Raw genomic sequence first — 105439 nt, 5'->3', positions numbered from 1 at the left:
GGCAGAATGTCTTTAATTCTCGCCCATTGGTCATCTCGTAGGGCATGGCGTCTTGTCATGAGGGTTTTACTCAGATTGCTAAATATAGAGTTACTATAGCTTATTCTAAAATAACTGTGCTAATTGACGACACGCCCTAGATTATTGCAACATATCAGCCAAGTATCTGAATATAAGCGCCAGCACGTAGCTCTTGTAACCAGTCTTCTTGAGCTTGTGGTGCTAAGCGTTGATACAATGCTTGACGCGCCATATTGCGACGATATTGCTCGCTAATATCTTGATCGCGTTTACCATCGACTTTTAGGATATGCCAACCAAACTGTGTCTTAAATGGCGCAGAGTAGTCGCCAACTGCCGTATTTTTCATTGTGGCTTCAAATGGACCAACCATATCTTCTTCGCTAACCCAATCAAGGTCACCGCCACGTCCAGCAGAACCTGGATCATCTGAATACGTTGAAGCTAAACTAGCAAAGTCAGCGCCGCCACGAAGTTGCTCGTATAGATCATTGATTTTTTGTTCAGCAAGCGCGTCAGTTTGTAGGTCATCGACTTTAACTAGGATATGGCGAGTATGCCACTGTGGTATCAGCATCGTATTGCTGGCTTTTTTATCAGCAAGCTTGATGATGTCAATCCCTTCAGGAGTCAATAATGGCTCGCTTACAGTACCAACATCTAGCTTGGTAATTTTGCTGGACAGCTCTGTCGGTAAAGAAGCGGCCTTGTGAAAGCCCATATCTCCACCTTGCAATGGAATCGGATAGCTACCTTGGCTAGCAGCAACAGCTTCAGCGACATTGACATTTGGCTCAAGCAAACGTGTACGTAATGCTTGCGCGACTTTTAATGCTTCTTCACGTTGAGCGGGCGATAGGCGACTATAGTCATCTATATAAGGAACACGTACGTGAATGGTTTGATATTCGCTTTGATTCAGACGTTTGGCTTCAGGTGAGGCCAAAAATGCATCAATGTCTTGCTCGCTAATACGTACTCGGCGAGTAATTTGACGCTGCTGTAGCGCTTGGATAGAAGCCTCTTCGATCAATTTGGCACGTAGATTGGCATAACTGCCAGGTTGCGCGGCATCTAGACGTTGCTGCAATGCTGCGATGCTATTAAGGCCTTCAGCTTGAGCGATTTGACCAAGACGTTGATTGATCTCTGCTTCATCGGCAGACAGTCCCGCACGTTTGACCATAGACAACTGCAGTTCACGCAAAATAAGCGCGTTTAACACTTCAGACTGTAGTTGTGCTGAGTTTGCGATAGGCTCTCCAGCAGCTTTGGCACGTGCTTGAGTTTGCTCGATAGCATCAACCAATTCGCTTTTTAAGATAGCGTTTTCATTAACTAGGGCAATAATACCGTCTGTGCTATTGGCTGGCGTTAAGCGATCAACTGAGCTTTGCGCAGCAGAGGTAGAAGCTTGAGCCGCTGCAGGTTTGACAGTAGCAGCGTTAGCACTTAACGTAAGCGTAAGGCCTGCCATAGATAGCAATACTGCTCTGCTAGTCTGACGTAAAGAAAAAAATCTCATGATGCTCCTCATCAATGTCATTGCATCGGATGGTAGTCGGTCAACTCTATCCGATACCCTTAATAATAAAATATTCGACAGCGTTTCCCATAATAGGGGTTCAAATAGTGTCTTATAAATATTTACGTAAATAACTCTAATCTAGCAAAAAACCGGTTAGTCTTTCCATGCCGTCTGTACAGGTTCAAAGCCCAAAATCTTATCAGCAAGCAATCGTGTCAAGCGGCTACTACCGCTGCCAAGACCATTTAATCTAACTTCTGCCATAATAGCTTGTGTTGGCTCGTCTTTTACGTTTAGGTCATTGTAATAGCGGCGACCATAAACAGCAAAGCCGAAACAGCAGTCTTCGTAATCAACACCGATGAGTGAATCAAGCATCTTGTTACGATTATAATCGTACTGACCCTGAGCCAATATGCGCCAGCTGTTATTGATAGGGAAAACAGCGGAAGCGGTAAACGCAGATAATGGCAACTGATCGGTATTGTCATCACGCTGACGCTTAACATAACCCACATTAAATAAGCTGTTGTTTGACGGCTGATAACGTAGTTCAGTCGTAATGTAGTTCAAATCATAATTACTGGTTAAGGCACCGCTAACATCAACCCAAAAATTATTATAAGGCTGAGTGCTGGTATCCCATACCATACCTGAAGAAGACGAGGTAAAAACTGGCTGATCATCATCAAGTGTTACGCGTCCATCATCTAGATAGAACTGTTCTGCAATGCTACCATCAAAACGTGTCACACCCGTTGCATCGATGTAACGATAATTGACACCAGGCGTAATAGAATGCAAATCCTGCAAACGATCATGACCTAAAAACCAACTGTCTGAAAATAGCTGTTCATAGTTAATAGAGGCAATACGCGTATTAAAGTTAGGAATGTCGTTTTGGTTCTTATACGGTGAATACGTATATTTTACGCGTGGGCTAAGTAAACGATAGCCGCCCATGGTATCGTCAAACGCACCAAATGGTGAGCCCGCTTGATAGAAGTGTAGACCTGCATCGATACTAGCTTGCGGAACAAATACAGATTGACTGCCATCTTCTTCACTAAGCTGATTATCTTCTAAGCTATCTTCATCATATGACGTATATAGATGCTGCAAGCTCAGCTTAGGTTTGATATAACCCCAAGAGGTTTCCATCGGATAGGCGGCGCTCAGTTTATTATAAATACGTGCGCCACTTTTTTCGTTTTCAGAACCATCATCGATAGATTTTTTGAAGTATGCAGAATCATGAATACCAGTGATATCGAAGCGCTCAGCCCAAGGCAGGCGATAATTTAATTTGAGCTGTGGCAAACGTGAGTACGGCTTGTCTTTGTCTTCTAATGCCTCACCGCTATCAGTGAATGCATCTAAAGTCTGGAAAGTTTCTACTTTTAGTTCACCATCGACATAATCATTGTAGTAATTGACGCGGGCACGACGTGGCAAGTTTATAGTGCTATCTGACAAGCCCAACGTATCAAAATCATTAAGGTAATCGGCATCTGATACATAGTTGTATTCGGCATCAGCACTTAATCGTGGAATGCTTTTCGACGACCAAGTGTGGTCATAAAACAAGCTGGTACGATCTTCGTCGTCATACTCTTTATCGTTTGGTAAGTATGAACCGTTTAAAATACCTTCCCCATAATTCTCAGTCAGATAACGGAACTCACCTGATAGCATCGGGTTACGGTCAGTATAAATATGCGTGTTAAGGGTGGCATCATAGTTAGGTGCTAAGTTGAAATAATAAGGAATATCAACTTCAAGACCGCTTTCACTACTGACGCTAGCACTTGGTAATAAAAACCCACTACTGCGACGACTGTCGATTGGGAAGTTAAAGTAGGGGAGATAAAATACGGGTATATCAGCCACACGGAAAGTGGTGTTATATGCTTCGCCGCGCCCTGTATCAGTATTTAGATCGATACTTTTGGCTTCAAACTGCCATTTGCGGTTGGTAGGTGGACAGGTACTAAACATCACCTGATCCAGCTCGTATTCACTCTCATTAGGTTTGTTTAAGCGTTTGGCATAGCCGTGCGCTTGTAGTCCAACACTAGCAAATGCCACATCATTGGCCGTTGATTGACCAGTCTCAGTATTGTAATTCAAGCTATCTGCAACGCCAATTAGGCCGCTTTGTGCCGCTCTATCATTAAAGCTGGCTTGGCCGTTTTTTGTAGTGGCATTGCTTGTACGCTGTCCAGTCGCATTATCTGTAAACATGACTTTGCCTTGAGCAGCTGCAACGCCATTGCTCAAGTCAATCATGACTTTTTCTGCTTCGATATGCTGAGTGCCTTGGTCAATTTTTACATTGCCTGATAGCTCAGCATAATTAATATTATTGTAATAACCGTAATCAGACTCAGTAAATAAAGGGGCTTGATTGTTCGGAACGCTAGCCACCTTTGGTGCTGGTTGTCCGTTTGCCGTACCAGCTTCATTCACAGCACGTTGATAATTAGGGTTACTCTGCGGATATACCCATTGACCTTCACAGCGCTGGGCACTGTCCACGGCATTTGGCAGTAGACGTAAATCTCTACCGACCTTTGGAATCGTCTGTGCAGCAGGCATCGCATTATTATGAGTATTGTTTGCTTCAGTGCTGACAGCCTCATTGTTTAATGTTGAAGCATCGGTATCTGGTGTTAGCTCATAAAACTCTGCTAAGCGCATTAGGCTGGCTTGAATACTCTCGTCATTAAGATCTAGCTTGCCATTATCTGTTGTTATCGCTTTAGGGACAAAGGCATTGCTATCTAGTGTATCACTGCTTGGTTGGTTGCTAGTTTCTGTATTTAAATTACTAGCATTAGAAACTTCATTGCTAAAAGCTTCAGAGTCAGCAGCCTCATTAATCTCTGTGATATTTAGGTCATTGTTCTCAGAGAATCTGCTATCTAACGCAGTATCATTTAATAAAGTAGCGTCATTCGTATTAGCATCGTCTGGATAGCTATCATTTAGAATATCTGCTTCTTGATAGCCATCATTGCTTTGAGTACGACTAATACTATTGGCGTCAGTCGCCACACTATTAGACGCATAGCTGTCTGTACTATCCGTAGTGAGTGGTTCAGTTTTTTGCGTATTGGCATCACCAATGGCAGCACTGACAGTTAGGCTAGATAAGCCTAAGGCACCAAATAAGATCAAGCGGATGCTTTGGTAAAGCGGAGAATATAACAAGGGCACACCTATGATTGCAGAGCTTATTGGATTGCATGACTGAATTTAGTAGCGGTATCACCGAACGATATAAAGCAGTGAACGAGCAACTAAAATATGACTAATGTATTCTCAAAAATTTGGATGTTTTACATATAATGACGACTAATCATAGTCAAAAAAAACCAAATCAGCTACACTATTTACCAAAATTTATAATATAGCCATGCTGATTTTTAAGTAGCGATAGCGATTCTATCCGACATCAAGTATTGAATGATATAGCAATACGTCTGTGGCAGCTTGTATAGCACCGACACATATCGCTATTTTAGCAAGTATTTGTCAGACTTATCACTACTTTAATTATTTATGACTTATATTTAACCAGCGATGCCCAATATGACTGACAAAACGACTTTAGAGACTGATATGATCGATGAAAATAACAACCGTCAACAGCAATTAGAACAATGGTTACAGCAAGTATTTTTAGATCAAACTTTTAGTCTAGACAGCTTACCTGGCGACGCTAGTGCCCGCCGATATCATCGTATCGAACTATCAGAGACAGACAATAGCACCAATAAGCATTATATCGTCATGGACTCCGCTGACGAGCAAGATGCGATGCTGCAGTTTATCAATGTTGCTACGCTGATGGCGCCTGCTGTCAACGTGCCGACTCTGACTGCACAAAATGTGGAAAAAGGATTTTTGGTATTACAAGATTTTGGCACAGTAGAGTTTGCCCATTTGCTTGTCGATGCAACCGTAGACCAAATCAATGACTACTATCAGCTAGCAATGCAGACATTAGTGGCGCTACAAACGGTACCAGTAGAAACGGCAAAGTCGCAACATCAGCTGCCAGATTATGACACAGCACTACTAGACCGTGAGATGGATTTATTTAGCGAATGGTTTATGCCTTATATTGGTATAGCGCTAAATGAGCAAGTTTGGGGAAACCTAAAAACAGCGTTAATGAATGAGATTTTGCGACAGCCACAAGTAGTGGTACATCGTGATTATCACAGCCGCAACCTTATGCAAGATCAAGCAGATAAATCAAAGTTGGGTGTGATTGATTTTCAAGATGCTGTCATTGGCTCGTATGCTTATGATTTAGTGTCGTTAGTCCGCGATGCTTATGTTGAATGGCCAGAGAGCCAAATATCCACATGGATTGATGACTTTTGGCAGTTACAAAAACAAAAATCACTAACCACCCCTGATAGCGCGCTGCAGTTTGAACACGATGTGAATGTCATAGGCGTACAACGTCATCTAAAGGTATTAGGGATTTTTATCCGTTTGTCTGAGCGTGATGGCAAAGACCGCTATTTGGCGGATATTCCTAAAGTCATGCGTGATTTGATTATTGAATTAAACTGGCTTGCTGAACATGGCAATGATGAACTAAAGCAATCAATTATACCGTTTAATCAATGGCTACAAGAGGCAGTGCTACCTGCTTATAAAGAGAAGTTTGCTTCAGCATAGATGACGCTCAGCTAAATTAATTTAAATGATAAAGATAGGAGCGCAGATGTCTACCTCTACGATTACACAAGCCATGATTTTGGCAGCGGGCAAGGGCACACGCCTACGTCCATTAACGCTTGAGACGCCCAAGCCTTTGGTTGAAGTCGCAGGTCAACCGCTTATTGTATGGCATATTAAAGCACTACAAGCAGCAGGCATTACTGATATCACAGTCAATGCCTCATGGTTGGCAGATAAGCTAATGGACAGCTTAGGTGACGGTTCACAGTATGGCGTAAAGTTGCATTGGTCAGTAGAAGACGATGAACCACTTGAGACCGCAGGCGGCATTTTTCAGGCATTACAATCAGGTAAACTAAAAGATGAGCCGTTTATTCTGGTCAATTCTGACGTCTGGACTACCTATGACTTCTCTCAATTAACAGACTATACATTGGGAGCGGATCAGCGCGCGCATTTGTTGTTGATTGATAATCCAGAGCATAATAATGGCGGCGATTTCGCGATTAATAATGGCCTTGCTAGTGAACAGCCGGTCGGCGATGCAGATAAGTATACCTTTGCGGGTATTAGCGTAATGTCACCCAAATTAATAGAAGGTCTGGTGTCAGGACAGCCTGCTGCATTAGCACCACTACTAAAGCAAGCAATGATAAAGTTTCAGATTACCGCTGAAGTGACGACAGATAATTGGATAGACGTGGGGACCCCAGAGCGTCTAACACAGGTTAATGAGTTTATCGAACAGAATGATATCGAGCATGCAGGTAAGCCAAACTGATAAATTTAAGATAAATAAAAAGCAGCGTCGATTATTCAACGCTGCTTTTTTTATGTATATAGAGATATTTTTTACGACATGTCTAAAAGGTATGTGTGCAAGATAAAAGTGCAAATGTAGCATCTAGCAAGCTATTTATTAGCTGACTAACTGGCACTCAATCGTATGAGTAGGCAATGATACTAAACACCCATGGCCAGTTTAATTAGCTGAGCAATGGTAAATACCACTAAAAACCCTGCCAAATATAGACCTACAAACCATGCCCATTGCGATTGTTTTTTACTGAACTTTTTCATAGAAATCTCCTGATTAGCGTTTGAAGTGTGACTACCATCTATAAACGATGATAGCCATCCTCTTTAGCTGATCCGTTGTCCGTCGCGATTAGCGACTAGTACATCGGATTGTGATCAGACTTACCTTTAAAGGTATAGTAAGCAAATGCTGTATAGCTCAAGATAATCGGTAACATGATACATGCGCCAATCAGCATGAATGATAACGAAGTATCGGCTGCAGCAGCTTCATAAATCGTCATTTGATACGGTACGATATAAGGGAATAGGGCGAAACAAACGCCGATATAACCCATTAGAAATAAGGCAACCGTTAGTAAAAATGGACGATACTCACGCTCAGTTTTTAAGTCTTTACGCATGATAAAGAATAAAAGCATGACAATAATAGGCATAGGAGCAAGGTATAACAAATCTGGAAAACTAAACCAGCCTTCTAATGCGTCAATGTCTGAGAAATACATAAACGCTGTGACCACAACCATCGCTACTAGCAACGCAGTAAGCATCCATCTAGAAACTTGGCGCGCCCATACTTGTAGCGTGTGTTCTGTTTTTATAATAAGCCACGTCGAGCCAAGTAAGGCATAACCAATAATCATGGCAAATCCGCACACTATCGAGAAGGGTGTGAGCCAATCAAATGGGCCACCAGTATATAGACGGTTACTGGCTTCTAACCCTTGCACTAATGCCCCAAGCATAATGCCTTGAGAGAAAGTGGCAACGACTGAACCGACAAAGAAAAAGGTATCCCATACATGCCGGCGCGAAGAGGATTTAAAGCGAAACTCAAACGCCACACCGCGCATGATAAGACCGAACAACATGGCAGTCACGGGTAAATAAAGACCTGTCATAATGATGCCATAAGCAACAGGGAATGCTGCGAATAGACCACCACCGCCTAGTACTAGCCACGTCTCATTACCGTCCCAAAATGGCGCGATAGAGTTCATCATTCGGCTACGGTTTTTATCTGAGCCTGCAAATGGGAACAAAATACCGCAGCCCAAATCAAAGCCATCAAGCAGTACATAGACAAAGACAGACAAAGCAATCAAACCGCCCCAAATGAGAGGTAAATCTAATACATCACCGAAGTTAAACATTAGCGTAATCCTCCATCATCGACATCGTTTGCAGGCTCATCTAAGTCTTCTTCAGTACCTTTAGCAGGATTACTATCACCACTTAACGCGCGTCCCTGACTTTCTGTCACAGTATGGTCATAATAATGATCTTCATCTGGATCTTCGTAAGGCTTAGGTCCTTGCGCGATCAACCGTAAAATATAAAAACTGCCTGCACCAAAGACAAATATGTACAGAACGATAAAGCCAATTAATGTCGTCGCCACTTGCTGTGCGGCAAGTGGAGACATACTTTCAGCGGTACGAATGACCCCGTAAACCGTCCAAGGCTGACGTCCTGTCTCGGTTACGAACCAACCTGATAATAAGGCGATAAAACCAAGCGGTGTCATCATCATCCAAGCACGGTGGAACCACACACTGTCAGTATTGAACTGCTGTTTTTTGAAGTATTTGTATAGACTGAATAGGCCGACCAGCACCATAAGCATGCCAATACCAACCATGATACGAAACGCCCAAAATACGATAATGACAGGTGGTTGATCTTCAGGTGCCCAGTTTTTGAGCCCTTTAACTTCACCATCTAACGAATGGGTTAAGATTAAACCGGTCACATAAGGAATTTTTACTTCGTACTTATTGGTCTGATTTTCTTGATCGGGAATCGCAAATAAGCGTAGTGCGGCACCGCGCTCATCCTCCCAGAGTCCTTCCATCGCAGCTACTTTAGCAGGTTGGTGCTCAAGGGTATTTAGACCATGCTCATCACCAATCAATACCTGCGCCGGTGCCACAAAGATGGCCATAATCATCGCCATACCTAGCATTACACGACCATGCGCACGGTGCTCGACGTGCTTTTTAGATTGAATATAATATGCGCCGATACCACCAATGACAAAGGCAGTCGTCAGAAAGGCTGCGGTCATCATATGAGCATAACGGTAAGGGAACGATGGGTTGAAGATAATTTCAAGCCAGTCGGTAGGATAGAGCAGACCATCTGCACCCATCATAAAGCCCTGAGGGGTCTGCATAAAGCTGTTAGCGGCCAATATCCAAAAGCCTGAAATCAAGGTACCAATAGCAACAATGGCGGTTGAGGCAAAATGCATGCGTTTGCTCACGCGACCCCAACCAAATAGCATAATGCCTAAGAAGGACGCTTCTAAAAAGAACGCCGTCAGTACCTCGTAGGCGAGTAATGGGCCTAAAACGTTACCGGCTTTATCAGAGAATACAGCCCAGTTAGTACCGAACTGGTAGGACATTACCACGCCTGATACCACGCCTAAACCAAAGACGACAGCAAATATTTTGACCCAATGCTTGTAGACTTCAGCATAGATAGGTTCACCAGTTCTTAACCAGCGGAATTCAAGCACCGCAAGCCAGCTGGCAAGACCGATAGAAAAGGCAGGAAAGACGATATGAAACGAGATAACAAAAGCGAATTGGATACGCGCAAGCATCAGCGCATCGAGCTGGTCAATCATAAATGTAGCGAACATAAACGGTTACTCTCATCTGTTAGCTGAATAGCGCTGACTTCCATACAACGCTCAAGTAACTGTCCGTAACTATCCATCGATCAAAGTGGCAAACATTACGGGCAATAGCTCAGTGACGTGGACTTAGCTCCATTAGACATAAATTGTGGCTAAGTTTGCGACTCACTGTTTAGCTGAATTGAATAATTTATGTCCTTATAAATTTACATATTACTGTCATGTGCTATAGATATATTATGCGCTCACCTAGATATACACGCAAGCAACCCAGTCTGTCTGTTGCAGACCTCAGAGTCACCAAAATAACATAATTCAAACATTGAAAAATAAAATTAATATTATTAAAAACAAAGCAGTATGCGCGAACATACTGCTTAGTTGAAACCTATGACTGATATTTAAAGGTTGCGATTTATGCGCCAAAAACTTTGTAAAATAACAAAAATCTACATCATTCTTGTAGCTGCTTATGCAAAATTCTTCGCAATGTCAAAATGGTCTGCGGATTGGTCTGAATACTATGACCGCCATTGATAATTGTCTCAGACGCGGCGCCGTCGAGATGGGCACTGTTATAAGGAACGATACCATCTGACAAACGCTCGGTCAGTGCTTGACTGATATCATCATTGACTGTCACAGCAGCAACAAGCGGCTCAGGTGGTAACTGTGATGTCTCAGTATTGTCGCTGACATCAACGCTCGCCGTTTCGTTTCCAGAGTTGTCTTCTACCGCTTGAGACAAATCAATCTTGGCACCATTTGGTTGCGTTTGTGCCAGTCCTTTAGTGATATCGGCATCATTATTGGCAATAATTGAATGGTAAGTGATACGCTCATTCATAGTGATGTCTTTGGTTAACTCTATAAAAGAAGACTTGTCACTTAACTGGCTGGCACCGTTCTGCAAATATAACGCGCCCAGTGGGTTTTGCGCCAAGTCGCCTTGTGTGGCAATGGTTGCTAAGTTATCCGTGAATGTCTTGACCAAACCTACAGGTAAGTAAACGATGCGGCGTAGCGCACGGGTAAACCAGCGATCTGCATAATCGGTACCACGGAAAGGTGCAGATAGAAAGACAGCGGTGTCTACTTGCGGCAATGCCTGTAGCTCAAAACGCTTCTTTAACTCATCTTCACCAAAAGAAGTCTTGAGCGCGTTACGGATTTGCTGTTTCTCATTGCTAGAGAGGATATCTTTGTCGTTAAGCTTATCTAAATCATCGACTAAATTTTCATCAGATAGCATCATACGAGCGATAATGGCACCCATACTATGACTGATAATCACACTATTTCGACTGGCGCGATTTTGTCCATTGGGATCAGTCTGCTGGTAGGTGCTGTTGATTAACTGTTGAATCTGGTAGCGATTTTCTAAAATAGGCAGGTTGGTTGGATAGAATATTTGCCAAACTTGGTAATTATCACGCAGTTTGTCATCATTAAGAATATCGTTGGTCAGATTTACCCAAGTTGCTGGACTAGAAGCCAGCCCGTGCAACATAATCAACACGCGTTTATCAGGATCATAAGGCTCAAGCATGAAGAGTTTGGGCAGCTGAGCATCTGGTTGGCGCGTAATCAAGTTTAAATAGCCTACGCCATCTAACTGGTTCTCTGATAGCCATAATCCATATCCCGCCGAAAAGTTGGCTGCCAGTGGGTAGTCATCATTGAGAATATTGACGGATTCGGTTTGGTACGGATTATATAAATGAATATCAAGCTTACGACTGCTCAGTGCGTCTAATACGCTATCGCCATCTGGCTTAATCAGCCCAGTCAATAGCAGATGTCCAGTGGGATAAATACGAGAGCTTGGCTCACTGTCGTCCGTATTTTTATCTTCATTTGTCAGTCGACCAGATAAGGAGGCAACCAACAACTGACGGATTGTGGTGGTGTAGCGATCATCCAACGATGCCACCAAGCTAATGCCTAAGCCGGGGCGTTTGCTCACAGAATTTAGACCGGAGAGTCGCAGCTCATAAGTAGATGATAAGTCTGCCAAGGCGGAAGTTTGTTTATGAGCGTTTTGCAGATAGTTGTTTTCGTTTGGCAAATAAATATCAAGATTGTAGTCATCTACGGTAACTTTCATGACTTTGACTTGGTCTGTTGCTTTGCCCTTTAGTGGTGGTCGATTGGCGATTGCTGCTTCATCCGTGTTGTCACGCTGGGTAGACGTTATCGGCAGATATTCTACTGTCGTATTACCCATCAATTTATTGGCATTTTCAGTCGACTGATAAATTTGAGTAATAACGTCATTGCTAGCAGCGTTATAAATGTCTTGGGTTTGGATATCATTGTCATTTGGAATACGGTTTTGCGCACGATGGCTATTGCTATTTTGCTCTGCACCTTCAAAGTCATGGGTCAAGCTGTCATAAAATAGGTAGGTGTAGCTGTATTTGACGGCATCAAATAACCTTGCTTGATAATCGGTCAAACACAGGTCGGTTTCTTTTTGCTGCGTTTTGGCGTCATTATCACTTAAGGGCGCGTTGGCGTAATACGGATCAAGTGGCGGGCGTGCCAGCGCATTACGACAGTTTTTTGAATCAGATAGTTGACGCGCTTTTGCATAGTGCAGTTCTGCAAAAATAGCCAAAGCAGGGCGATAGTGTCTGTTAAGCATACTGTCAGAGAGCTGAGTCAAGCATAAGTCAAATTGCTGCATACAGGCTTGCTCATTCAGTCCTGCTGATAGTAAAGCAGATGCTGTGTCGCTACTTAACGCATTGTCAGTGACGATATTGCCGCGCTGCGCTGATATGGTCTTGGCCGAGGCTTGTTTATCGACCGTCACCGTACTACACGCTGGTAGCAATACTGCTGCCGCCAAAAGCATAAGTGACGTAATGGGCAGGGTTTTTTTATTAGTATGCACTACTGTCTGTTTGCCAAAGCCAGCGAAAGTCATAAGTCAGTCCAATAAACGGTAGTTATGAGAGATGAGTAATGAAGGTAGCAATTGATAATGAGTGTAGCGCAACTTTTGACGTTAGACTATTTATTTGCAATTCTACAAAAGCGAGTTTTAAAACGAATGGTTTTCTGCTAGTCAAAAAAAAGCGCTTTTGCCTTATAGATATAAAACAAAAGCGCTTGGTATTTGAAACTTAGATTACTTATTAAAGATTTTATCTATTGAGGGTATTATTAAACAAATATTTTATAAATCAAACCCTCAGTAGCAGCTAGTCTCAACAAGTACAGCATTTCTATGCACCTGGTCTTACGCTGATGTCAGGAGCAGGGATATCCCAAATATAGAATTTGCCTTCTTCAACGAGTTTGATTTGTTGAGGAATAACAGTATTGTTAGGGTATTGCCCTTCAAGACGACGTAGACGCTCTAACGCATTAGCACGGCGGTCACTGAGTAGATCTGACTGTGCCAAGCTTTGTTCTGCTTCGGTGTATCCTAAAGCGACAGCTCGGTCTAGATACTTTTGACCTTCTTTGAACCCGCCACCTTCTGATAGCATCATGCCGTATAGGAAGTTAGCCTCACCACTATCAGGTTGCAGCTTGATAGCGCGATCGACATACTGACCACCACGTACCGTGTAGTCTGAACCCAAATCTAGATTACGACCCATACCGTTTAGCTTAGCGGCACGAAGCAATACATCAAAAGACGCGTCTGGCGACTTAGCATAAGGTTCGATCCAATCCGCTAATACTTTGATTTTTTCACGTGTGTAATGGCGCTGTGAGCGGTTAGGGAAGTTTGGTGGATAGTGACGCGCGTTAGGGGATACATCAGCGATGAAGTCATCTAATAAGCTGACATCAAGCTTATCAGTACCTAGCCCTTTTTGTTGTGGAATCAGTACAGTTTTGACAAAGCTCATATCTGATAGTTGTACTTGCGGTGTAGGAATATTCGGAAGTTGTCCGCTACGCAAGTCGATACCGGTAGCTGTCATTGGACCAGGCTCGTAAACGCGGGTAGTACCCTTCATGACAGGTGCAGCAGCAGGCGACATCATTTGCGGTGTTTGAGGTTGAGCAGTACTAACAGGTACATTGTTTTGCAGAGTGCCGCTTAGTTGCATGTTAGTTGTTTGCGCATTAGTCGGCTGGCTGTTGCTCGCAGGTGTTGCTGGTAAACCTGTTTGAGCGGCGTTGGTTTGAGCAGGACTGATAGCTGCATTGGGACGAGCAAGACGAATCACACGTTTGCTTGAATCCATCGCACTAGGTACAGCCGTTGCAGTGGCATCAGTTTCTGCTGCATTCACAGGTGCAGATAACAGCATGGCACAGGTTGCAGCCATGACGGTCAACGTTGCAAACTTCGGTGACTTAATAGAGTGGCTACTAGAGAGAATCGCTTTCATAAAAATCGTTACCTTGTTTAATTTATTTGGTTGTTATTCATTGATTGGACGGTAATATAAATAGCGCATTGCTGCAAAATCGTACAAATTTTTAATACCGTAGCAAATTAAGCTTTACGCTATCTGTGGTAGGATTGTTAATCACTAGAATTAAGCAAACCTACGTAAATCTGTGCAGCTATTAATTAGTAAGAAAATCGATAACAGCAGCTAACCACAGTACCTGTAACCATAAGCTATAAATGATAAGCGGTATCTTTCATACGATTTGCCATCCATCGCATGGTCCGACGTACTGCTGGAGACAAAGCAGCGCCGCCGCTTGCAAGTGCTAGCTCGCGATGATGCAGCTCCTCTTTATCCATTTGTGCCAATATTTCTTTTGAGCGCTGATCATGTTCAGGTAATTGCTTGATATGATCCTGTAGATGCTCGCTGACCTGCGCTTCTGTTTCTGCTACAAACCCTAAGCTAAACTCATTTGAGATCGCGCCTGCGACTGCACCGAGTCCAAAAGACATACCGTACCAAAGCGGCGTAAATACGCTGGCATGGCTACCAAGTTCGCTTAGACGAGTCTCGCACCAGACCAAATGATCGACTTCTTCTTCGGCCGATTGTTGCATGGCTTGTTTGACACCAGTGTCTTTTGCGGCAAACGCTTGGCCATGGTATAGACCTTGCGCACATACTTCACCTGTATGATTGATACGCATAAGACCTGAAACGTGCCGCGCCTCTGTGATGGTCAGCTCAGGAATCTCATCGCTACTGACGGGCAACGGACGCGTGCTTGGATTGGAATGGGGCACGACAGCTCGTAATGCCTTATCGACCCCAAGTAACAACTGGTCAATTTTAGATAAAGGACGCAGGGTCATAACTCACTCCTGATGGTGTTAAAAACTGTCAATAAAATAAAATGTATTACCGTTTAAACGCAACGGCATAATGCGTATTACTATAGCAAACAATCCAAATTATCGGCTCGAATATTACTGTCTAGGTAGCCCATAAATAATCTATAGATAGTGGGCAAACTACTATAGCTATCATAACTAAGAAAACATCATCGCAACATTAGACTGTATTTATGGAGCCAAACTTATTTACGGCGTTAACCATATTTACGGTGCTATACCATCGTTGGTTTGGATAACGGCGTGCTTAATATGTTTATTGAGTTTGATGTATAAAAATGCGCCAAACAATATATTCAATAGCCCTGTCACCAAAAATAGCTGCGGTAGCGTAAACCCTAAAACATTTAAGATAACAATCGCAAAAATCGCTGAGGTAACCATAAATATCGCATTAAAAATGTTATTCGCGCCAACAATACGTGCTCGATGACTCTTAGGTGCGTAGGCTTGCATAGAAGCATATAGCGGTACGATATACAAACCACCACTAAACCCTAATAAGAATAAATCCGCGAAGACACGCCAGCTACCACTTATATTAAACAAATCACCGATGCCAAGTAATATGTCATTATTCACATTTATATCTAAACCTGAAAGTGAAAAATACAAATCAATAGCAAAGATACTTAATCCAGCAATACCAAAAGGCAATAGACGCAAGCTGACTTTGTTTTTGGTCAATGTTTTGCACAGCACCGAACCTATTGATACACCAACAGAAAACAATGTGAGTAAGAAAATAACGACGGACTCATCACCAAGCAAAATCACCTTGCTGAACTCTGGCACTTGGGTCAAAAATGTCGCCCCATAAAACCAAAACCAGCTGTTACCAAGAATGATAAAGAATAAAAAAGGCAGAGAGTATAAGTAACGAACCGTGGCTAAGCTGGTCGTAATAATATTCCAGTTAATCTTCAGGTCAGGCTGCATCGCTGGCATAGTAGGGATATAGCGCGCAGCTAGATATCCCAAAACAGCGACAACCAATACTGTGGCACTAATCCAATATAATGATTGTGATAGCTGAGTCAAAATACCAGCGACAATCATCCCGACCAAAATAGCCAGCGACGTACCCATCTGAAAAAGGCCGTTGGCGCCGACCAACTCATCTTCTTTCATCGCTTGTGGCAGATAAGCGTATTTAATCGGTCCAAAGAAAGTCGAATGTGTACCCATCAAAAACAACGCGACAAATAGCAGTGCATACCATTCAAAGACAAAACCGACTGCGGCAACCGCCATGATGACCAGCTCAAGGAGTTTAATAAACTGCGTGAGCTTTGATTTTTCATATTTATCAGCAATCTGTCCTGCCAAAGCAGAAAACAAAAAGTAGGGCAAGATGAATAACATGGCGGCCAAGTTATTAAGGATACTGACCTCTACGCCCAATTTACTGGCGGCAGTATAAGTGAGCACCAGTATGAGCGCCTGCTTAAAAATATTGTCATTGAATGCGCCCAAAAACTGGGTGAAAAACATAGCGCTAAAACGACGACGCTTGAATAACTGAAACTGGTTGGACATGGACATTCCTACAGATAAATCGCGACTGATAGAGAAAATCGCGGCGCTGAACGATAATTTTTTTATGATAATAATCGTCAATTTTATTAAAAACTATATCAAGATATAGCATAGGTTTTATTAATATTAAGCCGTATAATAGCAAGGCTTCGGTGAAAATACATGCAGTCAATGCTATGATTCGATATTTAACTAAGTTATGATTTATAAATTTTATGTGATTGCGTTTTAGGGTATAAATAGTAGTGAAAACAAAGGTTACTACGGCTACTAACCATTAACACTGACTATAGGCTAGTAGCCTTTTCTAAGCTAGTAGACCTACAAGGCGATAGACACAGAGTGCTAAAGCCGACACTACAGATAACCAGTCATAAAATTAAAGTAGTAAACCATTAATTCCAGATAACTGCTATAAGTTTATTCACCGGTCAGACTTGACGATCGTTATCGTTGATAAGATTGTGCCGCGTGAGCTGATAGGACGTAAAGATGATAAAGCAGCCTTCAACTCGAGCATGCAAGGGTCTCATGATGCAGCGTGACACAGCCATAATCCAAAACGATAGTAATAATCCAAGTACATATCCAGCAGCGCCGCGTAAAAATTTCAGACGCTCTGCACTGTGCACTGCGCTTGCGACCAGTTTGTTCGGTATAGCACCTGCGGCAATGGCAGATACTATTAATAATATAAACAATACCGCTATCACCAACTCATCTGCTGCTGACCAAACTGATAGCAATCAAACGCTTAGTAACCAGACTAACAATAGTCAAGCTGCGAATGATCAGGCATCTATCAAGCAATCAGCTACATTGTCAGATGACGATACTCAGCTAGATATGGCTCTAGATGCGCTACGTCTAAAAAAAGCAGTAGAACAAGGCATCATTGATCAGTCAGTATTGGACGACTATAGCGAACAGAGCTTGGGAATTAAAAAACCTAACTCGACAAAGTCAGGCTCTAAAAACTCGACGACGCAAAATGCCAATGCTCAAAACGCAACTTCTCAAAACAAAAACACTCAAAATCTAGAAACTTTCACTGATAGTCCAAGTACTTCATATAATCCCAATAACTCTCAATCAATCGCTTCTAATGATGACCTGTTGCAACAAGCAACCGAGATTCAGCAGCAGGGTTATCAAATGATGACCCCTGAGCAGATCGATCGTGAGCTAGCGGCAATGGATGCGCAGAATGCTCAAGATATTAATAGTATTAATATTAGCAATAACGACAGTGACTTTGATGCGCCAATCGCTACGTTAGATGACACAACATCGCCAATTGGTCTCGATGTAGAGCTAGATGCGACAAACTTGCCAGCGCCTAGCAATCTTGATACGTTGGGTAGAAATGAAACAACGCAAGAGCAGGCGAGTACAGCTGAAGGGATGTCACGTCCGATTGAGGTGAGTGGCGCTGTTAGCAATGAAGATGTCGCTAGGAATGAAGCTATTGTTAAGAATGAAAATGGTCTGACGACTGATGATAGTAGTGATGAGGTGATAGCTGGTACGAATGTGCCTGCCAATGTAGAAGGTACGACGACAGATATTATCAATCCGAATGACTATCTACCAGATTATCAGAATGATACTCAGGCCGTCGATCAAAGTATCGAACAAGCCAATAGACCACGGCCACGCGCGCGCAATAGAGGTAATATCGTGACGCGTCTGTACAATCGCTTTTTTAATGACGGTGGCGTGGTAGCTTTGCCAAATGTAGAAACCGCTATTTATCTAGAGCAAGTATCCGCTGAAGACTCTCCTAACGGTAAGGCTCAGCTGATTGAAGCTGACAACGACATTCAGCCAATGAAAAACATCAAAGCAGCACTGGATGATACTTCCGTTCAGTCGGTTATTGACTTTACTGCGGCATTGCCACGTTTGCGTGAGACGGCACAGAATGCTGCTAAAGCCGTTGGTTACTACGAGGTTGAGCTGCGTCTGACCCAACCTGACCGCGATACAGTCAATGTTGTGATTGAAGAGCTAGGCGAGCCGGTACTGGTAGACAGCCGTATTATTGAGATTCGCGGTGAGGGTAGTGAGCAAGAAGAGTTTGCATCGCTTGAGGCAGACTTGCCACCGCAAGAAGGTGATATTTTTAATCACCGTGTCTATAAGAGCAGTAAAGCTGCGTTAGAGGCCTTGAGCAATACCTATGGCTATTTTGACCAGTATTGGTTGAACAAATCCGTTGATATCATCTTGCCGGACAACAAGGCAGATGTCTCGTTGGTTTATAACACGGGTGATCGTTACGAGTTTGACGATGTGGTGTTTTTTACCTATGACAAAGAAACCAATACGCTGACCCAAGATCCTGACAAACTGCCAGTAGAGCTTTCATTATTACAACAGCTCTATGGCTTTACGCCGGGTGAGCCCTTTTATCGTCCAGCAGTTACTAAGTTCAGTAATGACTTATCGGCAACTCGTTACTTTAATACGGTCAACGTCGAGTCGATACTACCACCAACTGATAGTAGTGAAGCTGGTACCTTAGCGTTTGACAATGCTGCTACCGAGGGTAACGACACATTAGATGACGATATTAATAATGTGGACAATGATAGCGTCGCAGATCTGAGTAGCAATGATGGCGCAGCTGCCTTAAATGTGACGGCTAGTAAAGAAGATACGGTTAACGATAATAGTGATATAGGTGCAGAGAGCGATAGTGCTCTGAGTGCTAATAGTGGCGAGACGGTCAATGAAGCGGATATCGCTGCTATTGATTTTGAGGCTGATGAAGCCACCCTTGATAAGCTGCAAGCTATCAGACAAAAAGCAGAACGATTAAGCCGCTTGCCGAATGATCGCGTGCTTGATGAAAAAGATCAGGAAGCTGATAATTTATTGGGCAAAATCAGTGACTCAATTAGTAATGTCGCACAAAAGATATTCCCTGATGAGAAGATTTTGATTAATGATGAGAACTTTGTACCTCCAACGCTAGCAGGACGTAAAACGCCGCAAGACGTTGCAGAAAGCAAAAAAATACCTTTATATGTGTTTGTATACGCGGATAAACCACGTGATGCTCAAGTTGGTCTGGGTTATGGAACAGATACAGGCGTTCGCGCCACCGCAAAAATTGACTACAACTTGCTCAATCGCCAAGGCTATCAAGCAGGTGCAGAAACAGAAGTGTCGAGAATCAGCAAAAACGTGGCTGTGTATGCCAGTCGACCATGGAATCATCCGCTCAATGATAAGCTAGATGGGCGTCTTACTTATGAAGAGGAAGTGATTGACCAAGGTGAAGGCAACTTTGATCTATCAACCACGACACTAAAAGCGGCCTTGGCACGCAATATCCGTAGTGACACTGGTTGGAACCGTAGCTACTCTGTGCGTTACCGCTTGGATGAGCTTGAGACGGGGGTTGATGGGGCAGCATTAGATGATTTGCCTATCCGCTTTACCTCTTCAAGTCCGAAACAGCGTGCGCTATTGTTTGGCTATGGTATGAATAAAACAGATACTGATAACGCTACTAACCCAACGCAGGGCATGCGCCAGTACTACTCAATCGAGGCTGGCACTGATAGCGCATTCAGTGATACCGATATGGCGATTATTCGCGCAGGCGTTAGTGGTATCTATAGCTTTGGCGAAGACAAAAAGCATCAAGTATTAGGTAGTGCTAATGCCGGTTATATTTGGGCCGATGATTTTTACGATGTGCCTTATAAACTGCGTTTCTTTGCAGGTGGCGATCAGAGTATCCGCGGTTATGATTACGAGAGCTTGTCACCATTAGATAAAGGCTATCTAACGGGCGGGCAGGTACTAGCGGTCGGTAGTGCTGAGTATAACTATGAATTTAAACCAGGTTTCCGTGGTGCATTCTTCACAGATGTCGGTAATGCCTATGACAAAGATTTTGATACTGAGACAAAAGTCGGCGTTGGTGTCGGTATCCGCTGGGCATCGCCTGTAGGAATGGTGCGTGTCGATGTGGCTGCTGGCGTGACCGAGGAAAGTATTCCAGTACGACTACACTTCTTCATTGGCTCGCCGTTATAATCGCTCAATGTAGTAGTTCCAAATGTTTAGTAGCTCCAAATGTTCTAATTATCACTTATCGTACCGATTGCTGGTCTTCATTTTTTAACGTAGTTGAGTGTCATGCTGACAGAAAATACCCCGCCTAATAATACTCCAGATGAAGATCCAGCACAGCGTGATGCCCGTGCCGTTAGGCGTTGGTATCCGTTATCATTTTTGCTCAAACTTCTGGTATTGATACTTATCGTACTAGCCATCATGTTTGCCATATTCTTTTATGCGGCTGGGACTGACGCTGGTACGAAGTTTATATTAGAAAAAATCAGTGTCGAAACAGGTATTGATTTTAAATATGGACGCGGTAACCTGCGCGATGGTATTTGGGTCACTGATATCGATATTGAAGCGACTGAAGATCTTGAGATATTGGTAGATAAAGCCTATGTGAAAATAGGCTGGCGTGCAGTATTTGCAAAAGAAGTGCATTTAAGTGATGCAGACATCCAGACCATAGAGATTATCAATAAAAAACCGCCTACTGGTGAACCGTTTGATTATAAAACTTTAAAGTTGCCAGTAAACTTGCGTTTTGATCAAGCAAAAATTAAGAAAGTCACCTATAAGCAAGTAACCAAAGATCCTATCGTTATTCAAGATATTACGGCGCGTGACCTGACGTGGGTAGGTAGCACGGTGACTGTTGGCCGTGGTGATTTGCAGTATGCTGATATCGTAAAAGTCAGTGCCTTACAAGGAGAGATCGACCTACAGGGCGACTATCCACTAGATTTGAGTGCGATTGCGGAAGTCAGCGCCCTTGAAAAAGCCTATATCGACCCGTTAAATATCTCTGCAACGGGAACGCTTAAACGTACTGTTGGTAAAGTACGTAGTCGTTATAACGATAGTGATGTAAAAGGCGACTTTGTAGTACAGGGGCTGGATGCGGGTGCGCCGTTTGATGCAAAACTACAGTGGGATGATATTCTCATCCCTTATGCCGATAGTCAAAACATTCGCCTACAAAGCGGTACAGCCACAGCTTCTGGTGTCATCTCTGAGATACGATTGCGTATCAATACTGAATTGACGGCTAAAGACATTCCATCAGGTCATTATCAAGGCCGCGCTGTTATCGCCAACAGTCAGCTACGTATAGATCGCTTGGATGCTGACGTGCCAGCGGGACGTTTGGCGTTGCAAGGTATTTTAGATTGGAAAGACAGCTTTGAGGCCACGGTGCGTGCGACGGGTAGCAACTTTGATATTCGCCAAGCTATTCCGGCTGAATATACTGATTTTAAAGCTTATGCGCCGCAAACTCTAAACGGTAGACTGTCACTGCGTTATCAGCAGCAGAATCCTACTGGTAATACGCAGATCGATGCAGATTTGCGTCAGCGCGATGGTGAGCATATCAATGCCAATATGGTTCGCGGTAAAACCTCTGCCAAATCTAAGCAGGTTGCGCCTTGGTATATTGATGCTAACTGGAAAAACTTAACCCGCCGTAACGTACCCAATATTGGCAATATCGACAGTCCTAGTGGGCAGGCGGACGTCATTGTTCGTGGTTCGACTCTATCAGTCGATGCCAATGCCCTTATCAATGAACTAAATGCTGCTCCCAAGGGTAACTATGATCTACGTATACGTAAGGCTGGTGATGTCATTGATATCAATCGTCTTAATTATAACGGCATAGTAGGAGATTTATCCGGCACAGGGCAGATTCAGTTAGCGAGCAAACAGCGTCCACTGATATGGCAGATTGACGCCAGTACCAAAGGTCTACTCCCTAAGAAATATCGTAGCGATTTACCGCTTGAGCGCCTAACAGGTATTATAAGTGCACGTGGTCGACTGCTAAATATCACTAAAGATGGTGTCAGCGGACAACGTCACGTGATTACTTTAAACAATACCGATATGCAAGCGCAGCTCGATGCGACGCAAGCGGATCGTGCTATCGGTATTACTGGTGCTGGTGATGCCAGTGTCGATATCATAGGTGGTGAGCTGTCAGTATTTGATGCGCGTTTTGATGGTCGGATTGATACAGCAGATGTACCACAAGGTCGCCTATCTATCGATGCTGCGGGTACGCCAAAGCTGATTAGTATTCGTAAGCTGAATTATAAGGGTGAAGCGGGCGCAGTTGATGCGAAAGGTGTTATCGACTTACGTAAAAACATCGGCTGGAATATAGATGGTCGTTTTGATCAGTTTAACTTGGGTTATTTCTTACCCAATAATCCAGCAATAATTACAGGCGATCTAAAAACCAGTGGCGAGTGGCAAAATGCGTCCAAAAACAGTAAAAATACCGTAGGGACATTGCAGCGCTTTGCCGTAAATTTTAACGGCATATTGGATGCCGAGCAATTGCCAGCAGGTAAGCTGAATATAGAAGCCAGTGGTGACAGTCAGCTGATACGTATCAACCGTTTCCGTCATGTAGGTGCGGCAGGTAGCATCGATGCCAGCGGAACCGTTGACGTGCGTCAAGGCGTTGCATGGGATATCAACGCGGTGATGGATCGTTTTAACATTGGTTATTTCCTAAAAGACACCCCAAGCCTTATCACTGGTACGATTGATACAGATGGCCGCTGGAGTGACACGCAGCAAATCATCAATATTAAACAAGTCAATCTGAATGGCATGCTAAAAGGTCAGCAACTGAGTGCCAAAGGCAGCCTATCAGCGAAAATGCGTTTGCCTAAAGATTTAGCAAGTTACTTCAAACAACTTCAGACCCAAGATGCGCAAGCACAATACAAGCAAGTAAATGCTTTGATTGATAGCTTAAACGCTAATAATCTGGTGCTGCGTTGGGGTGACAACTATGTCACGGCTAACGGCAATGCCAAACAGCTACAAACCAAAATTAATATCACCAGTCTAGACCAACTATCTAGCCAACTGGCTGGTAAAGTCACGGGCGGTGCCACGCTGTCTCAACCAGCTGGTCAAGCACTGCCTACTATTTATATTGATTTGGTCGGTGAAAGACTCGCGCTACCTGGCTTTATATTGCGTCAAGGCCGTGTACGCGGCAAGCTCGTCAATTTAGCCAATAGCCCAAGCCAGTTAATCGTGACGGCTGAAGGTCTAGATGCTGCTGGTCAAAGTTTCGATAGTGTCAAAGCGTCCTTTAATGGTACCGAAAAATCCCATGTGGTCGATCTCAATGTGGCCAATAAGCAACTCGATGTTGGTGCTAGGCTAAAAGGTGGTTTTGATCGAGACAGGCTAAGTTGGTCAGGTGTCATTGGAAAAGGCCGTATTAAATCTAAATATGCGACTTTGAATCAATTGCAACCTGCACAGCTGATTGTGAATTTACCATACAATCAGGGTGGTGAGAATCGTGATCTAAAAGTACAGCTTGCCGCTCACTGCTGGCAGGCCGCGGATCAAACCGGCAAGCTCTGTCTACGAGAAAAATTAGTGGCATCGCCAGACCAAGGTGAAGTCAATGTAGCGTTGCAGAATTTAGACACGTCGTTATTCTCAGTGTTCTTACCAGAAGATATTGACTGGAACGGCAAGATTAATGGTAAAGCAATCGTCGGATGGCAACGTGGTCGTCCGCCAACTATCAATACCACGCTATACTCAGACAATGGCAAGATTGGCCTTGTTCAAGATGGCGAGAGCACATCAATGACTTTGCCATACAAACGTGTCTCTCTCATTGCTCTGTCTGTGCCTGAGGGTATCAAGCTGCGTACTGATATCAATACTGGACGCGGTGCGCGTGGCTATGCTGAAGTGATCGTCGATCCTTATAAAGACCCTAAACCAATCTCTGGTGCATTGGTGCTAAACGAGCTTGATCTTGCGATATTTAAGCCTTTCTTCCCCGGTATGCGTGTCCTAAGAGGTAACGTCACAATGGCGGGTGGTCTAGGTGGTACCTTAACCAAACCGCAGTTCTATGGCGACGTAAAACTCTCTGACGGCCGTATAGCCATGCTTGATTTACCCGTGAATCTGTCCAAAGTAAATGCGGCAGCCAAAATCCGCGGCACGCAAGCGACTATTGACGGCACATTCAATAGTGGTACAGGTGAAGGTGAATTGTCAGGGACAGTCAACTGGCAGCAAAAACTGCAGGCCAAGTTGAGTATTGTCGGTGAAGGTCTGGTCATCACTCAGCCGCCATTACTGGTTGCTGAAATTGATCCTGATATCGATATTATCGTGCGTCCAGGCGACCGTTATGTCGATATAAAAGGGGCGATCAGTGTGCCGTCTGCGACCATTCGTCCGCCTGAAGCCAGCGAAGATATCATCACTCAGACTGAGGATGCAGTCGTACTAGATCGTCGTTTGATTGGTAATATCGATGAAGTACTGGCTATCTCAAAACCTTGGTCAATCAATGCGGATATCGGTGTTGATTTGGGCGATGATATCAACTTCCGTGGTTTTGGCGCAGTCATTCCATTGGCAGGTGCTATTAATGTTACTCAGAATGGCACAGGTATCATGCGTGCCAGAGGTGTTGTGCAGGTCTCACGCCGTACCAATATCAATGCTTTTGGCCAAAGCCTAGAGTTGAATTATGGTCAAGTGCGTTTCAATGGTGATGTGATGAAACCGAGCTTGAGTATTGAAGCAGCCAAAACGATTAATGGAAAAACAGTTGGTCTGCGTGTCAAAGGAACGACTGAAAGCCCTAATATTATCGTCTTCAACAATGCAGGTCTAACTCAGCAGCAAGCCATGAACGCGTTGGTGACGGGCCGCATCGATAATAAGAGCGCGACACAAATCAGTGAGCAAGGGTTTAAGTCGCAAGTGACTAATAATCTGGCTGCCGCTGGACTGAGCTTTGGTCTGAGTGGCACTCGTAGCCTGACCAATCAAATCGGGCAAGCGTTTGGCTTGCAAAGTCTGACCGTCGATGCCTCAGGTAGTAGCGAGGACACAAATGTCAACGTCACAGGTTACGTGACCCCTGATTTATACATTCGTTATGGTGTGGGTGTTTTCAATGCGCAAAACAGTCTTTCTGTTCGTTATCAATTGACGCGCCGTATCTATGTAGAAGCAAGCTCAGCAGCGGAAAATGCAGTGGATGTGGTCTATAGTTGGCAGTTCTAAATTGTTTATTTAGAGGACGACTGCTTTTTAATTGATGTCAACTGAGAGAGCTTCTAAAATTATTTTTAAGTTTTATAACATGCAAAAAAACGCCTCATAATGAAGGCGTTTTTTTATAGAAGTATTGAAAAAGGTATCACTGAAATAGACGTTACTTGGTTAGAATCAAGCGATTGTTGCGAGTTAGGCGTAGTCGATACTCTTCGCCTTCATGCTCGATACGTACCTCTTTAGTCAGTGCAAATAGATGTTGTGATTGCAAAGTAGGCAGACGGTTTTCACGACAGTTTAAATAACGAGAGATGACCATGCTCATAGTAAATTCCTTTTGAGAAGAAGTGGCTTAAAAAATTGGCTAACCATAGCGTAATTGTTTTTAACGATAATAATTATCATTTAGATTTGATAAATTTGCAAGGCAATTGATAAAATAAAATGCAGTTATTATGTAAATTTATCTAAGTTTGCTGTCGTAAACCATCTCGAATGAAAATTTTATCCATATAAATTAATGAGTTAGGCGGTAAATTTAAATAAATCATCTAGCCTATAAAAACTATTAAATTATCAAAAATAATCAGAGTAAACACCGAAATAAAGGATATAAGTATGTTGGACGGGTCAAATCAACAATCACAAACTAAGAAAGACAGTAAGGCGAAAACTAACAAACCTAGCATCGTCAATGTTGCAATAGCTGTCATTCATTATAAAGATCAGTATTTGCTTGGGTTTCGAGATGCTACTCAGCATCAGGGAAATCGTTACGAGTTCGTTGGCGGAAAGATAGAAGCAGATGAGTCAGCAGCGCAGGCGTTGATAAGAGAAGTGGCTGAAGAGACAGGTATTCTGCTTGATAATAATACTATCGTTAAGCTTGGGCGTTTGCATCATGATTATGGTGATAAGCAGGTCAGCTTACAGGTTTATAAGATTGAGCTGACAGCAGAGCAGTACGAGCATCATAAACACCGTGAGCAGGGTTTAGAAGGGCAGGCATTAACTTGGGTGAGCAAATCACAGCTTTTAGCAGGAGCGTATCATCTGCCCGCTGCTAATAAGACAATACTTGAATGGTTGAAGCTCCCATCGAAGATAACGATTACTTATCCTCTAGCACATTTTGGCACATACACTGATGCAGCAGTGGCATGGCTACAGTATCACCAAGAAAATTTAGCATCAGAGTCGTGGGTATATATCCGCTTGAAGGACGTAAATTCTAAGCATCTTGCTGAACAATTGATAACGACACGTCCAGATATTTTAGCGATTTTACCTAGTGATAATGAGCAGCCTTTAAATGGGCAAGGCTCACTAACCGCTAATGAGACAAAGATTGGCCAGCGAAAAGTTGCCAAGCATCTGACACAAACGACACTGATGCAGTGCTTTGATAAGGATGGCAGTTCTACAGCTCTCAAGCAGTCGTTATCTGAAGACCATCCGCTTATCGTCAGCTGCCATGACATTGCGAGCATAACGGCAGCCAATCAACTTGCCAGCATGCGCATACAGAATGCATTACCACCAGTGATTGGTGCTTTCGTATCGCCTGTACTCGCTACCCAAACGCATCCTAATGACGTACCGCTTGGTTGGGACGCATGGTCAGCGTTAGCAGATTTAGCTGATATGCCTGTCATTGGGTTAGGTGGACTAGAACCTGCTATGCTCAACCAAGCATTGCAGTATGGCGGTATCAGTGTGGCAGGTATTCGTCAGTTTATATAATCCGCATGACTCAAAAAAGCTATAGGGAATCCATCGTGTCATTTGCCTGAATGTGACCCGTATTAGACGTGCGTATTAAGCTTAGTAAGTTCAAATAACTGATTTTTAACTTAGTTATCCAGCAAGTAACTGTGTGGTTATGATGTGTTCAAACAACACTCAAACCCCATAGTTACTTACAAACCGTTGCGTTTTCCTACATTGCACTACTGTTTTAATAGTCCAGTTGTCCTTAATATATATTGCATATCTACGATACGTTGATCTTATTTCTATAGACGAATGACTAATCAAAAGTGATGCTCAAAACACAATAATAAAAAAGCTTTTGTAGAGTCAAGTTTTGCACGAATAATTTATATCAAAGCAAATGGCTTTTAGAAAACGAGACCAAATAGATGCCGTACATAAAGCGTTTTTAACAATCACTATTTAAGAATGGTACTCCTATGAAAACCAATAAGTTACCTGAGTCAGCATGGACTGATTCACAGGCAGCTGGTTCTCAACTTCAGCAGCCTAAGCAATCGCTCAATGACAATGAATATGGCGATGATACACAACAGACAAACCAAGCTAGTAACGATGCTAGCTATAATCACGACAGCTCGAATGGCGAATATTCGCACCATCTGGCAAAAGACACGTCTTCGCAAGACAGCTATTTTGGATACAAAAGCGCCGACAAAAGCCCTAGGGCAAAAGAGTCAGCTATGAGTAACAATGAGATAAGCGAAGATCTAACAAATAGCAATGAGGACAATCATGACGTGGCTGGTGGCTATAAATCATCTGGTTATAAGTCAGCGCAAAATAAGCAACCACAAAAGCTAAATGAAGATGAGCCATTGATGTCAGGTCTGTTAGAGGATCAAATAGGTAATCTAAACAGGGGTTCTGAACACGCCATCGACGCTGAGCAAATGAGTGATGCATCAACAAATAATTCATCTTACAAAGAAATACCGGAGCGCATATTTATGAATGGACTGATCAAACATACAGGCATTGCCTTAGCAATTATTATACCGTTAGCAGCGTTCTCAGCCTATGCGGCCACGCCGCCAGTAAACATGGCAACTAATAACACGGCAACTAATGGCATGTCTGATGATGCGATGAGTGAGAAGGCCACGACCGATATGCTATCGGTTAAGCCGAGTGATATTATTCATAAATCTGCAAGCACGCCAACTACCGTAGATAGTGTAGATCTAAATACCTATGCAGGTACTTGGTATGAAATCGGCCGTTTGCCGATGTATTTTCAACGTAAATGTGCTGGTGATGTGACCGCTAACTATGCTCAAAAAGATGACGGTTCAGGAATCATGGTTACTAACAAGTGTGTGAGCGAGGACGGTTCAGGCATCGTGGCAGAGGGTTTGGCTAAGCCAGTCGATGAAAGCGGTAGCAAACTAAAAGTGACGTTTTTACCGAAGTGGATTCGCTGGATTCCAGTCGGCCGTGCTGATTATTGGGTGCTAGCACGTGATGCAGAGTACAAAACTGCGCTAGTAGGGACGCCTGATAAAAAATACTTATGGCTACTAGCACGCTCGCCAAATGTCAGTCAGGAAACGTATACTAAATATCGTCAAATTGCTCAGCAGCAAGGCTACGACTTAAAAGAGTTTACATTGACGTCGCAGAGCAATCAAACGGTGAATCTAGCACCATAATAGATGTAACTGAATTTACTGCTTTAATTAAACCATATAGCGATTAGTATTTTATTACGTCTCGAATAAGGCAGCATATATAGCTGCCTTTATTTTTATTACTAGCTGTATATGAGAACTATATATAAGAGCTATATACGAGAATGAAACCTATTATACACACTAGCTAATCGGTTACTACTGGCAAAATGAGGCGTTTTAGGCTAAAATCTAGGCGATTCAAATACTCTAGTGTCAATGACCCATATTGATAGTGGTTGATTATCATATTAGAGTCGCCATTTAGAGCATACACGACCTATCTATTTTATACTTCTTCATATTTTATTGATCATACATTACTGACCATAAGGATGTTTCTCGTGAGCAACGCTGATACCTTACGCCAATTACATCAAGACCACTTGAACAACTACAACAATCAAGAGCAACAAGCGATTGAGCTTATGGGGCTACTAAACAAGCTCTATAACAAGCAAGACGTACAAGTGACTTTGTTTGGCGAAACGCTAGACTCTACCTCAGTTGGTCAAATACTTGCTTTGCATCAAAAAGTAGCACTACGCGATCATGGTGCCCAAGCTATCGATATCGCTGATACTCTAGCGATGGTAAAAGTTATCTCAGAAAACACTGATATCCAAGCCACTCGTATTGATGTTGGTCAATTGATTGCTAATGATACTGACTTACAAACCGCTCTACAGTCTATCAACAACGCTGGTGCTGTAAATGGCGCGACAGATGTTGTACTGTACGGTTTTGGCCGTATCGGTCGTATCTTGACTCGTCTGCTATTGTCACAAGCGTCAAGCGCAAAAGGTCTACAACTAAAAGCGATCGTTGTACGTCCAGCTGCTGCTGGTGACTTGGCTAAGCGTATCTCATTGCTTGAGCGTGACTCAATCCATGGTAGATTCTTAGGCGGCATCAGCATTGATGATAATAACAACGGCATGATCGTTAACGGTCGTTTTGTACAAGTTATCTATGCCAAAGACCCAAGCGAAATCGACTATACTGCTTATGGTATCGACAATGCTCTTGTTATCGATAACACGGGTATCTGGAAAGACGAAGCGGGCCTTGGTAAGCACCTGCAGTCTACTGGCGTGAAAAAAGTACTACTAACCGCACCTGCTGGCGGTGATATCAAAAACGTCGTTTATGGTGTGAACAATGATACCGTTGGTGATGATACGATCGTTAGTGCTGCTAGCTGTACGACCAATGCGATTACGCCAACGTTGAATGTATTAAATGATGAGTACGGTATTGTAAATGGTCATGTAGAGACTATTCACTCATTTACCAATGATCAGAACTTGGTTGATAACTATCATAAAGCTGACCGCCGTGGTCGTAGTGCGGTGATGAACATGGTTATCACTAGTACTGGCGCTGCAAAAGCCGTTGGTAAAGCATTGCCAGAACTAAACGGTAAGCTAACGGGTAACGCTATTCGTGTACCAACACCAAACGTCAGCCTAGCAATATTGAACGTGAATCTGAAAACTGCTCCAGCAAGCGCTGATGCGTTAAATGAGTTCTTGCGAAAAATGGCTAATAGCAGCACTTGGCAGTCGCAGATTGCTTATACAGATTCTACAGAAGCGGTATCAACGGATTTCGTTGGTACGACTCATGTGGGTATTATTGATGCTCAAGCCACTATTTTGACTGACAACCAAGCCATCGTATATGTTTGGTATGACAACGAAGTAGGTTATAGTACTCAGGTATTGCGTTTGGCGACGCAAATGGCCGGAATCAGCTACGCTCAGATTCCAGCATAGATTACTAAATACAGTAGAGCAATAACGTCATACCAAGTATAGTAGCGCTATCGTGTCACAAGAATGGCGCTGTAGCAGGTGCTACTTTGAATAGCTTGGTAGGACTTTAACTGTCATACTTAAACACCCGATAGTCCGATTGATTATCGGGTGTTATTGTCATAATGGGCATGACGTAACATAGCTTCTATAGATTGCTCATTTTGTCAGAACGATATAGCAAAACCTCAAAATACAACCGCTGGTTGTCACCAGTCATAGACTGGATTGTGAATTAAGGAACGTAAGATGCGATTTATTGATGAAGCCGTCGTAACGGTAAAAGCAGGTGACGGTGGCAACGGAATCGCCAGTTTTCGCCGAGAAAAGTATGTCCCACGTGGTGGACCGGATGGTGGCGATGGTGGCAAGGGCGGAGATATTTATGTCATTGCAGAGGACAACACCAACACTCTAGTTGACTATCGCTATACGCGTCGTCATGATGCCATGCGCGCTGAAAACGGTCATAGCAGAAACTGCTCAGGCAAAGGATCAGATGATTTGTATTTACCAGTACCAGTTGGTACAACGGTCGTGGATACCGAAACTGATGAAGTACTCGGTGATTTGATTGAAATTGGCCAGACGCTATTGGTCGCTAAAGGTGGTGACGGTGGTCTGGGTAATACCCATTTCAAAAGCTCGACCAACCAAGCGCCGCGTAAAGCGACGTCAGGTTTTGAAGGTGAGTTAAAAGTTCTTAAGTTTGAGCTAAAAGTAGTGGCTGATGTTGGTTTGATTGGTTTGCCTAATGCTGGTAAATCGACCTTTATCCGTCAAGTCTCTGCTGCTAGACCAAAAGTGGCTGATTATCCGTTTACCACCCTAGTGCCAAACTTGGGTGTGGTCGATATTGGTCGTCATCGTTCGTTCGTGATGGCAGATATTCCTGGTCTTATTGAAGGTGCATCAGAAGGCGCAGGACTTGGTATTCGCTTCTTGAAGCATGTTGCGCGTACACGTCGTCTACTACACTTAGTTGATGTTAAGCCTGTTGATGGCAGCGACCCAGTTGAGAATGCTCGTGTTATTTTAAATGAGCTTGAGCGTTTTTCTCCTGAATTAGCCAACTTACCGCAGATTTTGGTATTAAACAAAATCGATCAGGTCAATGATGAAGATTTGAATGCGCTTTGTACTCATATCGTCGCAGAGCTTGGTTGGACTGGTATGGTCTTCCGTACGGCAACGCTAACTGGTGAAGGCGTTGATGCGGTCAAGTATCATCTAATGAATGATATCGAACTTGAGCGTGAGCGTGAACTAGAAGATCCTATCTTCGCTGAAGCACAAAAAGAACGTTTTGAGCGTTTAGAAGCTGAAGTACGTCTTAACACTGAAGCGCAGCGTGAAGCGTATCGTGCAGCTCGTAAAGCGGCGCGTGAGGGCTTGGATGCGTCTGATTTTGACGACGATGATGATGATGGTGTTGAGGTAATGTACGTTCCTTAAGCTAGTATGCTTGAGCAGTTATACTTGAATTGTGAATTTAATCCCTACAATCAATTGATATGAAAAAAGGAGTTTATATGGCAGATGACATAGCAAACACGATGGAAGAAGCAAGATTTGTTGAGCAAACTCGCAACTTTGATATTCAGCGCGTTATTGTCAAAATTGGTTCATCACTATTAACCAATAACGGTCGAGGGCTGGATCGTACTGCCATATATGAGTGGGCAAAGCAAATTGCTAAGCTGCACAAAAAAGGCGTTGAGGTACTGCTAGTATCATCAGGTGCCGTTGCTGAAGGTGTGGTACGTATGAACCTTGAGGAACGCCCCAAAAAACTAGCAGCACTACAAGCCTGTGCTTCTATTGGTCAAATGGGGTTGATTGAAACATGGTGGTCAGCTTTGATTCAGCATGGCATTCAAAGCTCGCAGCTACTGCTAACTCATGATGATTTGTCTAATCGTAGCCGTTACCTCAACACGACGGGTGCGCTGACACAGTTATTAGAATGGCGCGTACTACCTGTTATCAATGAAAACGATACCATTACGATTGATGAGATTAAATTTGGCGATAACGATACCTTGGGTGCGATGGCAGCCGCAATGGTTAATGCTGATTTGTACATTATCTTAACCGATCAAGAAGGTGTCTTCACTGATAACCCACGTGATAATCCTGACGCTAAGATGATTCGTCAAGAACGTGCAATGGCTGATTATTTATTTGATATTGCAGGAGACGGCGGTAAGCTTGGACGCGGTGGTATGTTGACCAAAATCCGTGCTGGACGCCTTGCGGCAATGGGTGGCTGTCCTACCGTTATCGTCAGCGGTGCTATCGATGATGTTATCACTCGTGTGGTATCAGGTGAGGCTGTAGGTACGTTACTGACGACTAATGACGAAGATAAAATTATCGCGCGTAAACAGTGGCTAGCTGCGCATCTGCGGATGTCAGGTAGCTTGGTCGTTGATGCAGGCGCTGCAAGAGCATTGACTGAGCACAATAGAAGTTTATTACCAGTGGGTGTTGTAGAAGTGCAGGGCGGATTTGATGAGGGTGATGTGGTAGAAATCATACATCAAGATACTGGCGAACGTATTGCCGTTGGGCAGGTAAACTTCTCATCGAATGATGCGCGCCGCGTCGCTCGTGAGCGTACTGAACAGTTCGATAAGATCTTTGGTAGTAGCGAAGAGCGTGTCGTCATGGTACACCGCGACAATCTTGCATTAACTGTATAGCGCTTTCGTATAACCTTTTTTATTCAACTTATTTTATCCAGCACAATATCCATTTATAAATATGGATATTGTGCTGTTTTGGAGATTTGTAAATGAGTGCTTCAGACGGTAGTAACTCGGTTCAGCAACAGTTTGCACCTTTAAAAAATGATAGATTGCTACGTGCATTACGTTTTGAGCCCATCGATACCACACCGGTATGGATGATGCGCCAAGCTGGTCGCTATTTACCAGAATATAAAGCCACTCGTGCTGAAGCGGGTGACTTTATGAGCCTGTGCAAAGATACAGACCGGGCTACTGAAGTGACTCTACAGCCATTGCGCCGTTATGATTTAGATGCTGCTATCTTGTTTAGTGATATTCTAACTATCCCTGATGCGATGGGACTGGGCTTGTATTTCGAAACGGGTGAAGGCCCTAAGTTCAAACATCCTATTCGTGAGCAGGCTGATCTTGATAGATTGCCAGTGCTTGAGCCAAACGACTCTCTAGACTATGTAATGCGAGCTGTAACCAGCATTCGTAAAGCATTGAATGGTCAAGTGCCATTGTTTGGATTTTCTGGTAGTCCGTGGACGTTGGCTACTTATATGATAGAGGGCGGTAGCTCGAAAGATTATCGTTATACCAAAGGCTTTTTGTATAGTAACCCTGATTTTCTACATCAGTTATTAGACAAGCTTGCGACGTCAGTTATTGATTATTTAGATGCCCAAATCGTCGCTGGTGCTCAAATTGTACAGATATTTGATAGTTGGGGCGGGGCGTTAGGCCATCGTCAATTTATCGAATTTTCACACATTTATAATAAACGTATTGTCGCCGAACTAAAGGAACGTCATCCACAAGTACCTGTAGTGCTATTCACTAAAGGTGGTGGGTTATGGCTTGATATTCAGGCTGACAGCGAAGCAGATGTGCTAGGTCTAGACTGGACGATGCCGATTGATCGTGCACGTCAAGTATTGACTGAAAGTCAGCGTCAATTAACCAAAAAGCATAAAAAACTGCAAAGCAGCAAAGCTATCCAAGGTAACTTAGATCCAGCGACGTTATATGGTTCGCCTGCAACTATCCGTTCGGAAGTGAACGCCATGCTTGACCGTGCTTACGCTGATGGTGAAAAGACTGGTTACATAGCAAACTTAGGTCATGGTATCACCCAATGGGTTAACCCTGACAACGCCAAAGTGTTTGTAGATGCAGTACACGACTATAAAATTTAACAGTCAGAATATTTAGGGAGTGATTCTGTATTTGTAGAATTGCATGATTTGTAGAACTACACGCATTACAGGCAAATATAGAATCTATCAGTGCATATTGAGTATTTACCAAGAAAAGGGTGTTTTATGATTTCAGCAGCGATCGTCGGTGGTACAGGCTATACGGGTATTGAGCTTATTCGCCTATTATCTGCTCATCCTGAGGTTTCTATTGATTTATTAACTTCTCGTAGCGAAGCTGGCACTCGTGCTGATGAAATCTTCCCAAGCTTACGCGGTGTGTCTGACATCGTTTTTAGCGACTTGGGTGATAATACGCTTGCTGCATTGCAAAAATGTGATGTTGTATTTTTTGCGACGCCGCACGGTGTTGCAATGAAGCAAGCTGAAGCGCTGACACAAGCTGGCGTCAAGGTTATCGATTTGGCTGCTGACTTTCGTTTGCAGTCACTGACTGACTTTGAGCATTGGTACAAGCAGTCACATGCTTGTCCTGAACTGTTGAAAACAGCAGTCTATGGCCTACCAGAAATCAATCGTGACAAGCTTGCGAATGCGTTACTAGTAGGCAACCCAGGCTGTTATCCAACCACTGCGATTTTGGGTCTAAAACCAATTATCGAAGCCCAGAATAAGCAAGAAGAGCGTTTGATTGAGTCTCGTATTGTAATTGATGCAAAATCTGGTGTGTCTGGTGCAGGCCGTCAAGCATCACTTGCACTTAACTATGCTGAGACAACGGATAGCTTTAAGGCTTATAGCGTCGAAGGCCATCGTCATTTACCTGAGATTGAACAGGGTGTTGCACAGTTATTAGACAGTCAGTTCGCGCATCGCATTCGTTTTTTGCCCCATTTAGTACCGATGATTCGTGGCATGCTCAGCTCTATTCACATGGAACTGACCGATGCTGGTGCGGCTATCGACTGGCAGCAAGCGTTTGAGAATAGCTATGCGTCAGAGTTGTTTGTTGATGTCATGCCAAAAGGCCTTTATCCAGATACGCGTAGTGTTCGTGCTAGTAACCGTCTACGTATTGCCATACATCAGGATAATGAGCGTGCTGAGCTAACAGTTATCGTCGTTCAAGATAACTTAGTCAAAGGTGCTGCTGGGCAGGCTGTGCAAAACATGAATGTGATGTTCGGTTTTGATGAGTCAATGGGACTGAACTTTGCACCGATTGTTCCTTAATATCAACGACTTCATATTCCAATCATTCACATTTTCGGTGCTAGGTATTGATTATAAATTCGGCTATAATGACTTGCCCTTACCCTTAAGAGATACTGTCTAAATGCGTTTTCAGCTCGCACTACGCTTTTGCTCACAGCCAGCACGTCTATCGTGCAAAGAGTCGGTCATACCTAGCTTGGAGCGCAAACAGCATTCCTTTAGAAATAACAATGTTCCTATAAGTGGTATAGCTAGCTCACAACGTGGCGCTTCTACATTGGTACTGGCATTGTTTGTTGTAGCCGTATTAGTGACAGCGGTGGTTGGGCTGGTATTCGGTCATAAGCTTGGCTACCAACGTGGCCTTCATTCGATGGAAACAAAAGCCAAGCAAGCAATCATCGATAGCACTGAAGCGACACAAGCGCTAGAAGATTTGCGCCTTAGCAATAAGATAGCTACTAACCAAGCGGCAACTGCCAAACAAGAACTGGCTATCAGTTTGGCTAATTTAAAAGAACTGCGTGAAAGCCAGCAAGAATTAGCAGTAGAAAATAAACAAGTGTCACAGCTCAATGAGCTATATTCAGATGTCATCCGTGAGAAAGGTGGTATGCCTTTACAGGTATTAGGTGCCAAAATTTCGCCACTACCTGAAAATGCTTTTGAGTATGGTTTTGATATTGGGATGCTCAGTAGCGATGGTCAAGCCAAACGCTTGAGGCCTGTATTGACGCTACTTAACAATGATGACCTTGTAGAAGTACCTCTTGACCCTGCATACCATATGATCGAAGGTATCGTTCGGATACGTGGTCGCTTTGTAATGCCATCAGGCTTTAGACCATTGCAAGCCAAGCTGACTTTGCAAGCTGGTGGTCAGAAAGTAGAGCAATTGTATGACTGGAAGCTCGGTGATAGTGTGGATAACATGCTACCATCGCTTTTAGATTTACCAGAAGTTGATGAAAGTCCTATCGTACCTTAATTACCTCATGTCTTATTGAAATACTCAGTGACGATGCTGTGGTTGAAATCGAAGCACAATAGCCCTATTTAGTGGTTGTGCTTTATACCATGCCTTATTGCCTGCCTTAACAACATCTTCTATCTTAAACTTACCTTATAATTATATTTTGATTATGATGAAAAAAATGATATCACAAGCCACGCCAACGGTTGCTGATTGGCACTTTCCCAATATGCCTGCTCATCGTGCACAAGACGGTGATACCGATGGTGAAACGTCACCGCAAGCAGATGTATTGGTCGCAGAGCCTGAAGTAGCCAAACCGCCTATGTATGCGGTCGTTATGTACAATGACAACTACACGCCGATGGAGTTTGTTGTATACATATTGCAGTCAGAATTTCGTCATAGTATGGATTCTGCGGTCGAGATTATGCTGACTATTCATAATAGCAGCAAAGGTATTGCTGGCATTTATCCCAAAGATATCGCCGAGACTAAGGCCAAAAAAGTAAATAGTCTGGCACATCGTGAAGGTTATCCGTTATTGACCCAAATCGAACCACACCAAGGCGAGTAGAGCAATTTATTAATTTTTTATACTGATATATGGCTCTATTAAAGCTTTATCTAATATTTTGTACTTTTAAATAATTCATACCAGAGCTCACCTTTATAGTGAGCTTTTTTGACTTTCCAGTCACCCCTCTTATATACGAAATTTGACTCTTAAAATAGTTTTATTATCCATATAGCATTGATTTCTATAGCAAATAACCCTATCTATTAAACAGTCTATTCAATAGTTTTAGACTAAGTATCTCCGTTGAATTTGCTAAAACCACGTCATTTCTAGCTTTTCAAATATCAATCTCTCTTTCTATCTAATCAGTTTTTCAACATTTAATATTCGTTATTAAGGTTGTCGCTACTAGCTTGTAGCACGCTTTGATACATTTTAGTCTGTGTTAATAGATTGACTCCGTTGAAGTATCGTGTTGATATAAAGAAAAGCGGCCATTGATAGTTATGATTACTGTTGGCTGATAGCGAGATTATAGTATTTAATCAATAGTCTACCGCTCACCTCATTTATTCATGACTTCTAATAATACGAATATAGCCCTTGAACAATTCATCTACCGCCCTGATTTACTTACTAACTCATTCATAAAACTATCAATTATAAAGATAGATATAACCGTAGGAAGTTGTTATGTTAAGTCGTCATCTTGAAGTTTCTCTACGTTTAGCAATGACGCTTGCGCGCCAAAAATCGCATGAGTATCTCACTGTTGAACACTTGCTTTTGGCCTTATTAGAAAACACTCATGCTGCCAATACGTTGACTGCTTGTAATGCTAATGTCTCGGCGTTGCGTACTGAGCTTGAGATTTATATTAATAAACACACGCCAACCATCGATGCTGATACAGAACAGTCACCGCAGCCGACTCAAAGCTTTGATCGTATCTTGCAGCGTGCTATTTTTCACGTGCAGTCGATCGGTGGTGGTCGTCTGGTGGAAGGGTCTGATATTTTGGTCTCTATGTTTTCAGAACATGATACCTATGCTGTCTACCTGCTTAAAAAACAAGGCATCAGTCGCCTTGAGTTAACCCAGTATTTATCACACGGCCAAGATAAAGAAGAGCCTTCTGAATCACGCGGTTCTGCAGGCACTGAGCGTCGTAGTGCCTCTGAAAAGACCAGTAAAGATCCCTTAGTTGAATTTGCGACCAATCTAAACCAGCGAGCTGCTGAAGGTAAAACCGATCCTTTGATTGGACGTGCTTCTGAAATTGAACGTGCTGCCCAAGTACTGTGCCGTCGTCGTAAAAATAACCCATTGCTAGTAGGTGAGCCTGGTGTAGGTAAAACCTCTATCGCTGAAGGTCTGGCATGGTTAATTATTAACGATAAAGCACCAAAGCCACTTAACGGTTGCGTGATTTACAGCCTTGATATCGGTTCACTGATTGCGGGAACTAAGTATCGCGGTGACTTTGAAAAACGCATGAAGTCATTGCTTGATGCACTAAAGAAAAAACCAAATGCTATTCTTTTCATCGATGAGATTCATATGATTATTGGTGCTGGTTCGTCTATGAGCAGCAATATGGATGTGTCTAATTTGATTAAGCCTGCACTTGCCAACGGTGAGCTACGTTGTATCGGTTCAACAACCTTTACTGAGTATCGCCAAGTATTTGAAAAAGACCATGCATTGTCGCGTCGTTTCCAAAAAATCGATGTCAAAGAACCTAGTGTGGATGACACCATCGATATCCTACGCGGTCTGAAACCTCGTTATGAAGAATTCCATAATGTTGAGTATACGGATGAAGCGTTGGTCACAGCGGTACAGTTATCAGCCAAACATATTCATGAGCGTTTTTTACCTGACAAAGCTATTGACGTGATTGACGAAGCAGGTGCATATAAGCGCTTAGGTGTGGTGCCTGATGTCGATGATATCGAAGCGGAAGAAAGTTTCATTGCTGACTTAGAGCAAGATTTTGATGCGCAGATTGATGCTGATATCGATGGTGATACAGATAATGAAATGCAGGATGAAGTAGCGACTGCGAAAGCAAGCGATAGTGCTAAATCAGCAGATGGTGTGAAGTTATCAAAAGGTCAAAAGCCACCGATGAAAATCGATGTGGCTGATATTGAAGCTATTATTGCTAAACTGGCACGTATTCCACCCAAATCTGTATCGAGTGATGACAAGAGTATCCTTGAACACTTAGATCGAGATCTAAAGCACTTGGTATTTGGTCAAGATGAGGCGATTGCTACGTTGGCTGATGCTATCAAGCTATCACGTGCAGGATTAAAAGCACCAGATAAGCCAATCGGTTCGTTTATGTTTGCAGGTCCGACTGGTGTGGGTAAAACAGAAGTGTCACGTCAGCTAGCCAACTTGCTAGGTGTAGAGTTAGTACGCTTCGATATGTCAGAGTATATGGAAGCGCACACGGCATCACGCTTGATCGGTGCGCCTCCAGGTTATGTTGGCTATGATCAAGGCGGCTTACTCACCGAAAAAATCAATCAGCATCCACATTGTGTACTATTGCTTGATGAGATTGAAAAGGCGCATCCAGATGTCTTCAACTTGTTATTACAAGTAATGGATCATGGTACATTGACTGATAATAATGGTCGTGTGGCAATCTTTAAACAGGTCATCGTTATTATGACAACGAACGTTGGTGCGGATAGTATCAGTCGCTCGTCAATGGGCTTCACGCAGCAAGACCATAGCCGTGATAACACAGAGTCACTGAAACGTGTCTTCACGCCAGAGTTCCGTAATCGCCTAGACGCCATTATTCAGTTTAACCCTCTAGATACGTCAGTTGTTGTATCAGTTGTCGATAAGTTCTTGGTTGAATTACAAGTACAGCTTGATGATAAGCAAGTGACATTAGAGATTGATGATGATGTACGTGACTACTTGGCAGATAAAGGCTATGACCGTCTAATGGGTGCACGTCCGATGCAACGTCTGATTCAGGATGAAATCAAAAAACCATTGGCAAGTATGATTTTGTTTGGTGATTTGGTCAATGGCGGTGTCGTACACCTGACCTTAGAGCCTAAAGTCGATGATTCCCAAGAGAATGATACAATGAAGCTTGATAAGGTATCAGACAAAGGCTCAGCTGATAGTCGTATTATTCTGACAGTTGTTGAAACTCATGAACCACAACCTGACTCTGAGTCTTTAGCCAGTTAAGTTGTTTAATGTTGATGTCAAAAAAACGGCTACCGTACTACTGCGGTAGCCGTTTTTTTATTGCTATAATTCATCAACAAAGCAAACACCATTTTTTGTTAGTATGATTATTTACAGTAAGCTAGCTTTAACAAAGTTATGGAACTTATAACAAGATAACAAGTATAAAAAGGACACACTATGGAACTGTTTGATGAACCGAAAACAAAGACTCCAGAACAAAAACAAGCGATTTTAGACAATGTCCGTTTACCAGAGGATTGGAAAACGGCATTAGCAGATGAATTAACGTCTGAGAATATGGACAATCTACGTGCGTTCTTAAAAGAGGCGTATCAGTCGGATGATAGTATCTATCCGCCTGCACCGTTGATGTTCAATGCGCTGAACCTTACGCCGTTATCGCAAGTCAAAGTGGTAATCTTGGGCCAAGATCCTTACCATCGTCCAGGTCAGGCTATGGGGTTATCATTTTCTGTTCCTAAAGCCATTCCAAAGCCACCATCATTGAATAACTTGCTCAAAGAAATGGCAGATGACATTGGTATTCGGCCTTCAGCACATGGTGATTTGACGTATTGGGCGCAGCAAGGCGTTCTACTGCTTAATAGCTCACTAACTGTGCGAGAAGGCGAGCCAAATAGTCATCAGAATAAAGGCTGGGAGCAGTTTACTGACGCTGTCATCGATGCAGTTAATGAACAGACAAAGCATACTGTGTTTATTTTGTGGGGTAGTAAAGCCCAGAAGAAAGGTAAGTATATCGATACGGATAAGCATTTGATTCTGACAGCGGTACATCCATCACCACTTGCGGCAAACCGTGGTGGCTTCTTTGGCACTAAACCTTTTTCTAAAACAAATGACTACTTGGCACAGTATGGCCAAACTCCAATTGACTGGCAATTACCACAATAAATGCAAAATATTCAGAATATAAGCTTAATACCATATCAATCTTTAACTATTCAATCCCACACCTTTTGGTTGGCTGAAGATATTAAATGGATGCAACAAGCAATACAACTTGCTAAGCAAGGTGCTGACCGAGGAGAGGTGCCGGTAGGTGCGGTATTGGTACATGATCAGCAGATTATCGGCCAAGGATTTAATCAACCTATTAGTAGCCATGATGCTACTGCTCATGCAGAGATAGTTGCATTGAGAGACGCTTGTACGCGTTTAGAAAACTATCGATTGCCGCTACAGACTACTCTATATGTCACTCTAGAGCCTTGTACGATGTGTATCGGTGCTCTAATCCATGCGCGTGTAAATAAGTTGGTGTACGCAGCAAGTGAACCGCGTGCTGGTATGGTTGGTAGTCAAATGGACTTATCATTACAACCTTTCTACAACCATAGTATTCAAGCCTATAATGGATTATGCAGGGAGCATAGCAGTCAAATACTAAAGACATTTTTTCGTGAGCGTAGGCAAGCGGTAAAAAAGAATAAGGCCACTATGTAAACTCAAAACACTAATAAACAAGATATCAGTCTTGGTGCTAGTGGTCACGATGATTTTTTGCTATAATATTGCCCTATTTGATAGCACCCATCTTAATGGGCTATTAAAGACTTAACATACGAATAAATATTGTTTTATTAATGACATATGATAAGCGATATAAGTAACGCATATTATTGAGTAAGTATTATGACTAGTTCTACACCTGATAATGTTTTACTCAATACAGAGGATAGCCACACCTCATCAGTGCGCTACCCTGTTATTTGTATCGATGGTCCTAGTGGCGCTGGTAAAGGTACGGTCACATGGCGTCTGGCACAAGTGTTAGGCTATCAGTTGTTAGACTCTGGTGCGCTTTATAGAATTGTCGGACTAAAAGCCTTTGAAGCGGGTTTGATTAGCGCGGATGCCAGCCAACCAATTGACGAAGATGCTGTATTAGCATTGACTGAAAGCTTGGAGATAGCGTTTGTACCGAACAATGACTCAGGACGTGTAGATATCATTGTTAATGGACAAGCAGTAGGTGAGCAAGTACGCAATGAAACGGTCGGAGGCTATGCATCACAGATAGCGGTCTTTCCACAGGTTCGTCAAGCATTGCTAAAGCTACAACAAGATATGGCCACTCGTTCTGGTTTAGTAGCTGATGGTCGCGATATGGGTACGGTTGTTTTCCCAGATGCTGATGTTAAGGTATTTTTGACGGCCAGTGCTGAAGCACGTGCAGAGCGCCGTGTGACTCAGTTGTTGAACGCTGGTCAAACAGCAGATTTTGAGGCGATTCTCGCTACGATAAAAGAACGTGATGACCGTGATGAAAATCGTAATACAGCGCCCTCGAAACCTGCGGTAGATGCATTAGTACTTGATAGTTCAGCGCTTAATGCTGATGCAGTATATGAGCAGGTCAAAAAGCATTGCCAAGATAAAGGTGTGTTTTTCACTAGTTAGTCATTCAATAGCTAGTAAAAACAATATATTAAGTACTAAAAATTTTCCTATTAATCATTGTTTTAGTGTAAAATAATACGGTTAAGTTAAATTTTATTAAAGCGGTAAGAAAAACCTATTTTGTTTAGGGTATTGCATTTGCGACAAGACAGTTGTTGTTAGTCAGTTTTAATTACGATGAGCTCGCTATCAACAAATGTTTTTTTATATGATTGCATGGAATGTAAAACCAGTATTTTGTTCTATACAATCATAAATTTGATCCGTACTGTGCTGGACAGGATACGGCTATACAAAGGTAGACATAATGGAATCATTTGCTGAACTATTTGAAGCGAGCATCGAAGAAACAGGCCTAGATATTGAGCGTGGCTCGGTTATCAACGGTACTGTTGTAGCTATCGATAGCGATTGGATCACAGTAGATACTGGTCTGAAATCTGAAGGTATCGTCGCTCGTGAAGAGTTTTTAAGCGAAGAAGGCGAACTTGAAGTTGAAGTTGGCGATAGCGTTGATGTCGTAGTTGAAGCGGTTGATAACGGCATGGGTCAAACCTTGCTGTCACGTGAGAAAGCTAAGCGTGTTGAAACTTGGAACTTCCTTGAAAAAATCGCTGATAACGATGAAATCGTTAAAGGTATCATTTCAAGCAAAGTTAAAGGCGGTTTCACTGTAGATATCGGTTCAGTACGCGCGTTCTTACCAGGTTCATTGGTAGATGTACGTCCTATCCGTGATACGACGCATCTTGAAGGCAAAGAGCTAGAATTCAAAGTCATCAAACTTGACCAGAAGCGCAATAACGTTGTTGTTAGCCGTCGTGCAGTTATGGAAGCTGAAAACTCAGCTGAGCGCGAAGAGCTATTGAACAAGCTTGAAGAAGGTATCGAGATCGAAGGTATCGTTAAGAACCTTACTGATTACGGCGCGTTCGTTGATCTAGGTGGTATCGATGGTCTATTGCACATCACTGACATGGCATGGCGCCGTATCAAGCATCCATCTGAAGTTGTTGAAGTTGGCCAAGACCTAAAAGTTAAAGTATTGAAGTTTGACCGTGAACGCAACCGCGTTAGCCTAGGTCTAAAACAACTTGGTACTGATCCTTGGGATAACGTTGGCGGCACTTACCCAGTAGGTAGTGTTGTAAAAGCTCGCGTAACCAACTTGACTGACTATGGTTGTTTCGCTGAGATTTCTGAAGGTATTGAAGGTCTAGTACACGTATCAGAAATGGATCATACCAACAAAAACATCCACCCATCTAAAGTTGTTCAAGTGGGCGATGAAGTTGAAGTAATGATTCTTGATATCGATGAAGAGCGTCGTCGTATCAGCCTAGGTATCAAACAAACTCTAGCTAACCCATGGGATGAGTTTGATAAGAAACATGAGCGCGGTGATAAAATCACTGGTACCATCAAATCAATCACTGACTTCGGTATCTTTATCGGTCTAGACGGTGGTATTGATGGTCTTGTTCATCTATCTGATATCTCTTGGAACGAAACTGGCGAAGATGCTATCCGTAACTACAATAAAGGCGACACCGTTGAAGCAATGGTATTGTCTGTAGATGCAGAAGCTAATCGTATCAGCCTAGGCGTGAAGCAGTTAAGCTCTGATCCATTCAACGAATACCTAGTCAACAATGACCGTGGTGCTATCGTTAATGGTAAAGTAAAAGAAGTAGATGCTAAAGGCGCTACTATCGAACTTGCTGACGAAGTTGAAGCTTATCTACGTGCTTCTGAAATTCAACGTGACCGCGTTGAAGATGCAACTAAGCATCTGACTGTTGGTGATGACGTTGAAGCGAAAATCATCAGTGTTGATCGTAAAACACGCAACATTAACTTGTCTATCAAAGCGAAAGACGAAGCTGAAGAGCGTCAAGCGATTAAAGATCTTGGTAGCACGAACACTACTGCTGCTCCAGGTTCTGATGCACAACCAAAAACTATTGGTGATTTGATCAAAGAGCAAATGCAGTAAGCTGCAAACTATTGATATAAAAGTAATATAAAAAAAGCGACTTCGGTCGCTTTTTTTTATGATTAGATTTTATTAACACAGTTAGTAATAGAGGTTTTTAGCCAAATGGGCAAACTCTTATTCCCATTTACGCTAATATCCGCTATCATTTGCACCATTGAGTAACGAGATGATAGTTATAATCTTTTTATAGTCATAATATGATTCTGAATATTAGTTTTCAAAGATTCAGTATATATAGTTTAATTATACAAACGCATTTACGTACTATAGAGCGTTGACTTATCATCAGCTTATCCATCAATCAACAAGGCAAGCGTAATAATGCAGCAAGCGATTAACAAATCCGAATTTATTAGTAATTTGAGTGCAAACTGTGACAACATGGCAGACACCGTGGTTGATGACGCAGTGCGTGAAATCTTAAACTTGATGACCCATACTTTAGCCAATGATGGCCGAGTCGAAGTTCGCGGATTCGGTAGTTTTTGTCTACATCATCGCCGTGCCCGTATGGGACGCAATCCTAAGACAGGTGAAAGCGTACCTGTACCGGCTAAAGCGATCCCACATTTTAAGCCAGGCAAGGCCTTACGCGAAGCAGTAAACGATACGGTAGCAAACGGTTAATTAAACCAGCACTGGCTATCTAACTGTCAAAAATTTATCATTCCAAACTGAGGTAACTGTCTCATGCGCTTTCTACTATTTGTATTGCTATTCTTGAGCTTTGCCTATTCACTTGGTTTGGTATTGGCAAATAATACTGAGGTCGGAGTCAACCTGCTGTTTTCACAAGCACCTACGATGAATCTAGGGTTGCTACTTATTTTGTGTTTGATGCTAGGTATTGTTATTGGTATTTTACTGGCATTGCTTATCTTTCGTGTGCTGCAAAATAAGTGGGAAATCTCACGTCTGCAAAAAGCAAACGCAAACCTGCAAGAGCAATTGACTCAAGCCAATACAGTTATCGATCGTCAAGCAAGCGCGCCAACAGTAGATGAAGCTGTTTATGGTGCTTCTGCTGCCAATGTACAAAGTAGTGACGCAACTAGCCTAACTGAAGGCTCTACTCTGTCTAAGCGTAGACGAGATTAAGTCGTTAAGTGATAGCTTAACGAACGCAGTACTGACCTCAAATACAATACTTTGATAACTTCAAAATATATGGTAAAACCATGAATAATGTAATTAACTCTCCAGTTGTCGTCGCTCTAGACAATATGACGGTAGAGGCGTCTCTAGCGTTAGCTGACCAGTTAGATCCATCTCAATGTCGATTGAAAGTCGGTAAAGAGCTGTTTACGCGTTGTGGCCCTGATATCATCAAGGCACTGCATCAACGTGATTTTGAAGTGTTCTTAGACTTAAAATTCCATGACATTCCGAATACCACTGCTCAAGCAGTATTGGCGGCCGCTGAGCTTGGTGTATGGATGGTGAATGTCCATGCTAGCGCAGGGTTAGAGGCCATGTCGTTGGCAAAACAGCGTTTGCTAGATAGAGATCTCGATACCTTGCTTATCGCAGTCACCGTACTGACTTCTATGGATAGTGAAGCGTTGATGCAAACAGGCATCACTGATAGCTTAGATACCCAAGTAAGCCGACTAGCACAACTGACTAAGCAAGCTGGTCTTGATGGTGTGGTTTGCTCGGCTCAAGAAGCAAAAGCACTTAAAGCGTTATGTGGTCAAGACTTCAAACTGGTAACGCCTGGTATACGACTAGCTGAAGACAATGCAGATGATCAAAAACGTATATGTACACCAAGTCAGGCGCTAATAGACGGTTCTGATTATTTAGTCATTGGCCGTTCGATCACTCAAGCCTCAGACCCTGCTGCTAAACTACAGACAATACTTCAAAGTATTTAAGTTTGAATAAATGTTAAGAAAAAGAGACAGCCTAAATGGCTGTCTTTTTACTTTTTGATGGTCGAGGAAAAGCTGCTACACTACTTAAATTTATTCTTACAACCTTTCTAAAATATAATAACTATATTAAAGACGCTCATGTAGCTAAATATCATTAGTACTGCTATGAGTGTTTATCGCTAATTAGATTTTTAATAATAACGCCACTAAATGATGTTGAATAATATGAAATTACAGATATTGAGTGACTTACATATTGATAGTTATGCACGTCAATTGCACCCCGTTGGACACATTCCTAAAACTGATGCAGATTTAGTATTAGTAGCAGGGGATACTGCTAATAGCGACAAAGGTATGCCGTGGTTGCAAGCACAAGCAGCGCGCTTAGAAGTTCCCCTGATTACTATCGCTGGTAATCATGAATACTTTGATGAAGACGTGTTGAGCTTTGACCGTAAACTGACAACTTGGGATAACTATGATACTGCGTCTAAGAAAGGGGTTCGCGTCTTACAATGTCAGCATATCGATATCGGTGATATACGCCTTTTAGGTTGTACGCTTTGGACAGATTATCAGTATCATGCCAATGAAGACACTATGGTCGCTGCTAGGCATTTTATGCGTGATTACAAGCAGATTTACGCAGGCAACGAACTGTTTTCACCTGAAGTATCTATGCAGATTCATGCTGAGCATCGTCAGTGGCTACAGCAAGCTTTGATCGAATCTTATAAACTTGGTAAAAAAACTGTGGTAATGAGTCATCATAGCGTCAGTGCATTATCGGTGTCTGAAAAATATGCCAATCTACCGAGTAATGCGGCTTTCGTTAGTGATTTATCGGGATGGATGCACGAAGACTGGGCACCGATGCTATGGGTACACGGACATACTCATGAAGCATTCGATTACCGGATAGGTAATACGCGAGTGATTGTCAATCCACGAGCCTATCCTAATGAGGTCAGTAGTACCGCATTAGAGTTCGCGTGGGACAAAGTTATTGATATTGGCTAGGACCGTGTGTAAATATCTGGCAAATCTCGATTTATTCTAGACATAGATTCTTTTGAATAAAGCGTTTTTCTGAAAGAGTACATAGTATTTATAAGATATATTGCAACTAGATTTGTCTGTGGTTCATTCCTGATAAGAAATCTGCTAGGCTTGCTATCATGAGTAAATATCTAAATAACACCCTGTCCAAAATATCTGCTGACAAGCTTGCGAGTCACACCCCAAGCGCGCCTGCACCTTCGCACCTACCAGATAGTATGATTTCCTCCGTTAGCCTATTGCCTGAAAATAAGCGGCTGATACTATTTACTAGGCACTCTTTACGCGAGCGTTCTGATGGTAATGGCTTTGCTAGCTATCAGCTACCGTTGACTCCTAAAGGCCGTATACTGGCAAAGTCTTGGGGTCGTTGGTTATCAGGTCATCTACCATATTCGCTCGACGTCGATAGTATTTCTAGCCCGATTGGGCGTTGTATCGATACCGCGCAGCTGATGCAAGAGGGGGCAGGACTACGGCGTGACATTACGCATCAATCATTGTTGGTTGAGCCTGGCAGTCTCGTCACTGAGCCTGAAATAGCCAATCCTGTGTTCAAAGAAATTGGCGTCCTGAACTTTATTAATCGTTTTTTGCAAGGCAATCTCGAAGGGACTAAAAACACCTATCAAGGCGGTTTGGATATTCTGTCGCTTTTTTATCAGAATCAGCCGCAGCATGGCCATCTGATGCTCGCTGTGAGTCATGACACGTTGCTATCTGCGTTCTTGGCCGTCATGTTCGATGTGGTAGAGATTGATTGGAATGATTGGCCAAAGATGATGGAAGGCGTGTTCTTATGGTTCGATGATAAGCCATTTGATCAAGCGAGCGCGCATTTTATTTGGCGGGGTCAGGTATATACTCGGCCGATTAGTTCATTATTAGACGGTTACCGTGCAGCTGGCTATCATCCTAGCAAGTTGCTATTGCCGCCAGAAGTACAGTGGAATTGATGCTTTGTTCAAACATTGAATGAGTTGATAGAGCAACTATTCGTTGAATACGTTTTGAACAGGCATAAAAAAAACCTTGCCACGGTATTAGAACCAGTGACAAGGTTTTAGTCATTACGCTATAAAAACGAAATGCGGTCTAACCAATACAAATCTTAAGCTTGTAGGCCTTTGATTGTTTTGTTTAGGCGGCTCTTACGACGAGCAGCTTTATTCTTATGAATAATACCTTTGTCAGCCATACGATCAAGAACTGGTACCGCTTTTTTGTAAGCTTCGGTAGCCGCGTCATAATCTTTAGCTGCGATAGCCGCATCAACACGTTTTAAGTAAGTACGAACCATAGAGCGTTGTGACGCAGAGTTCTGACGACGTTTGGTGTTTTGACGGGCGCGTTTACGAGCTTGTGCAGTATTAGCCACGCGTATCTCCTTGATAAAGATAGATAAAAATATGAATGTTGATTGCAATAATGGGTTTAACAATCATCGGTGACGAGCAGCCGTCTCGTCAAATATGATGTCGATGTCTGATATTAAAGTATCTAATATAAATAGAGCATCGTAAGCGTCAGAGCTGTTTGGAATAATTAAACAGCGTTGACGTGTAAAGCCGATTATCTTAGCAAATTATTGAACTAAGGACAATATATTTGATGATTAATGCTCAAAGAAGTTACGTAATATCATTGAATCTGGGTCATTCTAGTAACTAAATCCTTAGTAAGCGCTGACAGACATAGAGGGTTGATAAAATCTCTTACAATATATCCTATATAATAGCATCAGTTATTGAGGAATTTAGGTATGATATTCTAACGATAGACCTTGATATAGGTATTTTCTCATCAATATAGTTCATCTAATGTTATATAAGTGGATAGGGTATGCAGCGAAAAGCAATTGTGATTGGCGCAACGGGGTTAGTAGGGCAGCATTTGGTAAAGCAACTGAGTGAGCTTTATGACACATTGATTGTGATTGCTCGTCGTCCGCCACGCTACATTAATGCCAGCATGCGTTTTTATCAAATCAATGATTTTGATAATCTCTCTGAAGTGTTTGCAAGTGTCGGTGCCGATCGAACCACGGATGCTTTTAGTTGTTTGGGTACGACAAAAAAACAAGCTGGTAGTGATGAGGCTTTTCGCAAGGTAGATCGAGACTATAATGTAAATTTTGCCAAGTTATGTCGTGATAAAGGGGTAGAAAATTTCTTTTTACTCTCCTCGATGAATGCGGATATTGACAGTCGTTTTTTATACAATCGAGTTAAGGCTGAGACAGAGCAGGCTGTTATGGCGTTAGATTTTGGCCAATTGGTTGTCTTTCGTCCGTCATTATTGCTTGGTAAGCATAAAGGTCGTCCGCTTGAGAGCATTGGTCAAAAAGCTTTTAAACTTATCTCGCCGCTCGTGTCAGAGTCGCTATCGTTACATCCCATTTCTGCTAAACGCGTTGCCAGTGCTATGGCCATGAGTGCTCATGATATCTACCATCGTAGTAAATATCGTACTGAACCTCAAATTAAGCATATCGACATTATCGAAAATAAGCAGATGCTAGCGATGACCCGTGTTAAAAAATAAAAGGACAGTTTTTCTAGTGACAGATTCAGTCTTAAAACTGGAAAGTTACAGATATCGATTGTTAATTGCATTAGAACGAGAATACAAGAGTAAAAAACACAATAACTATTAACTATTAACTATTATCAAAGCATCAATAAGTATTGAAACACCAGTCAGTTGAATCACTAAAACAAGGAGCAGGAGCAATGTCAGAATCGATACAAATGGATAGAGGAAATTTTGTCACTTGTGATCTATTGGATGCCAATCCTGAGTCGCAAGTATGCTTGCCAAATATCGAAGGTAAGTCATTCCGTCAGTTTGGTGCGAAAGACAAATTCTGCGGTGAAATCGTGACGGTTAAGTGCTTTGAAGACAATAGCCGCGTTAAGTCACTATTGAATAGCGATGGCAAAGATAAAGAAGGCAATGGCAAAGTGTTGGTCGTTGATGGTGGCGGCTCTATGCGCTGTGCATTACTAGGCGATATGATTGCACAATCAGCTATCGATAATGGCTGGGCTGGGGTTATTGTATATGGCTGTGTTCGCGATGTTGATGACATGGCAGAGATGGATCTTGGCGTGATGGCGCTTGGTTGTATCCCGCGTAAATCAACCCGCCGTGATGAAGGACATATGGATATCGAAATCAGCTTTGGTGATTTGACGTTGAACTCGGGTATGTTTGTTTATGCTGATAACAATGGCATCATCGCTAGCGATAAGCCACTTATTAGCTGAAGTTTTAGGCTTGGCTTGACTCGAGAAAATGAAAACCTTAGCTTATACGTTGGGGTTTTTTATTATGTAATGACAGTTAAAGCGCAATAATCGTTGTTAACACTCAATCATTAATGGGTAAACTCCTAAGTGACAAACCGTTACGGCATAAGTTTTGGTAATTGCTCAAATATTCGTATAATAGCTTTCTGACTCCTTAACTTTGATTCTACTCTTTATGCCTATTACTGCTTTGACTGACGCATTTGACCCTATTAACCAGCAGTTGTTTCCTATCCAAAATGCCGAGCGGCGTTGGCTAGCGCCTGTCCATGGTGCGGTCAGCAGCTTATGGTTGGCAAGCTTGGTGCAAACGCCTATGTGGAATGTTGCCGAGCGCCTAAAAGTTGTAGTGGCACGTGACCAAAACCAACTTAATCAGATAGAGACTGAGCTGGCATTTTGCGGAGTCGATGCTTATGTGTTCCCTGACTGGGAGACACTGACTTATGATGAGCTATCTCCGCATCAAGACATCGTCAGTGAGCGTATCAATCTATTGACGGATATGCCGAAGTCAGGCGTGCTACTTATTTCGATACAAGCCCTCATGCATCGCGTCGCACCGCCAAGCTGGTTGATTGGACAGCATTTTGATTTAAGTGTTGGCGATCGATTTGATATCAATACCCAACGTGGGCTGTTGGCAAAAGCAGGTTATCGCGCTGTTGAAAATGTCTTTGAGCCAGGTGAGTTTGCGGTACGTGGCAGTATTATTGATATTTTTGCCATGGGTCAGCCTTTTCCGCTACGTTTAGACTTGTTTGATGATGAAATCGAAACGATTCGCTTTTTTCATCCTCAAACGCAGCGTACATTGACTGCCGATGATTTGAAGGCAATGTTAACGGGCAACGATACCAGTATGGCAAAAGAGTCATTGTCACTACTGCATAAAATGCCAGATATCTCTAAACCTATTGACCAATTTCAAATCTTGCCCGCCAAAGAGTTTCCGCTCGATGAAGGGCGTGAGACGTTTCGCACGAACTTTGCTGCGATGTTCCCTAATACCAGTAGCCGTAAGTCTGAGCTGCACAAAGACGTAATGGCAGGGATTGCTAGTAGCGGATTAGAGTATTATCAGCCGCTATTTTTTGACTTAAAAGACTGGGAGGCGGAGAGTAGTTTATTTTCCTATTTACCAAGCGATGCGTTGTTTATCACCGATGAATTAATCAATGAAAAACAGGCGGACTATTGGTTACAAATCCAGCGCCGCTACGAAGAGCGTCGCCATGATATCGACAAGCCTATCGTAGAGCCAGCAATGCTGTATCTATTATCTAACGCACTTAACGAACAGCTAAACCAGTATCCACGAGTGATATTAAGTGCTCGTGATGAACTGGCTACGATGAATGATGTGGCAGTGCCAGAAAGTATAGATGCCTCACAAATACCATTGCCATCGAATGTCACTAAACAACAAGGACTGGTGACATTAAGTGCTCAAGAGCCGCCACAATTAGCAGTCAATCATCAAAAGTCTGAACCATTATCTGAATTGCTCGACTTCTTGGATACGCAATCAAAGACTACAACACCCGTACTAATCGTTGCAGAGACTGCAGGCCGTCGCGAGATTCTCATTGAACTGTTTAAGGGCAAGATTGATATCAAGGCATACGATAGCTTTGAAGCCTTTCTAGCTGCAGATAAAACCAGCGCTATTAACAACAGTCATCTACCACATGTCGGTCTGACCGTAGCGCCAATTGAGCGCGGTGTCTATGTGCCTGAGCGTTTGGTGTTGATTAGCGAAACACAGCTGTTTGGTCGTCAGGTTTTACAGACGCGCCGACGTCGCCAAAGCGGGGTATCAGAAGAGTTTTTAGTCAAGAGTGTCACTGAAATAACAGATGGCAGTCCAGTGGTACATATTGAGCATGGTATCGGTCGCTATAATGGCTTGATTACCTTAGATGTGGGTGATGGTGAGCAAGAGTTTATCCATTTAAAATATTCTGATGACGCTAGTATCTATGTGCCAGTGGCCAATTTGCAAATGATTAGTCGCTATAGTGGCGGCGATCCAGCCTTAGCACCGCTACATAAGATTGGTAGTGGTAAATGGGACCGAGCCAAGCAAAAAGCATTAGAGCAAATTCATGACGTCGCTGCTGAATTGCTCAATATGCAGGCAAGACGTGAGGCCAAAGTTGGCATTCATTTTAAGATAGACCCATCACAGTATGAGCTATTTGCCAGTCAGTTTGCCTTTGAAGAAACCGCTGACCAAGCTAATGCCATTCATGCGGTTATGGAAGACATGAGACAAAACCAACCGATGGATCGTCTTATTTGCGGCGATGTTGGTTTTGGTAAAACAGAAGTCGCGATGCGAGCCGCCTTTATTGCCGTTAGTGCTGGTTATCAGGTTGCCGTACTGGTGCCTACCACATTGCTTGCCGGTCAGCATGAAGACAATTTCCGCGATCGTTTTGCCGATTGGCCAGTCCGTATCGAGAGCTTATCGCGCTTTGGCGGCAAAAAACATCAAGAAATGGTATTGGCTGATTTGGCTGCTGGTAAAGTGGACATCGTCATTGGTACCCATAAACTGCTACAACCAGATGTGAAGTTTGCCAACCTTGGACTGATGATTGTGGATGAAGAGCATCGCTTTGGAGTACGTCATAAAGAGCGTATCAAGGCTATTCAGACAGATGTCGATAGCATGTCTATGACGGCGACTCCGATCCCTAGAACGCTAAATATGGCGCTCTCAGGTATGCGCGATATGTCGATTATCGCCACACCGCCTGCCCGTCGTCTTGCCATTAAAACTTTTGTAATGCAAAAAACAGAAGCCTTGATGAAAGAAGCCATATTGCGTGAGCTATTACGTGGTGGGCAGGTCTATCTGCTACATAATGATGTTGCCAGTATTGAGCGTATGGCAGAAACCATTCGTGACCTAGTGCCAGAAGCACGAGTAGGAGTAGCTCATGGGCAAATGCAAGAGCGTCAGCTTGAGCAGATCATGCAGCAGTTTTATCATAAAAAGTTCAACGTGTTGGTTTGCTCTACCATTATCGAGACAGGTATTGATGTGCCCAATGCCAATACGATCATCATTGAGCGTGCAGATAAGTTTGGTCTTGCGCAATTGCATCAGCTGCGTGGCCGAGTAGGACGTAGTCATCATCAAGCGTATTGTTACTTACTAGTGCCTTCCCTTAAAGGCCTCAAAGGCGATGCCAAGCGCCGTTTGCATGCGATTGAACGCGCCAATACGTTAGGTGCAGGTTTTATGCTAGCAAGTGAAGATTTAGAGATTCGCGGAGCAGGTGAGATATTGGGTAAGCAGCAAAGTGGTAATATGCAGGCGATTGGTTTTAGCTTATATATGGATATGCTTGAGCGTGCGACTAAAGCCATTAAAGCTGGCAAGGAGCCTGATTTAAATACACCATTGTCGTTGACCAGTGAGATTAATCTACATAGCTCAGCCCTCATTCCAGAGGAGTATCTACATGACGTGCATCAGCGCTTATTGTTTTACAAACGTATTAGCAATACCGATGATAAAGAGGCATTAACGGATATTCGCACGGAAATGATAGACCGCTTTGGAGCACTGCCAGATCAAACCAAGCAGCTATTCGCCATTCATGGATTACGTTTACAAGCAGAGCCACTTAAAATCAATAAAATCGATGCCAACAGTAGTAGTATGACGCTGGAATTTGCGCCAGATACTCCAGTTGATGCGTTAGCGATTATTAAATTGATCCAATCAAATGGTCAGCATTATCGTATGAATGGCGCATCTGGTATCCGTTATCAAAATAGCGATAAACTGGCCACACCGCAACAGCGTGTGACGGTCATACAAGAGCTGCTGCGCTATTTTAGCGAGCACATGGTGACAGAGCCTGCTTAGTACATAGCTGGATATCAAGTAGGCTAGGTAGTCATACTAAGGCAATAAATTATGATGCTATTTTATCAACCCGATAACTGATAAAATAGCCAAACTAACTTTTTAACTTTCTGTATTTTATTTGCATTAAACAACAAGAGAACCGTCATTATGTTCCAACTTCATCATAAACTTGCTGCTGATAGTTTTTTAGTGGGGGATTTTCCATTATCCACTTGTCGTTTAATCAATGACTGCCAATTTCCTTGGCTTATATTAGTGCCACGTGTATCCGGTATCAAAGAGTTATATGAACTGTCTGAGGCAGACCAAACGCAGTTCTTACGAGAGTCCAGCTGGTTATCGAGCCAGTTAGCCAAAACCTTTCAAGCCGATAAAATGAATGTGGCCGCTCTTGGTAATCAAGTGCCACAGCTTCACTTTCATCATATTGTCCGTTATCAAAATGATATGCAGTGGCCAAACCCAGTATGGGGTGTGCCAGCTGTGCCATATACTAAAGAAGTATTGGCGCAAATGCAGCAAACATTAATGATGGCATTACGTGGTCATCACCAAATGCCGTTTGACTGGCAAATGTAATAATCAATCTATCCTGCATTTAATAAGAATAGCTTGAACCTTAATTTTATATGTAAAAAGAGAGGCCAGATACTTAAATGTATCTGGCCTCTCTTTTTATTTAAATTTGGATAAAAACTGTAAAATAGCGAACAAACTAGACAAAAGGTCGTCTTTTAGTCATCAGTAACCTTGTTTTACCTTATTTGGAAAGTATAATATATTATTAGATATATCTTATGATAAATTGTCATAAGGGCAAATAATGCAAATGTGCTAGTGTAATGTATTCTTGTCTCTCATATCGCTCGAAACATTCAAGTGAACTTCTATATGTTCTTTTCAGAGACACTAAAATCAAGGTCGCCGCTGAAAGATGCTGGAGTTTGTCGTTTCGATTATCCAGAAGTCTTCGTTTTAATAATGACGGTTGTTTTGCGTGCTATATATTACGACTTCCGTTCTATCTCAATGGCATTATTGGTTATTATTACATTGCCAAGTCTCCTGATCCTGATATATAACTACCGACGTCAGACCAGCTTTTGGACGTCTAATATAGTTATTATTCTATTATCGGTTGTCATTGGCTCCCTACAGTTTTGTATGATCATATCAATCAGCTTGGCTGTTTTGATTGGTATACGTATCATTCTTAGCCGGCCTGAGAACCAGCTCAAATTGCTTACAGTGGCACTGATAACGGCTATTGTTTTTTATTACGTGGGTACCATTCTAAGTAATGATGAATTGGACTGCGGTGACAGTTGGCTACCACCTACGGTGCTGGTAGCTAGTATGATTGTTGTCCTATGTCAGTTTCGACGTATGTATCAAGAATACATTGGTTATAAGACTTCTGCCCGCAAGGCAGGGGGACGTTTAAATACGATGGTATCAGTGATCAATAAACTGACTCGATTTGTGCCACCACAGATTTGGGAGCCTATTGTCAAATCGGATAGCCCTGTTAGTGTCTCTAATAAACGTGCAAAAATAACTATTATGTTTTCAGATATCGTTGGCTTTACCGAGCTTTCTGACAGTCTAAGTTCTGATAATTTGGCAGATATTCTCAATACTTATATGCATTGCATGACGTCGATCGCTGATAAGCATGGTGCAGTGCTTGATAAGTTCATTGGTGATGGCATTGTATGTTTCTTTGGTGAACCGAATAGTCGCGGCTCGCGTCAAGATGCACTAGATTGTGTGGCGATGGCAATTGATATGCGCCGAGAAATGCGCACCTTACGCCAAAAATGGCGGCTGATGGGGTTTGAAGGCTTATATATACGTGTTGGTATCACCACTGGCTACTGTCACGTTGGTAATTTTGGTAGTAATAGTCGATTAAGCTATACCATCATTGGTAAAGAAGCCAACCTAGCTTCTAGGCTTGAGTCCTGTGCGGGCAAAGATCAGATATTGGTCAGTGAAAGCACTTACGATTATATTTGCCATAATTATGAATGCGAACACGTTGCCGCATTTTGCTTGAAAGGTATTGATGAAAAGATCGATGCATGGCAAGTACTTGACCCTAGTGCCAGTACAGGTCATTTATCTAAATGGGTCGACCACACATTACCTGGTTTCAATTTGCATTTGAATTTTAAAGATATGAAAGACAATGATTATCAAGATATTAGAGCTCGTTTAAATTTTGCGCTGGAACGCATAGAGCAAGAGGAAGAAAAAGTAGTAAAGGACATAGCAGCAGAAAGTAAGCGTGAGAATGCCAATCGCAAGTAAGCGTTAAGTATTTCAAGCTTAATATATTAAAATTATATATAGAAAAAGGCCAACTATCATATAGCTGGCCTTTTTTAATCTTAACTAGAAAGTATCTTCAATGTTTAATGATTTTCTTTAGCGTGATTGAGGGTATATTTAGGGACCTCGATGGTCAAGTCTTCATCATCAAGCATGACCTGACAAGATAAACGTGAGTCAGGCTCTAAGCCCCAAGCACGATCAAGTAGATCCGCTTCGATATCATCCATCTCATCCAAACTGTTGAAACCTTTACGTACTACAACATGACATGTAGTACAAGCTTTTGACATCTCACAGGCATGCTCGATTTTAATACCTTTTTCTAACAGTGCTTTGCATAAGTTTTCACCAGCTTGTAGCTCAACTTCTGCGCCTTCAGGGCAAATTTCGTGATGGGGTAGTACGGTAACTTTTGGCATAAATTATCTGTCCGATGCTAATCAATTTAAAAAATATTAGAAGTTAGCTTAACGTGTCAGTTAAGCGATATATGTGGATGTATTTATTACCAGTCTTTGGCACTAGTACCGGCCATGCTGGTCTTGACGCTCTGATTCATAATACGTGCAGCAAAGGCATCACTATGCGGCTTGAGCTGAGCTTGTTGTGCTTCAATAAGCGCTAAGTCATCAGTGCTAAGAGAGTTACGTAGCGCTTGTATATGCTCTGCTAGTGACTGTTGTTCTTCAGTAGAAAGCAACGCCGAAAATTCGTTAAGTGCCGACTCTAGGGCAAGTACTTCACGTTCCGCTTCTACTTTGGTCTCAATTAAAGAACGCGCGTTTTTGTCTTCTTCAGCGTGTTTGAACCCTGCAATCAGCAACTGTTCTTTTTGCTCATCTGATAGACCATAAGAAGGCACAATCTCAATTTTGCTTTCTGTTTTGGTCGTAGTTTCTTGTGCACTGACAGTAAGCTGACCGTTGGCATCGATACTAAAGGTAACTTCGATACGAGCAAACCCAGCTTTCATTGGCGGGATGCCATACAGCTCAAAACGTCCAAGTGAGCGACAGTTTTCTACCGTTTCACGCTCACCTTGCACCACGTGTATCACCATGCCTGTTTGACCGTCTTGATACGTGGTAAACACTTGACGTTTCTTCACAGGGATAGGCGTGTTGCGTGGGATGAGTACTTCAACCAAACCGCCCATGGTCTCAAGACCTAATGATAATGGCGTCACATCCAATAATAATAAATTGTTGTCACTATCACCATTCACCAATTGATGAGCAGTTTGGGCAGCGCCCAAGGCAACAACCTCATCTGGATTCAGACGACAAAGTGGCTGCTTAGCAAAAAACTCAGTCACGACTTGCTGTACGGCAGGCATACGAGTCGAGCCGCCCACTAAAATAACTTCATCTAGATCTGTAGTAGACAGCTTGGCATCGCGTAGGACTTGTTCGCACACGCTTAGGGTACGGCGGCTAACAGGCTCTACGATAGTTAGCACGTCTGTACGGCTTAATACGCCTTGATAAGACTGACCATTGACAACCACATTGATGTCCACTTGCTCAGCATCAGTCAATGCTTGTTTATAAGCTTTTGCTTGTTGAGCTAGTATTGATTTGTCGTGCAGGCTTACGTCTTTTGGATCGATATTTAATTGTTTAATAATCCAATTGGTAATAAGACGATCGATATCATCGCCGCCTAGTGCGCTATTACCACCAGTTGCCAACACTTCAAAGACACCGTCGGTAAGCTTTAAGATAGAAACGTCAAAAGTACCACCGCCCAAATCATAGATTAAGTAATAGCTCTCTTTTTTACTGTCTTCTGATGATTGGTCAAGCCCGTAAGCGACCGCAGCGGCCGTTGGTTCATTCAACAAGCGAAGTACGTTGATACCCGCTGCTTGTGCAGCATCTTTGGTTGCTTGACGCTGTGCTTCATCAAAATAAGCGGGAACTGTAATCACAGCACCCTCGATGCTATCTGCAGGTAAGGCACTTGCTGCACGTTGCTCAAGAGCGGCTAAGATACGCGCTGATACTGCAACAGGAGACACCTCACCTTGAGCCGTTACAAAGGCGGGCATATCATCTTTATTACCAGATAACTCATAAGGATGAGAGAATTTGATATCAGCTTGACTACGACCCATAAAACGCTTAGCCGAGACGATCGTATTTTTTGGATCATCTGCTAAATGAGCTAGGGCGTCATAGCCAACCAATGGCGTACCAGTAGCTGGATAATAGACAACAGACGGTAGTAATGTATCTGTCGCTGCGCCTGCCTCTAAGACTTGTGCCTTACCTGAACGCACCACAGCAACCAACGATCGTGTAGTACCAAGGTCGATGCCCAAGCCAAATTTATGTTGGTGAGGTTGAGCGCTTTGATTGGGTTCAGCAATTTGCATTAAAGACATAAGGATAACTCAGAGATAAAATGAATAAGTGAAATGGAGCAAATATAGCATATGCAGTACGAGAGCTTAACGTCGGTAATCTCATTCCATAAAGGAGATAGATTCTGACAGTTTAATGCGCTTAGACTCAAAGATTATACGGTATCACGGTCACTATTTTAACCAAATATATAGAATTTAGCTTGTTAGTGAAAGCCATAACCACAGATGTTTAGACGTATAGGTCATCGTCATCTGAATGCGATGCATTTGCAACGTCATCAAGCCCCGTCGTCACATCAGCATTTAGCTTAACTAAAAATTTTAGCTTCTGTGTCGCATCAATCGCTGTTTGCCAATCTTGATTTTGATAAGCACTATTAAAGCGCTCAGATTGATTTGCTAGACGCTCTGTAATTTGAGGGTGTAATTGCTGCAAGGCTGCAAGATCTTTGTCTTCGATAGCATCATCTAGAGCCATACGCATCTGCATCGCATCTTCCAAAAAGTCTAAATCTGCGATTGAGTGCTCTATATTTTGTGCTTGATCCGCCATGTCTAATAAATAACCAGCACGGCTATCAGGAGCGCTTAGTGTTTGATACGCTTGATTGATTAAAGCGGACGCTTTTTCAGACTGCAGCTGTGCTTGAACCATATCGGTCTGATTTTTGGCGACATTATCAGGATGAAAGCGTTTTTGCAGCAATCGCAAACGTTGCTCTAGATTGCTTTGATTAATTTCAAATTGTACAGGCTGCTCAAATAGGGCAAAGAAGTTATCAAACTGTGGTTCTGAAGTAATATCTGTCATAATCTGATGCCTTGCTTTTTTATTTGTTTTTGAAGTCATGACCTAGCTAAGAATATTGAATCGCTCGGCTACTCAACTACATCAACCTTTCTTCATAGCGATAGCAGAGATACTGCACTATTCTTATGAAAGCTTGCTGAGCATAAATCTATTAGTTTTCAGCCATTGAACAATTAAACGGTAAACGACTCACCGCAGCCACATTCACCTTTTTGGTTAGGGTTGGTGAATTTAAAGCCTTCGTTTAAACCTTCTTTTTCGTAATCCATCAACAAGCCGTCTAAATATACGAGGCTTTTAGGATCAATAAAGATGCTAACGCCGCGACTTTCATAACGGGTGTCGTTTTCATCAGGGGTATCTACAAACTCTAAAACGTAAGCCAAGCCCGAGCAACCCGCCGTACGGATACCAACTCGAATGCCTTCGCCTTTGCCGCGATTGTCCAAAAAATCTCGAACATGCTGAGCGGCGCGTTCTGTCATTTCAATCATGCCAACTCCCATTGACTATTAATCATAAATATCAATAAAAAAATCTAGATAAACTGACAACCAGAATTACAAGATTGCCAAAACAATAGGCTTGCGACTATTAGAAAACAAAAGGTGACAATTACATAAGTGTCATTGTCACCTCTTTAGCGTCAGTAGCGATTACACATTGCTACTTTAGCGTTGCTAGTACAACGTAGCGCATACGCTAGCAGGTTTAGCCTAGCTTAGATCGCAGCTTCTTCTGCTGGAGCTGCTACGCCATGCTTGCCTTTATAGTCGCTAATAGCGGCTTTAATAGCGTCTTCTGCAAGTACAGAGCAATGCACCTTTACTGGTGGTAATGCTAGCTCTTGAGCGATATCGTTGTTTTTGATTTCGCCAGCTTGATCCAAGCTTTTGCCTTTTAGCCACTCAGTAACAAGCGAGCTTGAGGCAATCGCTGAACCGCAACCATAAGTCTTGAAACGTGCATCTTCGATAATACCATTATCGTCGACTTGGATTTGTAGACGCATTACATCGCCACATGCTGGGGCACCGACCATACCAGTACCAACGTTCTTGGCGTTTTTATCAAGATTACCAACGTTGCGTGGGTTTTCGTAATGATCAATAACTTGGTCACTATAGGCCATGGGGTTTTCTCCTAGTTAGATGATGAGTAGTTGTTTAGCAACTTTAAATGTCTAACTACTCATCGATAATTGGGGTCAAACGCTTAATTTAATTGTCTGATCAATCGTTTAATAAATATATATATTGCTAGCTATACTAAAAAGCCATATTAGAAATTAGTGCTCAGCCCACTCGACTGAATTTAGATCAACACCTTCTTGATACATATCCCAAAGTGGTGATAGGGCACGTAGTTTATCAACAGCTTCATGCATCTGTTTGATAACAGTATCGATGTCTTCTTCAGTGGTATAACGGCCGAAGCTAAAGCGGATTGAGCTATGTGCCAATTCATCTGGGCGACCGATTGCACGTAGTACATATGATGGCTCAAGCGTTGCTGACGTACAGGCTGAACCTGATGATACAGCTAAGTCTTTAAGTGACATCATCAATGACTCGCCTTCAACGAAGTTAAAGCTGATGTTTACGATGTTTGGTACGCTATTCTCAAGATCACCATTTAAGTAAATCTCTTCGATATCTTGTAGACCATCCCAAAGTTTTTGACGTAGTTTGGCTGCATGTGCATGGTCGGCTTCATAGCTTTCATTAGCTAAAGCAAATGCGGCGCCTAGACCAACGATCTGATGCGTTGGTAGAGTACCTGAACGCATACCGCGCTCATGACCACCGCCGTGTTGCTCAGCTTTCAAGCGAATACGTGGCTTACGACGAACAAACAATGCGCCGATACCTTTAGGGCCGTATGCTTTATGACCTGAGAAGCTCATCAAATCAATTTTCATTTCTTCAAGATTGATTTTTACTTTACCAACAGACTGTGCGCCATCAACATGGAAAACTACGCCAGCTTCGCGAGTGATTTCACCAATCGCTGCAACATCAGTAATAGTACCAAGCTCATTGTTCACCATCATAAGTGATACTAAAATAGTATCATCACGTAGTGCTTCTTTTACTTGCTCTGGCAGGATAAGACCTGTGCTTGGCTGTGGCTCAAGATACGTAATCTCAAAACCTTCTTGCTCGAGCTCACGGCAAGTATCTAATACAGCTTTGTGCTCAATTTTACTGGTAATGATATGTTTACCACGAGACTGATAAAAATGTGCTGCACCTTTAATGGCTAGGTTGTCAGACTCAGTCGCGCCAGAAGTAAATACGATTTCGCGTGGATCAGCGTTGATTACTTCAGCAACTTGACCGCGAGCAGTTTCTACTGCTTCTTCCGCTTGCCAGCCGTAACCATGTGAGCGTGAAGCTGGGTTACCAAAGACACCATCTACAGTCAAATACTCGCTCATCTTGGCAGCTACTGATTTAGCAACTGGGGTAGTGGCGGCATAATCTAAGTATATAAGGTTGTTATGTTGGCTCATGCTGGGTTTGCCTCGCTGTTCGATAGAGTAATAGTATTAATGTCTTTTATGGAAATATCTTTTGTAGAGGTGTGCTGACGCTCTGAGACTGACTGCACGTTTTCCATATCTAATAATTGCGCTAATGTTATATTTTTCAAGTACTGTTCGATATGATTCGACAGTGCACACCACAGATCGTGAGTTAGGCACATTGTACCACCTTGACAGTCACCGCGTCCTTCACACTGCATCGCGTTTACTGACTCATCAACCGCAGATATGATGCTCATCACATCTATCTCATTCAATGGTTTAGCTAGGTGGTAACCACCTGCAGCACCGCGAATACTTGTGACAAGGCCGCGTTTGCGGAGTTTAGAAAATAACTGTTCAAGATACGAGATTGAAATCGATTGCCGTTTGGCGATATCGGATAATGATACAGCACTGTCTTGTTGGCTGGTCTGTAATGCCAAATCTAATAATGCGGTAACAGCGTATCTGCCCCGAGTAGTCAAACGCATGTGTTATCTCCAAACTTGATATCATTTATGTTTAACAACGATCTTAGCCAAAGGTTTTAATAAGTACTCATAAGATAAAAAGAGCAACCGATAATACGTCAGCTAAGTTTTGTCTTATCGTTATTGAACAACAGATGATTAACCCGATGTGTGCAACGATTAAGGTAATTATACTTAATCCCGAGTAATTTAGTCAAGATTAAAGTGTGGTTCAATGGTTAATCAAGCTTATTGCTGTAATTGATAAAAACAATGATATTTAGAAGAGATATATGAGTGAGACATAAGCAGCTTAATTTGTCTGCTCGGATATATTTAATGAAGTAAAAAAATAAGCGTTCAATATCCTCTATAGAAGATATTGAACGCTTATTTATAGGTAATACAACGAACCAAAACTAATTCATCAATAGTGCGATGACTGAACCGATCATAATGACAAGCGCAACAACAGTGACAATCATCAACGTTTTTTGCTTGCTCTGAAGCTCTTTTACGGTTGTTTCAAGTTCACGATTTTTGATAGTTAAGGTATTAATCTGTGTTTGCTGTTCTTTAATACGAAGTTTGTAGTTATTCTTTTTTTCTTCCAAATCAGCTTCGGTAGGTTTGGTTTTAGTCTTGCCACCCTTTATCTTTTTGATCAGTCCCTGAATCAAGCTGCCAAGCCCAAGTTGCATAATAAACTGTTTGACCAGTTGTACTTGAATCGACTCACCGCGCATCTGTAGCTTTTCAGTGGTTTCGCTATCATGAGTGGTGATGGCGTTGATAACTTGAATGCTATAGGCATTGATAACCACGTCAGGCTCACTACGACCAATCGGCAGCTGAGCATCTAGTAACACGCCCTTGGTACTAAAGGTGGCAAATACTTCTACATGTGGTAAATACAGGCGAAGTGCCACCACGGTGCCTTGCTTGGCAAGCGGATAAGCGGCTTTACGCAATTCAGGATCCAAACGTAACAGTAATGTCAGCGCCGACTCGATAAATACTAAAATGATATTAAGAAAAGAGTGAGACAACGTAGAACGCTTCATGTAAGTAATCCGTTTTTTATTTAGCAAGTTTTAGATATTTAGCAAACAGAAGTCTGTATTTGCCCAATACTTGCAGTGATATTTTGCTTATAGTAACGTCTTTATAATAAAAAGTAACGCTAGTTTCTGTAGTGGCTAAACTATTACATTACAATTTAGCAGTCAATAAAGACACTCTTATTTATGACCAGTAATATACAAATTTAATGTATAGCAATGCACAGACGGCAATTGACAAATCTGTCAAAGCGTAGAAAATAGGAAAGCCAATCGTCTCAGTTATGCAGACTCGGTTATATATAAATTCCTAACGCTTTGCGTAACATTAGGTGTCAAATACGTAGTGTAGAGCACAAAAATATGTAAAATCGCTTGCGCTCCTTATGCTGCCTTGATATAAAGACGATAACAAAGAAGAACCTGTTAATGCGCCAGTTAGGTAGTTTTTATTGCGTAAGCACCATGAGAGCGTTACAATACTTGGCGTGAGCATTTATTACCCCCTTAAACTTGAAGGAAATTTTATGAATAAGTCAGAATTAATTGATAGCATCGCAGACAAAAGTGGTCTAAATAAAACCCAAGCTGGTGATGCACTAAACGCTGTTATGGAAAGTGTTGGCGAAGCACTAGAAGCTGGCGATAGCATCTCATTAGTTGGCTTTGGTACTTTCAGTGTAAAAGATCGCAAAGCACGCACTGGTCGCAACCCTAAGACTGGCGAAGAGCTAAGCATTCCAGCAAGCAAAGTACCAAGCTTCAAAGCTGGTAAAAACTTAAAAGAGCGCTTGAACTAAGCCGATTTTTTAAGCGTAAAATGATAGTCGATGGTCTATAGCTGAAGTAATGAGCTAGCCATCGAAGAGAGCACCTAATATTTAGGTGCTTTTTTTATCGCTATAGTTTGTATCATGCGTCGTGAATATTTTGAGTCTGCATGAAAAATCACGTATCATAGGGCGCGCGATAGGTGTGTCATTTAAGTCAGATTTCTTTAGTAAATTTCGTTTTTTACTATAAAATGCATACGCTCTTACTCTTACCATTGCGAGCTTAGATAGCACTGATATTGGCAGGTTGCACTTAACAGCTCCTAACAGTATTACAATGGTTTTTCATCAATATAGGTTAATAAAGCAGAGATAACTATGGATAAATTGCGCGATTTCTTAAAAAGCTGGCCAGGTCGCATTTTATTGATTTTATGCCTATCGCCGCTCGCTCTCTTGGGTGTCGAAAGCTATTTTGGCGGCAACGTCGATCCCAACCAGATTGCGCAGGTAGGTGAGGCAAGCGTAGGACTGTCCGAGTATCAAACTGCTGTCAATAGCCGTCGTTCTGAAGTGCTAGAGCAAGTCGAAGATGCTAGCTTGTTGAATGAAGATGTGCTTCATGAGCAAGTATTAAAAGGTCTAATCGACCGTACGTTGTTAGAGCAGCAAGCAGGTAAGCTTGGTATGACAGTGTCTGACGACACGATCAATCGTCTGCTGCGTCAAGAAGAAATATTCAAAGATGCAGAGGGTAACTTTTCAAACGATCAGTTTGCAAACTTTTTGCGTCAGCGTGGCATGACCAAAAATCAGTTGTTTGCAGAGTTTCGCAATCAGTTAAGCTTGGATCAGTTGAATGCTAGTATCGTTGGTACAGCCGTCTATCCAATGCAGGCAGTTAGCCAATTGATCGACTTGCAACTAGAATCACGCAACGTCTGGGTACATCGTTTTGATTGGCAGGACTATGCTGATCAGGTCAAACTGAGTAAAAATGATATTCAAGCATATTATGATGCCAATAAAGACACGCTAAAAAGCGCGGCAATGGTCAACTTGGCTTATATTCAGCTTAGCCCGCAGACCATCAAAGTCGATGATGTGACAACAGAAGAGTTGCAGCAGCAGTACGAAGCGTATAAGCAAGGTCTAGCTGCTGATGATGAGCGTAGAGTGAGTCAAATACTGTTAACAGGTGATGATGCTAAGGCAAGAGCAGATAAAGTTAAAGCTCGCTTGGCTAAAGGCGAGTCTTTTGCTGCTGTGGCCAAAGCAGAATCGGATGATCCTTCAGGAGAAACAGGCGGTGACATTGGTCGCTTTAATCCGTCAGTATTTGGTGGTGACGCCGATGCTGTTGAAAAAGCACTAGAAGGCTTGAGCGTTGGAGATGTGACAGCCCCTATCAAGACCAGCTTTGGCTATCAGATATTCACAGTCACTGAAGATAATGGCAAAAAGATTCCAAGTCTCGAGAGTATGCGTGCAGAGCTGACGGCTAAGGCAAAAGAGTACAAGCGTCAAGAAGTCTACGCGGATAAAGTAACCTCGATTAATGATTTGGCAGCAGATGGCTTTAGTATCGAAGATATTGCGCAGCAAGAGAATGTCACGCTAAAACGTATCAAAGATTATCGTAAAGAAAATAACAAATCAGTATTATCGCAACCAGCAGTGATCAAACAGGCCTTTGACGAATTTACGATTCAAGATCAGGCCGTGACGGCAGGTATAGAAGTTGGTAACGGTACGGTATGGGTACAACCAAGCAATTATCGTCCTACTAAGACGCTTGCTCTAGCAAATGCAACCCCAAGAATCACTCAAATCCTCCGTCAGCAGAAAGCGACAGCATTAGCTTTAAAAGACGCTAAAGCATTGGCTGCTGGTATCAAGACGCCGGCTGATATCAGTAAGCAGTCGGTAAGCTTCCAAGCACTGGGTGAGATTAACCGTCAAACGACGCAGCTAACGGACAAAGAGCGTGGATTGGCCTTTAGCCAGCAAGCCGCTGATAATGGCGTCGTCGCGATTGCTAGCGAGACTGAGATGGGTGCAACGCTACTGGTTGGAGACCGTATTAAAACTGAGCAGCAGTCACCACTGTCTGATATGCAAAGAGCGCAAACAGCCAGTATCATTCGTGACAATTTAGGCCAAGACCAGTTGCAAGACTATTTGGACTATCTACGTATGGTGTATACGGTTGAGATTAATGAAAGCAACATGGCAAACGCACAAGGACGCTAAGTATTTGTTAGATTCTTATTCTTATTCTTATTTTTAGACGTAAAAAAGCCACCGTATCAATTGATACAGTGGCTTTTTTTTGGGTGATGCTTTAACGATGATTATCAAGAATACTATAGAAGCTGAAAATTAGTCGCAGTAATAAATACAATTGCTGCGACTAATCCTAGTCTTAAACTAATAGGTGATTGTTTAATGACGGAAATGGCGCATACCCGTGAATACCATCGAGATACCATGCTCATTAGCAGCAGCAATAGTCTCGTCATCACGCATAGAGCCACCTGGCTGAATGATAGCAGAGATACCTACTTCAGCAGCATTATCGATGCCATCACGGAAAGGGAAGAACGCATCTGATGCCATAACAGCACCTTCAGTTGCTAGTCCAGCATGTTCTGCTTTGATAGCAGCAATACGTGCTGAGTTAACGCGGCTCATTTGGCCCGCGCCAACACCGATAGTACGTTGGCCTTTTGCGTAGACAATGGCATTAGATTTGACGTATTTTGCTACGTTCCAGCTGAACAGTAGATCTGCCACTTGCGCTTCAGTTGGTTGTACATCAGTGACGATTTTTAGGTCGTTAGCAGTGATTAAACCAAGGTCTTGCTCTTGTACGAGTAAGCCACCGTTAACACGCTTATAGTCAAGTTGGATATCACGCTGATCTGGTGCTGGTAGCTCGCCGCATACTAATACACGTACGTTTTTCTTAGTGGCTGTCGCTTCAAGTACACCGTCTTCGATACTAGGTGCAATGATTACTTCTACAAACTGATTGTCGATAATGGCTTTCGCAGCTGCAAGCGTCAACGGACGGTTGAATGCGATGATACCGCCAAAAGATGATTCAGGATCAGTGCTAAAAGCAGTACGATAAGCCGCAACTTGGTCACTATCAACCGCGACACCGCAAGGGTTGGCATGCTTAACGATAACGCAAGCAGGGGTGCTAAAGGCTTTAACACACTCAAGGGCAGCGTCGGTATCAGCAATATTGTTATAAGATAGTGCTTTGCCTTGTAATTGCTTAGCAGTAGCAATAGAAGCCTGTTTGCTTTTTAGAGGCTGGTTTTCAGTATAAAAAGCAGCGTTTTGATGTGGGTTTTCGCCGTAACGCAGGTCTTGTGCTTTTTCAAGCTGTACATTGAATGTACGTGGGAAGTTCTCTGGTTCTTGAGTTTCGTTGACACGGCTACCTAAGAAGTTTGCAATCATACCATCGTACTGTGCCGTATGCTCAAACGCCTTTACTGCTAAGTCATAACGTAACGCAGTCGTCAGTTCAGTGCCGCCATTTAAGGCGCTAAGTACACGGTCATAATCAGCTGGATCAGTGACGATACCTACATGAGCGTGGTTTTTCGCTGCTGAACGTACCATGGTAGGGCCACCAATATCGATGTTTTCGATAGCGTCGTTCATAGTTACGTCAGCACGTGCGATCGTTTCAGCAAACGGATATAAGTTCACGACGACTAAGTCGATACGTTCGATTGCATGATCACTCATAACTGCATCATCTGTACCACGGCGTCCTAGGATGCCACCATGAATCTTAGGATGTAGCGTTTTAACACGACCATCCATCATTTCAGGAAAGCCTGTGTAATCTGATACTTCAGTCACGGCGACATTGTTTTCTGTGAGCAGACGATAAGTACCGCCAGTAGATAATAAACCAAAACCTGCTTTGAGAAGGCCTTGAGCAAACTCGACGATATTAGACTTATCGGAGACCGATAGTAGGGCAAGTGGGGTTGTACTCATAAGAAATTTTCCATAAAAAAAGCCTGACGTAAACGTCTGGCAAGGTGATGATGACAATGGTATGCCGTATCATGATAGATAAAGCGCGGAACATTTAATTGCCATACATAATGATAGTCAATGATGGGTAAGCTCATATAACAATGCTACATTAAATCATAGGTTTTCATTTTTTTGCGCAAAGTGCCTCGATTTAGGCCTAATATCTGAGCACATTTGGTTTGATTGCCTCTGGTTTTTTCTAGGACGACAGACAAGAGAGGCTCTTCGACTTGCTTTAAAATTAGCTCATATAAATCAGTGGGCATCTCATCTCCTAGCATCGCAAAGTACTGACGTACCACACGCTCTACATGAACCCGTAGAGGTTGCTGCGCATTATTTGTATAGTGTTGACTAGCAAAATCAAAGCCGTGCGTAGGTGGTTGGTATTCGTCTTTATTATAATCGGCAGGGTGCTCAGAGCTTTTAGCAAAATGATTGGCATTATGCTGTGCATGAGGTGCCATAAAATAATATCCTTGAGATGAAGAAAAATTCTGATTGTAAGGGGTCAGAACCATAGTATATCAAATTAATATCGCCTAGCGCTGATAGATTCATCGTTATCTTGGCTATCACGGTTTAATTTAAAATGAATTTACAGCGTGTTTTCTACTCAGACTTATTTATATATAACACTCTAATTTAATAAAGAGCGGTCATAGTAATGTCGCGAATTTGCGCATTAGCGACAGGGATAGTAAATAATAGCTGTCTATCTGTATTGGCAGCTAACTGACTTTGCTTTCCTAATAAATAATCGTTTGGATCTGCGATGAACTCTCCAATAAGCCCGTCTTTACCATAAACACTTATTTTTACATTTGGGTATAGTTGTGATTGCGGGCTGCCATTACTTAGAGTAGCGCCTATATCGCTAAATGTACCAGCAGTTTTAATCTGACTGCTTCTATGAAAGGTATTGCTGATGGTAAGCGCTGATAAATCTGCACTGGGTAAGCTGCAGGCAGCGACAGAGCATATCGATTGGAGACGCTGAGCATAAGCTGGGTTTTTGACTAAATTTTCTAAGTTAAAAATAACATACTGTGCCGCGAGTAGCAGTGCTAGGACCAAACAACCTAGTACCCATAACAATGATGCAATTGAACGTGTCGTTTGGGTTGGTGCAAACGGTAACTGGGTTTTTCTTAAACGATCGTCGGCAGCAGGGTCTTCATCTTTAACGGGTACTCCCATATCAGATAGAAGCTGTGATAAGTCTGTGTCATCTGGCGGTGTTTCTTCGTCTTGATTTTGTTCTTCTAATAGTTTTTGTAGCCATGAATTGTTATCACTACTCTCAACATTGGCATGAATATCATTGGCCGCTGCCGAGCTGAGCATGTTCTGTGTTGATGCTGATGCTGATATTGTACTAGTAGATGGTTTCTTTGTTGATGGATTAGAGGTTTTGATAGTTTCTTTAGAAGAGGGCGCTTTTGGTTTTTCTGTGGTTGCTGCGCTAGGACTGGTATTACTGGCTTGGGTTAACCATGCATCCATATTATCTAAAGAGTCATACTCTTGAACGTCTTCTTCTGGCTCGTCTATATCCATATCGTCATAAATTAAGTCGTCATGAATCAAAGTATCAGATGATTTTTTCTTACTGATTGAAGATGTAGGGCGATTTGGCACATTTTGAGGTTTATGCTGATTACTATTAGTAGACGTTTTTTGCTCGTTCGAAATTGGTTGAGTTTGAGCTTTTTGTTGAGCAGGAATATTTTTTTGTGGTGTTGGTTTTTGAATGACCTCAGAATTTACCACAAGATGTTTATTGACCAAAAAACTTTGCTGGCACCGATCACAGCTGATGGTAGCACTGACTTGATTTAGTTGAGTTTGTTTAACGCTATAGCAAGCTTGGCAATGGGGGCATTGGGTTTTTATTGGCGTGGTCATAGAGGCGAATCCAAAAAAGTATGGTTATCAATACCGCTTAGCCACTCACCAATAGCTGCCCACAATACGCATTTTACTTATTTAATTTCGATGAATTGTAGGCAAAGACAGAGTGGCGTCAAACACATAACATTTGACTGCCCTCTATCGTAACAGATGTAATTAAATGTTGCTAGCTGGTAAATGTACCTGATAAACGCTGCCAGTGTTGGTCTTCTTGCGCAGTAAAAGCATGCTTTGGATCCAGTGCAAAATATGGCTGATAAGCTTCAGTGACTTGCTCAGTTTGCGATTCAATCAAACCTGCCAATACGATACGGCCCTTTGGCGCAATCAGTGTCGCAAAGTAAGGTGCTAAACCAATAAGCGGCTTTGCTAAAATATTGGCAACGATCACTTCTACAGGCAAAATGTCATGTTGCGAGCAGTAATCTGTAAATTCTTCTGGTAAGAATGCCTGCAAACGATCGCCTACATTATTGCGTACCGCATTCTGATTGGTAGCAAGTACCGCCTGTGGGTCGATGTCGACTGCATATACTTGACGTGCACCCAATAATAAAGCAGCAATCCCTAGGATACCTGAGCCACAACCATAATCGATAACCACTTTGTCTGTTAGGTCTTGCTCTGTTAGCCAGTCTAGGCATAGGCGAGTCGTAGCATGATAGCCAGTACCAAATGCCAAGCCTGGATCCATAATGATATTGGTGGCTTCAGGGTTAGGCGGCGTTAGCCAGTCAGGCACAATCCATAAGTCATTAGCACATTCGATAGGATGATAGTTGCTCATCCACTCGCGCTCCCAATCCTTATCATCAATAGCCGTTAACCAAATACGAGTAGCCTGTACTTGTGCAGCAATTTCATGACTTAATTGCTCAACCGCTTGACGACTGCCAGCATCAGTAGTCGCATCAAATAGTCCTGTTAGTATCACCTCATCCCAAAGCGGTGATTCACCTGGAAGTGGCTCAAACAGAGGTTGATCGCCAGCATCGTCTAAAGCTATTGATAATGCGCCTGCTTCTAATAAAAGCGCTTCAGCCAAGTCGACGTTTGATTTTTCACATTGTAAATGCAGTTGTTGCCATGCCATAAAGATAACCTTAAGCGGAAATAAAAATAAGTGTAGGTGTTAGGGGCTGCCCTAGATAAATCTACATACAATGAAATGTATGATGTATATAGAGGTTTTAAATAATGAATCTAAAATATGCAAATATCAGTTATTAGCGTAATGCTTGTTTTGCTTCATTGACTACGCGTGAGTTACCCTGAGCTTGTCCTGATTGCAATATAACTTGCCATAGTGCTCGTCTACGACTGCTATCTTGAGAGACGCTAAGACCGCGACGTGCCATCGCTTCTGCCTTACGAGGCTGGTTCTTTTTTAATGCTACTTGCGCCAAATAGAAGTATACCGCTGATGATTTAGGCGCTAGACGCTGCGCACGGGTAAAGCTGTTCTCTGCATTGGTTAGATTGCCCGCTTTCAACTGACTGATACCTACTTGCATCAAATTGCGAAACGCAGGCAGATTACTATTGTTGCTGGCAGATTGTTGAGTACGTTGCTGCGAGTTTCTTCTAGCGTGCTCAAGTAACTCATTATGCGACGGTACTGAGGGTTCAGAGATTATATAGTCGTTACGAGAAGGCGCAATGATAATAGGGTCAGGCTGCGTTATTTCTGGAACAGGAGGTGTAAATACAGGGGTTTCTTGCGTTAACGGATTTGGGGTTTCGGACTGTTCAACTGCATCGTAAGGCTCGGTTGGATAGTTGCTTTGATCATTTGCTTCCGTGACAGGCGCTTGAGCAGTTGTCGTTGATGGCACGGTCGGTTGTGACGTTGGTAATGTTTGAACAGGCGTGGTTTGCACTGTGGGCGATGTGCTAGGGGCCGTCTGACAAGCACTTAGGCTTAATATACCAAAGATCGCGCTGCCTGCAAGTAAGGTATTGCTTGACGTCATTTTATTACGCCATAGCACTATGGTTTGTTTTACTGAAGTAGTTGTCCGTAAAGATGACACCATCATGTTAAAACCTTTTTTAAATATTAAAAGCTAAATATCAAAAACACTATTAGTGCCATTCAACAGCTAGAACCATTCAACAGCGCGGTCATACCAAGTATCAGCACGGTCTTCATCACCTTTACTTTGCTCGCTGCTACCTTCTGCACCATCAGACCCAACAGCTTCGCCATTTGGAATCTCTAAACCTTCGCGGCGACGTTGTTGATTGATATCACCTTGCTGGTTCTGAAACTGTGTCTGTTCACGAGCACGATCTTGCTGATACAGGCTTAGCGCACAACTGCTGGCTTCTTCTGGTAGATGAGCTGACATTACTGGTAAGTAGCGAGCATTTGCACAGCGTTCATTAGACAGTTTGCCTGAGTTGTTCTCTAGCCATAACCACTCGATACCTTCTGGCTCTGGTAGAGCAACTGGAGTCAGTTTTAGGCGTTTCATATAATCCACCCAAACTGGTAAGGCGCCAGTACCACCACTCAAACCAATCGGTTTATTATCATCACGGCCAACCCAAACGACACTCACATAGTTACCACTATAGCCTGCAAACCAAGCATCGCGGTAGTCGTTTGTCGTACCCGTTTTTCCGGCTAAGTTTAAATTGCTGCCGAGCGATTGTGCACGTCTGGCTGTACCATTTGAGACGACTTGCTGTAATGCATAGTTGGTCAAAAAGTTGGTCTCAGGTGGAATGCTACGCTGAGTGTTAAGCCCAGTACGCTGTAAAATACGGCCGCGATCATCAATGACCGTACGGATACTATGAATAGGCGTACGGAAGCCACCAGTGGCAAAGACTTGATAAATGCCAAGCATATCCATCGGACTCAAATTAACTGAGCCTAATAATGCTGATGGGTAAGGTGGGATTTTTTCTTTGATACCCATGCGCTGTAATTGCTTAGCAAAGGTATTAACGCCGAACTCCATACCTAAGCGTACTGCCGCTTGGTTATAGGATTGAGACAGTGCCGTGGTAAATGGTACATAGCCATGATCACGGTTGTCGTAGTTTTTAGGGTTCCAGTCAGTACCGTCGTTTAGATTGACCGTAATAGGGGAGTCATCTACTGAACTGGCCAAGTTGTAACGACCGCTCTCAAGCGCAGTCATATAAATGATAGGCTTCAGCAACGAGCCAACTTGGCGTTTGGCATCGACCGCGCGGTTAAATCCTGTAAATTCACTACCACTACCCACAACAGATACTAGCTCGCCAGTCTCAGGATTGGCACTGACTAACGCGCCTTGTAAATCCTTAGTTTTGCTACTGTTACGACGTAGCTCACCAAGTTTTCTATCAACGGCTTTATCTGCGGCCAATTGAGCGATAGGGTCTAGAGTACTGATAATAATCAGACCTTCGTTCTTGAGGTCATCAGAATAATAAACAGTATTTAGCTCACGTTTAACAATATCTAAGAAATCAGGGAACTGGCTTTTGCCTTCAGCAGGTTTATCCACGATACCAAGTGGTTGCTTTAAGGCTTTGTCATAGTCTTCTTGGCTCAATGTGCCCATGGTCAGCATATTGTTAAGTACCACATCACGGCGTGCTTTTGAATCGTTTGGATTGCGACGTGGATTATAGATACTTGGGCCTTTTGCCATACCAACCAGCATCGCTTGCTGATCTAAGCGCAGCTCATTAAGAGGTTTGTCAAAATAAAACTGTGATGCCAAACCAAAACCATTGATCGAGCGATTGCCATTTTGACCCAGATAAATCTCATTCAAATAGGTCTGTAAAATTTCATCTTTGCTGTAATGCAGCTCAAGTAACACGGCCATCAATGCTTCATTGGCTTTGCGTTTGATAGTGCGATCTGAATTGAGGTAAAAGTTTTTGATCAGCTGCTGGGTGATGGTCGAGCCACCTTGTCTGGCACCACCAGTAAAGTTATTGATTACGGCACGGGCGATACCACGTACCGATACCCCTTTATGCTCATAAAACGCGCGATCTTCGGTAGCGATGAGTGCATCAATCAACGGCTGAGGCACTTCGTCCAAAGACACAACCATCCGATCTTCATTACTGTCGGGATAGATACCACCGATATTGACAGGCTCTAGACGAATGATGCCGCTTTTAGCAGGCAGAGTACTCTGGATAGACTCTACTTTATTGCCAGAAATCGTCATTTTGATGACTTGCTCGGCGTCTTTATCATTAGCACTATACGTAAAGCCGCGAGTGTGAATAAAGTAAGTATTGCCAGTTCGGTGATAGGTACCTGTGCGATCATAAGCCTTGTTACTTTGGTAGTTCAGCAACTCTAGCCATGTCTTCATCGTATCTCTATCGACATTGGCGCCTTGATACAGCTCAAGCGGCTGCGAATACACTTTGGCTGGAATATCCCAGCGCTTGCCCTCAAACTTATGAGTAATGGTGCGATCAAGCTTGATCAAATATAGCGCCAACAGCACCATACCTGCGATGATGATAATTAATAGCAGACTACTAAAGACCAAGCCGCGCTGCTGCGAGGGTAGCGTGTGCATAGCAGACTTAGATGACGCTGATAACTTGGTATTTGGTAACTTGTAATTAGGTTTTTGCACGGATGTCGCACCATTTTTGGATAAAAAACTGCCTCATAATGACGCAAATTGACAAATTTTTCAATCTATCATCGTCAACGCAGGCATTTATTGGTCGTAGACCATGAGTGATGGTACTGCTCATAGCGATGGCTTATAGTATAATCCCTATTAAAATACCGATACTTGTAATAAAGCGTCAGTCACTTTCAATCTGGTAGATAAACGCCATATAAGATAACAATTTACGATTGCCCTCACGATGTATTTTGTATGAATTCGCTGTTGCTAATTGTTTGCTATTAGCCGTTTGTTATTAATACTGTGCTATTAGCGGTAGTGATATTCATGTGATTAAAAACGGCTCTATTGCATGACGTACAGTACAGTCAACACGAGCAAGTTTGCTTTAAATGAATGCATTTTAAGCAAGCCTGTCAAAGGAAGTAAGCGCGACTATGTCTAGTATCCCATCATCAGTATCATCTGCTACCAATCACTCTTATGAAGACACTTCTATCATCGAAGGCTTAGTGCTTCCGCTGGCTGACCACTGCTTTCACTGCGGCGATCCCGTACCTCAGCCACCGTTTTATGCTGAGATATTAGGTCAGTCACGAGAGATGTGTTGTATGGGCTGTCAGTTAGCTGCCCAAAGCATAGTAGAGGCTGGTCTTGAGCAGTATTATCTTGACCGATCGGAAATTAACCGTACGGCAAGTTTGCCAACTCAGCTGACGCGTCTTGAGGTCTACGATCATGACGAGATAAAATCACAGTTCGTTTACGCGCAAGATGGCATGTCAGTAGCAGAGCTGTCGGTTAATAACTTACGCTGTGCTGCCTGTACTTGGCTGATTGAGTCGCGTCTCGATGAGCTAGAGGGTATTGGTAAATGTCAGGTAAATCTGACCAACCAACGCATGCGGGTTATTTGGGATGAAGATAAGTTACCCATCAGTCGCATTTTAGCGGTCATCAACGAAATAGGCTACGAAGCCAAGCCTTATCGCCAAGATACTCACGAAGCTATGCTGGCACGTCATAATAATCAAATGCTATTGCGTCTCGGCATCGCTGCACTAGGTTCGATGCAAGCGATGATGTATGCCGTTGCGCTTTATTTTGGTGAGTATAGCGACATGTTAATATTCCAACGTGACTTTTTGCGTTGGGTGTCTTTATTTGTGAGTACGCCTGTATTTTTCTATGCTGGTATTCCTTTCTTTACCTCCGCATGGTCAGCGATTCGTGCCCGCCAAGTCAATATGGACGTGCCCGTCAGTCTTGCGTTGATTATTACTTTCTTTGCCAGTCTCTACGCTACCATCACTGGGCAAGGGGAGACGTATTATGACTCGGTCAGCATGTTTATCTTCTTTCTGTTAGCAGGGCGTTATATCGAGCACAACGCACGTCTAAAAGCCGCGACTATGGCTAATGATTTGGTCGTGGTTGAGCCGGTATTGGTACAAAAAGTCGCTGAAGACAAATCAGCAGCTGAGCATATTTTACAACTGCTGAAAGAAAATACGTCTCAACAAGATGAGCTTATTAAAAGTGAGCTTACTGAAAATGAAACTACTAAAGGTGAGTCGACTACAGTAGAGCCGATGCCTGATTTTATGCAGCGTATGGACGCCAATGTTCATCAGCTCACATCACGTATCGCTCAAGACTGGCAACAGTTACGCAACCAACAGAATGTGCAATCACAAGCAGAAGACGATATAGAGTCAAAGCAAATGGTCACCGCTCATAGTTTACAAGTGGGTGACATCATTTTGGTTGAAGCGGGCTCTGAGATTATTAGTGATGGCATCTTGCTAAGTTCTACTGCAACGGTGTCACAAAGTCTCCTGACTGGCGAAGGTGATTTAATCATCAAATCCCAAGGTGATTATATTGTTGGTGGTGCACAAAACGATAGCCAGCCGTTTGAGATGCTAGTCACCGCCTTGCCAAAAGACAGCCAGATAGGCTTAATTGATCGATTGATGAATCGTGCCATGAGCGAAAAACCCAAGTTGGCGCAGCAAGCAGATAAGCTGGCACGTTGGTTTGTGGCGCGCATTCTGGTGTTGTCAGTCTTGGTATTTGTCGGCTGGTATCTCGTTGATCCAAGCCAAGCGATTTGGGCAACCGTGGCAGTCTTAGTGGCTACTTGTCCGTGTGCATTGTCATTGGCGACGCCGATTGCCTTGACCGTCTCAACCAATCGTTTGGCAAGCTATGGTTTTTTGACGACGCGTGGCCATACCTTACAAACGCTAGCTGAAATCACGCATGTTGCTTTTGATAAGACGGGCACGCTGACTTATGGTAAGCCGAATTTATTAAATATTGAGTTAATCACACCAAAAAGCCAGACCGAAATTGACGATTTATCATTAACAGCGCAAAAAGATACGCTGTTGGCCATTGCAGCTGCGCTAGAAGTAGGGAGTCGTCATCCAATTGCCCACGCGTTACTGACGGCAGCCTATCAGTTACACCTGCCATCGACGCAAGCCGTACAGCATTATCCAGCAGGCGGGGTGGAAGCGATGATTGATGGTACTGTATATCGAATCGGTCATAAAGACTTTGCGTTAGACAGAGCAGATAATAGCGCCAATGATATAGATGTAAACGATGATTTAACTATCGATCTGGTAACTCAGCGAGCCAGCTCAGCAGTAGTATTGTCTTGTCAGAATACTGATGATAATGGATGGCAGGCGCTGGCATGCTTTTATTTTAATGACAAAGTACGTGATAGTGCGCAGTCGATGCTCGATACGCTCAAAGGACTAGGTATCGAGCCTGTCATGTTGACAGGTGACCCAAGCCCGCAAGCGCTAGTGATGGCTGAGAACTTAGGAATGCAAGCAGCGTACAACGGACTATCACCAACTGATAAGGTCAACCATATCCAGCAGTTGCAAGCTAACGGTGCTGTGGTACTGATGGTAGGTGATGGTATAAACGATGCACCAGTGCTAGCAGCGGCAGATGTGTCGACCTCGATTGCAGGTGCGGCAGACTTAGCACAAGTATCTAGTGATAGCATTATCTTAAACGGACAAATCGAAGCTATCACTGCGGCTAAACGCATCTCTGATAAAACGGAACATATTATCAAGCAAAACTTCCGTTGGGCGCTCGCTTACAACAGTATCGTCCTGATACCAGCGGCTTTAGGCTATGTGCCACCATGGCTCGCTGCGATTGGTATGTCGCTCAGTTCGCTATTTGTCGTATTAAATGCATTGCGTCTAAAACGTGCTTAGTCTCTTTAAAAAGCATTTAATGTAAACAAGCCTGTGAAATTTGCTCATAAAAAAACCGCCTTCCATTTGATGGAAGGCGGTTTTTTCTATACAGAGATACTGTTAGATAGCTATTAAAATTAGTCTTGCAGATAGCTTAGCAGACGCATAAATTCGATATACATCCACACTAGGGTCGCAAGAATACCAATACTGAACAACCACTCGTAATCTTCAGAAACACCCATCGCCACACCGCGATCAATATTGTCAAAATCTAATAACAAGGTAAAAGAAGCAATAACGATGACAAATAAGCTAAAGCCGATAGCGATAGCGCCACCTTCAAACAAGAACGGTAATGTTGAACCAAATGCTAGAGAAAGCACCCATTGTGCGACATAAACAAGCATAATGGCAATAACAGCCGAGGTTACAATAGAGCGGAATTTTTCAGTGACCTTAACCAAACCTGAGCGATAGAGGCCTAACATGACTGCTGCTGTGACGAACGTTGCACACATCGCAGTAACTGGTACGGTCGGGTACATTCTCATAAAGAACAGAGAGATACCGCCCAAAAAGATACCTTCTAGCAAGGCGTAAGGCACTGCCAACGTCTTGGCTTTTTGTGGCTTAAAGGTAATAAAAAGGGCCAGAACAAACGCAGCAATCATGCTACCGAAGGCTGCCATGGTAATAAAACCTTGCGATAAACCTGCCATAAGCGCATAAAAGAAAAAGCCCACACCAGTAATAGCTGATAAACCAAGTAACAAGCTGGTCTTCTGAATTACACCCTTGACCGTCATTGGATTACCGCCGATCGCAAGTTCTGCGCGACTGACAATAGGATTGGCCATACATAAATCCTTAATAATAAAATATAAAAATAGTGATGTTAGTTACTTTAGCAAAACCGCCATTATTGTCAACTGTGTTTGCGTGACAACCGCTATGGCTCGACCTTAGGCTGCTCATTGGCTAGCGCATCGGGCTACTGTATCGCCCAATACGCTAATTGAAAAACTAAACAGACAGATATGACTAAGTAAAACATTCGATAGCTTTTATATGGGGTCAGTTACGACAGTTAACAACGATAATTGATAAACATGCTAGTCTAAGCGCGCATTTATCGCTATCATTACCTTGTACTTCACCGTTATACCGAGTCGTTTTATGGAAAACTCAGCGCAGTCAGCAAGATTGCCACACTTACATGAATCAGAGCTATTCCACGCTATTAAAAACCCCGCCTTTAGGCGTATTGGTCTAATGGGCCGTGCTGGTAAACGTAGTGTCACTCAAAGCTTGGTACAGATTGCCCAAACCGTCAATGATATGAATTTGACGTTAATAATGGATGTACAAACGGCTAATTTACCAACGCTTGATCTCACAGACATAGAAAGAGTCAAAATCGTCAAACGGGGTTTGATTGGTGAGATTTGTGATTTGGTTATTGTGGTTGGCGGTGATGGTTCGATACTACATGCCGCTGAGGCGTTAGCACGCTACCGTGTACCTGTACTAGGGGTAAACCGTGGTCGTTTAGGATTTTTAGCAGATGTAAAACCTGATGAAGCTGCCTTCAAGTTGCGCCAAGTATTGATGGGAGACTATCAACTGGATCATCGGTTTTTATTGACGATGGAGATACGAGAAGGGCGCAAAATTATCCATGAAGACATGGCACTGAACGACATCGTACTGCACGCCGGCAAATCCGTACATATGATTGATTTTCAGATGAAAATTGATGGACATGACGTTTATAGACAGCATAGTGATGGCTTGATAGCAGCAACACCGACTGGCTCTACTGCTTATGCTTTATCAGGTGGCGGTCCAATCATTCATCCGAGTATGGACGCTATTTGTCTGGTGCCAATGCATCCCCATACATTATCTAGCAGACCGATTGTGGTCAGCGGTAATAGTGAGGTCTGTATTCGTATCCACGAAGACAATCGTACTCAGCCAATGGTGAGTGCAGACGGTAAGCCGAGTGTGCCACTTGAGCAAGAGCAACGCCTACATATTCGTAAGCATCCTGATAAGCTTACCTTGTTGCACCCACCTGGGTTTGACTTTTATGAGGCCTGCCGTACAAAGCTGCACTGGAACGTACATGCCGAAGAATTCAGTCTTGATGTCGATGATGATATTATAGACGATGAATAAGCGTATCTATTAGACCCAAATATGATACAAAAAATGGTAGTGGAGAGTAGGTAAGATGGATAAACAAACAATACTAGCAAGTCTAACGCCCGAAGTGGTTGATAAATTTCGTATGGCGATTGAGTTAGGTAAATGGCCTGACGGTCGTAAGATTACCGCTGAGCAGCGTGAGACTTGTATGCAAGCTGTGATGGTATGGGAGCATGAGCATCTGCCGCCAGCTGAGCGTACAGGTTATATTCATAAACCCGTAAAAGACGATGGTACTGTCGTTGGCGCTGAATGTGATGTCGAGCACGAGCATCACTACCCTAATATGCCGAATCCTAAAGGTGCGGTACAGCCTGTTAAGTTTCGTGATAAATAGATTTATAAATAAGTTGTAATAGTTGTGATAAAAACAATTATCATAAAAAGCCACGCTATATAGCGTGGCTTTTTTACTTTATCAATAATTAAATTATCAGAAATAGCTTAATCATCATAGATGATTAAATAGCAGTCGTATCGACACTAGGACGAACCGTTAGCGGGTTCTTTTGCATCAAAAATCCTTGCCAGCCCCAATGTAAAAAATTACGGATATTGGCATGATCGGTACCGTTAGGCGTTGCTTGAACCTTGGCATAGTGTTCGCCAAATAATTTAAGCGTGTCCAATTGGTTCAAACCATGGTGCTTAGCAAAACCAAAAATCTTTGCGCTACCTTCGTTCTCACCGGCTGCATTATGTACCATCCCATTTACAAAAGGGGCAGGCGCATAGCGATAAAAATCATCGATAAAGCTGATGACATCATTGAATCCAATGGCTTTTTTGTTCAAACCATTAAGTAATGCCGATACATCTGATTGGCGGATACTCATAAATAAATGACCTCAGAGCAGATTAAAAAAACAATATAATATTTATGTGTGCTCAATGATGGTAATAGCCGTTGAGCGTTCAGCATTATAATTTAGCTAGCTTAGCGATTAAAGTAGTCTTCGTCATCAAACGAAGGCGAAAAGTTGCCTTGTTCAAGATGCTGCATTTGCGACTGTACAGAACGCTCATGCTGAATACGTTGATAAATCTCTTCGCGGTGTACTGCAATATCTTTAGGTGCGTTTACACCGATACGTACTTGATTGCCTTTGACGCCTAGAACCGTCACACTTACTTCGTCGCCAATCATTAGCGTTTCGCCCACGCGGCGTGTCAAAATTAACATGCGTCACACTCCTTATGTCGCATCAACAAATTATTACTCATCAGATTACTTCTCAATTGCAGAACATTACCGCAGCACCAAACATGCAATATAACCATTATCACGATGCCAGATATCGTGCCAATAGCGGTAATGATAGGTAGATTCATTTAGCCCAAATGAAAGCCCCATTATAGGCGGCATAACAGATACTGTCACGGTTTTTCACAAAACTATTAGGTAAATGCTCATTTCAACTATGCTAAAAAATAAAAATAGGACCTAAAAAGATCCTATTTTATTTAAGTACTGTTTTTATTTAGATACTATTAATTCAAACGCTATTAATTTAAATGCTGTTTATCTACATACTATATAAAGTCATTAACAGCGGTTAATAGATAACCATCAATGCTATATTTTAACAGTTTTTATGTCTTATAGCCCAGCGATTTTGCTTTCGCCGTCTTCACGATCTAGGCCAAATGCCGTGTGCAATGACTTAACGGCTTTTTCTAGGTGTTGATCTTGAATCAGAACCGACACCTTGATTTCGCTGGTTGAAATCATTTGGATATTGATATTGTTTTCAGCCAGTGTTTGGAACATAAGACTAGCGACACCTGCGTGTGAACGCATGCCAACACCAACCAATGATACTTTGACGACTTCACTGTTGCCTAGTATTTCTTTGGCGCCAATTTCATCTTTTACTTCTTCGTTAAGTACTTTTAGCGTCTTATCTAAATCAGTGCGGTTAACTGTGAAAGTAAAGTCAGTGGTACCGTTATCCGAAAGGTTTTGTACAATCATATCGATTTCGATATTGGCACGACCAATTGGGCTTAAGATAGCAGAGGCGATGCCAGGATGGTCAGGCACGCCGCGTACTAAGATTTTTGCTTCGTCTCTGTTGAACGCGATACCTGAGATGATTGCCTGTTCCATATTGTCTCCTTCGTCTATCGTAATTAGGGTACCCACGTTGTCTTGAAATTCTTGGTCAAAGCTACCGTCTGTGTTTTCATCAAAGCTAGAAAGTACACGCAGCGGCACGCCATATTTACCAGCGAATTCTACTGAGCGAATTTGTAGAATCTTGGAGCCAAGACTGGCCATTTCAAGCATTTCTTCAAACGTAATTTTTTCAAGTTTTTTGGCTTTTGAGGTCACGCGAGGGTCAGTGGTATAGACACCATCGACATCGGTATAAATTTGACACTCGTCAGCGCCCAAGGCCGCAGCAATCGCCACACCTGTGGTATCAGAACCACCGCGTCCTAATGTGGTCGCGTTGCCTTCTTCGTCGATACCTTGGAAACCTGCCACAATAACGATATTGCCAGCATCTAATTGCTCACGTATGTTTTTGTCATCGATGCTTTCGATACGGGCTTTGTTATGGGCGTTGTCGGTCTTAATCGCGACCTGGCGACCAGTCATTGAACGGGCACCAATACCAAGCTCTTTAATCGCCATAGCGAGGAGTGAGATAGAAACCTGCTCACCTGTTGAGACCATCTGATCGTATTCGCGAGGATCAGGCTGCGTGCTAATTTGGCGAGCTAGATCAATCAAACGGTTAGTTTCGCCGCTCATGGCTGAGACCACGACGACCACTTGATGACCATTGTCATGCCAGCGTTTGACTCGTTTGGCGACGTTTTTGATGCGGTCGATACTGCCCATCGAGGTGCCGCCGTATTTCTGTACTATTAACGCCATAAAAATCTACCTATTTATTCAATAATGACTTTTTATTGTCATTGATGAGAGTCAATGTGATGCTCGTCAATGCTTGTATAGATAAAGCCAGATGATAAGAGTTATGCTTTTAGGTCTTTCATTCTTCTAATGGTATCTATCAACCTTATGGAATGAACAATATGCCCAAACGTTGACCTTTATACCATATCTACCGCATAACTTTAAGCCTCAGGAGCGCTTAGATGTATGGCGATTGGTTATAGTAGTTATAACCAATCACGTATTCTATGCGTAGTAGAGTAAAGCTATGCGATAAATATAAGATACATTGTGGAGCGCTACACCAATATATTCGCTAGCTTAATATTCACTAGCTTAGCTAAGCTGGGTTTCAATCCAACCAGGTAGAGCGCTGATAACCGCTGCACTGTTACCAGATTTCGGTGCACCGCCCTGCGCGTAGTCAGGCTTGCCGCCACCTTTACCACCAAGCTCACCTGCCAAATGACGAATAATATCACCAGCCTTCACTTTGGCAGTGACAGATTTTGCGACGCTCGCTGCGAGTGCTAATTGGTCATCTTTATCACCAATCAATACAATCACGCTATCAGGCAGTTTTGATTTGATATCGTCCATCAGCGTACGGATAGATTTACCATCGATACCGCTTAAGGTGCTGATAAGAACCGGGGTACCTGCGATCGTTTGTACCTCATCAAGCAAATTGGCTGCTTGAGCACTGGCGATTTTTTGCTCTAAGCGCTCTAGTTGTTTTTCTAGGTCACGTTGCTTATCAGCCATCGTACGGACACGCTGCGCTACTTCAGGGCGTTTTACTTTTAGCTGACTTGCCAATTCGCTCAGTTGTTGCTCGCTTTGCTGGATGTTTTTGACCGCATTCATGCCAGTGACAGCTTCAACTCGGCGGATACCAGCCGCAATACCAGACTCACTGGTGATTTTTAGCACACCGATATCGCCCGTACGCTGTACATGCAAGCCACCACATAGCTCGATAGAGAAAGGCTTGCGCTGACCATCAACGATACGGTCTGTACCCATGGTTAGTACTCGAACGTCACTGCCGTACTTTTCACCAAACAGTGCCATAGCGCCTTGGTTCATCGCCTCATCAATCGACATGTGCTCGATACGGGCAGGGGTGTTGGCTTGAATTTGCTCATTAACGAGACGTTCGACACGCATGATTTCAGCGGCGCTGACAGGTTTGTCATAAGCAAAGTCAAAACGTAGTACTTCGCTTGAGACTAGTGAGCCTTTTTGCGTGACTGCGTCGCCTAGCACTTCTCTTAGCGCTGCATGCAATAGGTGAGTGGCTGAGTGGTTTTTGGCACTGGCTGCACGAATGCTAGACAGTACTTGCGCTTCAGCGGTTTGCTTAGTGCTGATATCACCCATGGTCACGACACCATAATGGATAATCGCTTGACCAGATTTTTTGGTATCTTGTACTTCAAAAACGCCCGATGCCGTACGGATTTCACCAAGCTCACCAACTTGACCACCACCTTCAGCATAAAATGGGGTGCGATCCAATACCACAACGCCTTCCATGCCTTCTGTTAAGCTGTCTGCTGGGTTGCCGTCTTGATAAAGCGCGTCAATAGTCACGCCTTCTTCTTCAAGCTGCTCATAGCCGATAAAGGTCGTTGGCGTTTCTACTTGGATGACACTGCTGTAATCGACGTCAAACTTGCCAGCATCACGCGCACGCTCACGTTGTGCCTGCATATGCTCATCAAATTCGGCTTCATCAATAGCAATACCACGCTCACGAGTGATATCGGCGGTCAAATCAAGTGGGAAACCATAGGTATCATAAAGCTTAAAGGCGGCTTCACCAGATAGCGTATCGCCATCTTGTAAGCCTTCAAGTTCGCTGGCGAGTAAACGTAAGCCTTGAGCCAATGTTTTAGCAAACTGTGCTTCTTCTTTTTGAATAGCACTCTCGATGACGCTCTGCTTGTCTTGTAGCTCAGGATAGGCACTGCCCATTTCAGCGACGAGTGGCGCAACCATTTTATAGAAAAACTCACTATCAGCGCCAAGCTTGTTGCCATGACGTACCGCACGACGAATGACACGGCGCAATACATAGCCGCGACCTTCATTACTTGGCGTGACACCATCAGCAATCAAAAACGCCACGGCACGAATATGGTCGGCGATGACTTTCAATGATGATTGTTGCTCGTTGCTGATCTCGAGGATTTCAGCTGCTGCATCCATTAAATAGACGAACAAATCGATCTCGTAATTACCATGAACGCCTTGCATGATGGCACTAATACGCTCAAGCCCCATGCCTGTATCGACGCTAGGTGCAGGAAGTGGTAAAAGTGTACCGTCTTTTTGGCGATTGAACTGCATGAATACGCAGTTCCAAATCTCAATATAGCGATCGCCGTCTTCTTCTGGGGTACCTGGCAAACCGCCTTCGATATCGGCGCCATGGTCATAAAAGACTTCGGTGCAAGGACCACAAGGACCAGTGTCGCCCATCGTCCAAAAGTTGTCAGAAGCGTAAGGAGCACCTTTGTTATCACCAATACGAATGATGCGCTCACTCGGGATGCCGATGTTTTTATTCCAAATCTCAAAGGCTTCGTCATCAGTTTCATAGATAGTGACATAAAGACGATTTTTATCAATCGCTAACCACTTATCTGAGGTTAAAAACTCCCAGATATACTCGATGCCTGCTTGCTTGAAATAATCACCAAATGAGAAGTTGCCAAGCATTTCAAAGAACGTATGATGACGGGCGGTATAGCCGACATTATCCAAATCATTATGTTTGCCGCCAGCACGTACGCACTTTTGCGAGGTTACCGCACGTGTATAGTCACGTGGTTCCATACCCAAAAAGGTTTCTTTAAACTGATTCATACCGGCATTGGTAAATAGCAATGTCGGATCATTGTGCGGAATCAAGCTAGACGATGAAACTTGGGTGTGCTGCTTGCTTATGAAAAAATCGATAAAGGCTTGGCGAATATCGGCTGAGCGAAATGGCTGGCTCACAGCGGCTCCTTACTGACGGATAGAATTGAGTAAATGACATAAAATAATTTTGCAAGCGATTTTAGCACAAACGCCCAAGCTCTTGGTACAAGAGTTATAACTACTAGGTTATTATACGTGTGCTAGTCATTGTCTAATTTGTAGAGTATGCAGACTAATTGGTCAAAATTGCCGCATCCGTTTCATCCAATTTGTCTTGTGTGGTTGGATTAGACTCGATTACTTGCACAGGCAAATAGCGTAGTTGAAGCTTGATTGGCAAGTATTCTGGGAAATTCTCTGCCATATCATTAGTGATGAGCGTTTCAATCTGGCGTACGTCATATGAGCTCGGTAAAGTCTCTCCACGCACGATTGCCCGCACCACTTGGTTTTCTTCTGAGGTATCAAACTGCGTATTGGTCAATACATTACCTTGATCGATAAAGTAGTTGTTGATCGCTTCTTTTACACTACTTTCAAATACTTGCTGCTTGGCATTGGTTTGTAGATTGATAGTCAAGTAGGCACCTAAGCCACCAAGTAGCAACAATGTCACGGCGTTACGCTGCAAAAAAGTCAGATAGGTATTGGACTTGTAATCGTCATCGACCAAACGACGGAAGCCTAATACCCACAATACAAGCGCATTGGTAAACTGGATAGCAAGAATGTTGGTCGCTGCCAATAATAGCGCACCAAGACCAAGCTGCATCTCGCCATTAGCGAGCAAGATACCACTAGCAGCCAGTGGTGGTACCAAGGCTGTGGCAACCGCAACACCAACAACAGCAACCGAGAGATGCGGGGATACCATCGCGTACGCGCCAGCCGTACCGCCAGCTAAGGCAATCATCAGATCCATGGAAGTAGGCTGGGTACGTGATAGGATTTCTGCCGTTAGCGGTTGATCCTTATGTAGCCAACCAACGATAAAGCCTACCAATACCACCAATGAGACACCGATAATAACGGTAAAAAGCGACTTACGTAGCAAGGGCATACGGTGATCGATAATTGCTAGTGCTATACCCGTGATAGGGCCTAGCATCATCGCAACCAACATCGCTCCGATGACCACGGCTGCTGAATTGGTAACTAGCCCATAACTGGCAATGATGGCAGATAAGATGTTCATGATGAAGTACATCTTGCTAGGCAGCGCGTTCGCCTCAATCCTAACTCGTACTTCTGGGTAATCTACTTTTTGATTGCTAAATTGTTCGGCGACAAACTGCTTATAAGACTCAAGTTTGGCTTCTTTTTCCTCTTGAACCTCATCCTCGTCACTTTCATCTTGAGACTTTTGAGTATCGCTATCTTCTACATCAGTTTCTTTACTTTGGCTTTTATCTTCTGAGTCACTATTTTGATGATCATTATTGCGACTAGATGCATTTCTGATCTTTTGTTGATTTGCTGTTTTGTTATCTAATGATTGTGCTGCGATGTTTGTGTCATCAGCAGGGTCATCAGCAGAGTCGTCTTCTGCTTCTAACGTTACTTCAGCATCACTATCATTTTGAGTATTTTTTTCTGTTGTTTCCGCCGTATCCGACTGAAAGAAATCGGACTTTTCTTTCGCTTCTATAGTTTCTGCAATCTCTGATGCTTCAGTATTTGACTGTGACTCAGGTTCTGTCGACTCCAATGTTGCCACGACCACATCGTCACTGATGGTTTCCATGGTTATTTCGGCGTCAGGCGGCTGCGCGCATTCAGTGTCTACTTCGGAGTCTATTTCGTCATCTGTATCAGTCGATTGCTTGTGCTGATTGTCTTCGCTTTCATCATTGTCTACAGCGGCATCATCAACTACTGGGTCAATTGTCGCGTCTTGATTGTGAGAGGCGTCAGTAGTGGCTAATGAATCGTTTTGATCCACTGAGTTAGGCGCAGTGTTTTTTTCAGATGAGGACATAGCAGATGGCGTTCTTAGTAGAGAAAGAAAGTCATTATTGTAATGATAAATAGATAAAGATATAGGAGATTCTTGAAAATTATAAAAAAGAGTAGAGAGGAGATGGAAGTAAGAACTGATGTTTCTTATGATTAAGTCGAAAACCTTAATAATAGCATGGTTTTTATTCTAAAGTCATTCGATATAGATGCTACAAGGGTTCACGATAAATACTTACTTTTTTTGTGGAATTAAGGTTAAATATATTATATCCACAATAAAGATAAGGAATAATTTATGAACTGGCCATTATTTTCTGTCATCTACTCAATGACAGCCACCGTGACTATCGGGCTTTTTATGATTGGTGCTCTCATTACAGGGTTCGATGAGATATTTCATATTCAAATAGCGGTTGGATTGGGTGTTTTGGCTTCCATACCTGCAGGGTTATTCTTTACCAAAAAAATTGGCAGTATTACTGGGAATGAGGAAAGCTATAAGACATAAAGGCGAACAGTAAAACATAAAGACAAGCAGTGTTATCGATGTGAAGTGGAACCGCCTATCAGCAAACAAAAAAGACCTCAATATTGAGGTCTTTTTTATCATTAAAAATATCTGCTAACTAGCATCGAAGCTACATTTAATAAGGTTCTATTTATTGAAGTTCGACAACTGCGCCATTCTCAATATTGGCATAAACTTCTAACACATCCCAGTTGGTCAAACGAACACAACCTGCTGAGCCTTGACGGCTGATACCTTCAGGTACTGGTGAGCCATGTAAACCGTAAGATGGCTTAGATAATCCCATCCAAACGACACCGACTGGGTTGTTTGGTCCTGGTGCTATCATATGAACTTTCTTTTGAGCGCCTTCACCAACGGTTGATTTATACCAAGGCATCTTCACTTTATTGATAATTTTGAACGTGCCTTTTGGAGATGGTGTGGCATCGCTACCAACGGTCGTCGGATAAGTAGCAACCAATTTGTCACCATTATAGGCATACAATGTTTTATCGGCTTTATTAGCAACTACGCGATTAATACGTTGGTTCAGCTTGTCACGAGTATTTAGCACTGTGATAGTCTCGCCAACAGCATACTTTTTATTTTTGTTGAGTTTGTCTAAGTAACGTACATCCATATGGAAACGTTCACCTAGCATCTCTTTGATATCTTGATAATAAAGACCTTTCATTTTTGACTTCGCTTCTGAACCAGAAGGGGTAGTCGCAAAATTGGTATTGATATCGTCTGCGGTCAACGTATAAGTGACCAATACAGGTTTGTTCGCAGGGATATTTTTAACCAAAGCATCCCAAGTTTTTTGGTCCATTTTACCAGTCGCTGGCAAGCCTTTCATGGTTTGGAAGTTAACAAGGGCTTTTTTGCTGTTCATGCCCCAACCGCCATCAATAGGACCAGGAGAAGCATGATTCCAATCGAGCAGCGCTTGTATTTTGATCGTCATCGCTGAATTGACTTTCATATTAGGTGACCAGACAGCACCGTTCACTTGCTTAGCATAGTTCGATAAGTTCAGCGTTGTATGCTTCTTACCATCTTTATCTTCGATATTTTTGATGGTTGGATCATCACTGAAATCTTGACGCTTCTCACTCTCTGGTAACTCAAAAGCGAGTGGATCAGACGAGTCGATAGATGATAGGTCGCTAGGCGCCGCAACGGCTTGACCTTCACTAATGTCATCGTTACGGTCAGCTTGCTCATCTTTACGCGTCAGTTCTGCTGCACTCATATTGTCAGCAGCTGGGGCTGGCACGTTTTGGTTGGCTTCTTGCTTATTATTGATAAGCTGGTTCATGCTGTCGACTGGTTTCGCTTTCTCTGTATTTAACTGTACAGTAGCAGCGCCATCTGAGCGACTACGATTCTCTTGCACATTAAGGCTAACCTTTTTGGCAAGACCTGGCATAGCGTCAGCCGTGCGTACTGGCAATGTGCGAGTACTATCAGCAGGTGCAGCAAGTGCGGCTACACTAGCACTTACAGCTGCGATAGATATGGCAGTAATAATTGGCTTTATTTTCATCATATTGAGTCACTTGTGGTTGCTACTAATGCGGCTATTATGCGCATAATTTGATTGCATCGCAAACTTTTGACACATCTTTTTGCATTTAAGACTTGCCAAACGTCAACTGCTGACGTATTCGCTACAGTTGGGTAATAATTTAACCAAGGTGTGTATGGCGTCGTGCTCGATTCTTACGCAAACTGTTCATTATTCGCACTATTTTTTGTGCAAGTAAAAATGACAGTTATTGGCGCTACTAGAGGTTTACGTCTATAATGTATGACTGAATTTTATTTAATATAACGATTTTTAGCAAAAAGCAATTTAACCCGCTAGCAGTTAATCCACAAGGTGCGATATGTCAGAAGACCAAACAATGAGTGCAGAAGAGTTTCAAAACCAATACTTCAACGATGAGTCTGAAGGCTTAGACGGTGAGATGGAGTATGATTTAGAGACTGGACTTCTTGGTGAGCACGATGAATTTGCTAACTTACATGCAGAGCTGAATGAAGCACGCGAGCAGCTGGTGAGTATTCGCGACTTTATTCGTTTTTCCGTCACTCAATTGCGTAACTATGATGTGGTTGTCGCACAAGGCACGACCGATGAGTTTGCAGAAGCCTCAGCCATCGTATTGCATTCGTTGTCTTTAGATTGGTCAGCCAATGAGCAAATTTTAGACTGCCGTTTGACCACGTCAGAGAAGCAGGCAGTACTCGGATTATTAGAAGAGCGTATTGCTGAACGTAAGCCGCTGAGCTATCTGATTAACTTGTCTTACTTCTGTGATTTGCCTTTTTATGTGGATGAGCGTGTCCTTATCCCTCGTTCACCGATAGCGGAGTTGATTCGTCAGCAGTTCCATCCGTATTTTGATGTGACTGAGCTCGCCAAGCCACTGGGTGTCAGCCCGAATGAAAAGTCAGCAGTATTTTATGACCATGGGTTAGATGTGAAGCAATTGTCGCAGCCTGAGCGTATCTTAGACTTATGTACTGGCTCTGGTTGTATCGCAATCGCGCTTGCCACCCGTTTCGTTGATGCATTGGTCGATGCCGTTGATATCGATAAAGGTGCACTAGAAGTGGCAATGGTCAACGTCGATCATCATGACCTTGGCCATCAAGTAAACGTAATTGAGTCTGATCTGTTTGCCAAGATACCAGCTGAGAATCAATATGAGCTTATCGTCACCAATCCGCCGTATGTCGATGCTGCTATCATGGCAGATTTGCCGCCTGAGTTCTTATATGAGCCTGAGCATGCATTAGCCGCGGGTCAAGACGGCTTGGATTTGGTACATCGTATTTTATTTGAAGCGCCAGATTACCTTAGCCCAGATGGTTTGCTGGTCTGTGAAGTGGGTGACAGCGAATGGGCATTAAAACAAGCCTATCCTGAGATTCAATTTGATTGGTTGAAGTTTGCACATGGCGGGCATGGTGTCTTTGCCATTACCTATGATGAGCTAGTCTCAAATCGTCAATTGTTTGCCTCTTATGTTCAGCTATTAGATAGCCTTCAATAGATAAATATTAGCTTGAATGGGCCTCGGCTACACTAGCCGAAACTATAAGCAACAATACAATCACTCATGACAAGCAATACAAACAATAATTATGAGTAATTGGTCAAATAGTCATCAGTAGCGTTTACTTGTTTAAGGACAGTTATGGCAGGCAATAGTATTGGGCAGGTTTTTACGGTCACCACTTGCGGTGAGTCACATGGTGCAGGCCTTATGGCGATCGTTGATGGCGTACCACCAGGTTTAGCATTATCTGCAGACGACCTACAAGTAGATTTGGATCGTCGCAAACCAGGAACGTCTAAGTATTCAACCCAGCGCCGTGAGTCTGATGAAGTTGAGATTATCTCTGGCGTATTTGAAGGAAAAACCACGGGGACGTCTATCGGTCTATTGATTCGTAATACCAATCAAAAATCAAAAGATTATAGCGATATTAAAGATACTTTCCGTCCAGGACACGCTGACTATACTTATAGTATGAAATATGGTTTCCGTGATTATCGTGGTGGTGGTCGCTCGTCAGCGCGCGAGACGGCTATGCGAGTGGCTGCTGGCGCTATTGCTAAGAAGTACTTGCAAGAACGGCTGGGCGTACAAATTCGTGGTCATGTGACTCAGATTGGTAACGAGCATAGTAACGTTCTAGATCCGAGTCAAATTGACTGGGAGTTTGTAAATAGCAATCCGTTCTTCTGCGCAGACAAAGAAACGATTGGCCGGTTTGAAACCTTGATTGATAACCTGCGCCGTGAAGGCACTAGCTGTGGTGCGCGCCTTGATATTATTGCGAGCGGTGTGCCAGTAGGCTTAGGTGAGCCAGTATTTGATCGTTTAGATGCAGATATCGCTCATGCGATGATGAGTATCAATGCGGTTAAAGGGGTCGAGATTGGTGATGGGATGGCGGTAGCAGGTCAATTCGGACATAGTGCTCGTGATGAGCTGACGCCAGATGGGTTTGCAGCCAACCATGCTGGTGGTGTCTTGGGCGGGATCTCATCAGGCCAAGATATCCGTGTGAGTATTGCTTTAAAACCAACCTCTAGCATTACCACTGCTGGCAAGAGTATTAACACTCAAGGTGAAGCAGTCGATATGTTAACCAAGGGTCGTCATGATCCTTGCGTTGGTGTGCGTGCTACGCCTATTGCCGAAGCGATGCTAGCGATTGTAGTGCTTGATCATTATCTGCGTCACCGTGGTCAAAACGCTGATGTGAAGCCGCCAGTACAATCGATTACTTAGTATTTTTGTCGTAGAGTAATCAGCCCTTTGTTGTTTCCAGTAGTTTAATACTAGAAATGATAAAGGGCTTTTTTATGTCCAAATAAAATACAGGGGTTACCTAAATACAATCAGTGTATTGAGATATCTGAATATTAGGCTGCCAGTTGATATTCATCGATAGCCACACACTGCTGATGTCGAAATACCAATAACAACCGCTGACTAGGAATCGCTAGCCAATGACCAAACTCAATACTATCAACGCCTTGGCTCGTTAATGTCTGTGCACAGTAATGACGGCTAAAGCCGATTAGGTTATTGATAATAGGGTTATCCGTTAATTGATGTGACATGAAATTTCTACTCCTAATTTACTTTACGAATTTGACGGTTCAACAGATCCTAGTGCTATCGTAAAACAATGAAGTAGAAATCCTGTGTAGTCATGATGGAAAGTTGATGAACTATTATATAGTCATTCCACTATAAAAGTATTACAGCGTTAACCTCGCTTGAAGTATCACATATACATCTGCACTCGGTTGCCTTGTACTACTCTTAAATTGAATCGACTATAAGTTATTATTCTCAAGCTAAGGGCAGGGTAATACTAACCATCACACCAGAACGCTGATTTTTACCAGTATCAGTTTTATCAGCGCCCATTTTATTATCATTAGCATGGACATTATCAATAGTTACCTGGCCGCCATGGTGCTCAATGACTTGCTTCACTAAGGTGAGTCCAAGACCAGTACCTTTTTTGAGAATACTATCGGACTGTTTGGATTCAGTTTTCTGATGTGCTGAACCTGTATCTAGCGCATAGGTTGTACTCTGATTTTTCACTTGGTGAACAGACTGACTTTGATGAGATAGGCTAAAATAACGCTCAAAAGCTTTTTCAATAGCATAATCAGGCAATAGCTTACCATCATTAAATATATCGATGATTACCGTTCGCGCTGTGCTATGCAAGTAAATCTCAACCATGTTATCAGCGAAATGAATGGCATTATCAAGCACATTTTGCAGTACCTGTATTAACCAAAATTGGTCAGCATACACGCTGGTTGATGCCAATATTTCTGCTGGCAAGTTTGCAATGTTGGTCACATTCTTATTATCAATATATATATCGATAGGGTATAGATTCTGCTGTTGCTGCTTGGCTGCATTATCTCTGATCAAACTTTGCAATAATGGTAATAGGGAAGTCAGTTGTCGATTGAGCTTAAAGGTAGGCTGTTCTACTTTAGCCAGCAACAGAAGTCGGTCGATGAGCTGTTGCATTTTTACGCTTTGCTCACCTACCGTCTCAATGAGCATCTGCCGATCTTCATTATCCAGTTTATTGCCATCTAGTCCATCGTCCTCTAACAGCTCACTACTGGCGCGTATGGCGGTTAAGGGACTTTTTAACTCGTGAGTGAGCGTATGAACATAATCAGTGACATAAGCACGATTCTCTAGTCGATGTTTCATAGTCTCGATGGTATCTGTCAGGCTGTTTAGCTCATGACCCAGATAAAAATAGGGCTTTTTAGTGTCTTCTGCCAGCGCGCTAGTATATTGAGTCACCAAGGTAATGCTCTGCTTAAGCCACCATGCTACTAGACCTGCCAGTATAAGGGCAGCGATGCTGATAAGTAGTGCGGTGATAAGCATACGGTTACGTGTGTCGTCCAAATAAGGTAATACGCTGGCGACAGGTTTGCCGACGCTGACCACGCCGATAATCTCGCCAGACATATTCTTTATTGGCTGCGCCACATACATGACCGAGCCATCACGCTGTTGGCCATCTCGCAGCGTACTTCTTGCGCCGTACTGACCTCTTAATGTGAGATAGACATCATTCCAGCGCCCATAGTTTTGCCCTTCATTATTGTCAGGTTTGGGTAGCGAGTCATAAATGACCCTGCCGCTACTGTCTGTTACATATACCCGAAAGCTGCTATAGCTTTTGGCTTGATAGTCGGGACCTAAATTATCGTTAATCGCTGGTATGCCCACGAAGGCCGCATCAAGTTGCGCTTGATAAGCCTCATCGTATAGTTGTCCTGTAGATAATGGCATCTGGAGACTGGCCGCGAGTAACTTACTGGTGTCTAGTAGCGTGTCTTCGATGACTTGCTGCGCGGTTGGCTTGACGTAGCCAAACAACTGAGTAAACACGACCACGCCGCATATGATGAGTACCAAAGCGACTGCAAGCCAAATCCTAAAAAATATACTTAAATTGAGCAGTCGTTTGCGTTTAGGGGCTTGCTGCACAGTACCAATGGGATGCAGTTTGGCATACCAATTGCTTTGGTCGTTATGAATATCGCTCTCAGCATTATTGGCATTATGATTCATAAATTAGCAGCCATCATTAAGCGGGACATAAGGCGTAACCCAATCCACGATGCGTATGAATGACTTCAATACTCGTATCAACGGTCGCAAGTTGCTTACGAATTGACTTGATATGGCTGTCTATCGTGCGTGCTAAGCGGTGGTCAGGATAGTCACTAACTGCGTTAAGCAGCTGCTCACGGCTAAAGACTTGATTCGGTGCTTGTAATAAGGTGAGCAAAATTTTGCGCTCAGTATTACTAAGCTCCAGCTTTTGATCTTGCCATTTTAAGGAATAATTAAGCGGCTGATAGTGCCAGACACCAGATTGGTTTTCAAACGTTAACGCTTGTCCTGATAGATTATTCGAGGAAGCAATATCAGTACTATCATTTGAGTTTGTGGTATGAGAGCCTGACTGTTGAATCAGCTGCTCACGTCGCCAAATGGCTTTTAAACGCGCGACCAGTTCACGTGGACTAAAGGGTTTGGCACAATAATCATCACCGCCCATCTCCAACCCCAAAATCCGATCGACCTCATCGCTACGCGCGGTCAAAAATACAATGGGTAAGTCTTTTAAGGCATCGATATCAGGTGTATGACGTATTTGTTGGCACAGACTTAAACCATCGCCATCTGGCAGACCGACATCCATAATGATCGCCGATAAATTTTGTGCTTCATGACTATGCAGCATGGGTAACACGCTACTGGCATTATCTAACCATGTCATATTCCAGCCTTCACGCTTGCAAGTCACTTTGAGTGACATGGCAATAGCAGGATCATCTTCTACCAGTAAAATATGGGTCATAGTCTCTATATCGTTTTATAAGCTTAGTAAATTATCGTAGCACAAAAGCGTGGGTTGCTCTGGCTGCCACGAGTTAAATGGTGTGAAAAGTTAATGGAAAAGGGAGGTGCTAAGTAAACAGTTTATGATGTTACTCCCTTAATGCATTCAACAAAAAAGGCCAGCTCAATGAACAAGCTGACCTTGATAATAAAGATTAAGCGTGATTGTCTATTAACAGATTAAGCGAAAACCTATTTAAGACCTTTACAGTTGGCATAGTAACTCACTGTAGCAGGCCAGTCCGAAAAAATACCCTGAACACCAACGTCTTGTGCTAGTACGTCAATATAATTCATCATGTCACCATCATTATTGATGGCATCGTCAAGACCGCTATAGTACCAATCGCCACCATCGGTTAATGGTCCTGAACGCTCTATCGACCAGGTAATGATTTTTAGACCATTGGCTTTGGCTTGTTTTGCGTATTCTGATGGTTGCATATTTCCCTTATCATCAGTAGTGACTAATAGCCAAAGTGCTGGTGCAATGGTGTTGATACCACGTGCTTTGATATCAGCCAATGAGTGTTTCCAAGTGGCTGCGTCATCTTTATCAAATGTTTTATCGTCAGCGGTCTCGTTGCTGTCATCTATAAGATAGACGGCATTAGCGCCATAATCGGGCTCATTTTTGATCCAGTAATCAAGATCTTCTATATTAAATGACTGGGCAAATACATCACTTGCAGGCACGCCCGCTGCCTTATAAGTATCTATCAGCTGTTGGCGGTAATCGTCTAAACGATAGCCGTTAAACGGCATGGTCACGGCTGGTGCTTTTAACTCAGGCGTGTGCTTCATACCTAGCTTACGAGCCAATGCGATATGCTCTTTTAACGTCATCACCTTACCGTTTTGTGAATACAAATCCGTTCGCCAAGGTGCAGTCGCATTCATATACTCGCTAATACTGGTTGCTTTTTTATTGGCAGCATCCATCTTACCCGTCAAGGTTTTAAATTGAGCGGCACTGATATCTGAGGTACGGCATTCGATACTATCGGCATTGGTCAGTTTGCCTTTAGCATCCAATATGGGCGGTACAGTGCATTGGTTGGCGAGCGGCGTGGCTAATATATTAGTAGTGGTATGCAAATCGTTCTGGGCATGACGACAGACAAGCTCACCGTCATTGGTAAAAGCGACATCACATTCTAAGATGCCGGCCCCCATTTGTGCTGACGCCACGTAGCTATCATAGGTATGTTCAGGCAGTTGTAATGGCGCACCTCGATGGGCAATAGAGAAGTCTGTTTTACTTGGCAGTTGCCCTTTGCACGCCTGTAACTCTTCTTTTAGGGGTCCCTCATCCATATCATTGATCAGATACAATGGACGCACGCCGTAGGTATATGCGAGAGGTGAGGACAGTTGTGGCTGTGATTGCGGTTGCGCTGTCGATAAAGGGGCTTTTGATGTGAGCATTGAGCGGCTATCAGTAGTACAGCCTACTATCAATAATGAGCTGATCAGTGTTAAAGGTAAGGTGAGATGAATCTTATTAACTTTAGCTAGGGTTTGCTTACTCAGCTCAAGCGCTGATTTATTAGAAATTGTCATGTAAAATGTTCCTGCAAAATTATAAAAAATCCCATCGGACGTAGGGATAGGAATTAAAAAATTAACGTTTGATTATTGGCTGCTATTTGCTAAAAAAAACTAAAGGTCATGACGTGCTTGATGGTCACATTTTGGTTATTGCCCGTTTGGTGCCTCACTATTGACCATATTCTCAAACTAACAGATGATATTGACCATATAATGACACACACATTATTTTGGCAAAAAATATAGAAATGCTTAAGGCATATCTCACTACATTATTAAGGATAACTATGAGTAACTATTTAGACGCAGTCGTCGTTGAGCACAATCCCTCTCAAAAAAAGATAGATCGCGCAGTGATTTGGCTACATGGCTTAGGTGCTAGCGGTCATGATTTTGAGCCAGTTGTACCGCAGCTTGGGTTGGCTGATGATATGGCAGTACGTTTTGTCTTCCCACATGCACCTAAACGCCCAGTCACAGTAAATGGCGGCATGGTGATGCCAGCATGGTACGACATCATAGAGATGAGTCTAGAGCGAAAAGTAGATGTGGCTCAGATTGAAGAGTCTGCTCAGCAGATACAAGATTTGATCAGTCGTGAGATAGAGCGCGGCGTGTTACCAGAGCATATCGTTATCGCAGGATTTTCGCAGGGCGGGGCAGTTGCGTATCATGTGGCACTTGGCTATCCAAAACGTTTGGCTGGCTTGATGACGCTCTCTACCTACTTAGCAACCAATGACAATATTGAGTATAGTGCTGCCAATAAAGATATGCCGATTTTGATTGAGCATGGTTCTCATGATCCAGTTGTGCCTGTCATCCTAGGTGAGCAAGCCCAGCAGTTATTGTCGGCAAAGGACTATAATGTGTCTTACAATACGTATCCGATGGCACATCAAGTCTGTATGCCGCAGATTCAAAACATTGGTCAGTGGTTAAATACCGTTTTGGCCTAACTCATTAAGCTGTAACGTAATGTAATGCAAGTCTACTATAGGTTGAAAACTTGCCTGATTTTCCTATATAATAAGCGACCTTATTGGGGATGTTCTGGCTTCGACGCTGGTGATGAAACTCAATGATGCATGTCGAGAGTGTATGTCCTCTCGTTAATCAAACATATATTGTTATAGTCGCAAACGACGAAACTTACGCTCTAGCAGCTTAAACCCTGCTTACTTAGTTGCTGATCACCTACAGTTGGTTAACTAAGTTGAAGCGTCCGCATGTAGGCTCGCCACAAGGGATTGTCTCAATCGCTTGGGTTCAAAAGTAGAGAATCGTCCAATCCATCCTGACTGTCGGATCGGTGCGGATTAAATTTAAAGACAGAAACTAAACATGTAGATTCATGAGCGTAATGCTGGCGGACGCGGGTTCAACTCCCGCCATCTCCACCAAATATTAAAAATCCGATCACTTAGGTGGTCGGATTTTTTTTGTTTAAATTTTATGGTTAATTAAACGAGTCATGATGCTAATGAATTTTTGATGAGAATATAAAAAATATTTATATAGAGTAATCATCAAGTCTTTGAAGTTGAATCACAATTTTTTGTTGTCTATGGAGAACATAATATTAACTTGTCTTAAAGAATAATTCTGATTATTCTTAGTTGAGGCCTATTTTTCGCATCAGGCGATGCAATAGCAAGAATAAGCGGACTTTCAAATAACTACAGGGAATGTATTATGTTAGGAAAAATGATGTATCAGCCATTGCTGATCAGTGGTCTAATCGAACACGCTGCCCGTTATCATGGCGATACGGCGGTTTTGTCCAAAGAAGTCGACGGACAGATGACTCATACCAATTGGCGCACTGTCTCAGACAACTCAAAACGATTGGCCAATGCGTTGTCTGCACTGGGACTTAAATCATCAGAACGCATAGCAACTTTGGCTTGGAATAATCGTCGTCATTTAGAAGCTTGGTATGCGATTTCAGGCAGTGGCATGGTTTGCCATACTATCAATCCACGTTTGTTCCCCGAGCAGCTTAGCTACATTATCAATGACGCTGATGATCGAGTACTGTTTTTTGATACTACTTTCCTACCGCTAATTATGGCAATCAAAGAGCATATAAAAGGTGTTGAACACTTCATTTGTCTAAGTGATCGAGATGATAGTATTGTCGAAAAACTACCTAATGTACTGTTCTTTGATGAGCTATTAGCAGAAAACTCGACTGACTTTGACTGGCCTCAATTCGATGAAGCAACAGCCAGCTCTTTATGCTACACATCCGGAACTACCGGTAACCCTAAAGGGATTTTATATACGCATCGCTCTTCTGTGCTACATGCGATGGCATTGTGCATGCCTGATGTCTCCGCTCTCTCTGCACAAGATGTTTTGTTACCCGTGGTACCGATGTTCCATGTCAATGCGTGGGGCACACCTTACGCGGCTGCCTTGACTGGTTGCTCTCTCATACTTCCTGGTCCAAATCTCGATGGTGATAGTCTGGTATCTCTTATCGATGATTGTCATGTCACAGTTGCTCTAGGGGTTCCAACAATTTGGCAAAGTCTATTGACCGCTGCCAAAGCCAGAGGTAGCAAGCTGGATAGCATGACGCGTACTATTGTCGGAGGGGCCGCATGTCCACCATCGGTAATCAAAACGTTTAGAGAAGATTTTAATTGTGATGCGGTGCATGGTTGGGGCATGACAGAAACCAGCCCACTTGGAACGATGAATCAAATAAAAGCCAAGCATAAATCGCTGAGTAAAGATGAGATTAATGAGTTGCGTAACTCTCAAGGTCGTCCACCCTACGGCGTTCAGCTACGTCTCATAGATACTGACGAGCCGCTACAGCAAGTTGAAGAAGATGGTATGTCTCAAGGTCGTCTACAGATCAAAGGACACTGGATCATCAACGATTATTACACAGAAAATCCTGATGCGATAACTGAAGACGGTTGGTTCGACACAGGGGATATCGCAACCATTGATGCCGATGGCTATATGAATATTCGGGATCGCTCAAAAGATTTGATTAAATCTGGTGGTGAGTGGATATCGTCAGTAGAGCTAGAGAACATTGCAGTCGCCCATCCGCAGATAAGAATGGCAGCCGCTATTGCTGCAAAGCATAAAAAATGGAGCGAACGTCCAGTACTAATTGTGGTGAAGGAGCCAGATTCAGAAATCGATGAGTCGCAAGTACTGAGCTTTTACGAAGGTAAAATTGCCAGCTGGCAAATACCCGATAAGGTCATATTTGTAGATAATATCGTACTAAATGGCGCTGGGAAAATGGTCAAAAAAGACCTGCGTGATGACTATGGCAACGTATTGTTAAATAGCTGATTTGGCTGTTAAAAACAAAAATTGATGATGCTACCTGCAAAACCAAGTTTGTAATCTAGTTAGATTTCTCTAAGAATAGTGGTATAGAGCGTTCGAGATGCTCGTCATCTATATCACTTGTCATTATTATCATAAATGAGCACTGAGAGGTTAATGTACATCAGATGCATGGATTGGAGTAGATAGATCAGGACAGTATAGAACGCCAGATACAACAAAGCCCCTGATATCAGGGGCTTTGTTGTTCTATAAGATAGTATAGGACTATGTAATGGTACCCGGAGCCGGAACGGTGTATAGTAATTAAGTTGTTGATATTAAATGAAAAATTATTTTTAATAAATTTAGGTGTACACCATAGTGTACATAGAGTGCTGATTTCAAAATCTTGGATCAAAGATGAATGTTCAATAAGTGTATTGTACCTTGATTTTATGCAAGCTAGAAGACTTACCCCTATTTTGAGTTATAACTTATGGTAGCTGTCTGTATTGACATTACTTGCATCTTCAATTTGTTTTCCATAATTTTCTTCAGGAAGAAATGTTTGTAGTGAAATAGCTTCCTGTTTGGGTGTAAGGGTGACAGTCGGTAGTTTCTCATTATCGCATACTGACGTAATAGGAGAGTCTGTATTATACGAGCGACTCGGCTCCTCTTTATAGTCATTCAACATGTTGCCTTTTGGAATTGACTTATCTTCCTTTTGCGAGCTAGAAGGCTGCGTTTGAGGAATGCTATCGAAAAAAGCATCTTGATTAGGAAAGGATGAGTTTAGTTGAATTTCTTGATTTCGTGTCTGATTATAAGCTAAACCAACCAAATCATTTAAGATATCTTGTTGTGTCTTGCCATGACTCTTAGCAAGATATCTTAGGTTCTCTTTATTTTGTTTCGTCAGCTCTAAGCCAGTCTGTTTAAGTTTCTTAGCCCTATCACGAGAATTTTTCGAGTTACAAGCATCTTTTACTTTCTTTATAAACTCTTCTCTTGTTTGCTCATCACCTTTGCCATTTAATTGCGCAAGATTGTTGCTACCCCATAGTTTCTCAAAATTCCAGTAATCAAGAACCGCTAGAATGTAATTCGACTTATCGCTTGTTGAATCAAAGCTAATGTCTTGGGTGTATTTCAATATAGATATGATCGGTATCTTATCTTTTATATAGTTATACGCATGCTCTACATTTTTATTGTCACGTAAAAACGCTACCGATCTTTTATCTATTCTTGATTGCATGTAAATTTTTTCTAGTCTTTTAAAAGACTCTATGCTATCTAGTTTTCTTTGTTTATAAACTGGACCTATAAAATTTATAGCATTTTTCCTTATAACTATGTTTGAATTGTATATCAAGTCATGTAAAAAATTTCTAATATCAATTTTATTACTGATTGGAGGCATGCTGTTTGTAAATCTATTACAAACTATTTTTAACCATAGCGAAGCTCTGTCATCTTTGTAAAACCAACCGACGTACTCAAAAGGGGTCAAAATGCGTGGAGTATTCTTCAGCAGAGCTTCGATCTCTCTTTTACTTTTACCTGAGTTCTCCAGTAACTCAATCAAGATATCTTTATAAAATTTAGGTTCTCTAGACACTGGATATTTAAACCCTTCATAACTCATTCTATAGTTATATATATGCCAGTAAGTTTCATATTCATTGGAACACTTAACTATTTTTCCTATTGTTGAATGATTATCATTATAATCTACAGTTGGTTGCATCATTGTCTCTTCATCATGAGTTAAATTATATCATCAGTATTACATCATAAAACCGTCATTTTATCGTTAGTATGGATGTATGTTATACCAGCAAATATATACTATAAAACCATCTATCACTAGAGATTTTAGAAATATTCTATCAGCTAACTCCATCCTCGTCATCTTTGTTAAAACACAGTGATTTGCTGTATTGTATTTTTCATAAACCTAAGCGTGGCTTGCATAAAACTGCGATCTGTATACCCTCAAATTGTTGGTACTATAATATAACTCACATTAAGTACTACTTAACTAAGGCGGATGCTATCCGCACTGAACAGTAAAAAAATATACAGCCCTATGAATATATGTAGCACCCATTCAACTTTATATTCATAGGAAAACAAGCCATGATCTATTCACCTGTTAATCAGTCTCAACTTATCTCTAACGTCGACAGACTGGTTAGAGATGTACTGTTCGGTACGATTATTTTTCAACATATCAAAAGTCAGTTGAACGAGTTCTATTACTCGTTCATGATCAGCCTTAATTCTGAAGACAGATACTCAAAACCCATCCAAGCATTTATAGAAACCACCAATATGATTATTGGTAACGATTATCCTTACAATGTCTTTTGGGATGGTGAAAAAACAGAGCAGTTTATTAATTTACTGTCAAGCTGTGAAAAGGGGATTAAGAAGGATTATAGTGCGTGGCGTTATCAAAGTAATCAAAACTGCAAAAGCTTAGAGTCTAATATCAGAAGCCTGATTTTAAATTACCCAAGATTGTTGTTTGTCAGAGTAGATTTAAAATACATCCAAGAACTTAGCCATCACATTACCATTCGTGATTTTGATTTTCATATGAAAAAATTAAGAGACGCCATTCATAATGGCGATACTTGTTTTACGCATTTGCTTAGCCATGCTTGGTCATTAGAACAGGGTGAAGACAATGGTGGATTTCACTGTCATCTACTATTGATCTTTGATGGTTCAAAACATTACAAGGACAGTTATTTGGCTGATCAAGTTGGACAAAAATGGCAAGCTATTACTGAAGGCGTTGGCTACTGCTTTATCTTAAACACTAAAGAATATAAGGAAG

75 protein-coding genes, 1 other RNA gene and 1 pseudogene (1 of these 77 running past the window's edge) are annotated in these 105439 nt (G+C 42.7%); 40 read left to right on the top strand and 37 right to left on the bottom strand.

Going from position 1 to position 105439, the window contains the following annotated elements; genetic code table 11:
- Nucleotides 1-154: 154 nt before the first annotated feature.
- Nucleotides 155-1546 carry a peptidylprolyl isomerase gene (locus JMX91_RS05570; RefSeq protein WP_201548052.1) on the bottom strand — a complete coding sequence of 464 codons (1392 nt, stop codon included), beginning with the start codon at nt 1544-1546 and terminating at the stop codon, nt 155-157.
- Nucleotides 1547-1702: 156 nt separating this feature from the next.
- A complete protein-coding gene (locus JMX91_RS05565) occupies nt 1703-4762 on the bottom strand; it encodes an LPS assembly protein LptD (protein ID WP_201548051.1) in 3060 nt (1019 codons plus the stop codon).
- A gap of 381 nt (nt 4763-5143) precedes the next feature.
- On the opposite strand from JMX91_RS05565, the gene JMX91_RS05560 reads away from it, so the two are divergent.
- Nucleotides 5144-6247, top strand: coding sequence for an aminoglycoside phosphotransferase family protein (locus JMX91_RS05560; protein WP_227679290.1), 1104 nt, complete (start codon nt 5144-5146; stop codon nt 6245-6247).
- A gap of 46 nt (nt 6248-6293) precedes the next feature.
- Nucleotides 6294-7031 carry an N-acetylmuramate alpha-1-phosphate uridylyltransferase MurU gene (gene murU, locus JMX91_RS05555; protein WP_201548049.1) on the top strand — a complete coding sequence of 246 codons (738 nt, stop codon included), beginning with the start codon at nt 6294-6296 and terminating at the stop codon, nt 7029-7031.
- Between the two features lie 182 nt (nt 7032-7213).
- On the opposite strand, the gene JMX91_RS05550 is transcribed toward murU, so the two are convergent.
- From JMX91_RS05550 to JMX91_RS05520, 7 genes are all read right to left on the bottom strand, one after another.
- A complete protein-coding gene (locus JMX91_RS05550; RefSeq protein ID WP_101206161.1) occupies nt 7214-7330 on the bottom strand; it encodes a DUF2474 domain-containing protein in 117 nt (38 codons plus the stop codon).
- A gap of 95 nt (nt 7331-7425) precedes the next feature.
- On the bottom strand, nt 7426-8442 hold the full coding sequence (gene cydB / locus JMX91_RS05545; RefSeq protein WP_057759155.1) for a cytochrome d ubiquinol oxidase subunit II: 1017 nt from the start codon (nt 8440-8442) through the stop codon (nt 7426-7428).
- A complete protein-coding gene (locus JMX91_RS05540) occupies nt 8442-9938 on the bottom strand; it encodes a cytochrome ubiquinol oxidase subunit I (protein ID WP_227679289.1) in 1497 nt (498 codons plus the stop codon). The genes cydB and JMX91_RS05540 overlap by 1 nt, the downstream gene beginning before the upstream one ends.
- A gap of 451 nt (nt 9939-10389) precedes the next feature.
- Nucleotides 10390-12867 carry an esterase/lipase family protein gene (locus JMX91_RS05535; protein ID WP_227679288.1) on the bottom strand — a complete coding sequence of 826 codons (2478 nt, stop codon included), beginning with the start codon at nt 12865-12867 and terminating at the stop codon, nt 10390-10392.
- A 301-nt stretch (nt 12868-13168) separates the two neighbouring features.
- Entirely contained in the window at nt 13169-14293 is a 1125-nt protein-coding gene (locus JMX91_RS05530; RefSeq protein WP_201548048.1) for a tetratricopeptide repeat protein, read from the bottom strand.
- Between the two features lie 236 nt (nt 14294-14529).
- Complete coding sequence (gene coq7, locus JMX91_RS05525; protein WP_201548047.1) at nt 14530-15174, bottom strand: 2-polyprenyl-3-methyl-6-methoxy-1,4-benzoquinone monooxygenase; 645 nt, start codon at nt 15172-15174, stop codon at nt 14530-14532.
- Between the two features lie 246 nt (nt 15175-15420).
- Nucleotides 15421-16752, bottom strand: coding sequence for an MFS transporter (locus JMX91_RS05520; RefSeq protein ID WP_201548046.1), 1332 nt, complete (start codon nt 16750-16752; stop codon nt 15421-15423).
- Nucleotides 16753-17244: 492 nt separating this feature from the next.
- Between JMX91_RS05520 and JMX91_RS05515 the strand changes: the two genes are divergently transcribed.
- Both JMX91_RS05515 and JMX91_RS05510 read left to right on the top strand, forming a co-directional pair.
- Nucleotides 17245-20805 carry an autotransporter assembly complex protein TamA gene (locus JMX91_RS05515; protein ID WP_201548045.1) on the top strand — a complete coding sequence of 1187 codons (3561 nt, stop codon included), beginning with the start codon at nt 17245-17247 and terminating at the stop codon, nt 20803-20805.
- Between the two features lie 102 nt (nt 20806-20907).
- Complete coding sequence (locus JMX91_RS05510; protein ID WP_201548044.1) at nt 20908-25902, top strand: translocation/assembly module TamB domain-containing protein; 4995 nt, start codon at nt 20908-20910, stop codon at nt 25900-25902.
- 151 nt (nt 25903-26053) lie between these two features.
- Here JMX91_RS05510 and hemP read toward each other — a convergent pair whose 3' ends face one another.
- The gene (gene hemP / locus JMX91_RS05505) at nt 26054-26212 is read right to left on the bottom strand and encodes a hemin uptake protein HemP (RefSeq protein WP_227672156.1); all 159 of its coding nucleotides are present in this window, start codon (nt 26210-26212) and stop codon (nt 26054-26056) included.
- A 299-nt stretch (nt 26213-26511) separates the two neighbouring features.
- On the opposite strand from hemP, the gene JMX91_RS05500 reads away from it, so the two are divergent.
- The 19 genes from JMX91_RS05500 (at nt 26512) to JMX91_RS05410 (ending at nt 49302) form a co-directional block, all read left to right on the top strand.
- Nucleotides 26512-27636: an NUDIX domain-containing protein gene (locus tag JMX91_RS05500; RefSeq protein ID WP_201548043.1), complete on the top strand. Its 1125-nt coding sequence runs from the start codon at nt 26512-26514 to the stop codon at nt 27634-27636.
- A 449-nt stretch (nt 27637-28085) separates the two neighbouring features.
- Nucleotides 28086-29318, top strand: coding sequence for a lipocalin family protein (locus JMX91_RS05495; protein ID WP_201548042.1), 1233 nt, complete (start codon nt 28086-28088; stop codon nt 29316-29318).
- A gap of 353 nt (nt 29319-29671) precedes the next feature.
- Nucleotides 29672-31114 (top strand): glyceraldehyde-3-phosphate dehydrogenase, encoded by a 1443-nt coding sequence (locus tag JMX91_RS05490; RefSeq protein ID WP_201548041.1) that lies wholly within the window; start codon nt 29672-29674, stop codon nt 31112-31114.
- 288 nt (nt 31115-31402) lie between these two features.
- On the top strand, nt 31403-32608 hold the full coding sequence (gene cgtA, locus JMX91_RS05485) for an Obg family GTPase CgtA (protein WP_201548040.1): 1206 nt from the start codon (nt 31403-31405) through the stop codon (nt 32606-32608).
- 77 nt (nt 32609-32685) lie between these two features.
- Nucleotides 32686-33858: a glutamate 5-kinase gene (gene proB / locus JMX91_RS05480; RefSeq protein ID WP_201548039.1), complete on the top strand. Its 1173-nt coding sequence runs from the start codon at nt 32686-32688 to the stop codon at nt 33856-33858.
- Nucleotides 33859-33950: 92 nt separating this feature from the next.
- Nucleotides 33951-35087 carry a uroporphyrinogen decarboxylase gene (hemE, locus tag JMX91_RS05475; RefSeq protein WP_191114928.1) on the top strand — a complete coding sequence of 379 codons (1137 nt, stop codon included), beginning with the start codon at nt 33951-33953 and terminating at the stop codon, nt 35085-35087.
- Nucleotides 35088-35213: 126 nt separating this feature from the next.
- Entirely contained in the window at nt 35214-36281 is a 1068-nt protein-coding gene (gene argC / locus JMX91_RS05470) for an N-acetyl-gamma-glutamyl-phosphate reductase (RefSeq protein ID WP_201548038.1), read from the top strand.
- Between the two features lie 103 nt (nt 36282-36384).
- Nucleotides 36385-37251: a hypothetical protein gene (locus tag JMX91_RS05465; RefSeq protein ID WP_201548037.1), complete on the top strand. Its 867-nt coding sequence runs from the start codon at nt 36385-36387 to the stop codon at nt 37249-37251.
- A gap of 166 nt (nt 37252-37417) precedes the next feature.
- Nucleotides 37418-37813: an ATP-dependent Clp protease adaptor ClpS gene (locus JMX91_RS05460; RefSeq protein ID WP_101206289.1), complete on the top strand. Its 396-nt coding sequence runs from the start codon at nt 37418-37420 to the stop codon at nt 37811-37813.
- Between the two features lie 636 nt (nt 37814-38449).
- Nucleotides 38450-40981 carry an ATP-dependent Clp protease ATP-binding subunit ClpA gene (clpA, locus tag JMX91_RS05455; RefSeq protein WP_201548036.1) on the top strand — a complete coding sequence of 844 codons (2532 nt, stop codon included), beginning with the start codon at nt 38450-38452 and terminating at the stop codon, nt 40979-40981.
- Between the two features lie 180 nt (nt 40982-41161).
- Nucleotides 41162-41899 carry a uracil-DNA glycosylase gene (locus tag JMX91_RS05450; protein ID WP_201548035.1) on the top strand — a complete coding sequence of 246 codons (738 nt, stop codon included), beginning with the start codon at nt 41162-41164 and terminating at the stop codon, nt 41897-41899.
- Nucleotides 41900-42451 carry a tRNA adenosine(34) deaminase TadA gene (tadA, locus tag JMX91_RS05445; RefSeq protein WP_201548034.1) on the top strand — a complete coding sequence of 184 codons (552 nt, stop codon included), beginning with the start codon at nt 41900-41902 and terminating at the stop codon, nt 42449-42451.
- A gap of 189 nt (nt 42452-42640) precedes the next feature.
- Nucleotides 42641-43408 (top strand): (d)CMP kinase, encoded by a 768-nt coding sequence (gene cmk / locus JMX91_RS05440; protein WP_201548033.1) that lies wholly within the window; start codon nt 42641-42643, stop codon nt 43406-43408.
- Nucleotides 43409-43715: 307 nt separating this feature from the next.
- Nucleotides 43716-45404 (top strand): 30S ribosomal protein S1, encoded by a 1689-nt coding sequence (rpsA, locus tag JMX91_RS05435; protein WP_201548032.1) that lies wholly within the window; start codon nt 43716-43718, stop codon nt 45402-45404.
- 324 nt (nt 45405-45728) lie between these two features.
- Nucleotides 45729-46034: an integration host factor subunit beta gene (locus JMX91_RS05430; RefSeq protein ID WP_057759195.1), complete on the top strand. Its 306-nt coding sequence runs from the start codon at nt 45729-45731 to the stop codon at nt 46032-46034.
- 63 nt (nt 46035-46097) lie between these two features.
- Nucleotides 46098-46505 (top strand): lipopolysaccharide assembly protein LapA domain-containing protein, encoded by a 408-nt coding sequence (locus JMX91_RS05425; protein WP_102091942.1) that lies wholly within the window; start codon nt 46098-46100, stop codon nt 46503-46505.
- Nucleotides 46506-46585: 80 nt separating this feature from the next.
- Nucleotides 46586-47284, top strand: coding sequence for an orotidine-5'-phosphate decarboxylase (gene pyrF / locus JMX91_RS05420; protein WP_102091941.1), 699 nt, complete (start codon nt 46586-46588; stop codon nt 47282-47284).
- Between the two features lie 210 nt (nt 47285-47494).
- Nucleotides 47495-48307, top strand: a complete 813-nt coding sequence (locus JMX91_RS05415) for a metallophosphoesterase (RefSeq protein ID WP_201548031.1) — start codon at nt 47495-47497, stop codon at nt 48305-48307.
- Nucleotides 48308-48465: 158 nt separating this feature from the next.
- The gene (locus JMX91_RS05410; protein WP_057759202.1) at nt 48466-49302 is read left to right on the top strand and encodes a histidine phosphatase family protein; all 837 of its coding nucleotides are present in this window, start codon (nt 48466-48468) and stop codon (nt 49300-49302) included.
- Nucleotides 49303-49457: 155 nt separating this feature from the next.
- Here JMX91_RS05410 and rpsT read toward each other — a convergent pair whose 3' ends face one another.
- On the bottom strand, nt 49458-49724 hold the full coding sequence (gene rpsT / locus JMX91_RS05405) for a 30S ribosomal protein S20 (RefSeq protein WP_010200097.1): 267 nt from the start codon (nt 49722-49724) through the stop codon (nt 49458-49460).
- Nucleotides 49725-50188: 464 nt separating this feature from the next.
- Between rpsT and JMX91_RS05400 the strand changes: the two genes are divergently transcribed.
- From JMX91_RS05400 to JMX91_RS05380, 5 genes are all read left to right on the top strand, one after another.
- Nucleotides 50189-50890, top strand: coding sequence for an NAD-dependent epimerase/dehydratase family protein (locus JMX91_RS05400; protein ID WP_057759204.1), 702 nt, complete (start codon nt 50189-50191; stop codon nt 50888-50890).
- A 188-nt stretch (nt 50891-51078) separates the two neighbouring features.
- Complete coding sequence (gene rraA, locus JMX91_RS05395) at nt 51079-51615, top strand: ribonuclease E activity regulator RraA (protein WP_201548030.1); 537 nt, start codon at nt 51079-51081, stop codon at nt 51613-51615.
- A gap of 217 nt (nt 51616-51832) precedes the next feature.
- A complete protein-coding gene (gene mfd / locus JMX91_RS05390) occupies nt 51833-55543 on the top strand; it encodes a transcription-repair coupling factor (protein ID WP_201548029.1) in 3711 nt (1236 codons plus the stop codon).
- Nucleotides 55544-55693: 150 nt separating this feature from the next.
- Nucleotides 55694-56125: an HIT domain-containing protein gene (locus tag JMX91_RS05385; protein ID WP_057759208.1), complete on the top strand. Its 432-nt coding sequence runs from the start codon at nt 55694-55696 to the stop codon at nt 56123-56125.
- 585 nt (nt 56126-56710) lie between these two features.
- Nucleotides 56711-57859 carry an adenylate/guanylate cyclase domain-containing protein gene (locus JMX91_RS05380; RefSeq protein WP_227679287.1) on the top strand — a complete coding sequence of 383 codons (1149 nt, stop codon included), beginning with the start codon at nt 56711-56713 and terminating at the stop codon, nt 57857-57859.
- Nucleotides 57860-57963: 104 nt separating this feature from the next.
- Here JMX91_RS05380 and fdx read toward each other — a convergent pair whose 3' ends face one another.
- The 8 genes from fdx to JMX91_RS05340 all read right to left on the bottom strand — a co-directional run bounded on the left by fdx (nt 57964) and on the right by JMX91_RS05340 (nt 65126).
- Nucleotides 57964-58302 (bottom strand): ISC system 2Fe-2S type ferredoxin, encoded by a 339-nt coding sequence (fdx, locus tag JMX91_RS05375; protein ID WP_101206134.1) that lies wholly within the window; start codon nt 58300-58302, stop codon nt 57964-57966.
- Nucleotides 58303-58388: 86 nt separating this feature from the next.
- Nucleotides 58389-60269: a Fe-S protein assembly chaperone HscA gene (gene hscA, locus JMX91_RS05370; RefSeq protein WP_201548027.1), complete on the bottom strand. Its 1881-nt coding sequence runs from the start codon at nt 60267-60269 to the stop codon at nt 58389-58391.
- Between the two features lie 211 nt (nt 60270-60480).
- Complete coding sequence (gene hscB / locus JMX91_RS05365; protein ID WP_102094270.1) at nt 60481-61062, bottom strand: Fe-S protein assembly co-chaperone HscB; 582 nt, start codon at nt 61060-61062, stop codon at nt 60481-60483.
- A 173-nt stretch (nt 61063-61235) separates the two neighbouring features.
- Nucleotides 61236-61556 carry an iron-sulfur cluster assembly protein IscA gene (iscA, locus tag JMX91_RS05360; RefSeq protein ID WP_021814983.1) on the bottom strand — a complete coding sequence of 107 codons (321 nt, stop codon included), beginning with the start codon at nt 61554-61556 and terminating at the stop codon, nt 61236-61238.
- A 227-nt stretch (nt 61557-61783) separates the two neighbouring features.
- On the bottom strand, nt 61784-62194 hold the full coding sequence (gene iscU, locus JMX91_RS05355; RefSeq protein ID WP_057759218.1) for a Fe-S cluster assembly scaffold IscU: 411 nt from the start codon (nt 62192-62194) through the stop codon (nt 61784-61786).
- Between the two features lie 156 nt (nt 62195-62350).
- A complete protein-coding gene (locus JMX91_RS05350; RefSeq protein WP_101206130.1) occupies nt 62351-63577 on the bottom strand; it encodes an IscS subfamily cysteine desulfurase in 1227 nt (408 codons plus the stop codon).
- Nucleotides 63574-64083: an Rrf2 family transcriptional regulator gene (locus JMX91_RS05345; protein WP_057759222.1), complete on the bottom strand. Its 510-nt coding sequence runs from the start codon at nt 64081-64083 to the stop codon at nt 63574-63576. The genes JMX91_RS05350 and JMX91_RS05345 overlap by 4 nt, the downstream gene beginning before the upstream one ends.
- Nucleotides 64084-64481: 398 nt before the next feature.
- Nucleotides 64482-65126, bottom strand: a complete 645-nt coding sequence (locus tag JMX91_RS05340) for a hypothetical protein (RefSeq protein WP_201548026.1) — start codon at nt 65124-65126, stop codon at nt 64482-64484.
- A 524-nt stretch (nt 65127-65650) separates the two neighbouring features.
- Between JMX91_RS05340 and JMX91_RS05335 the strand changes: the two genes are divergently transcribed.
- Nucleotides 65651-65923 (top strand): HU family DNA-binding protein, encoded by a 273-nt coding sequence (locus tag JMX91_RS05335; RefSeq protein WP_045445077.1) that lies wholly within the window; start codon nt 65651-65653, stop codon nt 65921-65923.
- A 351-nt stretch (nt 65924-66274) separates the two neighbouring features.
- Entirely contained in the window at nt 66275-68149 is a 1875-nt protein-coding gene (locus JMX91_RS05330) for a SurA N-terminal domain-containing protein (RefSeq protein WP_201548025.1), read from the top strand.
- Between the two features lie 192 nt (nt 68150-68341).
- Here the strand turns inward: JMX91_RS05330 and purH are convergent, their stop codons facing one another.
- The 6 genes from purH to mrcB all read right to left on the bottom strand — a co-directional run bounded on the left by purH (nt 68342) and on the right by mrcB (nt 76485).
- On the bottom strand, nt 68342-69922 hold the full coding sequence (purH, locus tag JMX91_RS05325; RefSeq protein WP_201548024.1) for a bifunctional phosphoribosylaminoimidazolecarboxamide formyltransferase/IMP cyclohydrolase: 1581 nt from the start codon (nt 69920-69922) through the stop codon (nt 68342-68344).
- Between the two features lie 146 nt (nt 69923-70068).
- The gene (gene fis / locus JMX91_RS05320; protein ID WP_201548023.1) at nt 70069-70431 is read right to left on the bottom strand and encodes a DNA-binding transcriptional regulator Fis; all 363 of its coding nucleotides are present in this window, start codon (nt 70429-70431) and stop codon (nt 70069-70071) included.
- Nucleotides 70432-70609: 178 nt separating this feature from the next.
- The gene (locus tag JMX91_RS05315) at nt 70610-71872 is read right to left on the bottom strand and encodes a DUF3426 domain-containing protein (protein ID WP_201548022.1); all 1263 of its coding nucleotides are present in this window, start codon (nt 71870-71872) and stop codon (nt 70610-70612) included.
- 172 nt (nt 71873-72044) lie between these two features.
- On the bottom strand, nt 72045-72971 hold the full coding sequence (prmA, locus tag JMX91_RS05310) for a 50S ribosomal protein L11 methyltransferase (protein ID WP_201548021.1): 927 nt from the start codon (nt 72969-72971) through the stop codon (nt 72045-72047).
- 133 nt (nt 72972-73104) lie between these two features.
- The gene (locus JMX91_RS05305) at nt 73105-73917 is read right to left on the bottom strand and encodes a tetratricopeptide repeat protein (RefSeq protein WP_227679286.1); all 813 of its coding nucleotides are present in this window, start codon (nt 73915-73917) and stop codon (nt 73105-73107) included.
- Between the two features lie 63 nt (nt 73918-73980).
- The gene (gene mrcB, locus JMX91_RS05300) at nt 73981-76485 is read right to left on the bottom strand and encodes a penicillin-binding protein 1B (protein ID WP_413786774.1); all 2505 of its coding nucleotides are present in this window, start codon (nt 76483-76485) and stop codon (nt 73981-73983) included.
- Between the two features lie 437 nt (nt 76486-76922).
- Between mrcB and JMX91_RS05295 the strand changes: the two genes are divergently transcribed.
- Nucleotides 76923-79736, top strand: a complete 2814-nt coding sequence (locus JMX91_RS05295; RefSeq protein ID WP_201548020.1) for a heavy metal translocating P-type ATPase — start codon at nt 76923-76925, stop codon at nt 79734-79736.
- Between the two features lie 119 nt (nt 79737-79855).
- Here the strand turns inward: JMX91_RS05295 and JMX91_RS05290 are convergent, their stop codons facing one another.
- On the bottom strand, nt 79856-80578 hold the full coding sequence (locus JMX91_RS05290; RefSeq protein WP_201548019.1) for a Bax inhibitor-1/YccA family membrane protein: 723 nt from the start codon (nt 80576-80578) through the stop codon (nt 79856-79858).
- A gap of 319 nt (nt 80579-80897) precedes the next feature.
- On the opposite strand from JMX91_RS05290, the gene JMX91_RS05285 reads away from it, so the two are divergent.
- Nucleotides 80898-81902 (top strand): NAD(+) kinase, encoded by a 1005-nt coding sequence (locus JMX91_RS05285; RefSeq protein ID WP_179798759.1) that lies wholly within the window; start codon nt 80898-80900, stop codon nt 81900-81902.
- Between the two features lie 55 nt (nt 81903-81957).
- Nucleotides 81958-82269 (top strand): YeaC family protein, encoded by a 312-nt coding sequence (locus JMX91_RS05280; RefSeq protein ID WP_102094259.1) that lies wholly within the window; start codon nt 81958-81960, stop codon nt 82267-82269.
- A 124-nt stretch (nt 82270-82393) separates the two neighbouring features.
- Here JMX91_RS05280 and JMX91_RS05275 read toward each other — a convergent pair whose 3' ends face one another.
- The 5 genes and pseudogenes from JMX91_RS05275 to JMX91_RS05255 all read right to left on the bottom strand — a co-directional run bounded on the left by JMX91_RS05275 (nt 82394) and on the right by JMX91_RS05255 (nt 89749).
- A complete protein-coding gene (locus JMX91_RS05275; protein WP_057759243.1) occupies nt 82394-82768 on the bottom strand; it encodes a HopJ type III effector protein in 375 nt (124 codons plus the stop codon).
- Between the two features lie 179 nt (nt 82769-82947).
- Nucleotides 82948-83115: pseudogene (gene csrA / locus JMX91_RS05270) on the bottom strand (carbon storage regulator CsrA); the annotation flags it as partial.
- A gap of 417 nt (nt 83116-83532) precedes the next feature.
- Entirely contained in the window at nt 83533-84819 is a 1287-nt protein-coding gene (locus JMX91_RS05265; RefSeq protein WP_057759246.1) for an aspartate kinase, read from the bottom strand.
- Nucleotides 84820-85176: 357 nt separating this feature from the next.
- Nucleotides 85177-87849 carry an alanine--tRNA ligase gene (alaS, locus tag JMX91_RS05260; RefSeq protein ID WP_201548018.1) on the bottom strand — a complete coding sequence of 891 codons (2673 nt, stop codon included), beginning with the start codon at nt 87847-87849 and terminating at the stop codon, nt 85177-85179.
- Nucleotides 87850-88003: 154 nt separating this feature from the next.
- On the bottom strand, nt 88004-89749 hold the full coding sequence (locus JMX91_RS05255) for a TIGR00341 family protein (protein ID WP_201548017.1): 1746 nt from the start codon (nt 89747-89749) through the stop codon (nt 88004-88006).
- A gap of 276 nt (nt 89750-90025) precedes the next feature.
- Between JMX91_RS05255 and JMX91_RS05250 the strand changes: the two genes are divergently transcribed.
- Complete coding sequence (locus JMX91_RS05250; protein WP_201548016.1) at nt 90026-90238, top strand: hypothetical protein; 213 nt, start codon at nt 90026-90028, stop codon at nt 90236-90238.
- Nucleotides 90239-90389: 151 nt separating this feature from the next.
- Here the strand turns inward: JMX91_RS05250 and JMX91_RS05245 are convergent, their stop codons facing one another.
- Nucleotides 90390-91793, bottom strand: coding sequence for a L,D-transpeptidase family protein (locus JMX91_RS05245; protein ID WP_201548015.1), 1404 nt, complete (start codon nt 91791-91793; stop codon nt 90390-90392).
- A 340-nt stretch (nt 91794-92133) separates the two neighbouring features.
- On the opposite strand from JMX91_RS05245, the gene prmB reads away from it, so the two are divergent.
- Entirely contained in the window at nt 92134-93306 is a 1173-nt protein-coding gene (gene prmB / locus JMX91_RS05240) for a 50S ribosomal protein L3 N(5)-glutamine methyltransferase (protein WP_201548014.1), read from the top strand.
- A gap of 144 nt (nt 93307-93450) precedes the next feature.
- On the top strand, nt 93451-94554 hold the full coding sequence (gene aroC, locus JMX91_RS05235) for a chorismate synthase (RefSeq protein ID WP_201548013.1): 1104 nt from the start codon (nt 93451-93453) through the stop codon (nt 94552-94554).
- A 134-nt stretch (nt 94555-94688) separates the two neighbouring features.
- On the opposite strand, the gene JMX91_RS05230 is transcribed toward aroC, so the two are convergent.
- The 4 genes from JMX91_RS05230 to JMX91_RS05215 form a co-directional block, all read right to left on the bottom strand.
- Entirely contained in the window at nt 94689-94889 is a 201-nt protein-coding gene (locus JMX91_RS05230; protein ID WP_201548012.1) for a hypothetical protein, read from the bottom strand.
- Between the two features lie 235 nt (nt 94890-95124).
- Nucleotides 95125-96897 (bottom strand): two-component system sensor histidine kinase CreC, encoded by a 1773-nt coding sequence (gene creC / locus JMX91_RS05225; RefSeq protein ID WP_201548011.1) that lies wholly within the window; start codon nt 96895-96897, stop codon nt 95125-95127.
- A 16-nt stretch (nt 96898-96913) separates the two neighbouring features.
- Nucleotides 96914-97693 carry a response regulator gene (locus JMX91_RS05220; protein WP_201548010.1) on the bottom strand — a complete coding sequence of 260 codons (780 nt, stop codon included), beginning with the start codon at nt 97691-97693 and terminating at the stop codon, nt 96914-96916.
- A 233-nt stretch (nt 97694-97926) separates the two neighbouring features.
- Entirely contained in the window at nt 97927-99297 is a 1371-nt protein-coding gene (locus JMX91_RS05215; RefSeq protein WP_201548009.1) for a glycerophosphodiester phosphodiesterase family protein, read from the bottom strand.
- A 275-nt stretch (nt 99298-99572) separates the two neighbouring features.
- Between JMX91_RS05215 and JMX91_RS05210 the strand changes: the two genes are divergently transcribed.
- The 3 genes from JMX91_RS05210 to JMX91_RS05200 all read left to right on the top strand — a co-directional run bounded on the left by JMX91_RS05210 (nt 99573) and on the right by JMX91_RS05200 (nt 102609).
- Nucleotides 99573-100244: an alpha/beta hydrolase gene (locus JMX91_RS05210; protein WP_201548008.1), complete on the top strand. Its 672-nt coding sequence runs from the start codon at nt 99573-99575 to the stop codon at nt 100242-100244.
- A gap of 85 nt (nt 100245-100329) precedes the next feature.
- Nucleotides 100330-100688, top strand: a transfer-messenger RNA (tmRNA) gene (gene ssrA / locus JMX91_RS05205).
- Nucleotides 100689-100980: 292 nt separating this feature from the next.
- Complete coding sequence (locus JMX91_RS05200; RefSeq protein WP_201548007.1) at nt 100981-102609, top strand: long-chain-fatty-acid--CoA ligase; 1629 nt, start codon at nt 100981-100983, stop codon at nt 102607-102609.
- Between the two features lie 466 nt (nt 102610-103075).
- On the opposite strand, the gene JMX91_RS05195 is transcribed toward JMX91_RS05200, so the two are convergent.
- Nucleotides 103076-104344, bottom strand: coding sequence for a hypothetical protein (locus JMX91_RS05195; RefSeq protein ID WP_201548006.1), 1269 nt, complete (start codon nt 104342-104344; stop codon nt 103076-103078).
- A 389-nt stretch (nt 104345-104733) separates the two neighbouring features.
- On the opposite strand from JMX91_RS05195, the gene JMX91_RS05190 reads away from it, so the two are divergent.
- A protein-coding gene (locus JMX91_RS05190) for an inovirus-type Gp2 protein (RefSeq protein WP_201548005.1) crosses the window boundary here: on the top strand, nt 104734-105439 show its 5' portion. It continues 185 nt past the right edge of the window; 706 of the gene's 891 nt are visible here — the first part of the coding sequence; its start codon is at nt 104734-104736; its stop codon lies off the right edge, out of view.

Origin of the sequence: Psychrobacter sp. Pi2-1 (assembly GCF_904846645.1) — a bacterium.
Taxonomy (GTDB): domain Bacteria; phylum Pseudomonadota; class Gammaproteobacteria; order Pseudomonadales; family Moraxellaceae; genus Psychrobacter.
This window is presented reverse-complemented; position numbering and strand designations above follow the sequence as displayed.

What these genes read in the sequence shown, in the direction of transcription:
- JMX91_RS05570 (WP_201548052.1), bottom strand. Translation starts at nt 1,546, where the DNA reads ATGAGATTTTTTTCTTTACGTCAGACTAGCAGAGCAGTATTGCTATCT.
- JMX91_RS05560 (WP_227679290.1), top strand. Translation starts at nt 5,144, where the DNA reads ATGACTGACAAAACGACTTTAGAGACTGATATGATCGATGAAAATAAC.
- murU (WP_201548049.1), top strand. Translation starts at nt 6,294, where the DNA reads ATGTCTACCTCTACGATTACACAAGCCATGATTTTGGCAGCGGGCAAG.
- JMX91_RS05550 (WP_101206161.1), bottom strand. Translation starts at nt 7,330, where the DNA reads ATGAAAAAGTTCAGTAAAAAACAATCGCAATGGGCATGGTTTGTAGGT.
- cydB (WP_057759155.1), bottom strand. Translation starts at nt 8,442, where the DNA reads ATGTTTAACTTCGGTGATGTATTAGATTTACCTCTCATTTGGGGCGGT.
- JMX91_RS05540 (WP_227679289.1), bottom strand. Translation starts at nt 9,938, where the DNA reads ATGTTCGCTACATTTATGATTGACCAGCTCGATGCGCTGATGCTTGCG.
- JMX91_RS05535 (WP_227679288.1), bottom strand. Translation starts at nt 12,867, where the DNA reads ATGACTTTCGCTGGCTTTGGCAAACAGACAGTAGTGCATACTAATAAA.
- JMX91_RS05530 (WP_201548048.1), bottom strand. Translation starts at nt 14,293, where the DNA reads ATGAAAGCGATTCTCTCTAGTAGCCACTCTATTAAGTCACCGAAGTTT.
- coq7 (WP_201548047.1), bottom strand. Translation starts at nt 15,174, where the DNA reads ATGACCCTGCGTCCTTTATCTAAAATTGACCAGTTGTTACTTGGGGTC.
- JMX91_RS05520 (WP_201548046.1), bottom strand. Translation starts at nt 16,752, where the DNA reads ATGTCCAACCAGTTTCAGTTATTCAAGCGTCGTCGTTTTAGCGCTATG.
- JMX91_RS05515 (WP_201548045.1), top strand. Translation starts at nt 17,245, where the DNA reads ATGATAAAGCAGCCTTCAACTCGAGCATGCAAGGGTCTCATGATGCAG.
- JMX91_RS05510 (WP_201548044.1), top strand. Translation starts at nt 20,908, where the DNA reads ATGCTGACAGAAAATACCCCGCCTAATAATACTCCAGATGAAGATCCA.
- hemP (WP_227672156.1), bottom strand. Translation starts at nt 26,212, where the DNA reads ATGGTCATCTCTCGTTATTTAAACTGTCGTGAAAACCGTCTGCCTACT.
- JMX91_RS05500 (WP_201548043.1), top strand. Translation starts at nt 26,512, where the DNA reads ATGTTGGACGGGTCAAATCAACAATCACAAACTAAGAAAGACAGTAAG.
- JMX91_RS05495 (WP_201548042.1), top strand. Translation starts at nt 28,086, where the DNA reads ATGAAAACCAATAAGTTACCTGAGTCAGCATGGACTGATTCACAGGCA.
- JMX91_RS05490 (WP_201548041.1), top strand. Translation starts at nt 29,672, where the DNA reads ATGTTTCTCGTGAGCAACGCTGATACCTTACGCCAATTACATCAAGAC.
- cgtA (WP_201548040.1), top strand. Translation starts at nt 31,403, where the DNA reads ATGCGATTTATTGATGAAGCCGTCGTAACGGTAAAAGCAGGTGACGGT.
- proB (WP_201548039.1), top strand. Translation starts at nt 32,686, where the DNA reads ATGGCAGATGACATAGCAAACACGATGGAAGAAGCAAGATTTGTTGAG.
- hemE (WP_191114928.1), top strand. Translation starts at nt 33,951, where the DNA reads ATGAGTGCTTCAGACGGTAGTAACTCGGTTCAGCAACAGTTTGCACCT.
- argC (WP_201548038.1), top strand. Translation starts at nt 35,214, where the DNA reads ATGATTTCAGCAGCGATCGTCGGTGGTACAGGCTATACGGGTATTGAG.
- JMX91_RS05465 (WP_201548037.1), top strand. Translation starts at nt 36,385, where the DNA reads ATGCGTTTTCAGCTCGCACTACGCTTTTGCTCACAGCCAGCACGTCTA.
- JMX91_RS05460 (WP_101206289.1), top strand. Translation starts at nt 37,418, where the DNA reads ATGATATCACAAGCCACGCCAACGGTTGCTGATTGGCACTTTCCCAAT.
- clpA (WP_201548036.1), top strand. Translation starts at nt 38,450, where the DNA reads ATGTTAAGTCGTCATCTTGAAGTTTCTCTACGTTTAGCAATGACGCTT.
- JMX91_RS05450 (WP_201548035.1), top strand. Translation starts at nt 41,162, where the DNA reads ATGGAACTGTTTGATGAACCGAAAACAAAGACTCCAGAACAAAAACAA.
- tadA (WP_201548034.1), top strand. Translation starts at nt 41,900, where the DNA reads ATGCAAAATATTCAGAATATAAGCTTAATACCATATCAATCTTTAACT.
- cmk (WP_201548033.1), top strand. Translation starts at nt 42,641, where the DNA reads ATGACTAGTTCTACACCTGATAATGTTTTACTCAATACAGAGGATAGC.
- rpsA (WP_201548032.1), top strand. Translation starts at nt 43,716, where the DNA reads ATGGAATCATTTGCTGAACTATTTGAAGCGAGCATCGAAGAAACAGGC.
- JMX91_RS05430 (WP_057759195.1), top strand. Translation starts at nt 45,729, where the DNA reads ATGCAGCAAGCGATTAACAAATCCGAATTTATTAGTAATTTGAGTGCA.
- JMX91_RS05425 (WP_102091942.1), top strand. Translation starts at nt 46,098, where the DNA reads ATGCGCTTTCTACTATTTGTATTGCTATTCTTGAGCTTTGCCTATTCA.
- pyrF (WP_102091941.1), top strand. Translation starts at nt 46,586, where the DNA reads ATGAATAATGTAATTAACTCTCCAGTTGTCGTCGCTCTAGACAATATG.
- JMX91_RS05415 (WP_201548031.1), top strand. Translation starts at nt 47,495, where the DNA reads ATGATGTTGAATAATATGAAATTACAGATATTGAGTGACTTACATATT.
- JMX91_RS05410 (WP_057759202.1), top strand. Translation starts at nt 48,466, where the DNA reads ATGAGTAAATATCTAAATAACACCCTGTCCAAAATATCTGCTGACAAG.
- JMX91_RS05400 (WP_057759204.1), top strand. Translation starts at nt 50,189, where the DNA reads ATGCAGCGAAAAGCAATTGTGATTGGCGCAACGGGGTTAGTAGGGCAG.
- rraA (WP_201548030.1), top strand. Translation starts at nt 51,079, where the DNA reads ATGTCAGAATCGATACAAATGGATAGAGGAAATTTTGTCACTTGTGAT.
- mfd (WP_201548029.1), top strand. Translation starts at nt 51,833, where the DNA reads ATGCCTATTACTGCTTTGACTGACGCATTTGACCCTATTAACCAGCAG.
- JMX91_RS05385 (WP_057759208.1), top strand. Translation starts at nt 55,694, where the DNA reads ATGTTCCAACTTCATCATAAACTTGCTGCTGATAGTTTTTTAGTGGGG.
- JMX91_RS05380 (WP_227679287.1), top strand. Translation starts at nt 56,711, where the DNA reads ATGATCATATCAATCAGCTTGGCTGTTTTGATTGGTATACGTATCATT.
- fdx (WP_101206134.1), bottom strand. Translation starts at nt 58,302, where the DNA reads ATGCCAAAAGTTACCGTACTACCCCATCACGAAATTTGCCCTGAAGGC.
- hscA (WP_201548027.1), bottom strand. Translation starts at nt 60,269, where the DNA reads ATGTCTTTAATGCAAATTGCTGAACCCAATCAAAGCGCTCAACCTCAC.
- hscB (WP_102094270.1), bottom strand. Translation starts at nt 61,062, where the DNA reads ATGACAGATATTACTTCAGAACCACAGTTTGATAACTTCTTTGCCCTA.
- iscA (WP_021814983.1), bottom strand. Translation starts at nt 61,556, where the DNA reads ATGATTGAAATGACAGAACGCGCCGCTCAGCATGTTCGAGATTTTTTG.
- iscU (WP_057759218.1), bottom strand. Translation starts at nt 62,194, where the DNA reads ATGGCCTATAGTGACCAAGTTATTGATCATTACGAAAACCCACGCAAC.
- JMX91_RS05350 (WP_101206130.1), bottom strand. Translation starts at nt 63,577, where the DNA reads ATGAGCCAACATAACAACCTTATATACTTAGATTATGCCGCCACTACC.
- JMX91_RS05345 (WP_057759222.1), bottom strand. Translation starts at nt 64,083, where the DNA reads ATGCGTTTGACTACTCGGGGCAGATACGCTGTTACCGCATTATTAGAT.
- JMX91_RS05340 (WP_201548026.1), bottom strand. Translation starts at nt 65,126, where the DNA reads ATGAAGCGTTCTACGTTGTCTCACTCTTTTCTTAATATCATTTTAGTA.
- JMX91_RS05335 (WP_045445077.1), top strand. Translation starts at nt 65,651, where the DNA reads ATGAATAAGTCAGAATTAATTGATAGCATCGCAGACAAAAGTGGTCTA.
- JMX91_RS05330 (WP_201548025.1), top strand. Translation starts at nt 66,275, where the DNA reads ATGGATAAATTGCGCGATTTCTTAAAAAGCTGGCCAGGTCGCATTTTA.
- purH (WP_201548024.1), bottom strand. Translation starts at nt 69,922, where the DNA reads ATGAGTACAACCCCACTTGCCCTACTATCGGTCTCCGATAAGTCTAAT.
- fis (WP_201548023.1), bottom strand. Translation starts at nt 70,431, where the DNA reads ATGGCACCTCATGCACAGCATAATGCCAATCATTTTGCTAAAAGCTCT.
- JMX91_RS05315 (WP_201548022.1), bottom strand. Translation starts at nt 71,872, where the DNA reads ATGACCACGCCAATAAAAACCCAATGCCCCCATTGCCAAGCTTGCTAT.
- prmA (WP_201548021.1), bottom strand. Translation starts at nt 72,971, where the DNA reads ATGGCATGGCAACAACTGCATTTACAATGTGAAAAATCAAACGTCGAC.
- JMX91_RS05305 (WP_227679286.1), bottom strand. Translation starts at nt 73,917, where the DNA reads ATGATGGTGTCATCTTTACGGACAACTACTTCAGTAAAACAAACCATA.
- JMX91_RS05295 (WP_201548020.1), top strand. Translation starts at nt 76,923, where the DNA reads ATGTCTAGTATCCCATCATCAGTATCATCTGCTACCAATCACTCTTAT.
- JMX91_RS05290 (WP_201548019.1), bottom strand. Translation starts at nt 80,578, where the DNA reads ATGGCCAATCCTATTGTCAGTCGCGCAGAACTTGCGATCGGCGGTAAT.
- JMX91_RS05285 (WP_179798759.1), top strand. Translation starts at nt 80,898, where the DNA reads ATGGAAAACTCAGCGCAGTCAGCAAGATTGCCACACTTACATGAATCA.
- JMX91_RS05280 (WP_102094259.1), top strand. Translation starts at nt 81,958, where the DNA reads ATGGATAAACAAACAATACTAGCAAGTCTAACGCCCGAAGTGGTTGAT.
- JMX91_RS05275 (WP_057759243.1), bottom strand. Translation starts at nt 82,768, where the DNA reads ATGAGTATCCGCCAATCAGATGTATCGGCATTACTTAATGGTTTGAAC.
- JMX91_RS05265 (WP_057759246.1), bottom strand. Translation starts at nt 84,819, where the DNA reads ATGGCGTTAATAGTACAGAAATACGGCGGCACCTCGATGGGCAGTATC.
- JMX91_RS05255 (WP_201548017.1), bottom strand. Translation starts at nt 89,749, where the DNA reads ATGTCCTCATCTGAAAAAAACACTGCGCCTAACTCAGTGGATCAAAAC.
- JMX91_RS05250 (WP_201548016.1), top strand. Translation starts at nt 90,026, where the DNA reads ATGAACTGGCCATTATTTTCTGTCATCTACTCAATGACAGCCACCGTG.
- JMX91_RS05245 (WP_201548015.1), bottom strand. Translation starts at nt 91,793, where the DNA reads ATGATGAAAATAAAGCCAATTATTACTGCCATATCTATCGCAGCTGTA.
- prmB (WP_201548014.1), top strand. Translation starts at nt 92,134, where the DNA reads ATGTCAGAAGACCAAACAATGAGTGCAGAAGAGTTTCAAAACCAATAC.
- aroC (WP_201548013.1), top strand. Translation starts at nt 93,451, where the DNA reads ATGGCAGGCAATAGTATTGGGCAGGTTTTTACGGTCACCACTTGCGGT.
- JMX91_RS05230 (WP_201548012.1), bottom strand. Translation starts at nt 94,889, where the DNA reads ATGTCACATCAATTAACGGATAACCCTATTATCAATAACCTAATCGGC.
- creC (WP_201548011.1), bottom strand. Translation starts at nt 96,897, where the DNA reads ATGAATCATAATGCCAATAATGCTGAGAGCGATATTCATAACGACCAA.
- JMX91_RS05220 (WP_201548010.1), bottom strand. Translation starts at nt 97,693, where the DNA reads ATGACCCATATTTTACTGGTAGAAGATGATCCTGCTATTGCCATGTCA.
- JMX91_RS05215 (WP_201548009.1), bottom strand. Translation starts at nt 99,297, where the DNA reads ATGACAATTTCTAATAAATCAGCGCTTGAGCTGAGTAAGCAAACCCTA.
- JMX91_RS05210 (WP_201548008.1), top strand. Translation starts at nt 99,573, where the DNA reads ATGAGTAACTATTTAGACGCAGTCGTCGTTGAGCACAATCCCTCTCAA.
- JMX91_RS05200 (WP_201548007.1), top strand. Translation starts at nt 100,981, where the DNA reads ATGTTAGGAAAAATGATGTATCAGCCATTGCTGATCAGTGGTCTAATC.
- JMX91_RS05195 (WP_201548006.1), bottom strand. Translation starts at nt 104,344, where the DNA reads ATGATGCAACCAACTGTAGATTATAATGATAATCATTCAACAATAGGA.